Origin of the sequence: Streptomyces sp. NPDC051822 (genome assembly GCF_044452745.1) — a bacterium.
In the GTDB taxonomy this organism is placed as follows: Bacteria; Actinomycetota; Actinomycetes; order Streptomycetales; family Streptomycetaceae; genus Streptomyces.
In genome coordinates this window covers 7,651-121,027 of the sequence record NZ_JBITBZ010000001.1, presented here as the reverse complement: position 1 = coordinate 121,027, position 113,377 = coordinate 7,651, and the positions used below count along the sequence as shown (strand labels likewise).

Here is a 113,377-nt window from a genome sequence, read left to right as displayed (position 1 = left end):
CCTCAAGGCCCTCGGCGTGGACGCCCGCCGGGGCGTCGAGGTGGTCGCCGTCCGTACCGTCATCGGCTCGCTCGACGAGAAGCCGCTCGACGCCCACGACGCCTACCTGCGTCTGCACCTTCTCAGCCACCGGCTGGTCAAGCCGCACGGCCAGAGCCTGGACGGCGTCTTCGGCCTGCTCGCCAACGTCGCCTGGACCTCGCTCGGTCCCGTCGCCGTCGACGACATCGAGAAGGTGCGGCTCAACGCGCGCGCGGAGGGCCTGCACCTCGCCGTCACGAGCATCGACAAGTTCCCGCGCATGACCGACTACGTCGTACCCGCCGGGGTCCGCGTCGCCGACGCCGACCGGGTACGTCTCGGCGCCCACCTCGCCGCCGGCACCACCGTCATGCACGAGGGCTTCGTCAACTTCAACGCCGGCACCCTCGGCACCTCCATGGTCGAGGGCCGCATCTCCGCCGGCGTCGTCGTCGGCAACGGCTCCGACATCGGCGGCGGCGCCTCCACCATGGGCACCCTCTCGGGCGGCGGCAACGTCGTCATCTCCATCGGCGAGCGCTGCCTGATCGGCGCCGAGGCGGGCGTCGGCATCGCCCTCGGCGACGAGTGCGTCGTCGAGGCCGGCCTGTACGTCACCGCCGGCACCCGGGTCACGATGCCCGACGGCCAGATCGTGAAGGCCCGCGAGCTCTCCGGCGCCTCGAACATCCTCTTCCGCCGCAACTCGGTCACCGGCGCCGTCGAGGCCCGCCCGAACAACGCGGTCTGGGGCGGCCTCAACGACATCCTGCACAGCCACAACTGAGACACCGGCGGGTCTTCCCGGCCGCCCTTCAGGCCCCTGGGCCTTGTCCGGCCTAGACGGCCGGGAGGGCGGTCAGCCGCTTTCCGTGCAGGGCGGCGAGGCGCTTGCCGGACGGCACGACGTACCACTTCTCGCTGGACTTCGTGCCGTCGTTGTAGGTCCAGCGAAGGCGTCCGTCGCGGGCGTCGAAGGCGTGCACGCCACCCTTCGGGTCGAGCTCCGTGGCGCCGTAGAGCGTGTCGCCGACCTTGGTGTACTGCCAGGGCGTCGACAGCCCCGCGAGGTCGTCGTTGCGCCAGACCTTACGGCCCGTCGCCGGGTCCACGGCCCACAGGGAGCGGGAGGAGTCGGCGACGTAGAGCACCCCGTCCAGGACCGCGGGATCCCGGAACCAGACGTACGTCTCGTCGGCCGCGAGCGACCAGCGCTCCCGGCCGTCGCCCAGCGCGAAGGCCCGCAGCCGATGGGTGTCGGGGACGATGACGAGGTCCTCGTGGAAGGCGAGCCTGCGGTGGTTGGACGTGCCGATCTTCTTCGTCCAGACCTGCCGGCCCGTGGCGGTGTCGCGGACCGTCACGTTCTCCCGCAGGTCGGTGTAGACGAGGTGCCGGCCGACGACGGCGGCGACGATGCCGTACTCCTCGGTCCCCGCGTCACGGCGCTCCTGCCAGACCACCCTGCCCGAGGTGACGTCGAGGGCCGCGATCACGTTGTTCTTCACGCGGAAGTCCTTCTCCAGGACCCCGGCGAGGACGTAGACGTGCCGGTCGTCGGCGGCGAGCGTGCGGGGCTGGGCGTACCGCTCGCCACCGAGCCTGCTGCGCCAGGTCTCCTTGCCGGTGGCCGGGTCGAGGCCGACGACGTCCCCGTCGTACTGGGCGCTGGCCAGGTAGAGGGTCCCTCCGCTGACGAGCAGCTTCGCGCCCGGTACGGCGACCTCCTTCCGGGACCAGACCTCCTTGCCGGTGACGATGTCCCGGCCCACCAGCGGATCGCCCGAGACCAGGACCACGCCTCCGGCGACGGCGAGCGCGTCCAGCGCGCCGAGGGACCCGCCGGCGGCCTCGCTCTGCCACAGCGGGCGCGGGGCCGTGCCGTCCGGCGGAGCGGTGAACGTGTCCCCGCCCTTGCCCGGGGCCGCTCCCGGGTCCGGTGCGGTCGCCGACGGCTCCTCGACGGGGCCACAGCCCCACGCGCCCGCGCCCAGGGCCGTCAGGCCGAGTCCGGTCCCGGCGAGGCGGAGCAGACGCCTGCGGGACGGCTCGGTGCCTCCACCGCCCGCTCCGGTGTCCCGCGCCCCGGCCGTACGCGCCCCGAGTGTCTCCATCGGCCTTCTCGCCACGTCGTCTTCCCCGTCCCACGGCGGGCCGCCGTCCGCGGCCCGAAGCGCGCTCAGGCTAGCCGCGGCACCGTGCTTCGCCCCGCGGCGGTACGCAACGGGGACAGCGCCGTGAAACTCCTGTCACACGGCAACCGATCCGGTGACGGTGCGTTAACAGGGCGGAGCGCAAGGTTCCAGCAGCGGACGAGGCGAGGAGTCGACATGAGGACGAAGCGCACGGTCGTGGGGATGCTCACGGCGGCGGCGATCCTGCTGCCCGTGGGCACGGCCCAGGCCGACGAGACGCACACGCGCAACGGCCCGACCGTGACGAACGGGCCGAGCATCTCCCTCCACACCGGTCAGATCGACGACCCGCTGGAGGACGTCCTGGAGCACGCCGCGATCTTCGGCAGCACCTCCACCACCGACTCCGCCTGAACCAGTGCCTCGTGCGCCGCCCGCAGCCCGTCGACCGCCTCCCGGTCGGCGGGCTGCAGCGGTTCGCGCAGCGCTCCGCCGAGCAGCGCCTTGGCCGTCACCGAGCCCGGAAGACCGGAGGTCATCATCAGCTCGGCCAGCGGCATCGTGCGGGCGTGGAGACGGGCCGCTTCCGCGGAGTCGCCCGCGTCGAAGGCGTCCAGGACGGCCCGCAGCTGACGGGGGGCCACGTTGGCCACCGTGCTGACGTAGCCCGCGCCCCCGACCGCGTACAGCGGCAGGTTCAGCTCCTCGCTGCCCGAGTAGTACGCGAGCGAGGTCTCCGCGATCAGCCGGGCCGCGGCCAGGAGGTCGTAGGAGCAGTCCTTCACCGCCACGATCCGGGGATGCTCCGCGAGCCGCCGCATCGTCGCCGGTTCGACCCGGGTCCCGGTACGGCCCGGGATGTCGTAGACCATCACCGGGAGGCCCGCCCCGTCCGCCACCTTGAGGAAGTGCGCCTCGACGGCGGACTGCGGGGGGCGGCTGTAGTACGGGGTGACGACGAGGAGCCCGTCGGCGCCCGCCTGTTCGGCCTGCCGGGCCAGTTCGAGGGTGTGCCGGGTGTCGGCGGTTCCGACGCCCGTCAGGAGCGCGGGCCCGGTGCCGACCGCCGCCCGTACCGCCCGGACGAGCGCGGCCTTCTCGTCGTCGGTGGTGGTCGGAGACTCGCCGGTGGTGCCGTTGAGGACGAGACCGTCGCAGCCGTCCGCGACCAGCCGGGCGGCCAGCTCGCCGGCCCGGTCGAGGTCGAGCCCGCCGGAGGGGGTGAACGGGGTGATCATCGCGCAGAGCGCGCGGCCGAAAGGGCGTTCAGTACTCATCAGGAGAGTCTGGGCGCGACCGCAGTGAAGGTCTACTTAGATCTTCTTGGTTGGAGAGTTCAGCTCTGCTGAAGGGTGCGCCCGAGGCTGCTTACCGGAGCGCTTTCTTGAAGCCGTCGTGGCTCGGCACGAATCCAAGGGAGGTGTAGAAGCGGTGGGCGTCCGTCCGCTCCTTGTCGCTGGTGAGCTGGACAAGGGCGCAGCCGCGCTCCCGGGCCCGCGTCATGGCCCGCTCCATCAGCTCCCGCCCGAGCCCGCCGCCGCGCCGGTCGGCCCTGACCCGGACCGCCTCGATCAGGGCCCGCTCAGCGCCGCCCTTGCCCAGCCCCGGGATGTACGTGGCCTGGAGGCAGCCCACGACGAGGTCCTCGTCGAGGAGGACGAGCAGTTCGTTGCGCGGATCGGCCTCGATGTCCGCGAAGGCCCGCTCGTACGCCTCCGTGACGGTGATCGAGTCGGGGTCCACGACCGTCCGCTCGTCGGCCAGGAGGGCGAGCACGGAGGGCAGTTCGGCGCGGGTGGCGGGGCGAAGGATCACGACCCGCAGTCTGGCACAGGGCGGGTCCTTGACCTCAAGCAAGGTTGAGGGAGGACGGTGGAGCCATCCGAACCGAACGGAAGGGCCGACCTCCGCATGAACGCCTTCGCACACCCCGACGCCCGTCCCGACCTCCACCGCCCCGGAGTCGGCGCCGCCCTCGTCAGCACCTGGCGGGTCGGCGGCCCCGAGCGCCAGCGCGCGGCCGTCGAGGCCATCCGCAGGACCTGGGAGAGCAGGGAGTGGCCCGACCTGGGGCTGCTCTCGTACAGCGTCTACACCGGGACGGACGGGGACACGCTGCTGCACTACTCGCAGTGGACCTCGGAGCAGGCCTACGAGGACTTCGTGCGGACCTACCGCGACGACCGCAACGCCGAGATCGACGCGGCCGTGCCCGGCATCGACCGGGTGGTCCTGCACCGCTACGCGCCGCCGTACCGCTCCGCCGTCCTCGACGAGCGGAGCGCGGGCGCCGTGCCCGGGGTCGTCGTCGCCGTCGAGGCGGAGTTCGAAGGGCCGGACGCGGAACGCCAGAGGGCCTGGGTGGACGCCGTGTTCACCGCCATGGACGGCGACGCGGGGCGGCGGCCGGCACCCGGCGGGATCGGCGCGCACTTCCACCTGTCCACCGACGGCACCCGCGTCCTGAACCTCGCCGAGTGGGAGAACGAGCGGGCCCACGCGAAGTGGCAGGCCGCCGACGGGCCGCTCGGCGAGGCCTGGGCGCGGGTGCACCGCCACCCGGGTCTCGCCGGCAGCCGGGTGCACCGGTACACGCCCGCGCTCAGCCTGAGCGCGGGCGGGTGACCCGGCCGGTCCGTCCTACGGGCGGAAGCGCAGCACCTGCGGGTCGTGGTCGCTGTCCTGGTCGGCGAACTCCGCGTTGATGTGCACGCTGTCGTACTCGAAGTGGTGCACGCCGGGGCTGGTCAGGATCTGGTCGAGGACCTGGCTGTTGCCCTGGTAGACGTACGAGTAGCGCTCGGCGCGCGGCAGCGACTTCACGGCGGGGTACAGGGCGCCGCCGTCGGTGAGCGCCTGCGTGGTCCCGGAGAACTCGAAGTCGTTGATGTCGCCGACGACGAGGACGTCCGCCTGCTTCTCGATCGCGACGATGTCCTTCACGAAGGCGTTCACGGCCTGCGCCTGGAGCAGTCGCTTCGCCTCGGAGGAACGGTTCGGCGGCTGGTGGTGCGAGGTCAGGCCCTCGTCGCCGCCCTTCGAGCCGAAGTGGTTGGCGATCACGAAGACCGTACGGCCACGGAAGACGAACTCGCCCGCGAGCGGCTTGCGGCTGCTGTCCCAGGCGGTGTTCGCCGGGTCGATCCTGCCGGGGGAGAGGGTCAGCGCGGCGCGGCCCTTCCCGCCCGTCACGGCGGTGGGCGTGGTGGTGGCGTCGGCGCCCGCGCGGTCCGTGAAGGAGACCCGCTCGGGGTTGAAGAGGAAGACCTGACGGATGTTGCCGCCGGGCTCGCCGCCGTCCTTGTTGTTCTGCGGGTCGATCGAGCGCCACTCGTACGCCGGGCCGCCGGCCGCCGCGATCGCGTCCGTGAACTTCTTCACCGTCGCGTCGGCGGCGACCGTGCCGTCGTTCTTGGCGCCGTTGTTGTCCTGGATCTCCTCCAGGGCGAGGATGTCGGGCGAGGCGAGGTTGTCGACGACCGCCTTCGCGAGCGCGTCGAACTTCTCCTGCGGGTCGCTCGGGTCGAGGTTCTCGACGTTGTACGTGGCCACGGCCAGCTCGTTCTTGTGCTGCCTGTCCGTGGACTCGCGCTCCAGGCCGTTGTCCTGGACCGTGCCGAGCGTGCGCGCGGTGAGCGTGTAGCCGCCGAACTGGTTGAAGTCGAGCGGGCCCTCGGTCGTGCCGGTCAGCCGGTCGCCGACGTTCGCCTTGGGGAACGGCTGCTGGGCGAGCGGGGTCAGCGACTGGATCTGGAGCCGGCCGGTGTTCTGCGACTCGTACGAGCCGTAGACCGTGCCGCCGCGCCGGTTGTCGTTCTCCCACGGCTTCACCGTGACCCACAGCTCCGCGTACGGGTCGGTGGCGCCGACCACGCGCGAGGAGTCGATCCGGACGTTGCTGCCCTCCAGGGACTCGTAGTAGTCCAGGGCGTACGTCTCCGGGTCGAGCGTCAGGCCGTTGATCGAGCCGCCGGCGGCCGGGTCGCCCTCGGGGGCGTACGCGTCGGGCACGGACCAGCCGGAGATCGTCACGGGGGCCGGGACGGCGTTGCCCTTCGACAGGACGGTGACGGTCGGCTTCGACAGTTGGGTGAGCGACTGGTTGCCGGAGTTCAGGCCACCGGGGACGTACTCGGTGACCGTGCCGTTCAGGCTGACGGCGTCCCCGACGGCGACCGTCGGGACCGAGCTGGTGAAGACGAAGAGGCCCTCGCTGGTGGCCGGGTTCGCGTCGGCTTCCGGATCCTGGATCCAGAATCCACGCGAGCCGTACGTGCGGACGCCTGTGACGATGCCCGTCACGCCGGTGACCTGCTTGCCGACGAGGGGGGAGACCCGGGTCGTGCCCTGGATGTCGTGGACGCGCGTGCCGGTGGCGCTGTCCTCGGCGGCGCTCGCCGACGAGGCGAGGAGTCCGGCGGCGAGGGCGGCGGCGACGACGGCCGACACGGCTGCGGATCTCGGTATGGAGGAAGGCATCAGGGCTCCGGAGGGTGCTTGGAGGAACGGCAGATGAATCTACGCGCGTCAATCTCTTGCGCGAGTGGTGGACTTGTCAAGAGTCGACGGGTGTACGAAGGCTGACGGATCCATGAACCGGCGGACGTCCCCCCGGATGCGTCTACGCTGGGACCCGCTCTTTGAACCCCCTTCACCCACGTACGCGTCGAGGAGACCCCCCAGATGTCAGTGGAGCACCCCACCCTTCCCCCCGTTCGGCTGCCTGCGGACGCGGAGCTGGCACGGGACGCCCTGGCCGCCCCCCTCCTCGCCCACGCGGTACGGCTCGCCCGCTGGGCCGGCCCCGACACCCGCGTCGACGCGGGCGGCGAACTCGTCGACGAGCAGCTGCCCGAGGCCGTCGCGCTCCTCGGCCTCTCCACCGACGAGGACGGCGAGATGCTGGCGGCCGACGCCTGGCGGCTCGCGGTCGACACCGGCCTGGTGGAGGTCGAGGACGGCACCGAGGGCGAGGACGGCGAGACGGAGGACACCCCCGGCCGGGCCGCCCCCGGAGAGAACCTGGCGCTGCTCACGGCCGGTTCGCCCCAGGACGTCCTCGCGCTCTGGCTGGACGGCTTCGACGCGGTCTTCGCCGACGCCGTCGCCCCGGTCCTCGACGACCTGGACGCGGTCCTCGGCGAGGACGGCGGGATCGACTTCGACGCGCTGGACTGGGACCCCGAGGTGGAGGCCGACTTCCTGGAGGGCGTGCTCGGCAACCTCTACCTGCTGACCGTCAGCGAGGGAGGAGCGGGCGAGGGGCCGGTGCCGCTGCCCGCGCTCGCCGCGTCGATGGTCGTCCCCGACGACATGGGCGAGCCCACCGACGACGTCCTGGAGCAGGTCTCGGACGCGATGATGCGGCTCGACGAGCAGTTCCGGCTCCTCGAACCGATCGGCCTCGTCGAGTACCAGCCCGTCGACGAGGCCCTGATGGCCGAGGAGGGCGAGGAGCCCGCGCCGCCGGTCGACGAGGAGGACGTCACCCGGTACGGCATGGTCCGGCTCACCCCGCTCGGCCTCTACGGCGTCCGGGCCCGGATGCTGGAGGCCGGCGTGGACGCCCCCGCCGTCGGCGACCTCGCGGAGAAGGGCGCCGACGCGCTCCTCGACGGCATCGCCGGCTACCCGGAGGCCGCCGCGCGGGAGGAGACCGCCGCGTGGCTGGCCGGGCGGGACGCGCTCGGCGCGGCCCGCGAACTGCTGCACGCCGCGCGCGGCGCGGACGCGGGCTCGCCGCTCCGCCGCCTCCACTGCCAGCAGACCCTGTCCCTCGTCGGTGCCGAGGCCGAGCCCGCGGTGCGGGAGGTCCTCGACGACGCGGAACTCGGCGGTCTCGCGCGCGTCTGGCTCGCCGAGCGGGGCGCGGCCGACGTCCCCGCACCGCCGGAGTCGATGATCTTCTGGCTGGCGATCGACACGATCGCGGCCCAGCTCGACTCGGACGGCGACCTGGAGGAACTCCAGGAGCTCGTCGAAGGCCTCACGGGGCGCCACAGCGGCTTCTTCGAGACGGCCTGGCGGGTGGAGCACCCGGCGACGGCGGAGGTCCTGGAGGCGATGGGACGTCTGCACCGGGACAAGACGGTGGCGAAGGAGGCCCGCAAGTCGGCCTTCAAGGCGCGCTCGCGGTCCGGGGCCTGACAGCCCGACGGCGGACGGGGGCAGGGCCGGGAGCAGGGGCAGCACCGGACCGGGCCGGGCCCGGGTGGCTCGCGCCCGGCGGTGTTCCCGTGGTGTTCAGGCGCCGTTCGTGGCGGCGCGGCAGGGTGGCCCGCGAGATCCGGCCACCACAGGGAGAACGCCACACCATGCCCCTCAACCGCAGAGAGTTCACCAAGCAGTCCGCCGTCACCGGTGCGGGGATCGCCCTCACCGGTGTCGTCGGTGCTCTCGCCACCGCCCCCGAGGCGCTCGCCGCGGACGAGCCGGAGGCGTACGGAACCGGCCACGACCACGAGAACGGGCACGACAGCGGGCACGGCCACAGTCACCGGCTCGGCTACGGACCGCTCGTCGCCGACCCCGACGGGATACTCGCCCTGCCCGCCGGCTTCTCCTACCGTGTCGTCACCCGCAGCGGCGTGACCCGGCTGGAGTCCGGCGAGTTCACCCCGGAGAAGCACGACGGCACCGCCGCCTTCGCCGGGCCGCGCGGCACCACGTACCTGGTCAACAACCACGAGCTCAAGGGCCCCCGCTCCAAGTGGGCGCACCCCGTCCCGCTCACCGAGGGCCTCGTCTACGACCCCGCCGCGGCCGGCGGCTGCACGGTCGTCGAGGTGCACCGCGACGGCACCGTCGCCGAGTGGGTCGGCATCGCCGGTACCTCCACCAACTGCGCGGGCGGCAGCACCGCCTGGGGCACCTGGCTGACGGGCGAGGAGAACTCCGACCGCGCCGGCGTCAACGGCATGACCAAGGACCACGGCTACGTCTTCGAGGTCGACCCGCGCGACCGCCGTGCCAACCGCGACCCGAAGCCGATCAAGGCCTTCGGCCGGTACGACCACGAGGCCGTCGTCATCGACCCCAAGCGCGGTCACGCCTACCTCACCGAGGACGCCTCCAACCCCAACGGGCTGCTCTTCCGCTGGGTGCCGCCGCAGGGCTTCGAGCACGGCCGCGGCAAGCTCCGTACCCTCGCCGACGACGCAGGTGCGCTCCAGGCCGCCAAGTGCATCGACTCCTCGGGCCGCTTCGTGGACGACCTCTCCCGGGCGAGCCGGATCGGCACCGTCTACGGCGTGGACTGGGTCGACGTCCCCGACCGCGACGGCCGCACCACCCCCGTCCGCAAGCAGTTCACGGACGGTCAGATCACCCGCGCCCGCAAGCTGGAGGGCATGTGGTGGGCCGACGGCGGCGCCTACGTCGTCTCCTCCTACGCGCGCGAGGAGAGCCCCGGCGCCGCGCACGACGGCCAGGTCTGGTTCTACGACCCGAAGCGCCGCACCCTCACCCTGAAGCTGCTGCTCGGTGTGAACGCCGATCCCGACGTCGACGGCGCCTACGACGGCCCCGACAACATCACCGTCTCCCCGTACGGCGGCATCGTCATCGCCGAGGACGGCGAGGGCGTCCAGCACCTCTTCGGCGCCACCGACTCGGGCCGCACCTACCCGATCGCCCGCAACGACCTGAACGACAGCGAGTTCGCGGGCGTCACCTTCTCGCCCGGCGGGGACACCCTGTTCGCCAGCATCCAGAGCCCCGGCATCATGGTCGCGATCACCGGTCCCTGGCGCCGCCAGCCCCGTCGCTGAGGTCCTCCTTCCCCGGCACCGAGGCCGGAACCGGCCCTGTCGGTCCCATGGGCTGACATCTAACATGTCAGCCCATGGACGCACTACGGCCCGTGGGCCGGACCCTGCTGCGTGACCGGGCGTACGAGGCGCTGCGGGAGGCCATCGTGCGCGGTGACCTCGCCCCCGGTGCCGCGCTCAAGGACGCCGAACTGGCCGAACGGCTCGGGCTCTCGCGCGCACCCGTGCGCGAGGCCCTGGCCCGGCTCGGCGACGAGGGGCTCGTCGAGTCCAAGCCGCAGAGCTACACCCGCGTCACCCGGCCGGTCAGCCGGATCGTCAGGGACGCCGCCTCGGTGGTGCGGGTGATGCACGAACTCGCCGTCAGGACCGGCGTACCCCTCCTGGGACCCGAGGGCATCCGGGCCATGCGCGAGGCCAACGAGCGCTTCGCGGCGGCCGTCCGCGCCTCCGACGTGGAAGCCGCCCTGAACGCCGACGACGAGTTGCACCAGGTCCTCGTCGTCGCCAGCGGCAACCATGCCGCCGCCGCCACGATCGCGCGGTACACCCCCCTGATCCGCCGGGTCGAACGGCGGCTCTTCGGCGACGCCTTGAGCTGTGGATCGGCGGAGCTGCACGCGCGGCTCATCGACGCCTGCGAGGCGGGGGACGCGGCGGAGGCGGTACGGGTCACCACGGAGATCTGGGCGGCGCTCGAACAGCTCGCGGACGACGCCGTCGAGGTGGCCGAGGTCACCGGCATCGCCGGGCCCCAGGGCCCGTAGGAGCGTCCAGGACCAGCAGCCTTCACCCACCGGGAGCCGCCTTGCCGATCACCGACTTCGACCGCTACCCGCTCCTCTTCGGGCCCTCGCCGGTCCACCCGCTCGAACGGCTCACCCACCATCTCGGCGGCGCCGCGCTCTGGGCCAAGCGCGAGGACTGCAACTCCGGCGTCGCGTACGGCGGGAACAAGACCCGCAAGCTGGAGTACCTGGTCGCCGACGCCCTCGCGCAGGGCTGCGACACCCTGGTCTCGATCGGCGGCGTCCAGTCCAACCACACCCGCCAGGTCGCCGCCGTCGCCGCCCGCGCGGGCCTGCGCTGCGTCCTCGTCCAGGAGAGCTGGGTCGACTGGCCCGACTCCGTCTACGACAAGGTCGGCAACATCCTGATCAGCCGTCTCGCGGGCGCCGACGTACGGCTCGTCAGGGCGGGCTTCGGCATCGGCTTCAAGGAGAGCTGGGAGCTGGCCCTGCGGGAGGTCGAGGAGAGCGGCGGCAAGCCGTACGCGATTCCGGCGGGCGCCTCCGACCACCGGCTCGGCGGCCTCGGCTTCGCGAACTGGGCGTACGAGGTGGCCGAGCAGGAGCGCGCGCTCGGCGTCCACTTCGACACCGTGGTGGTCTGCTCCGTGACCGGCTCCACCCAGGCCGGCATGGTCGCGGGCTTCGCCGCGCTCGCCGAGGAGGGCGGTCCGGCCCGCCGGATCATCGGGATCGACGCCTCGGCGAAACCCGGTCCCACGCACGAGCAGATCACCCGGATCGCCCGGGACACCGCCGCCCTGATCGGGGTCGAGCGGCCGGTGACGGCGGCGGACGTCGAGCTGGACGAGCGCTACCACGCCGGGGTGTACGGCATCCCCGACGAGGCCACCCTCGACGCGATGCGGCTCGCCGCCCGCACCGAGGGCATGGTCACCGACCCCGTGTACGAGGGGAAGTCGATGGCGGGTCTGGTCGACCTGGTGGACCGGGGGGAGATCGGCCGGGACTCGACCGTGCTCTACGCCCACCTCGGCGGCCAGCCCGCCCTCAACGCCTACAGCGCGCTGTTCTAGACACGCGCCGCGGCCGGTCGCTCAGAGGGCCTGGGCGGCCGGCTTCACCATGCCCCGGACGGTCCGGGACTTCACGAACTCGCCCATCGCCGTCATCTCCCACTCACCGCTGAACTGCTTGATCAGCTTGGCCATCATGACGCCGGTCTGCGGCTCGGCGGTGGTCAGGTCGAAGCGGACCAGCTCCTCGCCCGTCGCCGCGTCCATCAGCCGGCAGTAGGCCTTGGCGACCTCGGTGAACTTCTGGCCGGAGAAGGAGTTGACCGTGAAGACCAGACCGGTGGCCTCGGCGGGCAGCCGGCCGAGGTCGACGACGATCACCTCGTCGTCGCCCGCGCCCTCGCCGGTGAGGTTGTCGCCGGAGTGCGTCACCGAGCCGCCCAGGATGGTCAGCTTGCCGAAGTAGCAGCTGTCCAGGTGGTTGCGCTGGGGCCCGTACGCGATGACGGAGGCGTCCAGGTCGATGTCCTTGCCCCGGTAGGCGGGCTCCCAGCCGAGGCCCATCTTGACCTGGGACAGCAGGGGGCGGCCGCCCTTGACCAGGGACACGGTCTGGTTCTTCTGGAGGTTGACCCGGCCCTTGTCGAGGTTGATCTTGCCGGTGGAGACGGGGGCGCCGGGCGGGGCGGCCGGGGGAGCGGGCGGAGTGGCGGCGGCGATCCTGGGGTCCACCGGGGCGGGCGGTGCCGGCGGCGCCATCGGGGCGGGCGGGGCGACGACGGGTGCGGGCGCGACGGGCGCCGCCGCTGCCGGGGCGGCGGGCGCGTCGTCCACCGAGACGCCGAAGTCCGTCGCGATGCCGGCCAGACCGTTCGCGTATCCCTGGCCCACGGCGCGGGCCTTCCACGCGCCGTTGCGCAGATAGATCTCGACGACCACGAGCGCGGTCTCGGTGGCCAGCCGGGGCGGGGTGAAGGTGGCGAGGACGCTGCCGTCGTCCGCGTTGCGCAGGGTGGCCGTGGGCTCGATGCCCTGGAAGGTCTGGCCTGCGGCGTCGGGGCTCGCGGTGACGACGATCCTCTCGATGCCGGCCGGGACGGCGCCGGTGTCCACCAGGATCGCGTCGGGGGCGGCCCCGCCGCCGGAGCGGTAGGTGACACCGGGTCCGGACGGCTGGTTGTAGAAGATGAAGTCGTCGTCCGAGCGCACCTTGCCGTCGGCGCCGAGCAGCAGGCCCGAGACGTCGAGCCGCACAGGGGCGGCGACGTCCACCGCCACGCGTGCGACGGTGAGAGGGATGTTCGAGCCGGGGGTCATAGCGGTCATGCCAGGGGTAACGATCCGGGCCCCTTTGCCGTTCCCTTACCCTCGCCCGGTTGGGCCAGCGGATCCGTCGTACGAATACTCTTTCGACCACGGGGCTGGTGGGGGGCAGGGGACACTGTGGACGGGAGCCGTTTCCGGACGGGGGACGTGGACGAGGCGCGCGAGGAACTCGACGCCCGCTACTACGCGAACCGGATGGACGTCGTCGACCGGGAGAGACGCCCCTTCGCGGCGCGCTTCGACACCCTCGCGTTCGGCCCGCTGGTCATCGGGGACCTCAGCTGCGGCGCCGACGTGCGGATGAGCTTCGGGGAACTCGGCGCCTACCACCTGAACGCGCCGTTCAGCGGCAGGATGGAGATGCGCCAGGGCGGGTCCTCGATCGTCGCGACGGCCGACGAGGCGCTGCTCCTCGACCCGGCGGGGGACACCTTCCTCGACCGCTGGACCGGGGACTGCAGGACCCTCTCGGTGAAGGTCGGCGCCGCCGAGCTGCGCGACCGCCTCGAACGGCTGCTCGGCCGACCGCCCCGCGGCCCGCTGGTCTTCGCGCCCGGCCTGGACATCACGCGCGGCCCCGGTCTGAGCTGGGTGCGCTTCGCCCGCCAGGTGGCCGCGGAGGCGCTCGCGGGGGAGGGCCTCGCCCGGCACGAGCTGGTGGCGGGACCCTTGCAGGAGGCCCTGCTCAACGGGCTGCTGCTTGCCGCGGAGCACCCCTGGCGCGAGGCGCTCGCCCACCCGGGGGAGCCGCGGCGGCCGGCCCCGGTCAAGCGCGCGATGGACGCGGTGCGGGAGCGCCCCGAGCACCCGTTCACGACCACCGAACTCGCGGCCCACGCGCGCGTGAGCGTGCGCCGCCTCCAGGAGTCGTTCCGCGAGTACGTCGGGATGTCACCGATGGCGTACGTACGGGAGGTGCGCCTCGACCGGGTCCGCGAGGAGCTGCGGACGGCCGCGCCTGACGAGGTGAGCGTGAGCGAGGTGGCCTGGCGCTGGGGCTTCGCGCACCAGGGCCGGTTCGCGGCGCGCTACCGCGAGAAGTTCGGCGAGCCGCCGTCCCGGACGCTGCGGGCGTCGGCTTGAGGACCCGCGAGCCCGGCCTGACCGACACCCCCTACAGCGGTGTGCGCGGGTGTGCGCCTCCGTGCGTCGACCCGCCGCGCAATCCGGACAGGTGCCGCGTTCCGCGGCTCGCGATGATCTTCGTCCGGGCCTACGGTGAGCGGGTCCGGTCTGCCAGCGCGCACCGTGACCCGGGCCCCGGCCGGCTCCCCCCGTATCAGTCCGGCCGGGTCCTGTGTAATCCGTCGTGACGAGCTGTCCTTCGTTCAGGCCAGGCCGCCGTTGCTCATCAGCAGCTGGCCGTTGATCCACTGGCCCTCGGCCGAGCACAGAAAGTCCACCAGGTGCGCGGTGTCCCGCGGGGTGCCGAGGCGGCCGAGCGGTGTCAACCCGGCCAGCTGCTCCTTCTGCTCCGCCGTCATCCAGCCCGTGTCGACCGGGCCGGGGTTGATGACGTTCGCGGTGACCCCGAGGGGGGCGAGCTCGCGCGCGGCGGCCAGGGTGATGCGGTCGAGCGCGCCCTTGCTCGCCCCGTACGGAAGGTTCCCCACGGTGTGGTCGCTGGTCAGGGCGACGATACGGCCGGTGCCCGCGGGGCCGGTGAAGCGCCGCCCGTACTCGCGGACCAACAGCCAGGACGCGCGCGCGTTGACCGCGAAATGGCGGTCGAAGCTCTCCACCGTGGTGTCGAGGAGGCCGGAGTCGACCGACTCGCAGTGCGCCATGACCAGGGCCGTGACCGGGCGGCCGAACCGCTCCTCCACCGCGTCGAAGACGCGCGCGGGAGCCTCGGTCTCGGCGAGATCGGCCTCGACGGCCATGGCGGCGGCGCCCCGCTCCGCGAGCTCCCCGAGGACCGCGTCCGTCGCGCCCCGCTCGATGCCCCACTCCATGCGCAGGTCGTAGGGCGTCCAGCAGGTGAGGGCGATGTCCCAGCCCGACTCGGCGAGGCGCCGGGCGATGCCGGCGCCGATGCCGACGGTCCGGCCGACCCCCGTCACGAGGGCGAGGGGACGGGTCACGGGGGTCATGGAACGGCTCCTGTCGGAAGAAGGGCGCGGGTACGGCGTGCGGGGTCGCCGGGGTGCGCGCCGTGGGCGGGGGTCAGTGCGGCCAGCGGGGCGGGTCCACGCAGAAGTGGCCGCCGAGATAGAGGTCGTCGGCGCTGCCCTCGGGCGGGAGGCCCTTCTCGGCGATGAGCTTCTCCGCGTAGGGCTCCGAGTCGTCCTGCGGCTCGAATCCGATGGCCCGCGCCGTGGAGAGGTCCCACCACGCGCGCGTGTTGGCGGACGAGCCGTACACCACGGTGTGGCCCACGTTCTCGGCGGTGAGCGTGGTGTGCAGGAGTCGGGCGCAGTCGGCGGGGCTGAGCCACATCGACAGCATCCGCACCGAGGTGGGCTCGGGGAAGCAGGAGCCGATGCGGACGGAGACGGTCTCGATGCCGTGCTGGTCCCAGTAGAGCTGCGCCAGGTCCTCGCCGAAGCACTTGGAGAGGCCGTAGAAGGTGTCGGGGCGGTGCGGGGTGCCGACCGGGACGGGCGGTTCGCCGTCGCGCGGGCGCCGGGTGAAGCCGACGGCATGGTTGCTGGAGGCGAAGACCACGCGCCGGACGCCCTCCTCGCGGGCGGCCTCGTAGAGGTGGTACGTGCCGGCGATGTTGGCGGCCATGATCTTCTCGAAGCTCGCTTCGAGGGAGATGCCGGCCAGGTGCACGATGGCGTCGACGCCCCGGACGGCCTCGCGCAGCGCCGGGCGGTCCGCGAGGTCGGCGACGATCGCGTCGGGCGCACCCGGCACGGGGGCGACGTCCAGGAGGCGGAGGTCGTAGCCGTACGGGGGCAGCAGCTCCCGCATCAGCGTGCCGACGCCCCCGGCGGCGCCGGTGAGCAGGACGGTGCGGGGTGCTGACATGGAGCGCATCTCCTCTGTTGAGCGGCATTCACAACCGTGGACACGCTAGGGAGCGGCCCGACGGAGCGTCAAGAGCCCTCGACAGAGCGGGCTTCTTCCTTGACCGGCGCTTCCGCGCTGTTCTAGCGTGCGAGGCGGCACCGTTCAAGAATATGGATGACAGTCATACCTGTGCACGCGATGGCCCTGCACGACGGACTTCCCTGGGAGCGCCCGTGACCACTGCCCCGCTCGCCGGCCGCCTCGACGGCCTGCTGTTCTTCCCCGTCACCGCCTTCGCGCCGGACGGCTCCCTCGACCTCGGCACCTTCCGCGCCCATGTACGCGCGGGTGTCGAGGCGGGCGCCGCCGCCGTGTTCGCCTGCTGCGGCACCGGCGAGTTCCACGCCCTCACCCCCGAGGAGTTCCGGGACTGCGTCGCCGCCGCCGTCGAGGAGGCGGCGGGACGCGTCCCCGTCGTCGCGGGCGCCGGCTACGGCACCGCGCTCGCCGTCCGGTACGCCCGGCTCGCCGAGGAGGCCGGCGCCGACGGACTCCTCGCCATGCCGCCGTACCTCGTCGTCGCCGACCAGGCCGGACTGCTCCGCCACTACACCGAACTCGCCGCCGCCACCTCGCTCGACGTCATCGTCTACCAGCGGGACAACGCGGTCCTCACCCCCGCCACCGCCGTCGCCCTCGCCCGCACCGACGGGATCATCGGCCTCAAGGACGGCCTCGGCGACCTCGACCTCATGCAGCGGATCGTCAGCGCCGTCCGCGCCGAGGGCCTCGACCTGCTCTACTTCAACGGCCTGCCGACCGCCGAACTCACCGGCGCCGCCTACCGGGGCATCGGCGTCACCCTCTACTCCTCCGCCGTCTTCTGCTTCGCCCCCGACCTCGCCCTCGCCTTCCACCGCGCCCTCACCACGGGCGACGACGCCACGGTGGACCTGCTCGTCGACGGCTTCTACCGGCCGCTCGTCGAACTCCGCTCGCAGGGCAGGGGATACGCCGTCTCGCTCGTCAAGGCGGCCGTACGCAGAGGAGGCCTGGACGTCGGCGAGGTGCGCCCGCCGCTGAGCGAGCCCGCCCCCGAGCACGTCGACGAGCTCATGGTGCTCGTCGAGCGCGGCCGTGCCCTCCTGAAGGAGGCCGGGGCATGAGAGCGGCGGCCTTCGTCTACCCCTGGGACGTCGACGGCGACCCCGCCGCCCCCGCGCTCCTCGCCGGGCTCGGTCTCGCGCAGGTCACCCTCGCCACCGCCTACCACTCCACCCGGGCGCTGACCCCCCGTCACCCGGCCCACCGGATCGTCACCGCCGAGTACGCCGCCGTCCTCTACCCGCCGGACCGGGACCGCTGGGCGGGCCGCACGCTCCGCCCGTACCCGGCGGGGGACTGGGCGCCCGGCGACTCCTTCGGGAGGGCCGCCGAGGCCCTCGGCGCCGCCGGGCTCGACGTGCACAGCTGGGTCGTCCTCGCCCACAACTCCCGCCTGGGTGCCGAACACCCGGAGACCTCCGTCGTCAACGCCCACGGCGACCGCTACCCCTGGGCCCCCTGCATCGCCCGCCCCGAGGTCCGCGCCCTGCTCGTCGACCTGGCCGCCGAGGCCGCCGTACGGCCCGGCGCGACCGGCACCGAGCTGGAGTCCTGCGGCTGGTACGGCCTCGCCCACCTGCACGCCCACGACAAGACCGGCGGCGTCGCCCTGGGGGAGCGGGAGCAGTACCTGATGTCGCTCTGCTTCTGCCCCTCCTGCCGTGAGGGGTACGGGGAGGAGGGCGTGGACCCCGACGAGCTGGCCGCCGCCGTGCGCGGCGCGCTGGAGCCCGTGTGGGCGGGAGCGGGACCGGCCGGCGGGCTCGGCGCCCTGGAGGCCCCCGCCCTGGCCTGGCGCGCCCGGACCGCCCGTACCTTCCAGGAGGCCGCCGTGACCGCCGTACGGGCCGCGGCCCCGCCCGGCTTCCGGGTCCTGCTGCACGCCGACCCCGACCCGTACCGCTGTGGCGCCGACGCCGGCACCGACCCGGCGCACGTCCTCGGCCTCGCGGACGGGGTGGTCGCCCGCCCGCCCCGGGTCGCGGACTTCGCCGCCCACGCCCGCCCGGACACCGTCCTCGCCGCCAACATCTCCGTCGTCGCCGGCATGGGCGGCGCCCCCGACCGGCTCGCCGAGGACGCCGAGCGGGCCCGTGAGACGGGAGCGACCGAGCTGCGGCTCTACCACGCGGGTCTGGCCTCCGACGAGGACCTGACCGCCGTCGGCACGGCGCTGCGGAAGCTGGGCTAGCAGGGTGCGCAAACGGGTCGCCGGAGAATCCGGCGACCCGGCCCCCTCACCAGGCCAGGTCCTCCAGCGCGTCCAGATCCGGCACCTCCGGGGCCGCCGGTTCCATGCCGCCCCCCGCCATCCGCAGTTCCGCCCAGATCGTCTTGCCCCTGCGGGCGTACCGCGTCCCCCAGCGCTCCGCGTACTGCGCCACCAGATACAGCCCACGACCGCCCTCGTCCGTCGTCGCCGCGTGCCGCAGGTGCGGAGAGGTGCTGCTGCCGTCCGAGACCTCGCAGATCAGCGTCCGGTCGTGGAGCAGCCGTACCCGGATCGGATCGGCCCCGTACCGCACCGCGTTCGTGATCAGCTCGCTGAGGACCAGCTCCGCGGAGAACGCGAGTCCTTCGAGCCCCCACTCCGCCAGCTTCGCCGCCGCCGCGTTCCGTACCGGCGAGACCGCCGACGGATCGCGCGCCACCTCCCACTCGGCGATCCGCTCCCGTTCCAGGAGCCGGGTCCTGGCCACGAGCAGCGCGATGTCGTCGCGCGGCGACGGCGAGAGCAGGGTCGCGAGCACGTCCGCGCAGATCTGCTCGGGGCTGCGGTCCTGACGGGCCAGCGTCGACCGCAGCAGCCCGAGGCCCGTGTCGAGGTCCCGTCCCCGGTCCTCCAGGAGCCCGTCCGTGAAGAGCACCAGCTTGCTGCCCTCCGGCAGCCACAGCTCCGTCGTCTCGAACGGCGCGTCGCCGAGACCGAGCCCCAGCGGCAGCCCCGGTGACAGCTCGGGGAACTCCACCCGCCCGTCGGGACCCACGAGCGCGGGACCCGGATGTCCCGCGCTCGCCACCGTGCACAGGCCGGACGCCGGGTCGTAGATCGCGTACAGGCAGGTCGCCCCGGTGATGCCCTCCTCGCGGCGCCGGCCCTCGACGTCCGGCCCCTCCGACTCGCGCTCGTCGATGCGGCCCGTCAGCTCGTCGAGGTGGCCGAGCAGCTCGTCCGGCGGCACGTCGAGCGTCGAGAAGTTGTGCACCGCCGTCCGCAGCCGCCCCATGGTGGCCGCCGCGTGCAGCCCGTGCCCCACCACGTCCCCCACCACGAGCGCCACCCGCGCGCCCGGCAGCGGGATCACGTCGAACCAGTCGCCGCCGACGCCGGCCTTCGCCGGGAGATAGCGGTACGCCACGTCCACCGCGTTCTGGTCGGGCAGCACCCGGGGCAGCAGGCTCCGCTGCAGCGTCACCGCCATCGCGTGCTCCCGGGTGAACCGGCGCGCGTTGTCGATGGCGACCGCCGCCCGCGCCGCCAGCTCCTCCGCGAACGACAGGTCCTCCTCCCCGAACGGCTCCGGGGTGTCCGCGCGCCAGAAGTTCGCCATCCCGAGGACCACCCCGCGGGCCCGCAGCGGCACCGTGAGCAGCGAGTGCATCCCGAACGCCAGGGCCTGCGCCGCCCCCTCCGGGTCCTGCGCCCGCCAGCCCTCCGCCGACGCCAGCTCCGCCTGCACCACCGCGTGGCCCGCGCCCAGGGCCCTCGCCATCGGGGTGCTGGGCACGTCGAACCGCACGATGTCCCCGACCGGCTGCAGCGGCTGGTCGGGCCGCAGCCCGCACAGCGCCGTCCGCCGCATCTCGGTGGCCGCCGACGCGGAGCCCGGCGGCTCCTCCCCGCGCAGCACCGGTTCGAGCAGCTCCACGGTCGCGAAGTCCGCGAACCGCGGTACGGCCACCTCCGCCAGCTCCTCCGAGGTCCGCACCACCTCGAGCGTCGTCCCGATCCGCACCCCCGCCTCGTACAGCAGCTGGAGCCGGCCACGGGCCACCGCCGCCCGGCCGGTCACCGCGGCGAGTTCGGTGGTGTCCCGCATCGTCATCACGCTCCCGGACTCCGAGCCGTCCGCGATCGTGGGCCGTACGCTCACCGCGAGCAGCCGGTCGCCCGCGCGGTGCACCTCGTCCGTCGCCGGCCGGCCGGACACGAGGAGTTCGACCGTACGGGGATCGAGGCCGAGCTCCGAGACGTGCCGCCGCTCCGCGTCCGCCGAGAGACCGAGCAGCCGCCGCGCCTCGTCGTTGGCGAGCAGCAGCCGCCGGTCGGGGCCCACGATCAGGACCCCTTCGCGCACGGCGTGCAGCACCGCCTCGTGGTGCTCCTTCATCCGGGTCATCTCGGCCGGGCCGAGGCCGTGCGTCTGCCGCCGCAGCCGCCGGCTCACCAGGGCGGCCCCGCCCACGGCGAGGACCAGCGCGCCGCCCGCCGCGCCCGCGAGCAGCGGCAGCCGCCCCTCCACCGCCTGCGTGATGCTCTCGACCTCGACGCCGCTGCTGACCATGCCGACGATCCGGCCCCGGTCGTCCACCACCGGGACCACGGCCCGTACGGCGTCGTTGGGGGCGCCCGTGAACAGCTCGGTGAAGGACTCGCCGTCCACCACCGCGCGCGTGAGGTCACCGGTCGCCTTGAGGCCGATCAGGCCCGGTTCCGAGTCGGTGTACCGCAGCCCCTCCGGGCTCAGCACCGCGATGAAGTCCACGCCCGTCGCCCGCCGGGTGGCCTCCGCCCGGTCCTGGAGTTGTGCCGTCGGATCGGCCGACGTCAGCGCGTCGTCGATGCCGGGCGCCTTCGCGAACGCCTCCGCGACCGCGAGCGAGCGGACCCGGGCGTCCCGCTCGGTGTCGCTGCGGGCCTGGTAGAACGTCACGAACACGGCCGCCGCGATCACCAGGAGCGCGATCAGCGCCTCCAGGGCGAACACCTGCCCGGCGACGCTCCGCAGCCCGGTCCCGCGCTCGCGCCGGCCCCCAGGACCGTCCCGCGCCCGCCGCCGGGCCCGGGCCGTCATCCCGTGCTCCTGGCGATGAGCAGCGCCACGTCGTCCGCCGCGCCCGGCCGGCGCAGCGCCTGCAGCAGTTCGTCACAGGTCTCCTCCAGCGGCCCGCGCGCCTTGTCCAGCAGGCCGACCAGGACGGCGAGCCGATCGTCGATCGCCTCGTCGCGGGTCTCGACCAGACCGTCCGTGTACAGCACGAGCCGGTCCCCCGGCCGGAGGGGCACCCGGGTCGTACGGAACGTGGCGCCGCCCACGCCGAGCGGCAGCCCCGGCGGCACCTTCACCAGCTCGGCCGGTCCGTCCACCGGGACCCGTACCGGCGGAAGGTGGCCCGCGTTGGCGATCCGGCACCGGCCGAGGACCGGGTCGTGCACGACGAACAGACAGGTCGCGATGTAGTGCTCAAGTCCCGCCGTGATCCGGTCCAGGTGCCGCAGCACCTGGGCGGGCGACAGATCGAGGTCCGCGAACGCGCAGGTCGCGGTCCGCAGCCGTCCCATCGTCGCCGCCGCGTCGATACCGCTGCCCATGACGTCCCCGACGACGAGCGCCGTCTTGTCGTCGGCCAGCGGGATCACGTCGTACCAGTCGCCGCCTACCTCGCTCGACGCCTGCGCCGGCTGGTAGCGGGCCGCGATCTCCAGACCCGCCCGCTCCGGCGGCGCCCCGGGCAGCAGACTGCGCTGGAGCGTCACGGCCGAGTTCCGCACGCTCTGGTACCAGCGCGCGTTGTCGATGCTCACCGCCGCGCGGGCCGCGAGCTCCGTCGCGAGCAGCACGTCGTCGCCGTCGAAGGGCAGCGCGTTGCGGTCCCGCTTGAGGTCGAGCGCGCCGAGCACCTCGCCGCGCGCGATCAGCGGCACCGCCAGGTACGAGTGCACCCCGGCCCGGGCGAGCAGCTCCGCGGCCTCGGGGTTCCGTGCGATCCGGGCCAGGTCGCCGGGGCCGACGTGCTCCACCAGGACCGGCAGACCGGTGTGCACGCACCGGGTGACCAGCCGGTCCGCCCCGTACATCGCGACCGCCCCGGGCGGGTCCGCCGCCGGCAGCGCCTCCGTCAGGGCCCCCGCCTTCACCGCGAGGGCCCGGAACAGCTCGGGCCCCTCCTCGGGCGCGCCGGGCCTGCGCAGCGCCAGGACCGAGTCGAGGACGTCGACGGCGGCGATGTCCGCGAGCTCCGGCACCACCACGGAGGCCAGCTCGTCGGCCGTCCGCTCCACCTCCAGGGTGGTGCCCACCCGGGCAGAGGCGTCCGCGATCAGCGCGAGCCGCCGCCTCGACCGGTCCGCCGCCGAGTCCGCCCGGTGCCGCTCGGTCACGTCGATCACCGAGGCCGCGACCCCCAGGACCCGGTTCTCGGCCCCTTCGAGCCGGTAGAACGACACCGACCAGGAGTGGTCGTGGTCCGGGTCCGCGGGGGTCCGTCCGACGACGGGCCGGTCGAGCAGCGGCGCTCCTGTGACCAGGACGGTCCGCAGCGATGCCGCCACGGCACCGGTGTCGAACAGGGGCAGCACGTCGCCGACCCGCCGCCCGATGTGCAGCGCGGCCGGCACGCCGTCGATCCGTTCGAGCGTCGGGTTCACCAGGACGTAGCGCAGATCGGTGTCCAGGACGGCGAGACCGATGGGTGACTGGGAGACGAGCCGGTCGGACAGGGCGATCTGGGTCTCGACCCGGTCGACGGCGGTGCGGTCGGCGGCGATCCCCAGGGCGTAGAGGCCGCCCAGGTCGTCGGTGAGCCGCATGTTGCGGAACTCCACCTGGCGGACGCTGCCGTCCTTGTGCCGTACGGGAAAGGTCCCGGCCCAGGCGACTCCGCCGCGCAGTACCTCGCCGAAGAGGCGCATCGCCTCCTCCCGGTGTTCCTCGGCCACGACCAGCCGGGCCATGTACCGGCCGAGGGCCTCGTCGGCGGGGAAGCCGAAGAGGACCTCCGCCTGCGGGCTCCACAGGACGATCCGGCCGCGCGCGTCCACCACGACGGCGGCGACCCCGAGCACGTCGAGGAGGCCCTTGCCGTCCAGGGGCGCACCGACGGGCCCCGACGCCCCCGGCAAGGAACCGGCCGTCACACTGCCCTCCTCCCGCCGTGCCGTGCCTCCTTCCATGCTCGCCGCCCGCCGGTCACCCCGCACCGCGAACGGGCACCCGGACGCGCTCCCACGGCCACCGCGAAGAGCGCGGGACCGGCGGTGGCAGGGGAACCGCTCCGGTACGCGGGGGGAGTGCCCGAGCCCCTTGTCGACGACGGCGTAGAGCGGGCCGGAACGTGACGGAGCCCGGGAGCATGTCCAGCTCCCGGGCTCCAGCTTGCCACCCATTTGCGCACACCGGCGGCGTTTAAGAGCCGCGGGTCATGTTGAGATCGACGTGTTCTGCCTTTGAACTACAGCGCCACGAGAGAGGCGCCGAGGGGACTTGAACCCCCATCCGTCGATGTTCGCCCACGCTCGGTCGATCCGGTGTTCGGCGGCGAATACTGAGACTGGAGCGAGAATCTGAGTTTCACGGGGCCGCCTCTGCCAGGCTTGGGCCACCCCCGCACGTGGTGCGGGGAGAGGGATTCGAACCCCCAACTGACACCCCTTCATCAGCTTCGACATCAGTTTCAGCTTGCGCTCATCGCGCACCCTCCGCTCGCGACGGAGGGCGTATGTGGGGGCTACCGGAAGAGGTAGCCGAACACCGCGTCGCCGACCCGCTGGTCGGTGACCTCGGTGTTGTTCGCCTCCTCGCGGGCGAACTTGACCGACTGCTGGAGCTTCTCGACGCGGTCGAGGAGCTCGTTGACCCGCCGGGCGGGCAGCGCGCCGGAGAACTTCACCGTGGTCCAGTAACCGACCGGGACGTCCTCGTAGTACACCTCGACCTGCGCCGGGTGCTTCTCCGTGGCCTCGGCCTTCACGTGGTTGCGCGGAACCTTCTTCGTGCGGATGGTCCGCACCGGGTCCGTCTTCCACGAGTCCGTCGAGGGGTCCAGGTTCCACGACTCGGAGGCGTCGAGCACCGGCAGCTTGCGCACGAAGGTGTGCAGGTCGGTGAGTTGCTTCTCCAGGAACAGCAGGTACGGGACGGGCACCTGGGGCAACAGCACCGTACCGTCGACCACCACGTCCGCGGCCGCGGACCGGTTCGCCCAGTCCTTCGTCGCGGTCACGTCGAAGAGCCGCGTCAGCGTCCCGGCCGTCGCCCGCAGGGCGTCCTCGGCCTTGATCTGCACCCGCGTGGACTCGGGCGGCAGCTGCTCGCCCTCCTCGTCCTTGGGCTGGTAGGTCCGGGAGATGCCGGCCAGCAGTGCTGGCTTCTGCACGTCCTGGTGAGCCTGGGTGAGCTCCTGGAGAGCCTTGGACTTGACGCCCTTTTCGACTGCGATGATCTGATTCAGCTTCGGCACACGGCGAACCTAACAACCCCGCGCCGCACGCACATCCGATTAAACGCCCTTCTTCTCGTACCGCAGCGCCGCCCCCGTCACCACCGCGCCCAGACCCTCCCACAGGCCCACGCCCAGGAAGCCGGCCGGGGCGCGGCCCGTGACGACCGCGAGGGTGAAGACCGCGCAGGTGAGGAGGCGGAAGGGGACCGTCCAGCGGAAGAACGGCTTCCAGTCGGCGAGCGCGGCCAGGACGTAGTAGACGCCCATGTTCAGCGCGGCCATCGAGGACGCCGTCAGGAAGACGAGGGTGTGGTCGCCGTCCGCGCGCCCGCCCTCGGGCACCGGCTCGAAGCCCATCACGGTGAGCAGCGCGTCCGGTACGACCAGGCCCACCACCCCCAGCGCGGCGGCGAGCACGCCGAAGACCGCGATGGTCCAGCCGGACAGGGAACGGGGCAGGCGCACGGCGGTCCTCCGCGAGGTGAGTGCAGGTTCGGTGGATCGAATACGTGCTCGGATACGAGCGTGACCCTGCATATCGCGTGACGGGGCCCGACGGCCAATCGGGCCCCGTCCACCGTCACTTCAGCGCCGCGGCCATCATCTTCTGCGCCACCGGGGCCGCCAGGCCGTTGCCGCTGACCTCGGAGCGGGCCGCGCCCGAGTCCTCGATCATCACCGCGACGGCGACCTGCTTCCCGTTGGAGGGGGCCTTCGCGTACGACGTGAACCAGGCGTACGGCGTCTTGCTGTTCTTCTCGCCGTGCTGGGCCGTACCCGTCTTGCCGCCGACCTCCGCGCCGTCCACGGCCGCGTTGGTGCCCGTGCCCTTCTCCACGACGGTCACCATCGCGCTGCGCAGCTGCTCGGCGGTCGAGGAGGAGACGACCCGCTCGGTGTCTCCGTCCTCGAACGACGTCAGCGCGTCGCCGTCGGAGTCGACGACCTCCGAGACCATGTGCGGGGCGGCGAGCAGACCGTCGTTGGCGATCACCGCGGACACCATCGCCATCTGCAGCGGGGTGGCGGTCACGTCGAACTGCCCGATGCCGGTGAGCGCCGTCTGCGCCTTGTCCATGCCGGTCGGATACACGCTCGCGTACGCCCGCACCGGCACGTCGAGCTCGGCGTCGTCGAAGCCGAACTTCTCGGCCGTCGCCCTCACCTTGTCCTGCCCCAGGTCGGCGGCCATCTTGGCGAAGACGTTGTTGCAGGAGTACTGGAGCGCGGTGCGGATCGTGGCGTTCTCGCAGGGCGCGGAGGCGTTCTCGTTCTTCAGCACGGTCCGGGTGTTCGGCAGCGTGTACGGGTCGGGGCTCTCGGTCGCGGTGTCCACCGAGCCGTACAGGCCGTCCTCCAGGGCCGCCGCGGCGACCACCAGCTTGAAGGTGGAGCCGGGCGGCAGCGGCTGGCGCAGCGCCCGGTTGACCAGCGGCTTGTCCTCGTCGGTGGTCAGCTCCTTCCAGGCGTCGCCGTCCGTCGTCCCGGCGATCTTCGACGGGTCGTACGACGGGGTGGAGGCCAGGGCCAGGATCCGGCCGGTCGCCGGGTCGACGGCGACGGCGGCGCCCTTCTTGTTCCCGAGCGCGCGGTAGGCGGCCTTCTGCACGTCCGGGTCGATCGTGGTGACGACCGTGCCCGGCTGCTGCTTGCGCGTGACGGCGTCGACCGGGTTCTTCAGCCGGTCGTCGGTGCCGTCGAGGACGTCGCCGTAGATGCCCTCCAGCTGGGTGGCGCCGTACGCCTGCGAGCTGTAGCCCGTGACCGCCGCGTACAGCTCGCCGTCCGTGTACGTGCGCTCGTAGGCGAGATCCGATCCCTCCGTCTTCTTCGAGCCGGTGACCGGCGAGCCGGCCACGACGATGTTGCCGAGCGGCTGCGCGTACTGCGCGATGGTCTTCCGCCGGTTCTTCGAGTCGTCCGCGAGCGCCTTGCCTTCGTACGCCTGCACCCAGGTGGCCCGGCCCAGGAGGGCGAGCACCAGGAGCAGGACGAAGACCGACGTGTGCCTGATCGTCTTGTTCATCGCACCTGTGGGGACGAACGGGGCGGTGGGAGGCGTTCCGGATGTGTCCGGTTTCTCAGGGAACCTTCATCCGGAGCCTTCGCGGAGCCTTCGCCCGGAACGCCTCTCGTCAGCCCGGTGTCACCCCGCCCGTACGAACCCCGACTCGTACGCCAGGATCACCGCCTGCGTGCGGTCCCGGGCGCCGGACTTCGCCAGGACCGCCGCCACGTGCGTCTTGACCGTGGCCGCGCCCACGCCCATCCGGGCCGCGATCTCCGCGTTCGTCAGACCCGTCGCCACCAGGCGCAGCACCTCCGCCTCCCGTTCCGTGAGCCGCGCCACCCACGGCGGCGCCACCGGCGGACTGCGGCGGGCGTGCTCGGCCGCCAGGCCGCGCACCGCCGCCGGGTAGAGCAGCGAGTCGCTCCTGGCGACAAGGCGCACCGCGCTCACCAGCTCCTCCGCCGCCGCCCGCTTCAGCAGGAACCCGGCCGCGCCGACGCGCAGCGCGTCGTACACGTAGGAGTCGTTCTCGAAGGTCGTCACGACCACGATCCGGGGCGGCTCCGGCATCCCGGCGATGATCTGCTCGGTGGCCCTGATCCCGTCGATCTCCGGCATCCGCACGTCCATCAGGACGACGTCCGGCCGCTCGGCGCGCACCACCGACACCGCCTCGGCGCCCGTGGACGCCTCGCCCACCACCTCAAGGTCGGGTTCCGCGTCCAGGATGACCCGCAGGGCCGTCCGCACCATCCGCTCGTCGTCCGCGACCACGACGCGTACGGCCGCGCTCACCGCGGGACCCTGACCGCGAGCCGCCAGGCGCCGGCCGCGGGGCCCGCCTGCGCGGTGCCGCCGAACAGCTCGGCCCGCTCGGCGACGCCGACCAGGCCGCGTCCTCCGCCGGGGCGGGCGACCGGGAGCCGTGCGGGCAGCGGGTTCTCCATGATGATCTCCAACTCCTCGGTACGGGCGTCGAGCCGTACGGTGACGGGCTCCCCGCCCGCGTGCCGGGCCGCGTTCGTCAGCCCCTCCTGGACGATCCGGTACGCCTCCCGGGACAGCGCCGCGGGTACGGCGGCGAGGTCACCGGCCACGGTCAGCGCCACCTTCGGCCCGGCGCCCCGCACCAGGGCCTCCAGGGCGTCGAGCCCCGGCCCCACGCCTTCCCCGGCTTCCTCGCCCCGGCGCAGCAGGCCGAGGACCCCGTCCAGCTCGCCGACCGTGCGCCGGGTGGTCTCCTCGATCGCGGTGAGCGCCTCCTTGACGAACTCCAGGTCGGCCCCGGCGCCGCCGTCCAGGACCCGGCGCGCCGCTCCCGCCTGGAGGGTGACCGCGCTCAGCGCGTGACCGACCGAGTCGTGCAGCTCCCGGGCGAGCCGGTTGCGGGACTCCGCCTCCGCCGCGCGCCGCTCGGCCGCCGCGAGCCGCTCCGTGGGACCCGGGCCGAGCAGCCGGGGCGCCTGCCGGGCGAGCAGGGCACCGGTCGCGGCGGCCACGGCGGCGAGCGCGAGCAGCATCAGGAGCCCCGCCGGCAGCGCCGCCCAGTCCCACCAGGGCCGGTCGAGGCCCCAGAACCGGCCGAGCTCCGACGCGCGGAGCGCCGGCGAGAACGGCAGCGCCATCACCGACACCGCGAACGGCGGCAGCGCGAGGGTCGCCCCGCTGACCAGCGCCCCGGCGCCCAGGTGCAGGGAGAACCAGCCGGCCGTCCGGGCCTTGGCCTCCCAGCCCCGGGCCGGACTGTCCGCGAACCGGTCCGCCGGCACCCCGCACAGCGCCCGGGCCGCCGCGACCGACATCGGCCGGGCCAGCGGGAAGAGCGCGGCGACCGCGACGAGGGGCAGCCCGACCGCGTACGCCCCGAACTGCACCCCGGGCCCCCCGGCGAACAGGCCGCCCTCGTCGAGCAGCGGCCCCATGGCGATGGAGCCGACCATCCAGAACGGCATGAACAGCGCGCCGCCCACGATGAGGTGGAGCCAGCGCCGTCTGGCCCGCTGCCCGAAGAGCGCTCGGGACGCCTGGTGGATCACGCCTCGGTGCTCCGGCGCCGCAGGAAGAAGGCCACGCACGCGGCGAGCAGGATCCCGATGATCATGTCGCCAGCGTAGGACAGCTGTACGAGCCCGGGGACGCGCTTGCCGGGATCCGCCTCCGGCAGCAGGGCGACGAGCGACATGTAGGCGCCCCAGCAGCCCACCGCCGCCGAGGCCGTCCAGGCCAGGGCGAGCGTGGTGCGGACCCGGAGCCGGGCGGGCCTGCGCAGTACCAGGAGGAGGGTGAAGAGGACGGCGACGGCCAGGAAGCCGAACCGCTGGGCCTCCAGGACGTAGAAGTCGGCGTCGCGTTCGGCGATGCGCCGGGCGGACAGGCCCGTGGTCGAGCCGGCCGCCCACAGCAGGTGGAGCGCGGCGGGCCCGAGCGCCAGCACCGAGCCGGCCAGGGCGAGGGCCCGCACCCCGGGCCCCGACGCGCGGGCCGACAGCTCGCCGAGCCGGCCGGCCCAGAGCCGGCCCCAGCGGTCCCGGGCGTACAGGACGAAGAGGGTGCCCAGGGCGAGGCCCTGGAGGATGAAGCCGCCGTAGACGACGCCGAAGACCCAGGGGTCCAGGAAGGGTTCGGCGGGTGCGGCGGCCTTCTCGTCGCCGGTGACGGCGGCGACCGCGAGCTGTGCCGGGTATCCGGTCATGATCGGGACGAGCAGTCCTGTCGCCGCCCACATGGGAAGGGCGAGCGGCCAGGCGGGGAACCGCCGGCCCCAGGCCTGGGTGAGGAGCAGGGCGAGGACGACGACGAGGGCGTCGGCGACCACCGTCACCGCGTTGGCGACCGCCATCATCCGCGGGTGGTCCAGGAGCGCGCTGCCGGCCGGGATGCCGATCTCGCTGCCCGCCACCCAGGCGACCTTGAGCGAGACGTACGGGACGCAGGCGAGGATCGCGAGCCAACGCAGCGCGCGGTGGGCGCGGGGGGCGCGGTGGGGACGGGGGCCGCCGTGAGGACGGGGGAGGGGAGCGGTCTGTGTCATGGCTCCACGCTCCCGGGCGGACCCCCGGTGCCACGTCCTGCCGGGTGGTGAACCGCCTCCGCCGCGCGGGGGAGGCGGGCTCCTCCGGGGGCCTCCGGCAAGCGTGAATTGACCCATGTTTCTGATGATCGATTGAACCCCTGCAGGGGGTCAATGGCGCTCTAGAGTAGTGATCATGAACGAGACCACGACCTTCGCCCCGCTCCTCACCCGCGCCGCCGACGCCGAGACCACCGCCGACCCGAGCAGCGTGATGACGCTCCTCGCCGACTCGGACAGCACCGGCGGACAGCTCACCAGCTACCGCTCCTCCTTCGCGAAGGGCGCGGTCGGGGCCCCGGCCCACTTCCACACCAAGGCCTCGGAGATGTTCTTCGTCCTCGGCGGGTCCCTCCAGGTCCTGGTCGGCGAGGAGCTGACCGTCCTGGAGCAGGGCGACTTCCTCCTCGTCCCGCCGCACACCCCGCACGCCTTCGCCGCGGCGCCCGGCGCCGAGGCGGACGTGCTCTTCGCCTTCACGCCGGGCATGGCCCGCTTCGACTACCTGCGCCTGCTCGGCCGGGTCATGCGGGGCGAGGCGAGCTTCGAGGAGATCAAGGCCTCCTCGGAGAAGTACGACAACCACTACGTCGACAGCCCGGTGTGGCAGGCGGCCCTCGCCGAGCGCGCGTGACCGTGTGATCAGAGGCGGCGGGTCGCCAGCGTCAGCCGGTCCCGCGCGTCGAACAGCGCGTCCTTGACCATCTGTTCGTGGGCCGGGGTGAGCCGCGCCACCGGCACCGAGCAGCTGATCGCGTCCCGGGCCGGGGTCCGGTACGGGATGGCCACGCCGAAGCAGCGCAGCCCGAGCGTGTTCTCCTCGCGGTCCACCGAGAAGCCCTGGTCGCGGATGGCGCGCAGTTCCTCGATGAGCCGCTCGCGGTCGGTGATCGTGTGCTCGGTGAGCGCCGGGAGGGTCTCGGGGAGCAGCTTGCGCACCTGCTCGTCGGTGTGGGTGGCGAGCAGCGCCTTGCCGAGCGAGGTCGAGTGGGCGGGCAGCCGGCGTCCGACCCGGGTGAACGGCCGCAGGTAGTGCTGGGACTGACGGGTCGCGAGGTACACCACGTTGGTGCCGTCGAGCCGCGCCAGGTGGATGGTCTCGGTGGTGTCGTCGGAGAGCCGGTCCAGGGTGGGCCGGGAGGCGGCCACCACCTCGTCGCCGTCGATGTACGAGGTGCCGACGAGCAGCGCCCGCACGCCGATGCCGTACCGGGTGCCGGTCGCGTCCGTCTCCACCCAGCCCAGTTCGACCAGGGTGCGAAGCAGCATGTACAGGCTGGACTTGGGGTAGCCGACGGCCTCCTGGACGGCGGCGAGCGAGTGCATCCCCGGGCGCCCCGCGAAGTACTCGAGCAGCTCCACCGTCCGCACGGCGGACTTCACCTGTGCTCCGCCCGCGTCGACAGTCGCCATGTCCCTCGCCCCTTTTCGGTCGTCCGGCCGTCCGGTGGCCACCTGGCCGGCCGGGGCCCCTTGTGGAGACGGCCGGGCCGTCCCTAGAGTCCCGTACAGATGCGTTCATCTACGGGAACGTTGTTCAGAATAGCGAACAGGGGCGTAGCGGTGGCGGCAGAACCAGTGTGGAGTGTGGACCCCCGGACGGGGAAGCCGCGCGAGCAGGTCGCGGTGGAGGCCACGGCGGAGGACGTCGACCGGTCCGTACGGGCCGCCCACGCGGTCCGCGAGACCCTCGCCGACCGCAGCGTACGGGCTGCCTTCCTCCGTACCGCCGCCGACCTCCTCGACGGGGCGCGCGAGCAGATCGTGGAGACGGCGGACGCCGAGACCGCTCTCGGGCCCGTCCGCCTCACCGGCGAACTCGCCCGCACCACGGCCCAGTTGCGGGCCTTCGCGGAGGTCGTCGAAGAGGGATCCTTCCTCGACATCCGGATCGACCTGCCCGACCCCGGAGCCATCCCGCCCCGGCCCGACATGCGGCGCTGGAAGATCCCGCTCGGCGTCGTCGCCGTCTACGCCGCCAGCAACTTCCCGCTCGCCTTCTCCGTCCCCGGCGGCGACACGGCGAGCGCCCTCGCGGCCGGCTGCCCCGTGGTGATCAAGGCCCACCCCGACCACCCGGCCACCTCCGAACTCTGCGCCTCCCTGCTGCGCAGGGCCGCCGCCAAGGCGGGCCTCCCCGAGGACGTCGTCGTCCTCGTCCACGGCTTCGACGCGGGCGTGGAACTCGTCCGCCACCCGCTCGTCGCGGCGGCGGGCTTCACCGGCTCGGTGCGCGGCGGACGGGCCCTCTTCGACGCGGCGGCCGCCCGTCCCGTCCCCATCCCCTTCCACGGCGAACTCGGCTCCCTCAACCCCGTCGTGCTCACCAGCGCGGCGATCGAGGAGCGGGCCGAGGAGATCGGCGCCGGCCTGGCCGGCTCCATGACCCTGGGCGCGGGCCAGTTCTGCACCAAGCCCGGCTTCGTCCTGGCCCCCTCGGGCGAGGCGGGCGACCGCTTCCTCGACGCCCTCGCCCTCGGGGTCTCCGAGACCGGACCCGCCGTGCTGCTCGACCGGCGGATGCGGGACGCCTTCGTCGCCGGCGTCACCGAGCGCACCGCGCTCGACGGCGTACGGGCCCCGGTCACCCCCGGCGCGGGCGACGCGCACACGGTCAGCGCCGGAGTCCTCGCCGTCGACGCCGCCCTGCTCACCGAGGGCGACCGGCACCACCTCCTCCTGGAGGAGTGCTTCGGCCCGGTCACCGTCGTCGCCCGCTACGACTCCCGGGACGAGGTGACCCAGGTCCTCTCCCGGCTGCCCGGCAACCTCACCGCCACCCTGCACGTCGCCACGGAGGGCGAAGAGGACGCCGACGCGGCCCCGCTCCTGGCCGAACTCACCCCGCTGGCGGGCCGCGTCCTCGTCAACGGCTGGCCCACCGGCGTCGCCGTCGCCCCCGCCCAGCACCACGGCGGCCCCTACCCGGCCACCACCTCCACCTCCACCTCGGTCGGCGCGACCGCGATCGAGCGCTGGCTGCGCCCGTTCACGTACCAGTCGACCCCCGACCACCTCCTGCCCCCGGAGCTCCGCGACGACAACCCGCTGGGCCTGCCCCGCCGCTAGGGGGTGTCTTGCCTCAGGATCCGACGCGCACCACGATCTTCCCGAGGTGCGCGTTGGACTCCATCAGCCGATGGGCGTCGGCGATCCGCTCCAGACCGTCTGCCACCGGACGGCGCGGGGGAGACCCTGCTCTTGTGCGCTCCGAGTTCGCCTTCGCCAAGGCGTTCAAGCGGGAGTACGGGGTGGCGCCGGGGCAGTACCGCAGGAGCGCCAGAGGGAACCCGCCCGGCCCCCGGAGGCCGGAAGCGGGCCGGGGGGCCGCCCGTGCTCCGGCTCACATCGCGGGCCGAAACGGAATGAACCCGGCCGCGGGCGGCGTTATGGCCGTCGCACACCCCCACCGGCAACCCCCTCGGAGAGAAGTCACATGCGCGTCGAGATCTGGAGCGACATCGCCTGCCCCTGGTGCTACATCGGCAAGGCCCGCTTCGAGAAGGGGCTCGCGGCCTTCGCCCACCGCGACGACGTCGAGGTCGTGCACCGCTCCTTCGAGCTCGACCCGAACCGCGCCAAGGGCGACAGGGAACCCGTCCTGAAGATGCTCGCCGAGAAGTACGGCCGCACGCTCGCCGAGGCCCGCGCCATGGAGGCGCACGTCGCCTCCAACGCGCACTCCGAGGGCCTCGGCTACCGCACCGAGGGCCGCGACCACGGCAACACCTTCGACATCCACCGGCTGCTCCACCTCGCCAAGGACCGCGGGCGGCAGAGCGAGCTCCTGGACCTTGCCTACCGTGCCAACTTCGCCGAGGAGCGCTCCGTCTTCGACACCGAGACCCTGGTGGCGCTCGGCGTCGAGGCCGGTCTCGACGAGACCGAGGTGAGGGCCGTCCTCGCCGACGAGTCCGCCTACGCCGACGCCGTACGCGAGGACGAGCGCGAGGCGTCCGAACTGGGCGCGAACGGCGTGCCGTTCTTCGTCCTCGACCGCCGCTACGGCATCTCCGGCGGCCAGCCCGCCGAGGTCTTCACCCAGGCCCTCGAGCAGGCCTGGCAGGGCCGCGTCCTCCAGCCCGTCGGCGGCGACGCGGAGGTCTGCGGCCCCGACGGCAGCTGCGAGGTCCCGCAGGCCTGAGCCGCCCGCACCGTGCCCGTACCCGCACCGACCTGCGGAGATAAGCGCGGCTTGGGGATTCCCCACGATCTGCCCCGATTGACGGGTGATCGCGGGGAACCCAGGGTGGGGGCATGGATTCCCTTGATTCCCTCGACCAGCCGCTCGGGGGCGCCGAGTTCGCGCCCAAGCGGACCTATCTGAACACCTCCGCCTGCGGGCTGCTGCCCCGCCGGACCATCGAGGCCGTCACGCTCCTCGCGGAGGAGACCGCCGACGGCCGCCCCGACGGCGCCGGCAGCTTCGAGATCGTCGACGAGGCCCGCGCCGCCTTCGCCCGCCTCGCCGGTGTGTCGCACGAGCGCGTCGCCGTCGGCAGCTCCGTCGCCGTGCACTGCGGCATGATCGCCCAGTCGATGGCCTCCGGGGCCGAGATCCTCTTCCCCGAGGGCGAGTTCTCCTCCGTCATCACCCCGTTCACGATCCGCGGCGATCTCAAGACCCGGTTCGTGCCCCTGGAGCGGCTCGCCGAGTCCGTCCGTCCGGAGACCGCGCTCGTCGCCTTCTCCGCCGTGCAGTCGGCGGACGGCCGGACGGCCGACTTCGCGGCGATCCGCGCCGCGGCGGCCGCGCACGGCGCCCGTACCCTCCTCGACGCCACCCAGTCGGCCGGGTGGCTGCCGCTGCGCGCGGGGGAGTGGGACTACACGGTCGCCGGCGGTTACAAGTACCTGCTCTGTCCGCGCGGGGCGTCCTTCCTCACCGTCACGGAGGAGGCGCAGGACTCGCTCCTCGCGATCCACGCCAACTGGGTCACGGGCGAGGAGATGTGGGTGAACAGCTACGGCCCGGTCCGCGAACTGGCCCGCACGGCACGCCGGTTCGACGAGCCCGCGGCGTTCCTCTCGTACCACGGGGCGGCCCGCTCGCTCGCGCTCCTCGAAGAGATCGGCGTCGGGCGGATCGAGGCCCACGACAAGGGGCTCGCGGCCCGCTTCCGCTCCGGTCTGGTCTCCCTCGGTCACGAGCCGGTCATGGACGACTCGACGGTCGTCGCGGTCCCCGGCCTCGGTGGCCGGGCGGACGCGCTGCGTGAGGCCGGCGTCCTGCTCTCCGCCCGCGCGGGCAACCTGCGCGCCTCCTTCCACCTGTACAACACGGCGGCGGACGTGGACCGGGCCCTGGACGTCCTGGCCGGCTGAGGTCGGGTCGCCGGGGGAGGTCAGCGGCTCCCGGCCGGTCGGCGGCTCCCAGGCGGTCGGCGGCTCCCCGGCGGGCCCGGGCGCGCCTCGGGGTTCCTCAGCGGTTCCCCTGCGGTGCGGCACCGTCCGGCGCCAGCGGGCACTCGCCCGCCTCGCCGGCCTCCACGCGCAGGTTCTCCGCCACGAGCCCGAGCAGCCGGGCCAGTTCCGCCCGGTCGTCCGGGCCGAGGCCCTGCAGGGAGAGCTGCTCCAGGTCCGACCAGACGCCCTCGACGCCGGTGCGCAGCGAGCGTCCCTCGTCCGTCGCCTCGACCAGGACCGCGCGCCGGTCGGCCGGGTCCGGGCCGCGGCGGACGTGGCCGCACTGCTCCAGGCGCTGGAGCATCTTGGTCACCGTCGAGGCGTCGAGGCCCAGGGACTGGATCAGCTCGGACTGGCGGACGGGGCCGCAGTCCCAGAGCCGCATCATCATCATCTCCTGGCCCGGGTAGAGGCCGAGCTCCTTCAGACGCCGTCCGGCGGCGATCCGGTGCATCCGGGCCACTCGGGCCAGCGCGATGCTGACGGGTCCGCCGCGGGCTGCGGACGGCGTCGTCTCCGTACAGACGGGGTCGGTTCCTGACATCGGTGCTCCTCGGGAAGGCTCTCTCCACAGATTACCTTGGCCGGCCAATGAATGGGTTACAGTGGCATCCGGGCCAGATACTTGGCCGACCACATAAATCGTGAAGGGGACAGCCATGACCACCGCCTTCGACCCGATCGACCTCGCAGGGACCCGGCTCGCCAACCGCATCGCCATGGCGCCCATGACCCGCAGCCGCGCCGAGGCCGAGAGCCGCACCCCCACCGCGCTCGTCACCGAGTACTACGCCCAGCGCGCCTCCGCGGGGCTGATCATCACCGAGGGCGTCCAGCCGGTCCCCCGTGGCCAGGGCTACCCCTTCACCCCCGGCCTGCACAGCCGCGAGCAGATCGCCGCCTGGCGCGAGGTCACCGACGCCGTGCACGAACGCGGCGGGAAGATCTTCGCCCAGCTCATGCACGCCGGCCGGATCAGCCACCCCGTCGTCCTCGCCGACGGCCTCCACCCCGTCGCGCCCTCCGCCGTCGCCCCGGCGGGCCGGCTCTTCGCCGGCACCGGACTCATCGACTTCGTCGCCCCGCGCGAGCTCACCGCCGACGAGGTGGTCGAGGAGATCGCCGGCTTCGCCGCCGCCGCCCGCAACGCCGTCGAGGCCGGTTTCGACGGCGTCGAGATCCACGGCGCCAACGGCTACCTCGTGCACCAGTTCCTCGCCTCCGGCTCCAACCACCGCACCGACCGCTGGGGCGGCTCCGTCGAGAACCGCATCCGCTTCGCCGTCGAGGTCGTCAAGGCCGTCGCCGACGAGATCGGCCCCGAGCGCACCGGCCTGCGCATCTCCCCGGCCAACACCTACAACGACATCGCCGAGACCGACACCGAGGAGATCTACCCCGCCCTCGTCGCCGCGATCGAGCCGGTCGGCATCGCGTACCTGCACGTCACGGAGGCCGCGCCCGAGATCCGCGAGCTGACCCTCGCCCTGCGCAAGGCGTTCTCCGGCACCTTCATCCTCAACCCGGCCACCGAAGGGCCGACCGGCGCCGCCGCCCTGACCCTGATCGAGGACGGCACCGCCGACCTCGTCGCGTACGGGGCGCTGTTCCTCGCCAACCCCGACCTGCCCGCCCGGCTGAAGGCCGACGGCCCGTACAACACCCCGGACCCCGCCACCTTCTTCGGCGGCGACCACCGCGGCTACACCGACTACCCCGCGCTGTAACCGCGCCTACGGCAAGGGGGCGGGGGTCCGGCACCGGACCCCCGCCCCCTTCCCGTACCCGGGACCGCTTCCGCTGCCGTGCCCGGGACTACTTCCACGCCTCCGTGACCGCCCGGCGGGCGCCCTCCAGGTCCACCGCGCGGCCCGACTCGCCGAGCGCCGCGCCCAGGGCCGCGAGCGAGGACTGCACGGCCCCCGGCGTCGCGTCCACCCCGTAGTGGTTCACCCGGATCATCTCCGTCGCCAGCGCCCCGCCGCCCGCGATCAGCGGCAGCGACGGATCGGCGGCCAGCGCCTTCGCCACGAGCTCCGAGGCGTCCACCCCGGCCGGGGTGCGCAGCGTCGTCGCGACCGGGGCCGCGTCGCCCGCCTCGTACACGTACGGTTCGAGGCCGCCGCCCAGGGCGAGCGCCCCCGCCCGGGTCGCCGCCGCCGCCGAGGCGTGCCGGGCCATCAGGGCGTCGAGACCCTCCGCCTCGATCCGCTCCACACACGCTTCGAGTGCCAGCATCTCCAGCTGTGCAGGAGCGTGCAGGAGCGCCTTGCGTCCGCCGTCGATCCAGCGCTCCTTCCAGTCGAGCAGGGAGAGGTACGAGCGGCGCGGGGCGGCCGGGTTGGCGGCGAACCGCTCCCAGGCGCGCGCGCTCACGGACACCGCCGACACGCCCGCGGGCCCGCCCATCGCCTTCTGCGCGCCGATGATGCACATGTCCACGCCCCAGGCGTCCGGCAGCACCGGCTCGGCGCCGATCGACGCCACCGCGTCCAGGTAGAACAGCGCGCCGTGCGCCCGTACGACCTCGCCGATCTCCGCGACCGGGTTGGTGTTCCCGGTCGCCGCCTCCGCGTGCACCAGGGACACGAAGTCGATCTCCGGGTGCGCGGCGAGCGCCTCCGCCACCTGAGCGGCCGTCACCGCCGTGTGGAAGGGCACCTCCAGGTCGACGACGGTCGCGCCGCAGTCGCGCAGCCAGTTGCCGAAGGTCTGCCCGTACGGACCGGTGACGACGTTCAGCGCGGTCGAACCTGCCCGCGCCCCGCTGCGGATGCACCCCTCCAGGGGGAGCAGCGCCTCGCCCTGGGTGATCACCACGTCCTGCTCCGTGGAGAGCAGCGCGGCCACCCGCCGCTCGATCGACGCGAAGTGCGCGGCGGTCAGCGGGGCGAGGTCCAGGAGCGGATGTGTCACGGTCACGGCGGTGCCTTCTTCGACTCGGTGCGGTGCGGGCGGAACTCGGATCAGGGTACCGACGCACACCCCGGACGCCCCTTGGCCCACCCGTACAAAAGGGATCTTCGTTTCGTGTGCAACCGTCAGGGGACATCAGGTGTCCAACAGGACGACGGACCGGGCACGGGCCCCGTCCGGCGCACCCCCGCAGCCGCCCGGAACCCTCCGAATCCAGGAGCCGCTCCATGCGCAAGCACCGTTCCGCCGCCCTCGCCGCGGCGACGCTCCTCCTTCTCACCGGCGCGGGGATCGCGACCGCACCCGCCGCCTGGGCCGGAGTGCACGGCAGCACCCGCGCCGACGACCGCGACTGCGACTTCGACGGCGACGGCTTCGACGACGTGCTCGTCGGCTCGCCCGGCGCGGCCGTCGGCGGCGGCCGGGGCGCCGGCCTCGTCACCGTCCAGTACGGCTCGCCGCACGGCATCGACACCCGCGCCGGCACGATCATCAGCCAGAACACCACCGGCGTGCCCGGCGCCGCGGAGGCGGGCGACTCCTTCGGCGCCGCGGTCGCCACCGGCGACCTCGACGGCGACGGCTACGACGACGCCGTGATCGGCGCCCCCGGCGAGGACATCGGCACCATCGCCGACGCGGGCATGGTCACCGTCCTGCGCGGCACCGCCCGTGGCCTGACCGCCACCGGCGCCGCCTCCTGGACGCAGAACTCGCCCTCCGTGCCCGGCGCGGTGGAGAAGGGCGACAAGTTCGGCGGCCAGGTCCGGCTCGTCGACCCCAACGCCGACGGACGCTTCGGACTGCTCGCCGCCGCCCCCGGCGAGGACACCGAGGACGGCTGCGTCTGGGTCTTCTCGGCCGGTACGGGCGGGCTCACCGCCACCGGCTCATGGACCTTCAACGCGGGCACCTTCGGCGGCCCGTACCTCGACGCGCGCTTCGGGGCCGCGATCGACGAGTGAGCACCCCGACCGGGGGTCCCGGGCACGCGCCCGCCCTCGTACAGTGCAGACATGAGCGATCACACGGTGCTGCACGTGAAGGGGCGGGTGCTCGTCGGCCCCGAGGACGTACGGGACGAACTGTGGTGCGTCGACGGGCGGATCACCTTCGACCGGCCCGCCGCGGAGGCGGTCACCGTCGAGGGCTGGGCACTGCCGGGACTCGTCGACGCCCACTGCCACGTCGGCCTCGACCGGCACGGCCCCGTCGACGAGGCCACCAGCGAGAAGCAGGCCCTCACCGACCGGGACGCGGGCACCCTGCTCATCCGTGACGCCGGCTCCCCCTCCGACACCCGCTGGATCGACGACCGCGAGGACCTGCCGAAGATCATCCGTGCGGGGCGGCACATCGCACGCACCCGCCGCTACATCCGCAACTACGCCCACGAGATCGAGCCCGCCGACCTCGTGGCGTACGTCGGCCGCGAGGCCCGGCGCGGCGACGGCTGGGTCAAGCTCGTCGGCGACTGGATCGACCGCGAGGCGGGCGACCTCACCGCCTGCTGGCCGCGCGCCGAGGTCGAGGCGGCCATCGCGGAGGCGCACCGGCTCGGCGCCCGCGTCACCGCGCACTGCTTCGCGGAGGACTCGCTCCGCGACCTGGTCGAGGCCGGGATCGACTGCGTCGAGCACGCCACCGGCCTCACCGAGGACACCATTCCGCTCTTCGCCGAGCGCGGGGTCGCGATCGTGCCGACCCTCGTCAACATCGCGACCTTCCCTCACCTCGCCGACGGCGGCCAGGAGAAGTTCCCCCGCTGGTCGGCCCATATGCGCCGGCTGCACGAGCGCCGGTACGACACCGTGCGCGCCGCCTTCGACGCGGGCGTCCCCGTCTTCGTGGGTACGGACGCGGGCGGCTCCCTCGCCCACGGACTGGTCGCCGAAGAGGTCGAGGAGCTGACGAAGGCCGGCATCCCGCCGCTCGACGCGCTCTCCGCCACCGCCTGGGGTGCCAGGTCCTGGCTGGGCCGCCCCTCCCTGGAGGAGGGCGCCCCCGCCGACCTCGTCGTCTACGGGGAGGACCCGCGCGCGGACGTCCGCGTCCTCGCGGCGCCGCGCCGGGTCGTCGTCAACGGCCGGGTGACGGGCTGACCCCCCCCCGGGGGATCAGCGGGTCAGGAACGCCAGCCGGGCCTTCTTCTCCGGGATGAAGACCTCCGGCAGGTCCACCTCGGGCAGGACGACCTCGGGGCCCAGCTCGAACCCGGCCCGCACCATCCGGGCGATGGCCTTCTCGTTGGCGGCGTCCGGGTCGACCACGATGCGGGTGTGGTCCCGCAGCGAGAAGGCGACGAGCACGGTGAGCAGCCGGCCCGTCCAGCCGGGCCGCGGGGCCGTGCCCGGGGCGATCAGCAGGTGCACGCCGATGTCCCCCGGCAGCGCCTCGTAGCACTCGCTGACGCGGTCGGCCTCGGGGTCGTACGTCTGGAACAGCGCGACCGGCTCGTCGTCCAGGCTGACGAGGAAGCCGTGGTGGGTGGTGAGCGAGTCGAGGTGCGCGTAGATGTCCCGTACCTGCTCGACGGTGGTCCCGGCCATGCCCCAGAAGCGGGCCCGCTCCTCGTTGACCCAGCCGTGCAGGAGCGGGGCGTCGCGCTCGGGCTCGACGGGCCGGACCGTGACGGTGCCGAAGCCCTCGACGTTCTGGACGTACACGGCGGTGGTCATCCCTGCTCCTTGGTGAGGTACTGCCAGTCGGTGGTGACGGGGGCGAGCTCGCCCCTCAGCCACAGGGGGAGTTGGTCGCGGTGGTGCGGGTCGCCGGGAACGCCGGACGCGCCGAACGGCACGATCCACCCGCTGCGCTCGCGGTCGGCGAGGTCCCAGACGTAGCGGGCGGCGGAGGCGCGGGCGCTGCGGTCGGTCCAGCCGGGCACGCTGGACGTGGAGAACACGCAGTCGTGGTCGCCGCCGAGCCCCGGCCACTGGGCGTCGTCGGCGTCGGGCAGGGCCTGCCAGGGCGCGAGCCGGTGCGTCACGCCCCAGGCGGCGGGCGGCTCACCGGCGCCGACCTCTTCGAGCGCCTCCCGCACGATCCGGTCGACGTCCGCCGCGGGCACGGGCCCGGCCACGAGGAGGGTCTCCAGGGCGTAGGCGACGCGCGGCCCGAGGGCGAGCCAGGGCCGGAAGACCTCGGGGTACGCGGCGGGTGCGCGCAGCGCCTCGAAGGCCTCGTGGGCGGCGAGCCGGCGGACCACGGCCGCGCGCACGGCGGCGTAGAGACCGGCGTCGGTGCTCTCCGCGTCCATCCGCCGGTCCCAGGCGAGCAGCCGGTCCCGCACGGCGGAGGCGGCGGGGGAGAGGCCCGGGGCGGCGGCGGGGGAGGCGGCCGGGGAGTCGACGGGGGAGAGGCGCTCGCCCGCCCGTGCCACCGCCGCGAGGAGACGGGCCGCCGAGGGGTTGTCGGTGTCCCGGTGGACGGCGGTCGTCGTCTCCGGGGTCCATTCCGCCGAGGCGCCGAGCAGCGCGTCGATCCGGGCCGCCCGGTGCGGCGGGGCGAACTCGATGCCCAGGGGCGCGGCCAGGCCGCGGGCGTTGGCCATCACGGCATGGCCGCTCACCTCGGCGCGCGGCAGCGGCGCGGGCTCCGCCGCCCAGTCGTGCGCCGGGTCCCAGGCGGGCACGATCCGCAGCGAGTTGGCCCGGTCCCGTACGGGTACGTGTCCTGCGACCCGGTGCAGCAGACCGCCCTCGGTGTCGGCGGCCAGGACGACGTTCACGGGCTCGACCCAGCCGTCGAGGGCCGCGTCCACGTCGGCGACGGTCCGGGCGCGCAGCAGCGCGGGCAGCACCCCGAAGCCGAGCTGCCCGGTGACCCGGGGCGGGTAGCGCAGGCTGACGGCCTCCCAGACGCCGGTGCCGGGCTCGTCCTCGACGCCGATGATCACCGGGCCCCGGTCCGTCTCGATCACCTCGACGACGACCGGTTCGCCGCCCGCCACCTCGATCGTCTCGGTGTGCGCCGGCGCGGGGCGCCACCCGTCGGGGCCGTACGCCTCCACCCCGCCGTCCGGGAGCCGCCGCAGCCGCTCCCGGTAGAGGTCCTGGTAGTCCGCCATCGCGTTGGTGATGGCCCACGCCACCGGACCGGTGTGGCCGAAGTGGCCGAGTCCCGGGATGCCCGGCACGGCGATGCCCACGACGTCGTACGCGGGGCAGGCGAGCCGGATCTGCTGGTAGACGCCGGGCGCCTCGATGAACCGGTGCGGGTCGCCGGCCACCAGGGCCGCCCCGCTCGCGGTCCGCTCGCCGGCGACCAGCCAGCCGTTGGAGCCCGCGGTGCCGGGTCCGTCGGTCGCGAAGAGCTCGGTCCACTCCTCGCCGAGCCGGCGGGCGACCTCCTCGCGCCACAGCTTGGTGGGGAAGCCCGCGAACAGGATGTGGGTCGAGAGCCAGACGGCGAGCGGCGTCCACGGCTCCCAGCGCCCGGGCGCGAGACCGGTCTCCGCGAACTCGGGGGCGTGCGAGGCCCCTTCCGTCAGGCCGTCGTTGACGCCGTCCACGTACGCGCGGACCCAGGCGGCCGTCGGCGCGTCGTCGCGTTCGAGCCGCTCGAAGCAGCGGCGCGCGGTGTCGGCGAGCCGGGACCGGCGGGCGAAGGTGTCCCAGCCGAGTTCGGCGGAGCCGAGGAAGGCGGCCGTGGTGCCCTGGGCCCGGTGCCGCTCGACCTCCAGCTGCCAGGCCCGGTCGCGGGCGGTGACCCTGCCCTGGGCGAAGGCGAGTTCGTCCGGGTCCGCGGCGCGCAGATGAGGGACGCCCCAGGCGTCCCGGTAGACCTCGATACTCACGGAGACCCCGTTCCGTCCATGTCCGCTGCGAATTTCTTAGGTTAGGCTGACCTAAATAATCTACAGGAGTTCAGGGGAGGGGATCGCGGTGGGTCACGGTTGGCAGGGTGCCGTTCTCAAGCTGATGCGCGGTAAGGACTTCACGTTCACCGTGACGGGGGCCGAGCAGGTCACGGACGACTACCGCCGGGTGCACTTCACGGACGGCGGCCTGCTCGCCGCCGCCGGAGTGCACCCGACGATGTGGGTACGGATCTGGTTCGCCGGCGCGGGCAAGCCCCACCAGCGCGCCTACACCCTGGTCGACCCGGACGCGGAGGCCGGCACGTTCAGCCTGGAGTTCGCCCTCCACGACGGCGTCGCCAGCCGCTGGGCCCGCACCTGCGCCCCCGGCGACACCGTCGAAGCGACCCTCCAGGGCACCGGCTTCGAGGCCCCCGACCCGGTTCCCGGACGGCTGCTCGTGGTCGGTGACCCGGCCTCCCTGCCCGCGATCAACTCGCTGCTCGACGCGCTTCCCGGCGTCCCGGCCACCGTCTGGTTCGAGACCCAGCACGCCTCCGACGAGGAACTGCCGTTCCGGCTAGACCCCGAACTGCACGAACTGCGCCGGGTGCCGCGCGAGCGCGGCGGCGCCGATCTCGTCGCCCGGGTGAAGGCCGAGCTGCCCGCGCTCGCCGACGCCGACCCGTACGTCTGGATCGCCTGCGACACCGCGACCACCCGCACCCTCGCCACGTACGCGCGCAAGGAGCTGGCGCTCCCCAAGGAGCGCGTCCACGCGCTCGGGTACTGGCGCCCGAGCTGAACGCGTCGCGTTGACGATCCGTTACTTCGGTGACGCGCGGGTCGTTCTCACCCTTCTCGTGTGGCGCCCCGCCCGCCCGCACGTGCGAGAGACGCGGGACACCCGGGAACGGTTGTGGCGAAAAAAATCGAAAATGAACACGGAAACCCCCCTTTGGAGTGAACTCACGCCAGGCGACTGCCGGTTCACTCTCCGTGCGTAAAGATTCCGGTGTCTCAAGTCGCCGAGGCCGCGCCGACCCACCGTCCCCGTGGTGAGCGGCCCGGCGACGCCATGTCTCTTGTGGGGGTTCCACCACCGTGAACAGCAACACCTTCCGCATGCCCGTACGCCGTACCGCCGCCGCCGCGACCGTCGCCGCCCTGACCATCGGCCCGGTGCTCCTCGCGGCGCCGGCGGCGCAGGCCACGGGCGGCGAAGGGCGCGCCACCGCCGTCGTCCTGCGCACCGGCCTCGACGTCTCCCTGCTGAACAAGACGGTCGACGTGCCGCTGCGAGTCAGCCTCAACGAGGTCAAGGCGCCGGCGACCGAGAGCGAGACCGCGCTCTCCGTGAAGGTGCAGGGGGCCGAGGGCGGGAAGCCGATCGACATCCTCGCCGCCGACGTCGCCACCTCCGAGGCCACCGTGGACGACGAGAAGGCCGAGGGCCACGTCAACCTGGTCAAGGCGCGGGTGCACGTCCCCGGCATCCCGCTGCTCTCCCTCATCGAGGTCGAGAAGGTCACCTCCAGGGCGCTGTGCGAGGTGGGCGAGAAGCCGGTCGCCGAGTCCAACGTCCTCGGTCACGTGACGGTCTTCGGCAAGAAGACCACCCTCTCCGCGGGCGGCAGGACCCAGGTCGCCGTGCCCGGCGTCGGCCAGGTCACCCTCGACCTCTCCCGCACCTCGACGACCTCCCGCACGGCCGCCGCGACGGCCCTCGAACTCAAGGTGGAGGTCGACCCGCTGAAGCTCGGCGTGGCCGCGGTCGACGGCACCGTGACACTCGCCGAGGCGACCTGCGAGACGCCCAAGGGCACGGCCCCGACCGGGAAGCCCACCGAGAAGCCGACCGAGCGGCCCACCCAGAAGCCCAGCGAGCGGCCCTCCGAGCAGCCCACGCAGCAGCCCACGGCCAGGCCGAGCGACGCCGGCGGCATCAAGACCGACAACGGCGGCACCACCCCCACCGAGAACCTCGCCGAGACCGGCGGCAGCTCCACCACCCCGTACATCGCGGCCGGAGCACTCGCCCTCGTCGTGGCCGGCGGCGGCGCCCTCGCGCTGACCCGCTCGCGCGCCCGCTCCCGGGGCTGACGGCCCGAGGGGGACGGCCCGAGGGGGACGGGCGCCGGGGGAGTGGTCAAGGGGAACCACGGGTCCGGGGAGGGCGACGGTGACGACGTCGCCCTCCCCGGACCCGCGCGCGTTCCCGAGCTCAGCCGCCGATCAGCAGGGCCTGGTCGAGGGCCTGGAGGAAGCGGTTCGTCGTCACCCGGTCCCGGACCGCGAGCCGCAGCCAGTTCCGGTCGAGCCCGGGGAACGTGTCGCCCCGCCGGGCCGCGAAGCCCAGCGACCGCAGCCGCTCCCGCACCGTGTCCGCCCCGTCGATCCACAGCAGCACGAAGGGGCCCTCCGCCCCCTCCACCGCCCGCACCTCGTCGAACTCCGCGAGTCCTGCCAGCAGATGGGCCCGCTCCACCCCGATCCGGTGCGCCGCGTGCTCGGCCTCCGCGAGCGCCGCCCGCGACATGCACGCCTCCGCCGCGACGAGCGCCGGCGTCGACACCGGCCACAGCGGCTGCGCCCGCTCCAGGGCCGCGATCGTCTCCGGCTCGGCGAGCGCGTACCCGATCCGCAGCCCCGCGAGCCCCCAGGTCTTGGTGAGGCTGCGCAGCACCACGAGCCCCGGCACGTCGGTCCGCCCGGCCAGCGACTCGCGCTCGCCCGGCACCGCGTCCATGAAGGCCTCGTCCACCACCAGGATCCGCCCCGGCCGGGCGAGCGCGGCGATCGACTCGGCGGGGTGCAGCACGGAGGTCGGGTTCGTGGGGTTCCCGATCACCACCAGGTCCGCGTCCTCCGGGACCGCCGCCGGATCCAGCCGGAAACCGTCCGCCTCGCGCAGCAGCACCCGGCCCACGTCGTGCCCGGCGTCCCGCAGCGCCGCCTCGGGCTCGGTGAACTGCGGATGCACCACCACCGGCCGCCGCACCGGCAGCGCCCGCGCGAGCAGCACGAAGGCCTCCGCCGCGCCGGCCGTGAGCAGCACCCGGTTCGAGGGCAGGTCGTGCCGCTCGGCGACGGCCGCCCGCGCGGCCCGGCCGTCGGGATACGCGGCGAGACCCGTCAGGGAGTCGGCGATGCGCTCCCGCAGCCAGTCCGGCGGGGTGTTCGTCCGAACGTTGACCGCCAGATCGATGAGTTTCTCGTCCCGTACCTCGGCGTCACCGTGGTGGCGCAGGTCGTGGGCGTCGGTATGCGTGTGCATGTCCATGGCCGCCGTCGTGTGGGGGGTGGGGATGGTGGGGGGTGAGCCGGGCTCGCCAGCGATGTACCCGTGAGCCCGGTGCAACAACCGTACGTCTGTGGCGTCTTCGTTCGGACGTAACGGGACGTAGGCGGCGAGCGCACACGTTACGCGCGCGTTCTTCCGCTTCGGTACGAGCAGCATGGCCCCTGCGACAGCCCCGACGACAGCCCCGGGAAGCAGTTCCCCGCATGTGTCCCGCGCGTCCCGCGCGCCCGACGCGGCCAGCAACGCCGCCGCCTCCGCCACGGATCCCGTGCCCGTCGCCGTCAGCGGCACCGCCGACGGATGCGGTACGGGCACGGCCGCGAGCTCCTCCGCCGTGAACCCCCGCACCGGCACGCCCAGTACCTCCGCCGCCCCCGCGACGCCCGGCTCCGCGGCCCGCGCGTCGAGCGTGCCGAGGGACCGGACGTCCGCACGCGCGAGCCCCGCCTCCCGCAGCACCGCGTCGACCAGCGCGAGTACGTCCGCCACCGGAGTCCCGGGCCGGGCCCCGACGCCGAGGTGCGCGGACGCCCCCCGATCCGATACCAAAGGCGCATGGCTGTGGTCGTCGCGCTCGGCGCGTTCCTCATGACGCTCTTCGGCGGTTGGGTCGCCGGGCGCGTCACCGACCGCCGCCACCTGGTCCTCGGGCTCGCCGGCGGGCTCATGCTCGGGGTCGTCGGACTCGACCTGCTGCCGGAGGCGCTGGAGGCCGCGGGCGCCGAGGTCTTCGGTGTTCCGGAGGCCCTGCTGCTCTTCGTCGGCGGCTTCCTCTTCGCCCACGTGGTGGAGCGGCTCCTCGCCGTCCGCCGTGCGGCACACGGGGTCGGAGCCGACGAGCGGGTCCCGCAGGTCGGTCTCACGGCGGCCGCAGCGATGGTCGGCCACAGCCTGATGGACGGCATCGCCCTCGGCGCCGCCTTCCAGGTCGGCGGGGGCATGGGAGCGACCGTCGCCCTCGCCGTCATCACCCATGACTTCGCCGACGGCTTCAACACCTACACGATCACGAGCCTCTACGGGAACGCCCGCCGCAGGGCCGTCGGAATGCTCGTCGCGGACGCCCTCGCCCCGATCGTGGGCGCCGCCTCCACCCTGCTGTTCACCCTTCCGGAGGAACTGCTCGGCAGCTATCTCGGTTTCTTCGGGGGCGCCCTGCTCTACCTGGCCGCCGCCGAGATCCTGCCGGAGGCCCACCACGACCACCCCGCCCGTTCCACCGTGCTGTGCACGGTGGCGGGCGTGGCCTTCATCTGGCTCGTGGTGGGCGTCTCCGGCGGCTGAACTCACGCGACCGGACCGCCCGCGCACCGCTCGACGAACCGGGCGGCGACCTCGGGGGCACCTGCCCAGTGGGTGTGCACGTAACTGGCGTGCACACCGCCCTGGACGAAGCCCTCCAGTCGCCGCTCGGGCTGCCGCAGCCCCCAGGCGGCCTCGGCCCCGGCACCCGGCTCGATCACGGTCCGGTGGAACTCGTGACCCCGCATCCTGGCGCCGGCGGGTGCGAGGACGCTGTCGCTGACGGCGACGGCGTCCCGGTACCCGAGCGTGAGCCGCTCGGACATCCGCGCGTCCGCGTCGAGCACGCCGCACATGGGCGTGCCGTCGAGCGACCGCGCCAGGTACAGCAGCCCGGCGCACTCGGCGGCGACCGGTGCCCCCGAGCGGGCGAGCTCGGCGACGGCCTTGCGCAGCGGCTCGTTGGCGGACAGCTCGGCCCCGTACATCTCGGGGAAGCCGCCGCCTATGACGAGCCCGGACGTCCCCTCGGGAAGAGTCTCGTCCCGCAGCGGATCGAAGGTGACGACCTCGGCCCCGGCGGCGGTGAGCAGTTCGGCGTGCTCGGCATAGGAGAACGTGAAGGCGGCCCCACCGGCGACGGCGATCCTCGGCGTGGGCACGCCGGTGGGCACGCCGTGACCACCGGCGTGCAGCCGCTCCCCGACCTCAGCCACCCACGGCTCGGCGTGCAGTTCTGGCGCACTGCGCGCCAGCGCGAGCAGCGCCTCCATGTCGCACCCGGCGAGAACCTGCTCCGCCTGCGCTGCGACAGCGGACACCGCCGCCGCCTGCCGCTCGGCGACGGGGACCAGGCCAAGGTGCCGCGACGGCGTGGCCACGGCCGGCGCCCGCCGCAGCACCCCGAGGACCGGCACCCCCGACTCCCCGAGCGCCTCCCGCAGCAGATGCTCGTGCCGGTCGGTGGCGACCTTGTTGAGGATCACCCCGCCGATCCGCACCTCCGGATCCCAGGACGCGAACCCGTGCACGAGCGCCGCCACCGACCGCGACTGCGAGGACGCGTCGACGACGAGCACGACCGGTGCCTTGAGAAGCTTGGACACCTGCGCGGTGGAGGCCAGTTCGCCCTGGTCGGCCGCCCCGTCGTACAGACCCATCACGCCCTCGACCACGGCCAGGTCGCAGCCGCGCGCCCCGTGCGCGAAGAGCGGCGCCACAAGCCCCGTACCGCACATGTACGCGTCGAGGTTGCGGCCGGGCCTGCCGGTCGCCAGGGCGTGGTAGCCGGGGTCGATGTAGTCGGGGCCGACCTTGTGCGGGGAGACGGCCAGACCACGGCCCGCGAACGCGGCCATCAGGCCGGTCGCGACCGTGGTCTTGCCCGCGCCCGACGAGGGCGCGGCGATGACGAGACGTGCTACCACTCGATGCCCCGCTGGCCCTTCTGACCGGCGTCCATCGGGTGCTTGACCTTGGACATGTCGGTGACGAGGTCCGCGAAGTCGACGAGCTCCTGCGGCGCGTTGCGGCCGGTGATGACGACGTGCTGCTGCCCGGGACGGTCGCGCAGCACCTCCACGACCTCCTTGACGTCGATCCAGCCCCAGTGCAGGAGGTAGGCGAACTCGTCGAGGACGTAGAACTTGTACTTCTCCTCGGCGAGGTCCCGCTTGACCTGCTCCCAGCCCTCGCGGGCCTTCTCCTCGTGCGACTGCTCGCCCTCGGCGACCTCGCGCTGGATCCAGGACCAGCCCTCACCCATCTTGTTCCAGGTGACCGTGCCGCCCTTGCCGGTCTCGCCGAGCGCCTTGAGGGCGTTCTCCTCGCCGACCTTCCACTTGGCGGACTTGACGAACTGGAACACCCCGACCGGCCAGCCCTGGTTCCAGGCGCGCAGCGCCATGCCGAACGCGGCGGTCGACTTCCCCTTGCCGACGCCGGTGTGCACCATCACCAGTGCGCGGTTGCGTCGCTGACGGGTGGTGAGACCGTCGTCGGGCACGACGGTCGGCTGTCCCTGCGGCATTAAGCGGCCCTCCTGGCAGTGGTCCTGTGCGTTCCCTGAACATCTCTGACGAGTCCGGCGATCGAGTCGGCGCGCAGCTCGTCCAAGCTGACGGCGGTGCCGCCGAGTTCGCACGCCAGGCTCACGGCGAGTCCGAGCCGCACCGGCCCGGTCTCGCAGTCCACGACCACCGACGCCGTGCCGTCGGCGGCGTGCAGCCGCGCCGCGCGGGCGGCGAGCGCCACCGGGTCGGCACCGCGGCCGGTCGCCCGCCCGTCGGTCACGACGACGAGCAGCGGGCGGCGCGAGGGGTCCCTCAGCCGCTCGACCCGCAGCACGTCGTGGGCCTTGAGGAGCCCCGCGGACAGCGGCGTACGACCGCCGGTCGGAAGCAGTTCGAGCCGGGCGGCGGCGGCGTCCACCGACGAGGTCGGCGGCAGGGCGACCTCGGCGTCCCGGCCCCGGAAGGTGACCAGACCGACCTTGTCGCGCCGCTGGTAGGCGTCGAGCAGCAGCGAGAGGACGGCGCCCTTGACGGCGCTCATCCGCTGCCGGGCCGCCATCGAGCCGGACGCGTCCACGGCGAACAGCACCAGGTTCCCCTCGCGCCCCTCCCGCGTCGCCTGCCGCAGGTCGTCCCTGCGGACCACGAGCCCCCTGCCGGTCCGCCCGCGCGCCTTCTGGTGCGGGGCGGCGGCCTGCACGGTCGCCGCCAGGTGGAGCTTGGTGAGGGCGCCCCGGGGCCGGGTGGATCCGGTGGTACGGCCGTGCTCGGTACGGGCCCGGGAGCGGCGCCCGGCCGCGCCCTCGCCGAGACCGGGCACGCTCAGCATCTTCGTACGGAAGGGCTCGGCGGCCTTGACGGCGGCGCGCTCACCGGCGCGGGCGCTCGCGGGCTCGGGAGCCGGTGCGTCATCGGGAGCCGGTGCGTCGCCCGGAGCCGGTGCGTCGTCGGGCGCGTGCCCTTCCCCCTGCGGCGGAATGCCCCCGCCGGGACCGCCACCGTCCGGGCCGCCGTCACCGGGGCCGCCGTCACCGGGGCCGCCGTCACCGGGGCCGCCGTCACCGGGGCCGTCGGGCTCCGGGTCGTCCTCGGGCTCGTCCCCCTTGAACTGCTCCAGGGTCTCGTCGAGCTTGTCCTCGTCGAGGCCGGGAGCGTCGAACGGCGAACGCCGCCGCCGGTGCGGAAGGGCGAGCAGCGCGGCCTGCCGTACGTCCTCGGAGGTGACCTCGGTGCGCCCCGCCCACGCGGCGAGCGCGGTCGCGGTCCTGGCCATGACGATGTCGGCGCGCATGCCGTCCACCTCGAACGCGGCGCAGGTCGCGGCGATCTGGAGCAGTACGGCGTCGCCGAGGGTCACCTGCGGCAGCAGGGCGCGGGCGGCGACGATCCGGCCGCGCAGCGCGGTCTCCTCGCCCGTCCACCGCGCGGCGAACGCGGCCGGGTCGTCCTCGAAGGCGAGCCGCCGCCGGACGACCTCGACCCGCTGCTCGGGCTCGCGCGAGGCGGCGACCTCCACGGTGAGCCCGAACCGGTCGAGCAACTGCGGCCGCAGCTCGCCCTCTTCGGGGTTCATCGTGCCGACGAGCAGGAACCGGGCGGCGTGCCGCACCGAGACGCCCTCGCGCTCGACGTACGAGGAGCCCATGGCGGCGGCGTCGAGAAGGAGGTCGATGAGGTGGTCGTGGAGGAGATTGACCTCGTCGACGTACAGGATGCCGCGGTGCGCGTCGGCGAGGAGCCCGGGCTCGAAGGCCTTCACGCCGTCGGCGAGCGCCTTCTCGATGTCGAGCGCGCCGACGAGCCGGTCCTCGGAGGCGCCGACGGGCAGCTCGACCATCCGCGCGGCCCGCTCGGCACCGGGCCCGGCCTCGTGCGGCCCGTCCGGGCAGCCGGGGTCGGGCGCGACCGGATCACAGCTGAACCGGCAGCCGGCGACGACCGGCACGGAGGGGAGCAGCTCGGCGAGCGCCCGCACGGCCGTGGACTTGGCGGTCCCCTTCTCCCCCCGGACGAGCACACCGCCCACGGCCGGGCTGACGGCATTGAGCAGCAGCGCGAGCCGCAGGTCGTCCATACCGACGACGGCGGTGAACGGATACCGGGTGCTCATCGGTCGGTCACTCCTTCAACTCGTTGATGTTCGGCGGTCGTCATGCTCACGGCGCGCCCGGCGGCACGAACGGCAGCCCCGCCGGGGCCCCCTCCTCGATCAGCCGCAGCAGCGCGTCCGTGTCCGCGTGCTCCTCGATCAGGTCGCCGAGCCGGTCCAGCTGCTCTTCCCGCAGCGTCCCGAACGACGTGTCGGGGGCCGGCACGAACCGGCGCCCGGCCGCCGCCGCGACCTCCCGCAGGAAGGCCCGCCGGAACCCGTCGCTCTCCAGGGAGCCGTGCCAGTGCGTGCCCCACACGGAGCCCACCCGGCAGCCGTCCAGGAAGGGTTCGCCCCCGTCCACCGACGCGACGCCGTGGTGGATCTCGTACCCCTCGACCCGCTCGCCGAGCGCCTCGCCGACCGGCCGTGCGAGGGTCTTCTCGCGCGCGAACCGGACGCGTACGGGCAGCAGCCCGAGCCCGTCGACGGCCCCCGCCCGTGACTCGACCTCGTCTTCGATGTGCTCGCCGAGCAGCTGGAAGCCGCCGCAGATCCCGAGCACCGGCCGCCCCTCGGCGGCCCGCCGGGCCAGCGCGTCCGCGAGGCCGCGCTCCCGCAGCCATGCCAGCGCCTTGACCGTCCCCCGGGTGCCCGGCACGACGACCAGGTCCGCGTCGGCGAGTTCCTCTGCACGGTCCACGAACCGGACGACGACGCCCGGTTCGGCGGCCAGCGCGTCCACGTCCGTGAAGTTCGACATCAGCGGTACGGCGCAGACCGCGACCCGCAGCACGTCCTCGCCGAACGGCGGCGCGACGACCGACTCGCGCACCGCCCCGCGCAGCGAGACCCGGAGCCCGTCCTCCTCGTCGATGCCGAGCCCGTGGGCGTACGGCAGGACGCCGAAGGTCCGCCGTCCGGTCAGCCCGTGGAGCATGTCGAGGCCGGGTTCGAGGAGGGTCACGTCGCCCCGGAACTTGTTCACGAGGTATCCGGCCACCAGCGACTGGTCCTCGGGGCTCAGCAGCGCCGTCGTCCCGAAGAACTGGGCGAAGACCCCGCCCCTGTCGATGTCGCCGACCACGACCACCGGCAGCCGCGCGGCCCGCGCGATGCCCATGTTCACGATGTCCGTGCGCCGCAGGTTGATCTCGGCCGGACTGCCCGCCCCCTCGCAGATCACGGCGTCGTACATGCCCCGGAGTTCCTCCAGGCACGCCATCACCGGCTCGAAGAGTTCCTTCTGCCGCCCTCCGTGGTAGCCACGGGCGGACAGCTCGCCCACCGGCTTGCCCATCAGGACGACCTGGCTGGAACGGTCGCTGCCCGGCTTCAGCAGCACCGGGTTCATCAGGGCCGTCGGCTCCACCCGCGCGGCCTGCGCCTGCATGGCCTGGGCGCGGCCGATCTCGGCGCCCTCGCGGGTCACGAAGGAGTTGAGGGACATGTTCTGTCCCTTGAACGGCGCCACCTTCAGGCCCTTGCGGACCAGCCAGCGGCAGATGCCGGCCGTCACGACGCTCTTGCCGGCGTCGGACGTGGTGCCGGCGACGAGCAGCCCCCCACCCCTCATGTGTTCCTCCGCTTCAGCGCGTGTCCGAGCAGCCGGCCGCCCACACAGACGGCCAGAGTGAGTCCGGTGACCCGGCGGGACAGTCGTACCGCCCGGTCGATGTCGGCGACCTCGACGGGCCGCCCCTCCCCGTTGAGCACCGGCCGGTGCTCGACGCGTCCGCCGTACGAGAGGGTCCCTCCGAGCCGTACGCCGAGGGCGCCCGCGAAGGAGGCCTCGACGGGGCCCGCGTTGGGGCTCGGGTGCTTCGCCGCGTCCGCCCGCCAGGCCCGTACGGCTCCGCGCGGGTTCCCGCCCGCGACGGTCGCGAGCACGGCCGTCAGCCGGGCCCCCGGCCAGCCGGCCACGTCGTCGAGCCGGGCCGAGGCCCAGCCGAAGCGCCGGTGGCGCGGCGACCTGTGGCCGACCATCGCGTCCAGGGTGTTGACGGCCCGGAAGCCGACCAGTCCCGGCACGCCCGCGACCGCGCCCCAGAAGAGGGCGCCGACCACGGCGTCGGAGGTGTTCTCGGCGACCGATTCGACGACCGCGCGGGCCATCGCGGGTCCGTCGAGGGACTGCGGGTCACGTCCGCACAGGTGCGGCAGCCGCTCGCGGGCCACCTCCAGGTCGCCCGCGGCGAGCGCCCCGCCGATCGCGCGGGCCTCCCGCCCCAGGGTCGTACCGCCGACGACGGCCCACACGGAGGCGGCGGTGAGGGCCACGGCGGCGGCCGGCCTGTTCCGTACGGCCCGTGCGGCGAGCGCGCCCAGGGCGACGGTGGAGCCGGCGCAGACGGCGGTGTGCAGGGCGCCCCAGCCGCGGTGGTCGTGGTGGAGGCGCCGCTCGACCGCGGCGGCGGCCCGGCCGAACACGGCGACGGGGTGTCCGCGGCGGGGGTCCCCGACGAGCAGGTCGACGGCGAGACCGGCGGCCGCTCCGTACGCGAATCCGTCCGGGAAGGGGCGACTGGCTCTGGAAAGGCTGCGGCTGCGGCCGGGCATGGCGCATGTCCTCACTCAGGGTCCGCGCCCTGGATCGACGTGACCGGCGGCGAGAGTTCCTGACTCCCGGACCCTTCGGGTCCGGTCACAGTGGCGGGACCGCGCCGGATTCGCACCGGACTTCCTCTACTGCCGCCGTAATGGCCTCGGCAGTCCACCACGGGCCGAGAACAGCCGTCAACTCACCCTTGACCTGCGTCGCGTCACTGTGCGAAGCGCCACAAACACGACGGCCGGGCGGCCCGCACCCGAAGGTGCGGACCGCCCGGCCGAGGGACCGCGACCGTCAGACGACGATCAGGTAGATGCCGTACGCCACGGCCGCGAGGCACAGGGCGAAGCAGGCGTAGGCGCCCGTGCGAGCCAGGGCGGCGGAGCCTCCCTGGGCGGCGGCCTGCTCCTGCTTGGAGAGGCCGATGATGCCCAGGGTGAAGAGGCCCACCAGCGCGACGGTCGCCACGAGGCTGACTCCGAAGACGGAGCCGAGGGCTGCCCAGTCGATCTTCATGTCGTTCGTTCCTTACACCGCTGCGGCGGGGGCGGGGGGAGCGGCCGGGTCGGTGGGAGCCGGCGCGGGGATGGTGGTCTTGAGGTCCTCGTCCGCGACGGCGGCGACGGATCCGGCCGCGGGCGGCGGGGTGACGGCCGCGATGGCGGTGGTCACCACACCCGCGGGCTCGGCCTCGACGTCGTTGACGTTGGTGTGGTCGACCACCTGGCGGCGGGAGATGACCCAGATGGCGAGGCAGGAGGCGACCAGGAAGGCCGCGACGGTGTAGACGCCCCAGTCGCCCTGGCGGGCGACGTACTCGGCACCGGCTCCGACCAGGCCCGCGGCCGGAAGGGTCAGGCCCCAGGCGACGAACATCCGGGTGGCGGTCGACCAGCGGACGACACCGCCCTTGCGGCCCAGGCCCGCACCCATGACGGCGCCGGAGCAGGAGTGCGTGGTCGACAGCGAGAAGCCGAGGTTCGAGGAGGCGAGGATGACCGCCGCCGCGCTGGTCTGGGCGGCGAAGCCCTGCTGCGGCTGCAGGTCGGTCAGGCCCTTGCCCATGGTGCGGATGATGCGCCAGCCGCCCAGGTAGGTGCCGAGCGCGATCGCGAGGCCGGCGGAGACGATCACCCAGACCGGCGGGTTGGAGCCGGGCGCGAGGACGCCGCCGGCGACCAGGGCGAGGGTGATGATGCCCATGGTCTTCTGGGCGTCGTTGGTGCCGTGGGCGAGGGAGACGAGACCGGCGGAGGCGATCTGACCGGCCCGGTAGCCCTTCTCGGTCGTCTTCTTGTCGGCGTTCTTGTCCATGCGGTACGTCAGGCGGGCGGCGAACATCGCGGCCAGGCCGGCGACGAGCGGAGCGGCGACCGCCGGGATGAGCACCTTGCTGACGACGACCCCGCCGTTGACCCCGCTGACACCGATCGAGGCGATGGTGGCGCCGATGAGGCCGCCCATCAGGGCGTGGGAGGAGCTGGAGGGAAGTCCGACCAGCCAGGTCACCAGGTTCCAGAGGATCGCGCCGACGAGCGCGGCGAGGATGACCTCGGGTTGGATGCCCTCCTCGTTGACGAGTCCCTTGGAGATCGTCTTGGCGACCTCGACGGACAGGAACGCGCCGACGAGGTTCAGCACGGCGGACATGGCCACCGCCGTCTTCGGCTTGAGCGCACCGGTCGAGATGGTCGTGGCCATCGCGTTGGCGGTGTCGTGGAAACCGTTCGTGAAATCGAACACGAGAGCTGTCACGACCACAATGGCGAGCAGCAGCGTGATGTGTTCCATTTACCCAGGCAATCGTTTGACGTCAGTGGCTGGACGAACGTAAGCAACCTGGGTGAACGGAAGGTGAACTGGGTCGGGCGGCACGGTGTCTCGATCCGGTGTCAAGAGATTCCGTTTACGGCTCCGGCGGCCGGACCGTCCACGATGCGGTCACCCCACAACCCGGGGTAATCCGGGCCCACACCGGCCACATGGGCCCCGCCCCGTTCCCATCCCCGGCGCCCGGTTCCGCTCCCTGGACCGAACCATCCGACCGGGGGACCCCGCCGAGGAGACCCACGTCACTCCCAGGAGTGGGCCCCGCGGCCCCGGAGGCCACCGCGGGCACCCGTCCGGGGCCGTCCGGGTCCGTCCGGTGGCAGCTCCTCCCCACCCTGCCGAGACTGGGAGCGTGCGCCCGGTTACAGCGACGGCAGTGGCCGTCACCACTCTGCTCGGTGTCGGCGTGGCCGCGGTCGCGGCCGGCCGGTACGCCAGCGACGTCGCCCTCAGGGCACCGTCCGGACGTCCCCTGCCCGGAGACCCACGGCTGACCGTGCACGCCACGGGCCCCGAGCGGATCACCCTCACCCGCAGCCTCGCCTCGCTGCGCCCCGGCACGTACGGACTGGAAGGCCCCGGCCTGCACGCCGTCGTCGGCCCGGTCCTCGACCGGGTCCCGCACACCGCCGACACCGTCGTGCGGCGGCTCGAGCGCGTCGAACTCGGCGTGCTCGGCCCCGGCGCCCACGTCCGCCTCACCCCCCAGCTGCACCGCGGCACGCCGCTCGGCGCCCTCGGGCTCGCCCACGAGGACGCCGAGATCCCCGGCGAGCTCGGCCCCCTGCCCGCCTGGCTCGTGCCAGGACCCCGCCCCACCTGGGTCATCGCCCTGCACGGCCTCGGCACCACCCGCGAGCACCCGCTGAACGTCGTCTCCTTCTACGACCGCCGCAAGGTCCCCGTCCTCGTCCCCGCCTACCGCGGGGACGAGGGAGCGCCCGCCGCCCCCGACGGCCTGGCCCACCTCGGCGACTCCGAGTGGCGGGACGTCGACGCCGCCATCCGCTACGCCGTGCGCAGGGGCGCCGCCAAGGTCGTCCTGCACGGCTGGGGGACCGGCGCCTCGATGGCCCTGCGCGCCGCCGCCGAGTCGGGGGTGCGCGACCGGATCAGCGGCCTCGTCCTCGACTCCCCCGTACTGGACTGGGAGGCGACCCTCCGCAACCTCGCGGCGGCCCGCCATGTCCCCGCTCCGCTGCTCCCGCTCGCCGTCCGCGCCGCCCAGGGCCGGACGGGCCCGCACGAGGACCTGCTCACCGCCGCCTGCGCACCGGACGCCCCGCGGATCCCGATCCTGCTGTTCCACGGCCCCGACGACACCATCGCCCCCTGGGAGCGGTCCGTCGAACTCGCCGCCCGCCGCCCCGGCCTCGTCTCCCTCCAGACCGTCCGGCAGGCTCCGCATGCGGCGATGTGGAACGCCGACCCGGTCCGCTACGAGGAGTCCCTGCGCCGCTTCCTCACCCCGTTCCTCTAGAGGCGCCCCGCCGGTCGGGCCGGGCCCGTCACGGGCCCGTTCCGACGGGGTGCCCGATTCCGATTGGGCTTTCGGGCCGTCAGCGGGAAGACTGCCCCCGTGACGTCTCGAAAGCCCGATGAACCATTGGCGCGCAACTCCAGACTCCGACTCGTCCGCCCGCAGGCGCTGGCCACCGCCCGACGGGCCGTGACGACCCGGCGCACCCGGCCGGCGCCGAGGCCGCCCGAGGGCACTCCGCCCCGCGCGGAACTCGCCCGGCAGGCCCGGCACGTCCTCGCCGACGCCGTACGGATCGCCCGCTGGGCCGCCGCCCCGAGCGGCGCCGAAGCGACCCTCCGCACCGGCCCGGGGCCCGTCACCGCCCAGGAACGGGCCGCGGCCGCACTGAACCTGACGTCCGACCAGATCCGGGCCGGCTGGGACCGCGCCCGGCTCGCCGGACTCGTCGAGCTCCACGGCGACACCGCACGCCCCGGCTGGCGGCTGCACGCCTGGGACCGCGACGACTCCGCCGTGCTGCGCGGCTGGGTCGCCCTCTTCGACGCCTGGTCGCTGGTCCACCCGGCCCCCGAGAAGGTCGAGCCGAGCGCCGTCGCCGAGGTCGTCGAGGCCGTCCCGCAGGTGCTCTCGCTGCTCCAGCTCTCCCAGGGCCCGGTCCTCGTCCCCGCCCTCCTCGACCTGCTCGGCCAGCGCGTCGAGGAGCTGCGCGAGGAGCGCTGCGAGGTCCCGGCGGACGGCCCCGCCCCCGAGGCCGACGCCATCCCCGGCCCGCCCGGCACCGACGGACTCCCCGCCCTCCTCGACTGGGCGCTCGAAGGCCTGGCGGCCGTCGGCGCGCTCACCCTCGACCCGGGCACCGACGCGCGCCACGCCACCCTGACCCCGCTCGGCAACTGGGCGGTCTGGGTCAAGCTGGAGCAGATCTGCGTCGCCGCGCAGAGCCCCGCGGGCAACATCGAGCAGTCCGCGGAGGACATGCTCCGCGGCTGCGCCCGGCTCACCCCCGGCCCGGCCCGCGCCGAGTACCGCGCCTGGCTCGCGGCCCGCACCCTCTCCAGCGCGGTCACCGAGCTCCTCGCCGTCGCCCGGGGCGAGGACGCCCTGCTGCGCGGCCTCGCCTTCGAGGCGCTGCGGGTCGTCGGCGCCCCCGCGGAGGCCGAGGTGCGGGCCACCGTCGCCGAGCCCTCCCTGCGGCCGTACGCGCTGCTCTGGCTGGCGGAGTACGAGGGCGCCGACCCGGACGACGCCCAGGAGGTCCTGACCCGCGAGGAGTCGACCTGGCTCTGGGTGGACACGGCGGCGGCCGTCGCCGATCACGGCGAGAGCGAGCTGCTGGTCCGCCATCTCGACTCGGCCGTGCAGGGCACCGTTCCGGCGCTCCTCGACGAGGTGAGGGCGGTCGGCCACCCCCGTACCGTCCAGGTCCTGGTCGCGCTTGCCGCGGCCCACCCGGACCCGGCCCTTGCCAAGGCCGTCCGCAGGGCCGCCTTCCAGGTGCACACCGGCGGCGCCTGAGCGAAAGCCGCACCGCCCGGCGCCCGGACGGCGTGTCCTACTCCGCGGCGCCGGGCGTGTACGTCCCGAAGCTCCAGATGTTGCCCTCGGCGTCCCGGGCCATGTAGTCCCGGGAGCCGTACTCCTGGTCCTTCGGCGCCATCACGATCTCGATGCCCTGGGCGACGGCCCGCGCGTGGTGCTCGTCCACGTCGTCGACGTGTACGAAGACGCCCACCGGGCCGGACCCCGCCATCAGCTTGTCGAACTCGCTGCCGGTGCCCTTGCTGCCGAGCATCACCATGCCGTTCCCGTACGACAGCTCGGCGTGTGCGATCCGCCCGTCCTCGGCCTCGTACACGGCGGTCGCGGTGAAGCCGAACCCGTCCGTGAGCTGGGAGATCGCCGCCTTCGCGTCCTCGTACGTCAGCGTCGGACAGATGTGGGGGGCCTCAGCCATCCCGATCACTTCCCTTCGATTCAGCCGAATGTGACCTGGGTCTCAGTCTGGCAGTCCCCACTGGCAACTCAGCGGAAGGTGTTGCACCGGGCCATGTCGCCGGTCCTGTAGCCCTCGTGGAACCACTGCTGCCGCTGGGCCGCCGAGCCGTGCGTCCAGTTCTCCGGCGTCACCCGGCCCTGGAACCTCTCCTGGATGCGGTCGTCGCCCACCGCGGCCGCCGCGTCCAGGCCGTCCGCGATGTCCGCGTCCGTGAGCGTGGTCAGCAGCGGCCGGCCCGTCCGGTCGTCGGGCGTGCTCGTCGCGTGCCGGGCCCACACGCCCGCGTAGCAGTCGGCCTGGAGCTCGACCCGCACGGCGTTGGAGTCCGCGCCGGTCCGCCCGTCCTGGGCGCGGCTCAGGGTCCCCATGAGGTTCTGGATGTGATGGCCGTACTCGTGCGCCACCACGTACGCCTGGGCGAAGGGTCCGCCGCTCGACCCGAACGTGGTCCGCAGCTCCTCGAAGAAGCCCAGGTCCAGATAGACCTGCCGGTCGCCGGGGCAGTAGAAGGGGCCGACGGCCGAGGTCGCGGAGCCGCACGCGGTCGCGACCTGCCGGCTGAACATCACGGTGGCGGCGCTCCCGTAGGTGCCGCCCCTGCGCGCGTACTCGCTCCGCCAGAAGTCCTGCAGACTGTTGACGACGGCGACGATCCGGCAGTCCTCGCGCGTGTTGGCGTCCGAGCCCTTCCGGCAGCTCTGGTTCACCTGGGCCACCGAGGAGGAGCTGGCCGCGGGCTCCTCGCCGCCGCCGGAGAGTCCGAGCTGATCCGGTCCCACCCCGAAGAGCACGCCCAGGATCAGCGCGATGAAGCCGACGATGCCGCCACCGACGGTCGCCCTGCCGCCGGGGATGCGGCTGCCCCGGACGTCCCGTACCTCCGTGGTGTCCAGATCGGCGTCGTCGTCGAACTGCACGGTCCACCACCCTCCGCGTCACTGCCGCGGCAGTGGCCGCCGCCCTGCGCCGAGTATCGGGCGATCTCTCCTTGCTCGCCCCTTTTGCGAAACATCGGCATGAAAGTGAGATAGCTCCCGATCGTGTCCTCGCACCCCGCATGGCCGAAAAGCAGTTGCAGGCGCCCGTTAGACTGGCCGTATGGCCATTCTCCCCGTGCATTAGCGGCGTCGAAGCCCTTCATCAGTCGTCCTTCCGCCGTTTCCCACCGCCCTGGAGTCTGTCCGTGATCACCGCTTCCGGCATCGAGCTGCGCGCCGGCGCCCGTGTCCTCATCGAGTCCGCTTCCTTCCGCATCGCCAAGGGCGACCGCATCGGCCTCGTCGGTCGCAACGGAGCGGGCAAGACCACCCTCACCAAGTGCCTCGCGGGCGAGGGCGTCCCCGCCGGCGGCACCATCGCCCGCTCCGGCGAGGTCGGCTACCTCCCGCAGGACCCGCGCACCGGCGACCTCGACGTCCTGGCCCGCGACCGCGTGCTCTCCGCCCGGGGCCTCGACGTCCTCCTCAAGAAGATGCGGATGAACGAGGAGCGCATCGCCACCGGCTCCGGCGCCACCCGCGACAAGGCCATGCGGCAGTACGAGCGCCAGGAGACCGAGTTCCTGACCAAGGGCGGATACGCGGCCGAGGCCGAGGCCTCCACCATCGCCGCCGCCCTCGGCCTGCCCGACCGGGTCCTCGGCCAGCCGCTGCACACCCTTTCCGGCGGTCAGCGCCGTCGTGTCGAGCTCGCCCGCATCCTGTTCTCGGACGCCGACACCCTCCTCCTCGACGAGCCGACCAACCACCTCGACGCCGACTCCATCGTCTGGCTGCGCGACTACCTGAAGACCTACCGCGGCGGCTTCATCGTCATCTCCCACGACGTCGACCTCGTCGAGACCGTCGTCAACAAGGTCTTCTACCTGGACGCCAACCGCTCCACGATCGACGTCTACAACATGGGCTGGAAGCTCTACCAGCAGCAGCGCGAGGCCGACGAGAAGCGCCGCAAGCGCGAGCGCCAGAACGCCGAGAAGAAGGCCGCGGCCCTCAACTCGCAGGCCGACAAGATGCGCGCCAAGGCCACCAAGACCGTCGCTGCGCAGAACATGGCCAAGCGCGCCGAGCGCCTGCTCTCCGGCCTGGAGGCGGTCCGCGCCTCCGACAAGGTCGCCAAGCTCCGCTTCCCCGACCCGGCGCCCTGCGGCAAGACCCCGCTGACGGCCGAGGGGCTCTCCAAGTCCTACGGCTCGCTCGAGATCTTCACCGATGTGGACCTCGCCATCGACAAGGGCTCCCGCGTCGTCATCCTCGGCCTCAACGGCGCGGGCAAGACCACGCTGCTCCGCCTGCTCGCCGGGGCCGAGACGCCCGACACCGGCGAGGTGACCCCCGGCCACGGCCTCAAGCTCGGCTACTACGCCCAGGAGCACGAGACGCTCGACCCCGAGCGCAGCGTCCTGGAGAACATGCGCTCGGCCGCGCCGGACCTCGACCTCGTCCAGGTCCGCAAGACGCTCGGCTCGTTCCTCTTCTCCGGCGACGACGTCGACAAGCCGGCCGGGGTCCTCTCCGGCGGCGAGAAGACGCGTCTGGCCCTGGCCACCCTTGTCGTGTCCTCGGCGAACGTGCTGCTCCTCGACGAACCGACCAACAACCTGGACCCGGCGAGCCGCGAGGAGATCCTCGGGGCCCTGCGCACCTACAAGGGCGCCGTCGTCCTCGTCACCCACGACGAGGGCGCCGTCGACGCGCTCGAGCCGGAGCGGATCATCCTGCTCCCGGACGGCGTCGAGGACCTGTGGGGCCCGGACTACGCGGACCTGGTGGCGCTCGCCTGACCCGGACGGGGCCCGGACGAGGTCCCTTGCGGTCCCTGGTGATCATTCCGGGCTGGATCATTCGGCTCATGCGTGATCCTTCATCTGAGTGAGGGTGTCTCGTACCCCCGGCGCGGTGCTCTGCCGAATCCTTCCGGCAGACCCGCGCCGTACGTGTGTTCCCATCGCATCGCTGACCTGGTACTTCCCTCGCCGATCGACGGAAGGGGGTGTTCCCGGCCCCCCGGAATGCAGGCTTCCGTTCGTGATGACGCCGCACTCGGCGACAAACCCGGCGGCATGGACCTTGTCGAATGGGTGGCCAGGACGGACGGGAGGGGTGATCATGAGAAGTCCAGAGCGCACTTCCCATGAGGAGGCACGGGTGGCCGAGACTCTGAAGAAGGGCAGCCGGGTGACCGGCGCCGCGCGCGACAAGCTCGCGGCAGACCTGAAGAAGAAGTACGACTCCGGTGCGAGCATCCGGGCGCTGGCCGAGGAAACGGGCCGCTCCTACGGATTCGTCCACCGGATGCTCAGCGAGTCCGGAGTCACGCTGCGTGGACGCGGCGGAGCGACACGGGGCAAGAAGACAGCCTCGGCCTGACACAGGGGCGGCTCGACCGGGCCACCGGGACTCCCGGTGGCCACCCGGTCGGTCCTCGGACCGGCCAGGTGGTTACTGTGCAGTCACTTAGCATCGGATGGATGCAGTGCTGCACCGGAACCGGAGGCGCCCCATGACTACGCTCGACGACTCTGAGCTCGTATTCGACAAGGACGGTGTACGGCTCACCGTCGAGGACGCCGTTGCCACGGTGACCCTGACCAATCCGGCGAAGCGCAACGCTCAGTCTCCCGCTCTGTGGCGGGCGTTGACAGAAGCCGGCCGGTCTCTGCCCGGCAGCGTGCGGGTCGTGGTGCTGCGCGGTGAGGGCAAGTCCTTCTCCGCGGGTCTCGACCGGCAGGCGTTCACGCCCGAGGGCTTCGACGGAGAGCCGTCCTTCCTCGATCTCGCGCGGGGTTCCGACGAGGACCTCGACGCGGAGATCGCCGCGTACCAGGAGGCGTTCACCTGGTGGCGTCGCAGCGACCTCGTGTCGATCGCGGCCGTCCAGGGGCACGCCATTGGGGCGGGCTTCCAGCTCGCCCTCGCCTGTGACCTGCGGGTCGTTGCCGACGACGTGCAGTTCGCCATGCGCGAGACCAGCCTGGGGCTCGTCCCGGACCTGACCGGGACGCACCCCCTCGTCTCGCTGGTCGGCTACGCCCGCGCGCTCGAGATCTGCGCCACCGGGCGCTTCGTCCACGCGGAGGAGGCCGAGCGCATCGGTCTCGCCAACCTGTCCGTGCCCGTCGACGAACTCGACGCGGCCGTACGGGACCTCGGCGCAGCCCTGCTCGCGGCGCCGCGCGACGCTGTCACCGAGACCAAGGCGCTGCTCCAGGGCGCCGCCGGCCGCTCCTACGAGGAGCAGCGCACCGCCGAGCGCGCCGCCCAGGCCCGCCGCCTGCGCGACCTGGCGGGCCTCGGCGACTGACGCCTGCCCGCACGCCGGACAGGCCCTAGCGCAGCTCCGACACCACGACCGTGACCGCGGCCTCCTCAGGGTGGGCCGTGGTCACGGCCGTTCGTACGGCACGGGCCACGTCCAGGGGGCGGGCGCCGGCCGTCACGGCCAGTTCCACCCTCACCCCGTCGGGGCCCCGGCGCACCGGCGGGCCGAGCGCGTCCGTCACCCCGGCGACGCCCGGCACCCCGAGCGCCGTGAGCGCGACCGGATCGTCCGTCGCGGGGGAGGTCCGGCCCGGTGGGGGCGCGGCCGGTCCCGGTGCGGGCTCCGAATCGGGCTCCGCGTCGAGGAGATCCGTCACCCGCAGGTCCACCGCGGCCACCACGAGCCCGAGCCCGTCCTCGGCCGCCGCGAGCAGGGCGGCCCGCAGGGCGTCGACGAGTTCGGGCAGCGGCCGCCCGGCCACCACGGCGAACGAGACCGAGACGCACAGGGCCCCCGGCTCCGATCCCGTTCCCGGCTCCGATCCTGTTGCCGGATCCGTCGCCCGCCCCGGCTCCCGGTCCGGCCCGATCCGCAGTTCGCCCGGCACCACACCCCGTACGGCGGCCGCGACCGGGCCGAGCACCCCGCGTGCCGCCCGCTCGGTGATCCACGCCCCGTCCGCCGCGCTTCCGAGCGGCACCAGCCTGCCCGGGGCGAGGCGATTCCGTACCGCCGCCGTCCAACCCTCAGCCGTCGTCATTACCCCAGCCTGCCGTATCCCCGGGGCGAGACCGGGTAACCGCCCTTAGTGTGGGCGAAGAACCCCGAAATATCCCAGAAGGGGCGTAATCCGATGGCAGACACCACTCCCTCCGGCAGCACCTCCGGCTCCACCTCCGGCGACGAACCGCGCCGCGCCCAGGTCACCAAGCGCGGCGGCGGCGACCCGGCCTCCCGGGGCAAGACCACGATCGCCGACGGGGTCGTCGAGAAGATCGCCGGTCTCGCCGCCCGCGATGTCGACGGCGTCCACGCCATGGGCAGCGGACTCTCCCGCACCTTCGGCGCCGTACGCGACCGCGTTCCCGGCGGCGGCACCAAATCGAGCGTCACCCGAGGCGTGAAGGCCGAGGTCGGCGAGGTACAGACCGCGCTCGACCTGGAAATCGTGGTCGTCTACGGCTTCTCGATCACGGACGTCGCCGGTGACGTCCGGGAGAACGTCATCGCGGCCGTCGAGCGCATGACGGGCCTCGAGGTCGTCGAGGTGAACATCGCGGTCAGCGACGTGAAGCTGCCCGAAGACGAGGAGGAAGAGCCGGAACAGCGGCTCCAGTAGACGGGGCGGCGGGTACGGGGGGCCATAGATCCTCAGGAAGGGGTCAGGAATGAGTATGGCGGTGGTCGGCCTGTTGGCCGGTATGGCCCTCGGTTTCGCCGGATACTTCGGCGGCTTCGGGGCGTTTGTGCTGGTCGCGGCGCTGGGGGCGGTCGGCTTCGTGGCCGGCCGCTTCCTCGCCGGCGACCTCGAACCGGGCGATCTGTTCCGGGGCCGCGACCGCGGCGAACGGCGGCGGTGACGGATGGTCGCGAAGCCGGCCCCGGACCCCGTAAGGGGCCGGGGCGCGACCACGATCGCCGACCGGGTCGTCGCGAAGGTCGCCGCGCAGGCGGCCAGGGAAGGGCTGGCCGCCGTTGTCCCCCAGGCCCAGGGCGCCGTCCTCCGGGGCGGCGCCCGCCCCCATGCCTCGGTCGTCGTCCACCGGGACGTCGCCCGGGTCGCGGTGAGCCTCGAACTCGACTATCCCTCCGACGTCGGGCGCAGCTGCGGCTCCGTCCGGGGCCGGGTACGCGCGCGCGTGGAGGAGCTCGTCGGCATGGAGGTCCATGAGGTCACGGTCCATGTGGAGCGTCTCCACTCGCCACTCACCCGACAGGCCGCACCGAGGGGCCGCCTTTCATGACGACGACACCTGAACCGGATCCCACGCCCGGCCGAGCCCCGGACGCCGGTCCCGGACGATCACAGGGACTCGCGGCCGACCCCGGACGCCCCGACGACGTACCCGTCCTCGCCGCCGACGCCCCCGCGCCGACGCGCGTCCGCCGCTTCTGGGCGGTGCGCCGCATCCCCGCCGCCCTGCTCGCGGCCCTGGTCCTCGCCGGGGCCGGGCTGCTCCTCTACGACGTGGCGGCCGTCCGCGCCGACCGGACCGCCATGGCCTGGCGGCGCGAACTCGCCGACGCCCTGGCGACCAGGCCGCTCGACGACGCCCTGGTCGTCACCGGCGCCGCCGTCGCGGTGGTCCTCGGCCTCTGGCTCCTCGTCCTCGCGGCGACGCCGGGCCTGCGCGCCGTCCTGCCGATGCGCCGCGACCACGCCGACATCCGGGCCGGTCTCGACCGCGACGCCGCCGCCCTCGCCCTGCGGGACCGCGCCATGGAGGTGTCCGGGGTGCAGTCCGTCCGGGTGCGCGTCGGCCGCTCCAAGGTGGGCGTCCGGGCGGTCTCGCACTTCCGGGCGCTCGACGAGGTCCGCGCCGACGTGGAGACGGCCCTCGCGGCCGGCGTCGACGAGCTGGCCCTCGCCCACCCGCCCGCACTTCAGGTACGGGTGGCCCGGCCGCCCAGGAAGGGGTGAGCACGGTGACGGTGGTCCTCCGGCGCGTCAACCGCGTCCTGCTCGGCCTTGCCGGGCTGCTCCTCGTGCTCCTCGGCGGGGGAGTCCTCGCCGCCGCCCTCGATCTGTCCGTGCCGTCCTGGTGGCCCTGGTCGGGCCCCTCGGACGTGCTGCTCTCCACCGCCGACCGGCAGCGCTGGCGCGACGAGGGCTGGTGGTGGCCGGTGGTCATCGCGGCCCTCGGGCTCCTCGTCCTGCTCGCCCTGTGGTGGCTGCTCGTGCAGTTCCGGCGGGCCCGGCTCGCCGAGGTCCTCGTCGACAGCGGCGACGGGGAGGCGGCGGTCCTGCGCGGCAGGGCGCTGGAAGGAGTCCTGGAGGCGGACGCCACGGCCCAGGAGGGAGTGGCCAGGGCCCGGGTCGCCCTCACCGGGCGCCGGACCGCCCCCCGTACCCGGGTCGCGCTCCAGCTGGAGCCGTACGCCTCCCCGGGAGCCGCCCTGGCGACCCTCGGCACCCAGGCCCTCACCCATGCCCGTACGTCCACGGGTCTGACCGCCCTGCCCACCGAGGCGCGTCTGCGGGCGGTGAAGCACCGGGCGAAGCGGGTGACCTGAGGAGGGGGCGGGGCACGGGCCGTCAGAAGCCGCTGCGGGCCCCGCCGTCCACCGGCAGCATCACGCCGGTCAGGTAGGAGGCGGCCGGCGACAGCAGGAAGGCGGCCGTCCGGCCGAACTCCGCCGGGGTGCCGTAGCGGCGCAGCGGGATCGCGGCCTCGTTGGCCGCGCGGGCCGCGTCCGCGTCGCCGGAGAGCGCGTCGAGGGACCGCACCCGGTCGGTGTCGATCCGGCTCGGCAGCAGCCCGACGACCCGTACCCCGCGGGGACCCAGGTCGTTGGCGAGGGACTTCGCGAAGCCGGCGAGGCCGGGGCGCAGCCCGTTGGAGATGGTCAGACCGGGGATCGGCTCGTGGACCGAGCCGGACAGGACGAAGCCGATGACCCCGCCGTCGGTGAGCGTCTCGGCCGCCGCTCGGGCCAGCCGTACCGCCCCGAGGAAGACGGTGCCGAAGGCGGCCGCCCACTGCTCGTCGGTGTTGTCCGCCGCGAAGCCGGGCGCGGGACCGCCCACGCTGATCAGGATGCCGTCGAAGCCGCCGAGCCGGGCGCGGGCCTCGGCGATGAGCCGCGCCGGGGTCTGCGGGTCGTCGTTGTCGGCGGCGACACCGGCGGCGCCGGGCCCGAGCTCGGCCACGGCCTCGGCGACGGTCTTCTCCTCGCGTCCCGTGACCAGCACCTTGGCCCCCTCGGCGAGGAGCGCCTCGGCGGAGGCCCGCCCGAGTCCTCGCGTCGCCCCGGTCACCACGTACACACGGTCCTTCAGTCCAAGATCCATGGAGCTATCCTGCCGGGTCCCGGTCGTCCCCGGCCAGCGCGAGGGCCGTGCCCACCAGGCCGATGTGGCTGAAGGCCTGCGGGAAGTTGCCCAGCTGGCGTCCCGCCACCGGGTCGTACTCCTCCGCCAGGAGTCCCACGTCGTTGCGGAGGAGCACCAGGCGCTCGAACAGCTCGCGGGCCTCCTCGGTCCTGCCGGTCATACGCAGCGCGTCCGCCAGCCAGAACGAGCAGACGAGGAAGGTGCCCTCCTGGCCCGGCAGGCCGTCGATCGCCCCCGAACCGGGGCTGTACCGGCGGAGATAGCCCCCGTGCAGCAGTTCTGCCCGGACGGCGTCCACCGTGCCCACCACCCGTGGGTCGTCCGGCGGGAGGAAGCCGACCTGGGGGATGAGCAGGGTCGCGGCGTCCAGTTCGAGGGAGCCGTACGACTGGGTGAAGGTGTTCCGGACGGGGTCGTAGGACCGGGCGCAGACCTGCGCGTGGATCTCGTCCCGCATCGTCCGCCACCGGTTCGCGTCCCCGGGCAGCGAGGGGTCCGCCTCCAGGGTGCGGACGGCCCGGTCGGCGGCCACCCAGGCCATCACCTTGGAGTGGGTGAAGTGGCGGCGGGGCCCGCGCACCTCCCAGAGCCCCTCGTCGGGCTCCCGCCAGGTCGACTCCAGGAAGCCGAGCAGGCTCAGCTGGAGGTTCCAGGCGTGCCGCTCCGCCGGGATCCCGGCCTCGCGCGCGCGGTGGAGCGAGTCCATGACCTCGCCGTACACGTCGAGCTGGAACTGGTCCACGGCGGCGTTCCCCGTGCGGACCGGCGCCGAGTCGGCGTACCCCCGCAGCCACGGCAGGGTCGTCTCGGGGAGCCTGCGCTCCCCGGCGGGCCCGTACATGATCTGCAGGTCGGCGGGGTCGCCCGCGACCGAGCGGAGGAGCCAGTCGCGCCAGGCGACGGCCTCCTCGACGTACCCGGCGGCGAGCAGCGCGCCGAGGGTGAGGGAGGAGTCGCGCAGCCAGCAGGCGCGGTAGTCCCAGTTCCGTACGCCGCCGACGTCCTCCGGCAGGGAGGTGGTGGGCGCGGCCACGATCCCGCCGGTGGGGGCGTACGTGAGCGCCTTGAGGGTGATCAGGGAGCGCAGCACCGCCTCCCGGTAGGGGCCGCGGTAGGTGCAGCGGGCCGTCCACTCCCGCCAGTCGGCGAGGGACTGCTCCAGGGCCTCGTAGGGGTCGACGAGTTCGGGGCGGGGCTCGTGTGAGGGGTGCCAGGTGAGCACGAAGGCCACCTTCTCGCCCGCGTTCACGGTGAAGGAGGAGCAGGTGGAGAACTGCTGGCCCCAGGTCTTCACGGGCGGATCACTGCGCAGCCAGACGGCGTCGGGCCCGGCGACCGCGACCCGGTGGCCGTCGGACCGGCGCATCCACGGCACGATCGAGCCGTAGTCGAAGCGGAGCCGCAGGACGGAGCTCATCTCGACGCTGCCGCTGACGCCCTCCACGATCCGCATCAGATCGGGGGCCTTGTCCCGCTGCGGCATGAAGTCGACGACCTTGACGGTGCCCGTACGGGTCTCCCAGTAGGTCTCCAGGACGAGGGTGTCCTCGACGTAGCGACGCGTGGCGCAGGTCGTGGCGCCCTTGGGCGCGATCCGCCAGTGGCCGTTGTCCTCGTCGCCGAGGATCGCGGCGAAGCAGGCGGCCGAGTCGAATCGGGGCAGACACAGCCAGTCGACCGATCCGTCGCGGCCGACGAGCGCGGCGGTCTGGAGATCGCCGATGAGGGCGTAGTCGTCGATACTTTGCGTCACGCTTTGGGCTGTTCCCGGAAGCGGTGGCGGTCAATCAGCGGGACGGAGTGGCCTGGATCGCGTCGGGGACGTCCTCCGGGGCTCCGGAGGCGTCGGCAGCGGCCGCCGCGCGGTCGCGCTTCTCCCGGCGGACCAGGATGACCCAGCCGACGGGCACGCCGGCCGTGAAGAGCCACCACTGGACGGCGTACGCCATGTGGGCGCCGATCGAGTCGTGATCCGGTTCGGGGATCAGCTCGGGGGTGTCCCCCGCCGGTTCCGGCTCGATCTGTTCCAGGTAGCCGCCGAGCACCTCGCGGCCGATGAGCTCGGCCTGCTGGGCGCTGTTGATCAGCATGACCTGGCGGTCCGGCAGGCCCTTCAAGTCCTTGATGCCGCTCGCGCCGGTCGTCTCGTCGGCCTTGAGCCGGCCGGTGATCGTGACCTCGCCCCTGGGGGCGGGCGGCACCGCGGGGAAGGAGTGCTGGTCGGCGGCGGCCGGCACCCAGCCGCGGTTGACCAGGACGATCCGGCCGTCCCGGAGGACCAGCGGGGTCAGGACGTGCGCGCCGACCCGGTCGTCGCTGTTGGTGCGGCGGCGGACGACCACCTCGTGGGCGGTGTCGAAGGTTCCGGTCGCCGTGGCGGGCTTCCAGTAGTCGGCGCGGGGGACGGTGTGGCCGGGGGAGGTGAGCTCCTCGACCGGGACCGGCTTCGCCGCGACGCTGTCCGCGATCAGGGCGTTCTGGGCCACCCGGCGTTCGTGCCGGTGGAACTGCCAGAAGCCCAGCTCGATCATCGTGGGGACGAGGACGAGGGCGATGAGGGTGAGGATCACCCACTGCCGGGACAACAGGAAGCGGTACACGCCGTTGACGGTACAACGTGACGAAAGGCCCCCTTGCGGCGGGTGCCGAAGGGGGCCGGAAGCCATCAGGGGATTCGTTTCCTCAACGCGGTCCGACACCGGGTCCGGTCACACCCTGTCGACGATGCCCACCTTTCCCTCCGCGCGGGCGCAGTGGCCGCCGCAGTACCAGTTGCCGTCGACCTCGACGCCCTGCCCGATGATCTGGACCCGGCAGTGCTCGCAGATGGGCGCCATGCGGTGGATGGCGCAGGCGAAGCAGTCGAAGACATGCACCGCGCCCTGCGCGTGGACTTCGAAGGACATGCCGTAATCGTTTCCGCAGACCTCACAACGTGCCATGCGCCACAGGGTGGGGGCTCCCGGCGGGCGCGCGCAGCTCGGCACGCCCGCAGGGTCCGGGGTGTCACCCGTCTGCCGGGGCCACGTCCCGCAGCAGCTGGGTGTAGGCGGCCTCGTCGACGACCGGCGTCCCGAAGGACCTGGCCTTGACGGTCTTGGAGGTCGCGGAGTCCGGGTCGTTGGTGACGAGGAGGCTGGTCAGCCGGGAGACGCTGCCCGCCACATGGAGCCCGGCCTCGACGGTGCGGTCCTCCAGGAGCTCGCGGTCGACGGAGGTGTCCCCGGAGAACGCCACCCGCATGCCCTGCTTGAGCGGTTTGTCCGTCTCGTAGCGGCCGGGGTTGGGGTACGGGCACGGCGGCCGCTTCCGCGAGGGACGCCAGCTGTTCGCCCGGTACGCCGACGGGCCCGAGGCCTGCTGGCCGATCCGGGGCCGCTCCGGCGACGAGGCCCACTCGGTCAGCGGCCGGCACTCCAGGAGCGGCAGCCGTACGCCCAGCTCGGCCGCCGCGTGCAGGCTCGGCCGGAACGCCTCGGCGAGCACCCGCGCGTCGTCGAGCGCGTTGTGCGCGCGGCGCTGCACGACGCCGAAGTGCGCGGCGAGCGACTCCAGCTTGTGGTTGGGCAGCGGCAGCGACAGCTCCTTGGCGAGCGCGATCGTGCACAGCCGCTGCCGCACCGGGGCGGCGGACTCGGCACGCGCGTACTCCCGGGCGATCATCTGCCAGTCGAACATCGCGTTGTGCGCGACGAGGACCCGTCCGTCGAGCCGGGCGGCGAACTCCGCCGCGATCTCCGGGAAGAGCGGCGCGCCCTCCAGGACGTCACTGGTGAGGCCGTGGATCCACACAGGGCCCGGATCCCGCTCGGGGTTGACGAGGGTGTACCAGTGGTCCTCGACGTTCCCCCGGGCGTCCAGCCGGTAGACGGCAGCCGACACTATCCGGTCGTCGCGGGCGAGTCCGGTGGTCTCCACGTCGACGACCGCCCACCCCTGCGGGTAGGCGGCCGGCCACGTCGCTGCTGTCGTACGGTCGTCAAGCACGGTCATTGAGAATACGGCCCGCGACCGACACCCCCGTCCCCGGTGTCCCCGGGGACGCCCTTTCCGGTGTCCGCGGCGGCTCCTTCCCCGGCTCCGGCGAGGAGGCCGTCGACCAGGGCGCGCACGGAGTCGACGAACAGGCGCTCGGTGTCGATCGGAGCGGCCAGGGCGTGTGCGAGGGGCCCGTCGTTCCCGGCGTCCTCGCCGCGCCACAGTTCCTCCTCGGCGGGCGACTGGACCGGGGCGCGCTCGCGGTTGCGCTCCACCAGGACGTAGCCGACCACCTGGAACTGGAGCGCGCGGACCGCCCGCGCGGCGTGCGCCCCGCGCAGCCCCGCCGCGTGGGCCTCGTGGACCAGGGCCCGCTGGGCCGGCAGGAACATCCGTTCCGTCAGGCCCCGTTCGTGGACCATCGCCACCAGGTGCGGGCGCTCGCGCAGGGCCCGGCGCAGCGCGCGGGCGACCGACACCATCCGCTCGGCAGGGGTCGCCCCGCGCGGGCGGATCGTCCCGAGGTCGGCGACCGTGCGCGCGACCAGCGCGTCCAGAAGGGACTCACGGTTGCCGACGTGCCAGTAGATCGAGGTCACGGCCGTGGAGAGCTCGGCGGCGAGCCTGCGCATCGTCAGCGCGTCCGGGCCGTGCTCCCGCACCAGGGCGGCCGCGGCGTCCAGGACTTCGTCACGGGTCAGCGCGGAGCGTGCCATCGGTTCCCCCAACTCCTCTGCGTGCACGCCCCTTTACCCTTCGGCGGCGGCGGTGTAACTGTGTTACAGGCGGACGGTCCCGAAAGGTGGTACGTCATGGCACGAGTACGGTACGGGGCGCGCACCGACGCCGAGGCGGCGGCGGCCCGCGCACGGAGCGCCCGGCTCCCCGAGATCTGGTCCACCGGGGTGGTCGCCGTCTGGGAGACCGATCCGGACGTCGTCGCGGCGGTCCTGCCGCCCCCGCTGAAACCCACCGCACGCCCGCTCGTCCGCGCCACCATCAGCCGGGTCGACCTGCCCGGCTATCCCCTGGGCGCCGGCTCCGTGGCGGTCGCCGCCGCCCACGGCGACCGCGAGGGCTGGTACCCGCTGGTCATGCCGATGACCCACGAACGCGCCCTGACCGGCGGACGCGAGGTCTTCGGCGAGCCGAAGAAACTGGGCGAGGTCACCGTCGAACGCGAGGGGCTGGTCGTCCGCGCGGCCCTCGCCCGGCACGGCATCGCCTTCGTGGAGGTCCGCGGCGCGGTCTCCGGCCCGCTGCCACTGCCGGAACCCGTCGAGAAGACCGACTTCTACTTCAAGTTCCTTCCGGGTGTGGAGGGTTCCGGCTTCGACGCCGACCCCGTCCTGGTCCACTGCGTCCGCAACGAGAAGGTGCGCAGGCTGGAGCGGGTCACCGGTGACGTGGTCCTGCGCGAATCCATGTACGACCCGGTCGCCGACCTCCCCGTACGCCGGCTCGTCGAGATCACGATCGGCGAGAAGACCACCGACCAGAAGGGCACGGTCGCCGAACGCGTCTGCGCGCAAGCCCTGCTGCCGTACGTACACCAGCGTTACGACGACCCGCAGCACATTCTCGACGGCCCGCCCGAGGGGAGCGTCTGATGGAGCTGCGCGAGGGACAGGTCGCCGTCGTCACCGGCGCCGCGAGCGGCATCGGGCTCGCCATGGCACGCCGCTTCGCCGCCGAGGGCCTGGCCGTCGTCCTCGGGGACGTCGAGGAGGCCGCGCTTGCGCGGGCCGCCGACGAGCTGATGGAGAGCGGGGCGCAGGTCCTCGCCCGGACCGTCGACGTCTCGGACGCCGACGGGGTACACGCGTTCGCCGAGGCCGCCTACGACACCTTCGGCGCCGTCCACGTCCTCTGCAACAACGCGGGCGTCGGCTCCGGCGCCGAGGGCCGCATGTGGGAACACGACCCCAACGACTGGAAGTGGGCCTTCTCCGTCAACGTCTGGGGCGTCTTCCACGGCATCCAGGCCTTCGTCCCGCGCATGCTCGCGAGCGGCGAACCGGGCCATGTCGTCAACACCTCCTCCGGCGACGGCGGCATCGCCCCGCTGCCCACCGCCTCCGTGTACGCGGTCACCAAGGCGGCCGTCGTCACCATGACCGAGTCGCTCTACGCCCATCTGCGGGCCGAGCACGCGCGCGTGGGCGTGTCCGTGCTCTTCCCGGGACCGCACATGCTCCGCACCGGCCTCTGGGAGTCGCACCGCAACCGGCCCGAGCGGTACGCCAAGCAGCGCCCGCGCAGGACCCCGTACCGCAGCCTCGACCAGTGGGAGGCCGCCATGAAGGAGGCCGGTCACGAGGTGGCCTTCACCCCGGTGGAGGAGGTCGCGGAGCACGTCGTCGACGGCATCCGCGCCGACCGCTTCTGGATGCTGCCGGAGAGCGAGCACAGCGACCGGCAGATCCGGGCGCGCTCCACGTCGATGCTCGACCGCGCCGCCCCGTCCTATCTGGAGAGCTTCATCCTCGACTGACTGGGGGACAGCACGATGAGTCATGAAGACCCGTATCTGATCATCTCCTCCGACTGTCATGCCGGACTGCCCACCGAGGAGTACCGGCCCTATCTCGATCCCCGTTTCCGCCGTGAGTTCGACGAGTTCCTCGCCGGACGCGAGGCCCGCCAGGAGGCCATGACCCGGCTGGGGGTGCGCAACGAGGCCTTCGCCGACCGGTGGTTCCACGACAACGAGGAGGGTCTGCGCGGCGGCTGGGACCCCGTGCAGCGGCTCAAGGAGCTCGACGGCGACGGGGTCGCGGCCGAGGTGGTCTTCCCCGACGCCGACGCCGTCGACAGCAGGACCGCCGCCCCCTTCGGCGTGGGCCTCGGCCTCTCCGGCGACCAGGACCCGGCGCTCGGCATGGCGGGCGCGCAGGCGCACAACCGCTGGCTCGCCGAGTTCGTCGGCCAGAACCCCACGCGGCATTGCGGAGTCGCGCTGCTGCCCATCACCGCGGAGCCCGCGAAGGTCGTCGCCGAGATCCACCGGGCCAGGGAGTCGGGGCTCGGCGCGCTGATGATCCCCTCCATGTGGGTGGACAAGGCGCCGTACCACGACCGGCGCTACGACCCGGTCTGGGCGGCCGCCGCCGAGACCGGGATGCCGCTGGTCACGCACTCGGGCGCGGCGCCGCGCGAGGAGTACGGCGACCACCTCGGCATCTACGTCTCCGAGGTCACCTGGTGGCCGGCCAGGCCGCTGTGGTTCCTGCTCTGGTCGGGCGTCTTCGAGCGGCACCCCGGGCTCCGGTTCGGGGTCGCCGAGTCAGGCTGCTGGTGGCTGCCGAACCTGCTCTGGTTCATGGACCGGCTCTACCTCGGCGCGCACGGCGGCAAGAAGCTGTCCCCGTTCGCGGAGCTGACCCGGCCGCCGAGCGAGTACCTGGACCGGCAGGTCTTCGTCTGCGCCACCAACACCAAGCGGCGCGAACTCGCCCAGCGGTACGAGATCGGCGTCGACAACATCCTGTGGGGCTCGGACTTCCCGCACCCGGAGGGCACCTGGCCCGACACGCGCGCGTGGCTCCGGAAGACCTTCCACGACATCCCGGTGGCGGAGACGCGCCGGATGCTGGGCCTCTCGGCGGCGGAGGTCTTCGGATTCGATGTTCAGCTGTTGGATCCGATAGCCCGTCGGATCGGCCCCACCCCCGCCGACCTCGGCCAGTCGCCCGACCAGGCCGCGGTGGAGGCCTCCTGGGCCCGCTCGCGCGAGGTCGGCCGCCACTGGCTCACGGAACACGACTTCCCGGTCCTGGGGGGCACGCCATGACGGACCGCTACACCGTCATCTCGGCGGACTGCCACGCCGGCGCCGACCTCCTCGACTACCGCCCGTACCTGGAGAAGAGGCACCACGAGGCCTTCGACGCCTGGGCGGCGACCTACGTCAACCCGTACGAGGACCTGCTCGCCGACACCGCCGACCGCAACTGGAACTCCGGGCGCCGCCTGCGCGAGCTGGAGGCCGACGGGATCGTCGCCGAGGTCGTCTTCCCGAACACCGTCCCGCCGTTCTTCCCCTCCGCCTCCCTGATGGCCCCCGCGCCGACCCGCGAGGAGTACGCGCTCCGCTGGGCGGGACTGCGGGCGCACAACCGCTGGCTGGCCGACTTCTGCGCCGACGCGCCGGGCCGCCGGGCGGGCGTGGCGCAGATCCTCCTCAACGACGTCGACGAGGCCGTCGAGGAGATCCGCCGCACCAAGGAGGCGGGACTCACCGGCGGGATCCTGCTGCCGGGCGCCCCGCCGGGGTCAGGGGTGCCCGAGCTGTACTCGGAGACGTACGACCCGATCTGGGCGGTCTGCGCCGAACTCGGCGTGCCGGTGAACCACCACGGCGGCTCCGCCTCGCCGCCGCTCGGCGACGAACCGGCCGCCCGCGCGGTCTTCATGGTGGAGACCACCTGGTTCTCCCACCGGGCCCTGTGGCACCTGATCTTCGGCGGTGCGTTCCGCCGCCACCCGGACCTCAGGCTCGTCCTGACCGAGCAGGGCTCCGGCTGGATCCCGGGGATCGTGGACATGCTGGACTACTACCACGAGCGGCTCGTCGCGGCGGCCTCCCGGGCCGCCACCGCCGAGTCCAGGTTCGGCGCCGGCCTCGCCGCGTCCATGGGCAAGGGCCCCAGCGAGGTCTGGCGCGACAACTGCTTCGTCGGCGCGAGCTTCATGCGCCCCCACGAGGTGCCGCTGCGCGACCGGATCGGGCTCGACAAGATCATGTGGGGCAGCGACTACCCGCACGACGAGGGCACCACCCCGTACTCCCGCGAAGGCCTCCGGATCGCCTACGCGGGAGTGCCCAGGGACGAGGTCGCGGCGATGGTCGGCGGCAACGCGGCCCGCGTCTACGGCTTCGACCTCGCCCTCCTCGACCCCCTCGCCGCCGTCCACGGGCCGGAGGTCGCGGAGATCGCCACACCCCTGGGGAAGGTCCCGGAGGGCGCGACCAGCCCGGCCTTCGCCCCGGGCGGGTCGGTCCGCGTCTGGTGACGGCCGGGGTGAGACCCTCCCGGGGTGACTGACGCACCCCTCGACGACTCCGCCCACGAGGGAGGACTCGGCTCCCGTCTCAACTGGCTCCGGGCCGCCGTGCTCGGAGCCAACGACGGCGTCGTCTCCACCGCCGGCCTCGTCGTCGGCGTCGCGGGCGCCACCGAGTCCCGGGCCACGCTGCTCACGGCCGGACTCGCCGGGCTGCTCTCCGGCTCGATGTCGATGGCGGCGGGGGAGTACGTCTCCGTCTCCACCCAGCGCGACTCCGAGAAGGCCGCGCTCGCCCAGGAGAAGCGCGAACTGCGGGACGACCCCGAGGCCGAACTCGACGAGCTGACCGCACTGCTGTCCGCCCGCGGCCTCTCCTCCGACGTGGCCCGCGAGGCCGCGGAACAGCTCACCGAGCGCGACGCCCTGCGCGCCCACGCGCGCGTGGAGCTGGGCATCGACCCCGACGACCTCACCAACCCCTGGCACGCGGCCTGGGCGAGCTTCCTCGCGTTCACCGTCGGCGCCCTGCTGCCCCTCCTCGCGATGGTCCTCCCGCCGACGGACGCGCGGCTCTGGGTCACGGTGCTCTCCGTCCTCGCGGCCCTCGCCCTCACCGGCTGGTGGAGCGCCCGCCTGGGCGAGGCGCCCCCGGGCCGCGCGGTCCTGCGCAACATGGCCGGCGGGGCGCTCGCGATGGCCGTCACCTACGGTGCGGGCTCCCTGCTCGGAGCGGCCGGGGTCTGAAGGCGCCCGCGCTGTCGTCGGAAGGCGACCGCGCCGGCCGAAGGCGCATGCGTTGTCAGAAGGTGCCAAAGCTTGCTGACAAGCCGTCTCGCATACTTGTTGGTAACAACGTCTAGCCCCGCCCCGCCCACCACCCCTACCGTCGACGACATGCCGAACCTGCCCGATGTCGTGCTCTGGTCCATACCGGCGTTCGTCCTGCTCACCGTCCTGGAGATGGTCAGCCACCGGATCCACCCCGACGAGGACGCCGCCGGGTACGAGACCAAGGACGCCGCCACCAGCATCGGCATGGGCCTCGGAAGCCTGGCCTTCGACGCGCTGTGGAAGATCCCCGTGGTCGCCATCTACACCGCCGTCTACGAGCTGACCCCGCTCCGCGTCCCCGTCCTCTGGTGGACGATCCCGCTCATGCTGCTCGCGCAGGACTTCCTCTACTACTGGCAGCACCGCGGACACCACGTCATCCGCGTCCTCTGGGCCTGCCACGTCGTCCACCACAGCAGCCGCAGGTTCAACCTCACCACCGCCCTGCGGCAGCCGTGGACCAGCGTGACCTCCTGGCCCTTCTACCTGCCGATGATCGCCCTCGGCGTGCACCCGGCGGCCGTCGCCTTCTGCTACTCCGTCAACCTCGTCTACCAGTTCTGGATCCACACCGAGCGCGTCGGCAAGCTGCCCCGGCCCTTCGAGTACGTCCTGAACACCCCCTCCCACCACCGCGTCCACCACGCCTCCCAGGGCGGCTACCTGGACCGGAACTTCGGCGGGATCCTCATCGTCTGGGACCGGATGTTCGGCTCCTGGGTCGGCGAGACCGACCGGCCCGTCTACGGGCTCACCAAGAACATCGAGACGTACAACCCGCTCCGGGTCGCCACCCACGAGTACGCCGCCATCGCCCGCGACCTCCGGGCCGCGAACGACTGGCGCGAGCGGGCCGGACGGGTCTTCCGCGGACCGGGCTGGCAGCCGGCGCCCGTCGCGGGGAAGGGCCCCGCCCCGGAGCCGGCCGCCGAGCCCGCCCACACGCCCGCCCATGCGCCCGCCGCCGAGCCCGCCCCGGGGACCGCCGCGTGACGACTTCCTCCCGTGGCCTCTCCCGTGGCCACTCCCGCGGCCTCTCGCACGCGCTGCTCGTCGCCTTCGCGGTCGCGGCCGCCGTCGACCTGATCTCCCTGCTCGCCGGCGCCGAACTCGGCCACCAGCTCGCCAAGCCGCTCCTGATGCCGCTGCTCGCCGCCCACGCCGTCACCCGAGGCGCCCCGAAGCCGCTCACCGCCGCGCTCCTCTTCGGCTGGGGCGGTGACGTCTTCCTGCTCTCCGACGCCGACTGGGCCTTCCTCGTCGGCATGGGCTCCTTCGCCGCGGGACACGTCTGCTACCTGGTCCTCTTCGGGCGGCGCCGTGCGTCCGTCCCCCTGGGGATCGCGTACACCGCGGCGCTCGTCGGCACCGTCGCGCTCCTGTGGCCCGACCTCCCCGCCGACCTGCGGATCCCCGTCGCCGGATATTCGCTGCTGCTCACGGCCATGGCCTACCGCGCCAGCTCCCTTGGCCTCCTGGCCGGTCTCGGCGGCGCCCTCTTCCTGCTGTCCGACACCCTCATCGCCACCGGGGTCGCCGCATGGCCCCAGCTGCCGGCGCCCGACTTCTGGGTCATGCTGACCTACATCGCGGCGCAGTACCTGCTGACGGCGGGAGTGCTCCGCGCGATGTACGGTGAACGTCGTACAAACGTCTGACAGCAAGGACCGTCCGCCATGCGCGCCACCACCATCCACGCCCCGTTCGACATGCGCGTGGAGGACGTGCCCGACGCGGTGGTGCGGGACTCCACCGACGTCGTCGTCCGCGTCCTGCGCGCCTGCGTCTGCGGCAGCGACCTGTGGGCCTACCGGGGCGAGTCGGCCCGGCAGCCCGGCCAGCGCATCGGCCACGAGTTCCTCGGGATCGTCGAGGCGGCGGGCGCCGACGTCTCCGGCTTCACGCCCGGCGACCTCGTCGTCGCCCCCTTCGTCTGGTCCGACGGCACCTGCGACTACTGCGCCGAAGGGCTCCAGACCTCCTGCCCGCGCGGCGGCTTCTGGGGCTCGGTCGGCTCCGACGGCGGCCAGGGCGAGGCCGTCCGCGTCCCCTTCGCCGACGGCACCCTCGTCAAGCTCCCCGCCGACGCCGCCTCCGACGACCGGCTCCTGACCGCGCTGCTCGCCCTCTCCGACGTCATGGGCACAGGCCACCACGCCGCCCTCGGCGCGGGCGTGAAGCCCGGCTCGACCGTCGCGGTCGTCGGCGACGGCGCCGTCGGCCTCTGCGGCGTCCTCGCGGCCAAGCGCCTCGGCGCCGAGCGGATCATCGCGCTCGGCCGGCACACCGTCCGTACCGACATCGCCCGCCTCTTCGGCGCCACCGACGTCGTCGCCGAACGCGGCGAGGCCGCGGAGGCCGCCGTCCGCGAGCTCACCGGCGGCCAGGGCGCCCACGGCGTCATCGAGGCCGTCGGCACCGAGCAGTCCATGCGGACCGCCGTCGCCATCGCCCGCGACGGCGGCTCCATCGGCTACGTCGGCGTCCCGCACGGCAGCGGCACCGGACTCGACCTGTCCGTCATGTTCGACCGGAACATCGCCCTGCGCGGCGGCGTCGCCCCCGTGCGCGCGTACATCCCGGAACTGCTCCCGGACGTCCTCGACGGCATCATCGACCCGTCCCCGGTCTTCGACCTGACCGTCGGCCTCGACGGCGTCCCCGGCGGCTACAAGGCGATGGACGAGCGCACCGCCCTGAAGGTCCTCGTCAAGCCGTGACCCAGGCGGCGGCGTCGCCGCCCGGCACGCCCGGCGGGCGCGACCAGCCCGTCGGGCCGCCCTCGTACGCGACGGGCGACAGTGCGTGCCGCAGCCGCCCGAGCGGACCCTCCGACTCGGTGAGGTACCGCTCGGGCTCGTACCGCGGCAGCGTGTGCGTCAGCCAATGCCCCGTCTGCGCCAGGGCCAGCCGGACGAGCCGCGTGCCGCCCTCCCGGTCCTGCTCGGTCAGCGAACGCAGCACCGCCGCCGCGAGCAGATAGCCCGTGCCGTGGTCCAGGGCCTGCGCGGGCAGCGCCCCGGGCTCCTCGGCCGAACCCTCGGTCACCGCGATCCCGGTGGCCACCTGCACCAGGCTGTCGAAGCCGCGCCGCTCGCGCCAGGGGCCATGGTCGCCCCACGCGGAGAGCCGCGCGGTGACGAGTCCCGGGCGGTGGAGGCCGAAGCGGTCGAGCGCGCCCGGCCGGTAGCCGGTGACCAGCACGTCGGCGGCGTCCAGGAGTTCGTCGACGGTACGCCGGTCGGAGGGCCGGTCCAGGTCGAGGGCGGCGGTCCGCTTGCCGACGTCCGTGTCCGCGTGCTGGTCCGGCAGTTCGGGGTTGCCCGGCGGGTCGATCCGCAGCACGTCCGCGCCGAGCAGCGCGAGCGTCCGGGTCGCGACAGGACCCGCGATCACGCGTGTCAGGTCGAGGACCCGCAGGGGGCCCGTACGGCGCCGGGGCGGGGCCTCGTCGAGCCGCTCACGGGTGAGCAGCGGCCGGGCCGCCACCCCACGGCCCTGTTCGTGCGCCGCCCACTCGGCGGGGGTGCGCAGGGCCACGGCGAGCCCTCCGGCCGCGTACACCGCCGTCTCGACGTCCACGGCCCGCCGTGCGCCGATCGCCGCCGCGACGGCCTCCACCGACCCGGAGGAGACGTCGAGCGCGGTGAGCAACGCCGCCCGGTGGTGGGGGTAGTTGGCGTGGGTACGGATCCAGCCGTCGGCCGCCCGCCAGAACCGCGACAGCGGCGCGAAGTTCACGGGGGCCCGCCCGTCGACCCGCAGATGACGCTCGCTCACGAAGGCGGTGGCCACGGCCCCGTCGTCCACCCGCACCGGCCCCGGCAGCCCGGCCCGCTCGACGGCGGCGAGCCCGGCGACCGCGACGGTCGCCCGCGCCAGGTCCATCACCGGCAGCCGGGCCGGAAGGAGACCGGAGGGGCCGGTGAACGACACCCGGTCGACCAGGGCGGGATCGCCGCCGAGCACCGACCACAACAACTCCGTACCGGAGCGCACTGTCTGCTTCATGACGGCACTATGGCACTCAGTGCCACGCGAAGGGGCCCTGGTGTGGCACACCACACCAGGGCCCCGCCGAACGCCGAACCGCCTACTTCACGGCGGCTTACTTCACGGCCTCTTACTTCACCGCGTCCAGCGCGTCGATCAGACCGGCTCCGTAGAAGCCGTTCTTGTTCACGCCACCCTCGCAGACGGCGTCGATCGTGCCGTCGCCCTCGATGTCGTACGGGTTGGTGCAGGCGCGGTCGTCGGCCTGCGCGTACAGCAGCGCCTTCAGCGCCGCCGGGCTCGCGTAGGGGTGCCTCGACTTGATGAGCGCGAGGACACCCGCCGCGTGCGGCGAGGCCATCGACGTGCCGGCCTTGTAGTTGTAGCCGCCGTTGACCGTGGTCGACAGGATGCGACCGTTGACCGCCGGGGCGCCCGGGGTCTGGTACTCGGTGCGGTCACCGCCGGGGGCGGCGACGTCGATGATGCCGAGACCGTAGTTCGAGTACGACGACTTCAGGTCCTTGGCACCGGTCGCGGAGACGGTGACGACGCCCGGCAGCATGGCCGGGTAGTCGAAGCACACCTTCGGGTCGATGACCCGCTCGGCCGGGACGGTGTCGTTCGGGCTGCTCTTGTCGACGATCGAGTCGGCCGCGAGGTCGAACTTCGAGTTGCCGGCCGCCGCGACGTTGACGGTGCCCTTGCGCTCCGCGTAGCGGGTCGCACGGGTGACCGCCTCGATGAGGGCCTTCTGGTCCTCGTCGGTCTTGCAGGCGAACATCCACGGGTCGGTGTAGTAGCTGTTGTTCGTGATCTCCACGCCCTGCTCGGCCGCCCACATGAAGCCGCAGACCACGGCCTCGGTGTAGAAGAAGCCGTCCGGGGTGGACACCTTGATGCCGGAGACCTTGACGCCCGGGGCGACACCGGTGATGCCGACGCCGTTCTTGGCGGCGGCTATGGTGCCGGCGACGTGGGTGCCGTGGTCGCTCTCGCCCGGGTTCGGGCGCCACGAGCCGGGGGTGGTGTCCGGCTTGCCCGACACGCAGTTGGCGGACGCGGCGACGTCGAAGTTCGGCGCCAGGTCCGGGTGGGTGTCGTCGACACCCGTGTCGATGACGGCGACCGTGACGCGCTTGCTGCCGAGCGTCTTCTGGTGGGCCTTGTCCGCCTTGATGGCCGGGAGGTCCCACTGCAGGGGCTCCAGCGGGTCCTGCGCGTCCGTGGCGCTCGCCGCGGCGGCCTTGGCCTCGGCCGCGGACAGCGTCTGGGCGCCCTCGTCGACGGCGTCGTCCGCCTGGGCGGACAGCGGGGCGGTACGGGTCGCACCGGCCGACACCACACCACGCGCCTGACGGATCGTCTTCGCGAACTCGGGGTTCTGCGAGTGGACGACTATCACGCCTATCTGGTCGTACGAGACGACCACCTCGCCACCTGCGGCGGCGATCGCCTTCTTCACCGAGGCGGCCGTCCAGCGGCCCCCCTCGACGTTGACGACGTACGTCAGCTTCGGCCCGTTCGTCGCCACCGCTGCCGCAGCCGGTGCGTCGCTCAGATCCGCGGCGGAGGCGGCGCCGGAGGGAAGGAAGCCGAGCGAAGCCGTGAGCGCGAGACCAACCGGCAGAGCGAGAGCTCGGCCGCGCCTCGATCCCAGATGAGCCATGGGTTCTCCACATCATCCGTATGTACTGCTCGCGCGCGGGTTTGCGCGCGGGCAGGTGCATGACGAGTGAAGCTATCGCTGATCTTCCCGGCGCTTCAATGAGTTGAGAAGACTTCATGAAGATCTGTGCGAATAAATCCCTCGTGTGAACCGCTTCGCTTCGCGCTCCGTGCCGTTGTGCAGGGGAGGAGCTCCGATCGGAGCGCCGGTTCCCGCACCCCTGGTGAGGCCCCCTTGACCATGCCGTCCGTCCCCGCGTCACGAGGAGATTCCGTGGCTACCGAAGCACCGCCGCCGCCCAGAAACGGGACGGATGCCGCATCCGCTCCCGTAACGCCCACGACGGAACAGTTCGTCGAGGTGCAGGAGGGCGCGGAGTTCGGCGAACTGCGCCGTACGTACCGCTCCTTCGCCTTCCCCCTCACCCTGGCCTTCATCGCCTGGTACCTGCTGTACGTGCTGCTCTCCAACTACGCGGGCGGCTTCATGGGGACCAAGGTGTTCGGCAACATCAACGTGGCGCTCGTCCTGGGCCTCGGCCAGTTCCTCACCACCTTCCTCATCGCCTGGCTCTACTCACGGCACGCGGCGAACCGGCTCGACCCCAAGGCCGAGGCCATCAAGTCCCGTATGGAGGGCGACGCATGAGCACCCCCGTCCTGCTCGCCGCCGACAGCACCCCGGTCCTGCTCGCCGCCGACAGCGCCACCGCCGAGCACCGGCCGCTGATCATCGCCCTCTTCGGCGCCTTCGTCATCGCGACCCTGATCATCACCATCTGGGCCGGCCGCCAGACCCGCAGCGCCGCCGACTTCTACGCCGGCGGAGGCCAGTTCACCGGCTTCCAGAACGGCCTCGCGATCTCCGGCGACTACATGTCCGCCGCGTCCTTCCTCGGCATCAGCGGTGCCATCGCCCTCTACGGCTACGACGGCTTCCTCTACTCGATCGGCTTCCTCGTCGCCTGGCTCGTCGCCCTGCTCCTGGTCGCCGAACCGCTGCGCAACTCCGGCCGCTTCACCATGGGCGACGTCCTCGCCTACCGGATGCGCCAGCGGCCCGTCAGGACCGCCGCGGGCACCTCCACGATCGTCGTCTCGATCTTCTACCTGCTCGCCCAGATGGCGGGCGCCGGCGTCCTCGTCTCGCTGCTCCTCGGCATCACCAGTGACGGCGGCAAGGTCGCGATCGTCGCCCTCGTCGGCGTCCTGATGATCGTCTACGTGACGATCGGCGGCATGAAGGGCACCACCTGGGTGCAGATGGTGAAGGCGGTCCTGCTCATCGCGGGCACCCTCCTCATCACCTTCCTCATCCTGCTGAAGTTCGACTTCAACCTCTCGCAGCTGCTCGGCGCCGCCGCCACCAACAGCGGCAAGGGCGACGCGTTCCTGGAGCCCGGCCTCAAGTACGGCCTGAGCTCCGTCTCGAAGCTCGACTTCATCTCCCTCGGCATCGCCCTCGTCCTCGGCACCGCGGGCCTGCCGCACATCCTGATCCGCTTCTACACGGTGCCGACCGCCAAGGCCGCCCGTAAGTCGGTCAACTGGGCCATCGGCATCATCGGCGCCTTCTACCTGATGACGATCGTCCTCGGCTTCGGCGCCGCCGCCCTGCTCAGCGGCGACACGATCAAGGCGTCCAACAAGGCAGGCAACACGGCGGCCCCGCTCACCGCCCTCGAAGTCGGCGGCGGCGCCGGGTCCACCGGCGGCGCGATCCTCCTCGCCGTCATCTCCGCCGTCGCCTTCGCCACCATCCTCGCCGTGGTCGCCGGTCTGACCCTGGCCTCCTCCTCGTCGTTCGCGCACGACATCTACGCGAACGTGATCAAGCGCGGGAAGGCCACGGAGAAGGAGGAGATGCGGGCCGCCCGCTGGTCCACCGTCCTCATCGGCATCGTGTCGATCGCGCTCGGCGCCCTCGCCCGCGACCTCAACGTCGCCGGTCTCGTCGCCCTCGCCTTCGCGGTCGCCGCCTCGGCCAACCTGCCGACGATCCTCTACTCGCTCTTCTGGAAGCGGTTCACCACCCAGGGCGCGCTCTGGTCGATCTACGGCGGACTGATCTCCTCCGTCGTCCTCGTCCTCTTCTCGCCGGTCGTCTCCGGCGGGCCCGCCTCGATGTTCAAGGGCGTGGACTTCCACTGGTTCCCGCTGGAGAACCCCGGGCTCGTCTCGATCCCGCTCGGCTTCCTCCTCGGCTGGCTCGGTTCGCTCCTCTCCAAGGAGGAGCCGGACGCGGGCAAGTACGCGGAGCTGGAGGTCAAGTCCCTCACCGGTGTCGGGGTCGCCGCCGCGGTCAAGCACTGACCGGAGAGCAGCGGGTCGTATACGGTCCGCGACCCCCGGACGGCCGCGTCGTAGAGTTCTACGACGCGGCCGCGCCGGTCCCGTGACAATCTGCCCTGCTCGTTGTCCGTGGGCTCACGTAGGCTCGAACCACAAGCAACCGCAAGACGGGGAGGGGGCCCACAGTGCTCATCGACACTTATGGCCGGGTCGCCACCGACCTGCGCGTCTCACTCACGGACCGCTGCAATCTGCGCTGCACGTACTGCATGCCGGAGGAGGGCCTCCAGTGGCTCGCCAAGCCGGACCTGCTCACCGACGACGAGATCGTCCGGCTGATCCGCATCGCGGTCACCGACCTCGGCGTCACCGAGGTCCGCTTCACCGGCGGCGAGCCGCTGCTCCGCCCCGGCCTCGTCGGCATCGTCGAGCGCTGCGCTGCCCTGGAGCCCCGCCCCCGGATGTCCCTCACCACCAACGGCATCGGACTCAAGCGCACGGCCGCCGCCCTCAAGGCCGCAGGCCTCGACCGGGTCAACGTCTCCCTGGACACCCTGCGCCCCGACGTCTTCAAGACCCTGACCCGGCGCGACCGCCACCGGGACGTCCTCGACGGCATGGCCGCCGCCCGGGACGCCGGCCTCACCCCGGTCAAGGTCAACGCCGTCCTGATGCCCGGGCTCAACGCCGACGAGGCCCCCGACCTCCTGGCCTGGGCGGTGGCGGAGGGTTACGAACTCCGCTTCATCGAGCAGATGCCCCTCGACGCCCAGCACGGCTGGAAGCGGGACGGCATGATCACCGCCGGTGACATCCTGGAGTCCCTGCGCACCCGCTTCACCCTGACGCCCGAAGGCTCCGACGAGCGCGGCTCCGCGCCCGCCGAGCGCTGGGTCGTCGACGGCGGACCGCACACGGTCGGCGTCATCGCCTCCGTCACCCGGCCGTTCTGCCGGGCCTGCGACCGCACCCGGCTCACCGCCGACGGGCAGGTGCGGACCTGCCTGTTCGCCACTGAGGAGACGGACCTGCGGGCCACGCTCCGCTCGGACGCCCCGGACGACGAGGTCGCCCGGATCTGGAAGCAGGCCATGTGGGGCAAGAAGGCCGGCTCCGGCCTCGACGACCCGGACTTCCTCCAGCCCGACCGCCCCATGTCGGCGATCGGCGGCTGACCGGCGGCTGACGGGGGCCGACCGGCGGCCGACCAGCGGCTGATCGGGGCCCTTCAGCCCTCGGTCGGCTCCCACTCGGCGAGTGGCACGACGTCCTTCAGGAAGCCCCGTACGCCCAGGAACTGCGAGAGGTGTTCGCGGTGCTCCTCGCACGCGAGCCAGGTCTTGCGACGCTCGGGCGTGTGCAGCTTGGGGTTGTTCCACGCGAGCACCCAGACGGCGTCGGCGCGGCATCCCTTGGCCGAACAGATCGGCTTCTCTTCGCTCACTGGACCATTGATCACCTGATCATTGTCCAGCAAGGGCGATGCCGAGCAGCCACGGGGGGAGCTGCCCGGCATCGGTCCGTCGCTCCGACGGGGGATGCGGAGCGCGTAGGAAGTATGTCACGGCACATGGGGTGCGGTGCACTGGATGCCCAGGATTGATTTGAGCTTTTCTTGAGCTTTTCCGGCCACTGTCCGTGATCAGTTCCGGCCGTTCGGAGGCTCCGTCTCCCCGTCCGCCGAAGCCTCGCCGGCACCCAGCTCGGGCCGCACCGGAGCCGGTACGAAGGTGGAGGGAAGGGACGGAGCCGTCTCGCGGCCCGCGTTGGCGATGACCACGGCGACATAGGGGAGCAGCACACCCAGGGCGAGGGCCACGACGGCCACATGGCGCTGGACGTCCCACAGCACCGCGGCCGCGATCACGGACAGCGTCCGCACCGTCATCGAGATGACATAGCGCCGCTGCCGTCCCCGCACGTCGTCGGCGAGCCCCTGCCGGGCCCCCGTGATCCGGAAGACCTCGGTTCCGCCTCGCTTCGCCATCGCCGTTCACCACCCACCGGTCGCGCCGGACTCTCCCGGTCCGGACCTTGTTTCCACGGTACGCCCGGGCTCCGCCGCGCAGGAGGCCGGGGGCACGGATGGCGCCGCCCGACATGCGCCGTATGGCCGACGGGCCGAAACTGGGCGGACATGCGTACAAGGAGGCGACGATGAGTTGGTTGTGGGCGATCATCGTGGGATTCGTCCTGGGTCTGATCGCGAAGGCGATCCTGCCGGGCAAGCAGCAGATCCCGCTGTGGCTGACGACCGTGTTCGGCATTCTCGGCAGCGTGCTCGGCAACGCGGTCGCGACCTGGATCGGGGTCAACGAGACCAAGGGCATCGACTGGACCCGCCATCTGCTCCAGCTGATCGGCGCCGTCGCCGTGGTCGGGGTGGGGGACATGCTGTGGACATCGATGAAGAGCGGCAGACGCCGCGCCTAGACGGCTTCTCGCCGGACGCGCGGAGGCCCGGTACGGCACACACGAGGGTGTGCCGTACCGGGCCTCCGGCGTACGCGTACCGGTCAGGCGCCGGCGAACTCGATCGCCGCCAGGTTCTTCTTGCCGCGCCGCAGCACCAGCCAGCGGCCGTGCAGCAGCTCGTCCGCCGACACCTCGGCGTCCTCGGCGGTGACCTTCACGTTGTTCACGTAGGCCCCGCCCTCCTTCACCGTGCGGCGCGCGCCCGACTTGCTCGGCGCGAGCCCGACCTCGGTGAACAGGTCCACGACCTGGCCCAGCTCGGTCACCCGGGCGTGCGGCAGCTCCGACAGGGCGGCGGCCAGCGTCGCCTCGTCCAGCTCGGCCAGGTCGCCCTGCCCGAACAGCGCCTTGGAGGCGTTGATGACGGCCGCGCACTGCTCGGCGCCGTGCACCAGAGTGGTGAGCTCCTCGGCGAGCGCCCGCTGCGCGGCACGCGCCTGCGGCCGCTCGGCGGTCTGCTCCTCCAGCGCCTCCAGCTCCTCGCGGGACTTGAAGGACAGGATCCGCATGTACGTCGAGATGTCCCGGTCGTCCACGTTCAGCCAGAACTGGTAGAACGCGTACGGCGTGGTCATCTCCGGGTCCAGCCAGACGGCCCCGCTCTCGGTCTTGCCGAACTTGGTGCCGTCCGCCTTGACCATCAGCGGGGTCGCGAGCGCGTGCACCTCGGCGCCGGGCTCCACGCGGTGGATCAGGTCGAGCCCCGCCACCAGGTTGCCCCACTGGTCGGAGCCGCCCTGCTGGAGCGTGCAGCCGTAGCGGCGGTACAGCTCCAGGAAGTCCATGCCCTGGAGCAGCTGGTAGCTGAACTCCGTGTAGCTGATGCCCTGCTCGGACTCCAGGCGCCTGGCGACGGAGTCCTTGGTCAGCATCTTGTTGACCCGGAAGTGCTTGCCGATGTCCCGCAGGAACTCGATCGCCGACAGGCCGGCGGTCCAGTCCAGGTTGTTCACCATGACCGCCGCGTTCTCCCCCTCGAAGGAGAGGTACGGCTCGATCTGCGTCCGCAGCCGGTTCACCCAGTTCGCGACCGTCTCGGGGTCGTTCAGGGTGCGCTCGGCCGTCGGCCGCGGGTCACCGATCTGGCCGGTGGCCCCGCCGACCAGCGCCAGCGGCCGGTGCCCGGCCCGCTGGAGCCGGCGGACGGTGAGGACCTGGACCAGGTGGCCGACGTGGAGACTGGCCGCGGTCGGGTCGAAACCGCAATAGAAGGTGACGGGACCGTCCGCGAGAGCCTTGCGCAGTGCGTCCTCATCGGTGGACTGGGCGAAGAGCCCACGCCACTTCAGCTCGTCGACGATGTCCGTCACGACCGTCAGTCTCCTCAGGTTGTTGGTGGTACGACGACTCAGTCTAGGCGGGTCAGACCCCCTTGCTGACCGAGCTCATGTTGAAGTCGGGCACCCTCAGGGCGGGCATCGCGGCCCGGGTGAACCAGTCGCCCCACTCGCGCGGCAGCGTCTTCTCCGTCCGGCTCGCCTCCGAGGCCCGCGACAGCAGGTCCACCGGCGACTCGTTGAACCGGAAGTTGTTCACCTCGCCGACCACCTCGCCGTTCTCGACGAGGTAGACGCCGTCCCGGGTCAGACCGGTGAGCAGCAGCGTCGCCGGGTCGACCTCGCGGATGTACCAGAGGCAGGTGAGGAGCAGCCCGCGCTCCGTCGCGGCCACCATCTCCTCCAGGGAGCGCTCGCCGCCCCCGTCCAGGATCAGGTTCCCCGCCCCGGGGGCCATGGGCAGGCCGGTGAGCGCCGCCGTGTGCCGGGTGGTGATCAGGTGCTCCAGCCTCCCGTCCCGCAACCAGTCCGTCGGACCGATCGGCAGGCCGTTGTCGAAGACGGAGGAGTCGTCGCCCGAGGAGTGCGCGATCACGAACGGCGCGGACTCCAGGCCCGGCTCGTTAGGGTCGCTGCGCAGCGTCAGCGGCAGCGGGGAGAGCGTCTCGCCGAGCCGGGTGCCGCCGCCGGGCTTGGAGAAGACCGTACGGCCCTCCACCGCGTCCCGGGCCGTGGAGGACCACAGCTGGTAGATCAGCAGGTCGGCCACGGCCGTCGGCGGCAGCAGCGTCTCGTACCGGCCGGCGGGCAGCTCGATCCGCCGCTCCGCCCAGCCGAGGCGGGTCGCCAGCTCCGCGTCGAGCGCGGCCGGGTCGACGTCCTTGAAGTCCCGGGTCGAGCGCCCGGCCCAGGCGGACCGCGAGCGGTCGGGGGACTTGGCGTTCAGCTCCAGGGTCCCGTTGGGCTGGTCGTGCCGGAGCCGCAGCCCCGTGGACGTACCCAGGTAGGTGGAGGTCAGCTCGTGGTTGGCGAAGCCGTAGAGCTCACGGCCGCCGGCCCGGGCACGGGCGAAGGCCTCGCCGAGCGCCGGTGCGAAGTCGGCGAAGACGGCGGAGGAGGTCTCCGCCGGGGCGTCCGTGAAGTCGGGCGACGAGGGCACGTCCCTCACCAGCGGCTGGGCGTCCTCCGCGGGCCCGGCCGTGCGCGCGGCGGCCTCGGCGGCCCGCACCAGCGGCTCCAGGTCGTCGACGGTCACGGCGGACCGGGAGACGACCCCCGTGGCGGTGCCCTGCGCGCCGTCCACGGTCGCGATCACCGTGAGCGTACGGCCGCGGGTGACACCGTTCGTGGTGAGCGCGTTGCCCGCCCAGCGCAGGTTGGCCGAGGACTCCTCGTCGGCGATGACGACACACCCGTCGGCACGGGACAGCTCAAGAGCCCGCTCGACGATCTCGTACGGCTTGCTGACGCGGCTCATCGCCCGGCCTCCTGCGTCGTGTTGAGGATGTTGACGCCCCGGAAGAGGGCGGAGGGGCAGCCGTGGGAGACCGAGGCGACCTGGCCCGGCTGGGCCTTGCCGCAGTTGAACGCGCCACCGAGCACGTACGTCTGCGGGCCGCCGACCTGCTCCATCGAGCCCCAGAACTCGGTGGTCGTCGCCTGGTACGCCACGTCCCGCAGCTGGCCGGCGAGCCGCCCGTTCTCGATGCGGAAGAAGCGCTGCCCGGTGAACTGGAAGTTGTAGCGCTGCATGTCGATCGACCAGGACCGGTCGCCCACCACGTAGACGCCCCGCTCCACGCCGCCGATCAGGTCCTCGGTCGACAGGCCGCCCGGGTCCGGCTGCAGGGAGACGTTCGCCATCCGCTGCACCGGCACGTGCGCGGGGGAGTCAGCGAAGGCACAGCCGTTCGACCGGCCGAGGCCGGTGAGCTTCGCGATCCGCCGGTCCAGCTGGTAGCCGACGAGCGTGCCGTCCTTCACCAGGTCCCAGCTCTGCGCCTCGACGCCCTCGTCGTCGAACCCGACCGTCGCGAGCCCGTGCTCGGCGGTCCTGTCACCCGTCACGTTCATGATCGAGGAGCCGTACGTCAGCTTCCCCAGCTGGTCGAAGGTCGCGAACGACGTGCCCGCGTACGCCGCCTCGTAACCCAGGGCCCGGTCCAGCTCGGTGGCGTGCCCGATCGACTCGTGGATCGTCAGCCAGAGGTTCGACGGGTCCACGACCAGGTCGTACCGCCCCGCCTCCACACTCGGCGCCCGCATCTTCTCGGCGAGCAGCCCAGGGATCTCGTCGAGCTCCTTGTCCCAGTCCCAGCCGGTGCCCGTCAGGTACTCCCAGCCCCGCCCGACCGGCGGCGCGATCGTCCGCATCGAGTCGAACTCACCGGTCGTCCCGTCGACGGCGACCGCCGTCAGCTGCGGATGCAGCCGGACCCGCTGCTGCGTGGTGACGGTACCCGCCGTGTCCGCGTAGAACTTGTTCTCGTGGACGGTGAGCAGCGAGGCGTCGACGTGCGCCACGCCGTCCGCCCGCAGCAGCCGCGCACTCCAGTCGGCGAGCAGCGCGCTCTTCTCCTCGCCGGGGACGGAGAAGGGGTCGATCTCGTACGAGGAGACCCAGGTGCGCTCCTCGTGCACCGGCTCGTCGGCCAGCTCCACCCTCTCCTTCGAACCGGCCGCCGCGATCACCTTCGCCGACAGCTTGGCCATCGCCACCGCCTGCGAGGCGACCCGCGCGGCCGCGTCCATGGTCAGGTCGACTCCGGACGCGAACCCCCAGGCCCCGCCGTGCACCACCCGCACCGCGTAGCCGAGGTCCGTGGTGTCCGAGGAGCCGGACGGTTTGGCGTCGCGCAGCCGCCACGAGGCGCTGCGCACCCGCTCCAGACGGAAGTCGGCGTGCTCGGCCCCGAGCGCGCGCGCTCGGGCGAGCGCCGCGTCGGCGAGCGCCCGAAGGGGCAGCGCGACGAACGAAGGGTCGATCTGATGGACCACGAGCGGCCTCGCTCTCGGTGATCGGAAGAAGGCGGTCGAACTGTCCCGGAAGTCAATCACGGGACGGGCCGCGGAGTCGGCGCATTGATGCGCGACCGCGGCGCGACCCACTCCAACGCGCCTTCACCAGGCCTCTCTTGAGGGATCGGAATAGAGCAACGGCATAGCACCCGTGGTGCTGGAATGAGATGCTCGACGCCATGCACGGGTGGGTGAACGGAGTCAGGTCCTGGCTGACGTCGCTTGACGAGGAGGCCCTCAGATCCCTGCTGACCCGGCACCACTGCCTACGGGGCGACAAGCACGCCCACACCTCCGACCGGCCCCCGTCCCCGCCCTCTCGGCGGGAACTCCACGCGGCACGGGTGCGCCTCGCCAAGGCGCAGCAGGGGCAGCTCACGGGCATCGCCGCCTGCGGGCTCGTCTGGGCGGTGAAGGCGCTCCGCACGGAGTACGGGTTCTCGCAGCGCGCCCTGGCCGAACCCACCCTCGACGAACTCCTCGCCATGCTCAGGGTGCTCGACCCGCCGCTCGCCCGCTGCGCCCTCTACGGGATGCTCCTGCCCGGTACGAGCCGGCTGCCGGTCGGACCGCTGGCGAGCCGGCACGAGAGCGCGTTACGGACGGCGGCGGACAGCGGTCCGCCGCCGGACGCCCACGCGGTCGGCCCGCGCTTCGAGGCCGCGGAGGTCTTGGAGGTCTTGGAGGTCGCGGAGACCTCGGAGGCCCCGCTGGACGAAGGCCCGGGTCCGGACGAGAGCCCGGGTCCGGACGAGAGCCCGGGTCCGGACGAGAGCCCGGCCGTCGCGCCCTTCACCTCAGTCGTCCCGCCGCCCGATTCCCCGATGACGCCCCCCGACCGTGAGGACGCCGCTCCCGTGCCCGCACCCGAACCCCTGGCTGACCTGCCCGCTTCGCTCGCCCTCCTCAAGGGCTCCGGCGAGCGGCTGGCCGGTGTCCTGCGCGCCGCGGCGGACGCCGTCGAGGCCGGGCGCCTGCCCGTGGACGATCCCGACGCCGGGATCACGGCCTGGACGGCGGAGCGCGAGCGGCTCGCCTCCGCGCTCGCCGCCGAGGGGCTCACCTGGGCGCCGGACCTCGGGTACGACGACGCCGGGGCCGAGTTGGCCCGGCTGCGGGAGGCCCGCGCGGAGCAGCTGGACGCCCTGCGCCGCAAGGCGAGCCGGTACGCCGAGCTCCTGGAGTGGGCGGACGACGAGGAGGAGGCCGCCGACCTCCGCCGCCACCTGGACCGTACGGAGACGCAGCTGCGCGAACTCGGTGCCCAGGGCGGCGAGGTTCCGGGGGAGGCCCCGCCAGGGGAGTCCCCGTCGGGAAGGACCGAGCACGGCACCGGTGACGCGAACGCGGCCGTGGCCCTGACCGCGACGACGGGCCGGGTCCGGGCGGGCGCCTCCGCGATCGAGGCGGTCCGCCGGGCGGTGGAGCCGCCGCCCCCGACGCCCCTGCCGACGCCTGCGCCCCTGCCGACCGCGCCCCAGGTCACACCGCCGCCCTCGCCCCCGGCAACCCTGCCGACGCAGGCCCACAGCTCACCGGCCCCCGTCACGGCCCCGGCCCCCGCCCAGGACCCGAGCCCCGCCCCCGTCCTTCCGGCCCCCGTCACGGCCCCCATCCCCGCCCAGGCCCAGGCCCAGCCCCAGGCCCAGCCCCAGGCCCAGCCCCAGGCCCAGGCCCAGGCCCAGGCCCAGCTCCAGCTCCAGCCCCAGCCCCAGGCCCAGCCCCAGCCCCAGGCCCAGGCCCAGCCCCCGTCCCAAGTCCCGCCGCCCGCCGACCCTCCGCCGCCCCCGTCCCTCCGCGTTCCGGCTCCCGTCTCCGCCCCGACCTCCGTCCCCGCCTCCCTCCCCACCCCCCGACCCCTCCCCGTCGAGGACGAGCCCTGGCCCTCCGGTGTCGACGCGCCCGACTGGGACCCGTACGCGCCCTGGGACACCGGCAGCGAGCCGCCCGTCGGCAGGCTGCTGCGCGACGGACGGCTCGCCGAGGCGTACTGGATGACCGTCGCCTCCCGCGAGAGCGACGTCAGGGCCCGCGCCCTCGCCTTCGCCGCCGCCGCGTTCGGCTGCGTCTCGGACAGCGAGGCCACCCCCGTACAGATGGCGCACGAACTCGACCCCGCGCTCGCCGCCCAGGACCGCGAGGCCCATCTCGTGGCCCTCGCCGCCGCGCTGCGCACCGGCCTCACCGCCCGCTGGGCCCACGGCCTGATCAGCGGTTTCGTCATGCCGTCCGGGCTCACCGGCCCCTGGCAGCAGCTGCTCACCGTGCTCGTCGCCGCCGTCAGGGACGGCCGCGTCTTCGAGCCCGGCATGCTCCAGGGCAGCGCCGAGGGCCAGGAGGCCGCCACCCGCGAGGAGATCGGTCTCACCGCCCGGCAGCTGCTCGACGACCTGCCGCGCCGCAAGATGAAGTACCAGCGGGCGTCGCAGGTGCTCCAGTACCTCGTCGGGCCCTCGGGTCCGGTGCGCCACGCGCTGAACGAGGTCGTCGAGTGGTCCGGCCAGAGCCCCGCCCAGTACACCGGCACGCCGAACTTCCGCGCCCTGGGCGAGGAGTTGTGGCGGGCCGAGGACATCGACCGGCTCATCGAGGACACGGACGCCCTGTTCCGTACGTCCAAGCAGGCCAAGGAGCCGATCACGGCCGGCGCGCTCCGCCAGCTGCACACCGCCTGCCGGTCCGTCGGCGAGCTGCTCATGCGCGCCGAGGCCGCCCACGCCCACGCCGCCGCCCGGCCGCACCAGGGCATGAGCGACCGCGGTGTCCCCGAGCTGGCCTCGGTGCTCCGCGACGTCGCCGAGGAGCCCGCCCCGGCCGGCACCGGCGGCGCCGCGCTCGCGCTGCTGCGCGCCTGGCTGACCGGTGAGCACCTGCGGTCCGCGGACCCGGCGGCCGACCGGCTCCGCGAGAACGGCGGCCCCGTGCCGCCCGCCGACTGTCTCCTCCCGCTGCCCGACCTGCCCCGGGACGCCCTGGGCGACCCGGACCTCGCCGACCCCAGGGCGGCCCGCAGGATCGCCGCACTCCTCACGCCCGCCGACGCCGAGTACGCCCTCGGCAGCTACCTCCACGACGGCGACCTGCACCTGGCCCAGGCGCTCGTCGCCGCGGTCGCGAGCGAGCCCGAGGAGTACGGCTGCACCGACCCCGAGTGGGGCGAGACGGCGGTACGGAGACTCGCCCAGAGCCACGAGGACTGGCGGCGCGAGGTCGCGGTCCGCCACGGCGAGGCCGCCGGCCTGCTCGCCCAGATGCGGACGCTCAACCAGCTGGCGGCCGATCAGGAGCGGGAGTTCGTGGGCCGTCTCCAGCAGTTCGCCGACGGCGAGGAGTCGGGCCGCTACCGCTTCGCCGTGGAATCGCTGCGCACCCTGGAGGCGGAGCTCCGCACCCTCGTCGCCGACTACACCCGCCAGCTCCGCGAGAACCTCGCCGTGCTGCGCTCCCGCCCCGACCGGCCGCTGTCCGCCGGGGACCACGACCGGATCGCCCGGCTCATCGAGGAGGGCGACACGGTCACGGCCCAGGAGTTCCTCGCCCTCGCCACGAGCCACAAGCCGCTGCCCGAGCGCCCCGCCGACGACGGATCGGAACTCGCCGCGTTCCTCACGGGCGTCACCGCGCCCGACGCGCCGAAGGCCGGCGGCGAGGGCATCGACGCGGCCTGGTGGGCGACGCACTACGGCGCCCCGGACGCCTCCCTCACCCCGGCGGCGGGCAACGGCCTGGAGTCCTGGGCGGCCCTCTGCACCCCGCAGGGCCGGCGCGGCGAATGGCAGCAGCACATCCCCCGGCTGCTGCGCCTGCTCGGCCTCGAACTCTCCACGCACCAGGTCAGCGCCGAGCGGGTGGCCCTCGGACAGGGCATGCGCCGCTTCAAGGTGCGCGCGCGGGTCGCCGAGCGCGCCGGGTACGTCGCCGCGCTCGGCTCCCGGGCCTCCTCGTACACCGTCCTGCTCATCTGGGAGGAGCAGCCGGCCGACGGGCCGCTCGCCCATCTGGAGGACGCCGACGTCGGCGCCAACATCGTGCTCTACCTGCACCCGCTCGGCATGGAGGGGCGGCGCGGCCTCGCCGAGTCCGCCCGCTCCTTCGCCCAGCAGGCGCTCGTCGTCGACTCCGCGGTGATGGGCTGGATGGCCGCCCGCGCCCCCGGTTCCTTCCGTTCGCTCCAGCGCGTCACCCTGCCCTGGGCCGCGTACAACCCGTACACCCCGTTCGTGGCGGGACTCGTGCCGCCCGAGGTGTTCTACGGCCGCGACGAGGAGATGCGGGAGGTGATGGGCCGCGAGGGCGGCATGTTCCTCTACGGGGGCCGCCAGCTCGGCAAGTCCGCGCTGCTGCGCCGCGTCGCGGAGATCTTCCCGAGCCGCGCCGACGCGCATGTCGCCGTCTATCTCGACCTGCTGAAGGCGGAGATCGGCCACGCGGAGGCGCCCGACCGGATCTGGAGCCGGCTGGTCGAGGACCTCAAGCGCAAGGGCGTCTTCAACAGCAAGATGTCGGAGCAGGCCAACCCCGACGTCGTCGTACGCAACATCCAGTCCTGGCTGGAGGAGGACGACACCCGGCGGATCCTGGTGCTCGCGGACGAGGCCGACGCCTTCCTCAACACCGACTCGCGCCGCGCCTACCGCGTCGGCAGCGAGTCGACCTTCCCCAACGTCATGCACTTCCAGCGCCTCATGGAGCAGACCGAACGCCGCTTCAAGATCGTCTTCGCGGGTCTGCACCAGGTGCAGCGCTTCGGACACCTCTCCAACGTCTCCACCGTGCACGGCGGCCCCGACGTCCTCGTCGGCCCCCTCGGCACCCAGGCGGCCGTCCGCCTCGTCACCGAACCCATGGCCGCGCTCGGCTACTTCTTCGAGCGCCCCGAACTGGTCTGGCGGATCCTCGCCATCACCAACTACCAGGCCAACCTGGTGCAGATCTTCTGCCGCGAGCTCGTCCGCGTCCTCCACGACCGTCCGTACACCTGGGCCGGAAGCCCCGTCCGCATCACCGAGGACGACGTCCAGAAGGTCGCCGCGTCGGAGACCGTGCGCCGGCAGATCGCCGAGCGGCTCCGCTTCACCATCAACCTGGAGGACCGCTACCGGGTCCTCGCCCTCGTCATCGCCCTGCGCAGCCTCAAGGACGGCTACCGCGGCGACTACTCCGCGGGCGAACTGCTCCAGCTGGCCCGGGAGGCGTGGCCGGAGGGCTTCGAGATGCTCAGCGCCAAACAGGCGCAGATCTTCCTCACCGAGATGGTCGGCCTCGGCCTGCTCATCCAGCTCGGCGACCGCTCCCGCTTCGCCGTCCGCAGCCCCAACGTCGTCAACATGCTCGGCACCCGCGAGGAGCTCGAACTCGAACTGCGCGAGACCGAGTTCGGCCTGCCCTACGACTACAACCCGCACGCCGCCCGGCGCATCCTCGGCCGCGACGCCCGGCACGTGCAGACGTACAGCCCGCTCACCGAGGAACAGCTCCACGAGACCGCGCAGTCCGGCGTCAGCCTGATCGGCACCACCGCGCTCCACCGGCCCGAACTCGTCCGCCAGGCGGTCACCGCCTTCGCCGTGAACCGGGGCGTCGACGTCGTCCCGTACGCCCACGGGGAGGACCTCGCCGGCCTCCTCAAGAGCCGCCGCCGCAAGGCCCACGTGATCATCGCGGACCTGCGCGGCGCCACCACCGCCACGCTGCGCGAGACCGTCCGCTCCCTCCTGGTCCACGCCGGTCCCGCCGCCGACCGCCTCCTGCGGCAGACCGAGCGGCGCAGCGGCGGCAACGACAACCGCTCCGTCGTCGTCCTCGCCGACGCCGCGGGCCTCGCCGAACTCGCCTCCGACGACGGGCACGAGGACCTGTCCGTACGGTGGCTGCGTCCCGAGCGGTGGACCGCCGACGCCCTGCGCGCCTGGTCCGAGTGCCCCTTCGTGTCCCGCGAGGACCGCGACCGGCTCGTCGCCGCGACCGGCGGCTGGCCGCGCTGGATGGAGGCCGCCGTGACGGACGTGTCCGTGCACGGGGCGACCCTGGACAACGCCGTGGAGCGGATACGCGCCCTCATCGCCGGCCCCCGCAACATCGAGGAGCACCTGCGCCTCTCCGGGCTCGACGCACGGGACCTCGACCTCCTCGCGGCCTGGACGGGGTATGTGGGCGAGGGCCAGGGCGTGCCCCGCGACGACGTGGGCGCGGCGATCGAGCTCTCCGACGCGGACACCGACGCCTGGCTGCACCACCTCGGCCGGCTCGGCGTCCTCGACGAGACGCCCGAGGGCTTCGCGGTGGAACCGGTGACGTACCGCGCCGTGCGGTCCCGGGCGGCCGCCGGGGAGAAGTGAGGTGACGCGGGCGGAAGCCCGTACGGGAGCGCCCGCCGTGCGCCCGGACGGCCTGCCGGGTGTACGGGCCCAGCTGCGCGGCGTCACCGCCGACCTCGCGGCCGGACGGAACTGCCTCTGGCTGGTCACCGACGCCATGGTGGAGTCGGGGCTCGCGGACGAGCTGTACCGGGGCGCCCTCTTCGGCAGCCCGGTACGCGTCGACGTACCGCCCCCGGCGTCCGCACGCGCGCGTGCGGACGATCACCTCGCGGACGATTCCTTCGCGGGCGATTCCTTCGCGGGGGAGGACGGCGAGGAGCCGGCGGAGTGGTGGGCGGACGCCGACGAGCTGCCCTATCTCGACCTGCCCGACGACGGTTTCGACCTCGACCTCGGCTGGTCCCTCGACGGCCGCCCGCCCCGCGTACCGGCACCCCGGCAGCCCGCCGGCCCCCGGCACGAACCGCACGGCCTCCTCGCCCGCCTCGGCAAGGAACTCTCCGTCGACGCCGACGAGGCCGTCGCGACCCTGGTCGCCCCCGGCCACGACCGCCGCCCGGTCGTCGGCATCCGCGCGTGGGCTGAGGACGACAGCGGTACGAGCACGAGTACGCGTACGAGTGGGAGTGCGCGTGCGCGTGCCGATACGGCCACGGGCGCGCGGGCGGGGACCGGACCCCGCGGCGTCGCCGTCGAGCGGCTCTTCCGCCTCCTCGCCGCCGCCGTCAAGGCGGCCGGGCTCACGCCGGGCGAGCGCCCCCGGCTCCTGGTCGTCGCCCGCCTCCGCGACCTGCCGGAATCGCTCCCCGACGAACTGCGGAACGGCCTCGGCGACACGGCCGTGCACTGGTGGTGGGGCGTGCTCGGCAGGCTCGACACGGCCATCGCCATCGCGCCCCTCCTCGACCACGGGCCCGACACCTCCGGCCGCGACCGGGACCCGCTGCGGGAGCGGATCCGCCGCGCCGTGCGGTCCGAGACCGTGGTCGAGATCTGCGGCCCCGACCTGGAACTCGCCCGGCGGCTCGCCGGGGAGTGGGACGGCGCGCAGCACACCCTCGGCGCCGCACTCGGACGCTGCCTCGCCGCGGGTTCCGGCCCCGTTCCGGCCGACTGCCCGCCGCTGCGGCGGGTCGGAGCCCTGCTGCGACCCGGCGCGGAGCTGCGCCAGGCGTGGGCCAGGGGCGCCGTCGTCTCCTGGGAGGGCCGACTGCGCCCGCACGCGGGCGTCTGGCACCCCGCCGAAGGGGCGGACGCGGCCGAGGGGGACGGGGCCGGCGCGGACGCACGGGCCCGCCTCACCGCCCTGGTCTCCCAGGCGCAGCAGCGGGTCCTCGCACCCTGGATAGAAGAGGCCAGGCAGCACCTCGCCGTACGGGCGCTCGGCCACCTCAACCGCCCGGCGGCCGCCGTCGTCGCCGACCACGCGGACCGTCCCCCCGCCCACCCGGGCGGCTCTCCGCAACGCACGTTCCTGGAGCTCCAGGTCGGGGAACTCCTGCGCGCCCACATCGGTGGAGCCGTCGCGCTGCCGCAGAGCGACGCGCGCCTCCTCAGGCTGCTGGTTATGGCCAGAAACGTACTTTCGCATCGCTCCGTGTTGTACGACCGGACACTCGACGACCTGTGCGCCGAGCTCTCCCAGGCCGATCTGCGGGCCCGCTAGACGGCGCCCGGGAACGGCGACGGGCCGCCCCGATCCGCCTCCGAGCTGTAGGGACCCGACAGTGACACCCCTACGCCACTGTCGGAGGTCGATTCCTCATGTCGAGGGCGATACCGATAGGTTTTCGGCTACCAGACCGCTATCGAAAGGGTGATCCGTTGAGCCGCTCGGTTCTCGTCACCGGAGGAAACCGGGGCATCGGCCTCGCCATCGCCCGCGCGTTCGCCGAGGCCGGCGACAAGGTCGCGATCACGTACCGCTCCGGCGAGCCTCCGGCCGCCCTGGTCGAACTCGGCTGCCTCCCCGTCAAGTGCGACATCACCGACACGGAGCAGGTGGAGCAGGCGTACAAGGAGATCGAGGAGAAGCACGGTCCGGTCGAGGTCCTCGTGGCCAACGCCGGCGTGACGAAGGACCAGCTCCTCATGCGCATGTCCGAGGAGGACTTCACGTCCGTCCTCGACACCAACCTCACCGGCACCTTCCGGGTGGTCAAGCGCGCCAACCGCGGGATGCTGCGCGCCAAGAAGGGCCGCGTCGTCCTCATCTCCTCGGTCGTCGGTCTGCTGGGCTCCGCGGGCCAGGCCAACTACGCCGCCTCCAAGGCCGGCCTGGTCGGCTTCGCCCGCTCCCTCGCGCGTGAGCTCGGCTCGCGCAACATCACTTTCAACGTCGTCGCCCCTGGTTTCGTCGCCACCGACATGACCGCGGTCCTCACCGACGAGCAGCGCGCGGGCATCGTGTCCCAGGTGCCGCTGGGCCGTTACGCGCAGCCGGAGGAGATCGCCGCCGCGGTGAAGTTCCTCGCCTCCGACGACGCCTCGTACATCACTGGAGCCGTCATCCCGGTTGACGGCGGATTGGGCATGGGTCACTGATCACCATGAGCGGAATTCTCGAGGGCAAGCGCATCCTGATCACCGGTGTGCTGATGGAGTCCTCCATCGCCTTCCACACCGCGAAGCTGGCCCAGGAGCAGGGTGCGGAGATCATCCTCACCGCCTGGCCGCGGCCGTCGCTCACCGAGCGCATCGCCAAGAAGCTGCCCAAGCCCGAGAACGTCAAGGTCCTCGAGCTCGACGTCTCCAACGACGAGCACCTCGCCCGCCTGGAGGGCCAGGTGCGCGAGCACCTCGGCGACCGCCTCGACGGCATCGTGCACTCCATCGGCTTCGCCCCGCAGGACGCGCTCGGCGGCAACTTCCTCAACACGCCGTTCGAGTCCGTCGCCACGGCGATGCACGTCTCCGCCTTCTCCCTGAAGTCGCTGACGACGGCGCTGCTGCCGCTGATGACCGAGGGCGGCTCCGTCGTCGGCCTCACCTTCGACGCGAAGTTCGCCTGGCCGCAGTACGACTGGATGGGTCCGGCCAAGGCCGCCCTGGAGGCCACCAGCCGCTACATGGCGCGCGACCTGGGCAAGCAGAACATCCGCTGCAACCTGATCTCGGCGGGCCCGATCGGTTCGATGGCCGCCAAGTCCATCCCGGGCTTCGGCGAGCTGGCCGCCGTGTGGGACAGCCGCTCCCCGCTGGAGTGGAAGCTCGAGGACCCGGAGCCGGCAGGCCGCGGCGTCGTGGCCCTGCTCTCCGACTGGTTCCCGAAGACGACGGGCGAGATCGTCCACGTCGACGGCGGCCTGCACGCGATCGGCGCCTGACACCTCCCCACAGCAGCGGACAGGGCCGTGTGCCCGCCCCGACCGGGCGGCACACGGCCCTCGCCGTTCCGCAACTCCTGCCCGACTCGAAAAGTCGCGCGAATCACCCCAGACTGGGGCAGAGCGTGAAGTTCCTGCTACTGCGGTTCCTGTGACGGACGGGGAGGAGGTACGGGCATGCACGCGATACGCAACGGGTTCGGCGCCTTCGCCTCCGTCGCCGTTCTGCTCACCGGGATAGCCGTGGCCGCCGAGGTGCGGGCGGCCCCCGCACCAGCCGAGGAGCTCCCCGCCACCGCCCCGGCGACCGGGGAGCCGGAGAACTTCGGAGCCTCCTGCCGCACCGTCGTCCAGGGCTCCGCTGTCACCGCCCACTGCCACAACCCGTACCCCCGCACCGACCGGATCCGCCTCCACGTCGAGTGCGAGCGCTGGTGGGACGTCGACAGCGACAGCGCCCCGGTGGACGTGGGACCCGCCGACTACGGCCGGGCCACCGCCCGCTGCTGGAAGGAGGTCCGGGCCGCCTGGGTCACCCACCAGCCGGCGGACGAGGCTCCCCGGCCGGCTCCGGTCCGGGGTTCCTGAGGCACATGAAGGGGTAGCCGGCCGCCTCCGTGCCGGCCCGCTCGGCGTCGCCGTCCCTGATCGCGTCCACGAGACGCGCGTGGTCCATGTGGTTCTCGGGCCGCAGCACCTGCCCCACGTCGTCGCGCAGCCACTCCCGCAGCAGATCGCCCAGGTCCGCGTAGAGCTCCGTGAGGACCTCGTTGCCCGAGGCGGCGACGACCGCGTGGTGGAACGCCGCGTCGGCGGTCACGAACCGCTCCGCGTCACCGGACTCCCAGGCCTCCTCACGCCGTACGAGCAGGGCGTCGAGCTGCTTCAGGTCCCGCTCGGTGCGCCGCTGGGCCGCGAACCGCGCCGCGGCGGACTCCAGGGTCGAGCGCAGTTCCGCGACGTGCCGGGGGTCGGAGCCGGAGAAGCGGCGGTGCATGACGCCCGCCAGCTCGCTGGTGGCGAGGACGTACGTCCCCGAGCCCTGGCGGATGTCGAGCAGCCCGTTGTGGGCGAGCGCCCGTACCGCCTCGCGCACGGTGTTGCGGGCCACTCCCAGCTGTTCGACCAGTTCGGGTTCCGTCGGGATGCGGGAACCGACCGGCCACTCGCCGGAGGTGATCTGGTTCCGCAGTTCGGCGATCACCTGGTCGGAGAGGCTTGAGCGCCGGGGGTGACCGAGGGCCATGGAACACCTTCCTGAGGTTGGTTCGGGATTGGACAATCAATCATCCCATGATTCTATGATGGCTTCATGCCTGACGAGCCGAAGACCGCCGTACGAACCCGGACCACCACCCCGACGCCCACCACACCGCCAGGAGCGACGCACCGCTGGACCCTCGGCCTCGTCACCGTCGGACTCGTCCTGGCCGCCCTGAACCTGCGCCCCGCCATCACCAGTCTCGGCGCCCTCCTCGAAGAGGTCACCGAGGGCCTCCACATGAGCGGCACCGTCGCCGGCGTCCTCACCTCCGTACCCCCGCTCTGCTTCGCGGTCTTCGGCATCACGGCCCCGCGCCTCGCCCGCCGCTTCGGCCCGGCGGCCGTCGTCTGCGCGGGCATGGCCGCGATCCTCGCCGGCCTCGTCCTGCGTCCCCTCGCCGGCGGCACCGCCGGCTTCCTGGCCGCCAGCGCCCTCGCCCTGATGGGCATCGCCGTCAGCAACGTCCTGATGCCCGTGATCGTCAAGCGGTACTTCCCCGACCGCATCGGCAGCATGACCGGCCTGTACTCCATGGCGCTCGCCCTCGGCACCTCGGTCGCCGCGGCCGCGACCGTCCCCATGACCGAGGCACTCGGCGGGGACTGGCGCCTCGGACTCGGCGTGTGGGCCGCCGTGGCCGCACTCGCCGTCCTGCCCTGGATCCCGCTCGTGCGCGACCGCGACGACTCCGGCCGTACGAAGGAGCGCGCCGCCCCCGAGCACACGGCCCCGCCGCGCATCACCCGCAGCCGCACCGCCTGGGCCCTCGGCTGCTTCTTCGGCCTCCAGGCCACCGGCGCCTACATCACCATGGGCTGGATGCCGCAGATCTTCCGCGACGCCGGCGTCCCCGCCACCAGCGCGGGCGTGCTCCTCGCCGTCACCATGGTCATGGGCGTCCCGCTCGCCTTCGTCATCCCGCGCCTCGCTACCCGCATGAAGCACCAGGGCCCGATCGTCGTCGCGCTCGGCCTGTGCGGGCTCACCGGATACACCGGGCTCTTCCTCGCCCCCGAGGCCGGAGCCTGGGTCTGGGCCGTGCTGCTCGGCGTCTCCAACTGCGCCTTCCCGCTCGCCCTCACCATGATCGGCCTGCGCTCGCGCACCGGCGCCGGAGTCGTCCGGCTCTCCGCCTTCGCGCAGAGCGTCGGCTACCTCATCTCGGTCCCCGGCCCCCTCCTCGTCGGCGTGCTCTACCAGCACAGCGGCGGCTGGGGACTGCCGATCGCGCTCATGGCCGGCCTGATGGTGCCGCAGATGATCGTCGGAACCCTCGCGGGCAGGGACCGGACGGTCGAGGACGAATGCTGAGATGCGAGACTGTCGGCATGCCAGTTCTCGAACCCAACCCCCCGAACGGCCAGAAGAAGCTGCTCCTCGTGCTCGGCGCGATGCTCGGCATCACGGTCGTCATCGCCGTCATCGCCTCCATCGCCTCACCGTGACCCCCGGGGGTGGGGACAACCCCCGCATCCCCTAGGGGGTGAGTCTCAGGGTCGACTGGGTGGATCACCTGATGGGCCGGAAGCCTCCGGATCCGTACGTTGGAGAACACCGCTGGAGACAGCGGAGACCGGTTCCCCATCCCCCGGAGGCGGCCCATGCCGGCCCGTACGCACACCAGCACCCGGCCCCTGCCGACCGGCGTCGACACCCGGCTGCCCTGGTGGGCGCTCGCCCTTCCCGTCGCCGCGTTCACCGCTCTCCTGCTGCTCATGGCCGGGCCCGGCGGGGCCCACGCGACAGCCGGTGACCCGGGGGTCGGACGGGTCCTGGAGCAGATCCGGCAAACGCTCTCTCTCTGAGTCGGCGCGAGCCGTTTCGTGCGAAGCTGAGCAGCATGAGCGTCGATACATCCCGCAGGATCGTGCTGCTCCGACACGCGAAGGCGGACTGGAGCGATGAGGCCGACCACGAGCGCCCCCTCGCCGAGCGAGGCCGCAAGGACGCCCCCGTGGCGGGCCGGAGGCTCGCCGAGACCGGCATCGCCTTCGACCTGGCCCTCTGCTCGACCGCCGTCAGAACGCGCGAGACCTGGAAGCTGGCCGTGCACGCACTGCCGGAGCGCCCCAGGACCGTGTACGAGGAGCGGCTGTACGAGGCGTCGCTCGGCGAGCTCATCGCCCTGCTCAACGAGACACCGGACGACGTCTCCGACCTCCTGGTCGTCGGCCACAACCCCGGCATGCACGCGCTCGCCGACGCCCTGGCCGGCGGGTCCGAGGGGGACACCCTCAGCCGGATGAACCGCAGCGGCTTCCCCACCTCCGCCTTCGCCGTCCTCACCTTCGACGGCGGCTGGAAGTCCCTGGAACACGGCGCCGGCCGGCTCGTCGACTTCTGGACCCCGCACGCCTGAGGCCCGCCGTAGAGCAACACCGGCGAGCAGCGCCCGAGAGCCACGCCCGAACCGTACGGACAAGGGCCCGGCCGTCACCTGACGACCGGGCCCCCTTCGGCGTACTTACATCGCCCTCGCTCAGTGCAGCAGGTCCTCGGGGCCGTCCGCCGCCTCGACCTCTTCGCGGGTGATGCCGAGCAGGTAGAGCACGGTGTCCAGGAAGGGCACGTTCACCGCCGTGTGAGCGGCCTGGCGCACCACCGGCTTCGCGTTGAACGCCACGCCCAGCCCGGCCGCGTTCAGCATGTCCAGGTCGTTCGCCCCGTCGCCGATCGCCACCGTCTGCGCCAGCGGCACGCCGGCCTCCGTCGCGAACCGGCGCAGCAGCCGTGCCTTGCCCGCCCGGTCCACGATCTCGCCGGTCACCCGACCGGTGAGCTTGCCGTCCACGATCTCCAGCGTGTTGGCGGAGGCGAAGTCAAGCCCGAGCCGCTCCTTGAGATCGTCGGTGACCTGCGTGAAGCCGCCGGAGACGACACCCACCTGGTAGCCGAGCCGCTTGAGCGTACGGATCAGGGTCCGGGCCCCGGGCGTCATCCGCACCTCGGCGCGGACCTTGTCGACCACCGAGGCGTCGAGCCCGGCGAGCAGCTCCACCCGCGCGTGCAGCGACTGCTCGAAGTCCAGTTCGCCGCGCATGGCGGCCGCCGTCACCTCGGCGACCTTGTCCTCGCAGCCCGCGTGCGCCGCGAAGAGCTCGATCACCTCGTCCTGGATCAGCGTCGAGTCGACGTCCATGACGACGAGCCGCTGGGCCCGCCGGTGCAGCCCGGCCGAGACCACGGCCACGTCGACCCCGACGCTGTGCGCCTCGGTGGCCAGCGCGGTCCGCAGCGGCTCCGTCTCACAGCCGGAGACGGCGAACTCGACGGCCGTGACCGGATACTTCGCCAGCCGGAAGATGCGGTCGATGTTGCCGCCCGTCTCCGCGATCCTGGCCGCTATGGCCGCGGTCTGCTCCGCGGTCAGCGGGTGCCCGAGCACGGTCACGTGCGAGCGTCCGCTGCCGCGGGGCCGGTTGTCACCCGTACCGGAGAGGATCTCGGCCTGGAGCTTCTGCGACTCGGCCCAGCTGTGGACGGTGGCCCTGAGCTCGCCCTGCGAGGCGACGGTCGGCTCGGTGACGAGCGCGCACAGGACGAGTCGGCCGCGGGAGACGACCTGCTCGATGTCCACGACGTCGACGGAGTAGGCGGCGAGGGTGTCGAAGAGTCCCGCGGTGATCCCGGGACGGTCCTTCCCGAAGATCTTGACGAGAAGGGTGGGAACGTCTGAGGTCTGCGATGCGCTCATGGTGCTTCCACCGTATCGGGCACCGCGTGACACTCGATCCCCTGTCCCGCCCAGCGGACACCGGAGTGGTCGCGGGACCGCTCCGGAGAGGCCCTGGAGGGAAGCCTCTCCCGGGTCTTCACGCGGCCCGACTTTCGGAGAGGGTGCGGGGCCTGAAATAGTTCCCCCCGATGTTCGCCATCCCTAGACTCCCAGCGACGGGGGTACATCGGGGGACAAGTAGTGGGGCATGGAGTGCCAGAACTCGTACTGGAATTGAATGGAAGGACCTGGACCCTCGATCCGTCCAGGTCGTACACCCTGGGCCGCGATCCGCAGGGTGACCTGGTGATCGACGACGCCAGGGTCTCGTGGCGCCACGCCACCATCAGCTGGGGAGGCCGGAGCTGGGTCATCGAGGACCACGGCTCCACCAACGGCACCTTCCTGCAGGGGCAGCGGATCCACCAGGTGGAGATCGGCCCCGGCTCGGCCGTCCACCTCGGCAACGCGACCGACGGCCCGCGGCTGAATCTCGCCGCCGGAGCCCAGGGCGCGCCGCAGGCCCAGCAGCCGCAGGCCCCGGTGGCCCAGCCCGTTCCGGCCCACCAGGCCGCGGAGCAGGCCGAATGGATCACCCACCAGACCCCGCCGCAGCACCAGACGCCGCAGCACCAGGGTCCGCAGCAGGGCTGGCAGCCGCAGCCCGCGCAGCCGAACGCGCAGCAGCCGAACGTGCCGCAGCAGCACGTCCCGCACCAGCAGGGACACGGTCAGCACGGCGTCGTCGCGGGGGCGTCGTCGGCCTACGCCGACCGCAGCCCCACCACGTTCCACCAGCTGGCGCTCGGCCACGTCATGCGCATCGGCCGTGCCCTCGAGAACGAGCTGGTCGTCTCCGACCTCCAGGTCTCGCGGCACCACGCCGAGTTCCACGCGACGCCCGACGGCCGCTTCGAGATCCGCGACCTCGGCTCGCACAACGGCACGTACGTCAACGGCCAGCCGATCGCCAAGGGCGGTACGGCGCTCCTCGGCCCGCAGGACATCGTCGGCGTCGGTCACTCGACGTTCCGGCTCGTCGGCGGCCAGCTGGAGGAGTTCGTCGACACCGGCTCGGTCTCCTTCTCGGCCCGCCACCTCACGGTCACGGTCGACGGCGGCAAGCAGATCCTCAAGGACGTCTCCTTCGGCGTCCCGGAGAAGTCGCTGATCGGCGTCATCGGCCCGTCCGGTTCCGGAAAGTCCACCCTGCTCAAGGCGCTGACCGGCTACCGCCCGGCCAACGAGGGCGACGTCCTCTACGACAACCGGAGCCTCTACAAGCAGTTCGCCGAGCTGCGCCAGCGCATCGGTCTGGTCCCGCAGGACGACATCCTGCACAAGGAGCTGACCGTCCAGAAGGCGCTGCGCTACGCGGCCAAGCTCCGCTTCCCCGGTGACACCGCCACCGCCGAGCGCGAGGCCCGGATCGACGAGGTGCTGCGCGAGCTCAAGCTCGACATCCACAAGGAGAAGAAGGTCACCTCCCTCTCCGGTGGTCAGCGCAAGCGCGTCTCGGTCGCCCTTGAGCTCCTCACCAAGCCCTCGCTGATCTTCCTGGACGAGCCGACCTCCGGCCTCGACCCGGGCATGGACCGCGACGTCATGCAGCTGCTCCGCGGCCTCGCGGACGACGGCCGCACGGTCCTCGTCGTCACCCACTCGGTGGCCGAGCTGGGCCTCTGCGACAAGCTGCTCGTCATGGCCCCCGGCGGCTCGGTGGCGTACTTCGGCCCGCCGGACGAGGCGCTGAACTTCTTCGGCTACTCGACCTGGGCCGACGTCTTCTCCGCCTTCGAGAACTACCGCGACTACGACTGGGCGGGCCGCTGGAAGGGTTCGCAGCACTACCAGCTCTACGCCGCGGACATCGACGCCGTCGCCGCCCAGCCCGTCCAGATGCCGCAGCAGGCCATGGCCAGGCCGCCGAAGCCGCAGGGCTGGGGCTCCCAGCTGTGGACCCTGATGCGCCGCTACGTGTCGGTCATCGCGTCCGACAAGGGCTTCCTGGGCCTCATGGTGATCCTGCCGGCCGTCCTCGGCGCGGTCTCGGTCGTCATCCCGGCGGACTTCGGCCTCGGCTCGCCGACGCCCCCGTCCCGCTTCAACGGCGACGCGGGCACCATCATGCTGATCCTCATGGTCGGCATGTGCTTCAGCGGCGCCGCCAACTCGGTCCGCGAACTGATCAAGGAGCGGGTCATCTACGAGAGGGAGCGCGCCACCGGCCTCTCCCGCTCCGCGTACCTGATGTCCAAGGTCATCGTCCTCGGCCTGATCACGGCCTTCCAGGGCGTCATCATCTGCGGCATCGGCTTCTCCACCCGCGCGCTGCCCGCCGAGGGCCTCCTCATGCCGCCGGCCGTCGAGCTGTGCATCCAGGTGATCGCCCTCGGCCTCACCTCGATGATGTTCGGCCTGGTCATCTCCGCGCTCGTGAAGACCGCGGAGAAGACCATGCCGCTCCTGGTCATGTTCGCGATCATCCAGGTCGTGTTCACCGGCATCCTCTTCCAGGTGTACGGCTCGCCCGGCCTGGAGCAGTTCGCCTGGCTCATGCCCTCCCGCTGGGGCATCGCCGGTGCCGGCACCACGCTCGACCTGGCCCGTCTCATGCCGCCGTGGGACCCCAAGGACCCCACGAACACCGACGCGCTGTGGGAGCACACGGCCGGCCAGTGGGGCTTCGACCTCGGCGTCCAGCTGCTCATGGCGACCGTCTGCTGCGTCGTCGTGGCACGCCTGCTGCGCCGCCACGAGCCCGAGGTCATGCGCAAGTAGTCACCGGGTACGCCAGTGCGCCGAAGGGCGGCACCCCTGTGCGGGGTGCCGCCCTTCGGCGTACGACAGCGGACCGACCGGGATCAGTAGGCGCTGTTGACGTTGTCGATGGAGCCGTACCGGTCGGCCGCGTAGTTGGCGGCGGCGACGAGGTTGGCGACCGGGTCGTACTGGTCGAACTTGGTGCCGGGGATGTGGTAGGCCTTGAAGGTCGGGTAGATCACCTGGAGCAGGCCCTTGGACGGGACGCCGTTGATGGCGTTGATGTCCCAGTTGTTGATGGCCCGCGGGTTGCCGCTGGACTCGCGCATGATGTTCTTGTGCAGGCCGTTGTACGTGCCCGGGATGTTGTGCTTGTCCATGATGAACAGGGCCTCGCGGATCCAGCCGTCGAGGTTGTTCGCGAAGACCGGGGTGCGGGCGACGGAACGGCTCGCGGCCGCCTTCTCCGCGGCGCGCTTCTTCGCGTCGGCCTTGGCCTTCGCCGCGGCCTTCGCCTTCGCGTCGGCCTTGGCCTTGGCAGCCGCCTTGGCCTTCGCCTCGGCCTGGGCCTTCGCCGTGGCCTTGGCCAGCGCGTCGGCCTTGGCCTTCGCCGCGGCCTCCTGCTTGGCCTTCAGACCGATCGTGGTCTGCTGCTCGGTGACGCTGGCGGCCAGCGCCTTCGCCTGGGGGCTGTTCGCGTTGTACGACCAGGCCACCTGCTGGGTGTTCGAGAGGGCCTGCGGCTCCGTCTCGGTGGTGCCGTTGCCGGGCACGAGGGAGAGGGTGAGGGCGGCGGCGCCCAGAGCGGCGACGCCGGCGATCGTGGCCTTGTGGGTCTTCTTGAGACCACGACTGTGGCCAGGGGTGTTCGCAGACATTCCGGACTACCTCTTCGAATCGCTGGGGGTCACTCCGCCGGGGCGGCGCTGCGCCTGCTGGGCGGCGACGACGGCAATTCTTAGCGGCAGCAAAATGCCGTGGCAAAGGTGTGACGTACGACCCCGGGTAGTGGATCAGGGGCCCGTGCACGGGCCACGGAAGAGCCCTTATGTCGGGCTCACCCCACGATGCCCGCCCCTTCACGTGTCCACTAGGGAGCTTCGTAAGTGATGTGGGTCCTATGCGCGGGCTCACATCGGCCAGGTAACAACCTCACCATCGGTTGCGTGAGCAATGCGCACGGTGAGCCCCTCCCCCCGAGGGATGAGAAGGTCCCGAGAGCCGTAGGACCTAGGTCCCGGGTCCCCTCCCCGGGCGGTCCCCGGACGGATACGCACCGTCACGACCCGCCGGTACGGTGAACACATGAGCCATCGACCGAACTCGGGCCTGGCGGCCGTGAGCACCGCCCTCCTGGCGATGAGCCGCCACCTGGAGGTCCGCGACGTCCTCAAGACGATCGTCGCGTCCGCCCGCGAGCTGCTCGACGCCGAGTACGCGGCCCTGGGCGTCCCCGACGACCACGGCGGCTTCGCCCAGTTCGTCGTCGACGGCGTCAGCGACGAACAGTGGAAGGCCATCGGCCCGCTGCCCCGTCAGCACGGCATCCTCGCGTCGATGCTCCACAAGGCCGAGCCCGAGCGGCTCGCCGACGTCCGCGAGGACCCCCGCTTCGAGGGCTGGCCCGACGCCCACCCGGAGATGTCCGACTTCCTCGGCCTCCCCGTCAGGGACGGCGACGAGATCCTCGGGGCCCTCTTCCTCGCCAACAAGCGCTGTCCCAAGGAGGGCGGTGGCTGCGGCTTCACCGCCGAGGACGAGGAACTCCTCTCGATCCTCGCCCAGCACGCGGCCATCGCCCTCACCAACGCACGCCTGTACGAGCGCAGCCGCGAACTCACCATCGCCGAGGAACGTTCCCGCCTCGCCCACGAGCTGCACGACGCCGTCAGCCAGAAGCTCTTCTCGCTCCGGCTCACCGCCCAGGCCGCCGCCGCCCTCGTCGACCGCGACCCCGTCCGCGCCAAGGGCGAACTCCAGCAGGTCGCCGCGCTCGCCGCGGAGGCCGCCGACGAGCTGCGCGCCGCCGTCGTCGAGCTCCGCCCCGCCGCCCTCGACGAGGACGGCCTCGTCCACACCCTCCGTACCCACGTCCAGGTCCTCGACCGCGCCCACACCGCCCGGGTCACCTTCGAGAGCCCCGGGACCCGCGCACTGCCCGCCGCACAGGAGGAGGCCGTCCTCCGGGTCGCGCAGGAAGCCCTCCACAACGCGCTGCGGCACGCGGACGCCCAGCTGGTCACCGTCTCCCTCACCCGCGCCGACCAGGGCGCACGGCTCACCGTCACCGACGACGGCAAGGGCTTCGACCCGCGAACGGTCCGCAGTGCCGGACGCCACCTCGGCCTGGTCTCCATGCGGGACCGGGCGAGCGGCGTCGGCGGATCGCTCACCGTCACCTCGGCCCGGGGCGAGGGCACCACGATCGAGATGGAGGTTCCCGGTGGCTGACAAGCGGATCCGTGTCCTGCTCGTCGACGACCACCAGGTCGTCCGGCGGGGCCTGCGCACCTTCCTGGAGGTACAGGACGACATAGAGGTCGTGGGGGAGGCCTCCGACGGCGCAGAGGGCGTCGCCAGGGCCGAGGAGCTCCGCCCCGACGTGGTCCTCATGGACGTGAAGATGCCCGGGACCGACGGCATCGAGGCGCTGAAGCGGCTCCGCGAGCTCGACAACCCTGCCAGGGTCCTGATCGTCACCAGCTTCACCGAGCAGCGCACGGTGGTCCCCGCCCTCCGCGCGGGCGCCTCCGGATACGTCTACAAGGACATCGACCCCGACGCGCTGGCCGGCGCGATCCGCTCCGTCCACGCGGGCCACGTCCTGCTCCAGCCCGAGGTCGCGGGCGTACTCCTCGCCCAGGACGAGTCGTCCGGCGGTACGGGGCGCGGCCCGGCCCTCACGGAGCGGGAGCGCGAGGTCCTCGGCCTGATCGCGGACGGCCGGTCCAACCGGGAGATCGCCCGCGCGCTCGTCCTCTCCGAGAAGACGGTCAAGACGCACGTCTCGAACATCCTCATGAAACTCGACCTCGCGGACCGCACCCAGGCGGCCCTCTGGGCGGTGAGAAACGGCCTGACCAACTGACGCGCCCCCGAGTGCGCCGGGCGCACGACCGTTCAGTCCTTCATACCGTCGTGTGTATGTCCCCCGTTCGGCGCAACCTGTCGGGGCGTACGGCGTTGTCCATGGCGTGCTGCGGCTGATCGGCCGCAGCGATGACCAGGAGGATGTACCAAAGTGAAGAACCTCAAGAAGGCCGCTGCCCTCACCATGGTCGCCGGTGGCATCGTCGCCGCCGGCGCGGGTGTCGCCTCCGCCCACGGCGCCGAGGCCGACGGCAAGGCCCTCAACTCGCCGGGCGTCGCCTCCGGCAACCTGGTGCAGGTTCCGGTCCACGTCCCCGTGAACGTCTCCGGCAACACGGTCAACGTGATCGGCCTGCTCAACCCGGCCTTCGGCAACAGCGCCGTCAACGGCTGAGCACCCCCAGAACCACCGGCCCCCGGACGATCCCCCCGGGGGCCGGCCCCTTTCCCTCGCCGCCACCTGGTGTGGGCAGTCGTTCCGCAGGGCGGAACGGGTGGGCACGACACCCCCAGGGCGCCGCCCGACCCGCTTCCGTCCGCACCCCTCGCACCCCCCGGCGCCGGAGGCACCAGTCGGAGGCGAACGGCCTCAGAACCCCCGGTCCCGTTCCCGCTCCTCCACATACGCGTTGTACGCGGCGACCTGAGCCCGCCGGGCCACCCGCACCCATTTCCGGACGCGGTTCTCGCACCGCTCGGCCCTGGCGGGCCTCCCGGGCTTCGGCCCGCTGCGCCGGACTCCGTCCGCCGGTCCGGCTGAGCCTCCAGGAGCGGTCAGAACCCCCGGTCCCGTTCCCGCTCCTCCACATACGCGTTGTACGCGGCGACCTGAGCCCGCCGGGCCACCCGCACCCATTTCCGGACGCGGTTC

General features: G+C 73.0%; 103 protein-coding genes and 1 riboswitch (1 of these 104 cut by a window edge). Of the genes, 55 read left to right on the top strand and 48 right to left on the bottom strand.

All coding sequences use genetic code 11. The features are described from left to right. A protein-coding gene (dapD, locus tag ACIA8N_RS00560) for a 2,3,4,5-tetrahydropyridine-2,6-dicarboxylate N-succinyltransferase (RefSeq protein ID WP_365782387.1) crosses the window boundary here: on the top strand, positions 1-808 show its 3' portion. The gene continues 176 nt to the left of window position 1, outside the view; only the last 808 of its 984 coding nucleotides appear in the window; its start codon lies beyond the left edge, outside the window; it ends in the stop codon at positions 806-808. A gap of 52 nt (positions 809-860) precedes the next feature. Here dapD and ACIA8N_RS00555 read toward each other — a convergent pair whose 3' ends face one another. Beyond that, positions 861-2,135 (bottom strand): PQQ-binding-like beta-propeller repeat protein, encoded by a 1,275-nt coding sequence (locus tag ACIA8N_RS00555; RefSeq protein ID WP_365782385.1) that lies wholly within the window; start codon positions 2,133-2,135, stop codon positions 861-863. A 216-nt stretch (positions 2,136-2,351) separates the two neighbouring features. On the opposite strand from ACIA8N_RS00555, the gene ACIA8N_RS00550 reads away from it, so the two are divergent. Next, positions 2,352-2,570, top strand: a complete 219-nt coding sequence (locus ACIA8N_RS00550; RefSeq protein WP_365782383.1) for a hypothetical protein — start codon at positions 2,352-2,354, stop codon at positions 2,568-2,570. Here the strand turns inward: ACIA8N_RS00550 and dapA are convergent. Together dapA and ACIA8N_RS00540 are read right to left on the bottom strand one after the other, a co-directional pair. After that, positions 2,492-3,433 (bottom strand): 4-hydroxy-tetrahydrodipicolinate synthase, encoded by a 942-nt coding sequence (dapA, locus tag ACIA8N_RS00545; protein WP_365782381.1) that lies wholly within the window; start codon positions 3,431-3,433, stop codon positions 2,492-2,494. The two genes, ACIA8N_RS00550 and dapA, sit on opposite strands and share 79 nt — an antisense overlap. Positions 3,434-3,524: 91 nt before the next feature. Continuing rightward, a complete protein-coding gene (locus tag ACIA8N_RS00540) occupies positions 3,525-3,971 on the bottom strand; it encodes a GNAT family N-acetyltransferase (RefSeq protein ID WP_365782379.1) in 447 nt (148 codons plus the stop codon). 96 nt (positions 3,972-4,067) lie between these two features. Between ACIA8N_RS00540 and ACIA8N_RS00535 the strand changes: the two genes are divergently transcribed. Then, the gene (locus tag ACIA8N_RS00535) at positions 4,068-4,781 is read left to right on the top strand and encodes an antibiotic biosynthesis monooxygenase (RefSeq protein ID WP_365782377.1); all 714 of its coding nucleotides are present in this window, start codon (positions 4,068-4,070) and stop codon (positions 4,779-4,781) included. Between the two features lie 15 nt (positions 4,782-4,796). On the opposite strand, the gene ACIA8N_RS00530 is transcribed toward ACIA8N_RS00535, so the two are convergent. Beyond that, entirely contained in the window at positions 4,797-6,635 is a 1,839-nt protein-coding gene (locus ACIA8N_RS00530) for an endonuclease/exonuclease/phosphatase family protein (protein ID WP_365782375.1), read from the bottom strand. A gap of 204 nt (positions 6,636-6,839) precedes the next feature. Between ACIA8N_RS00530 and ACIA8N_RS00525 the strand changes: the two genes are divergently transcribed. The 4 genes from ACIA8N_RS00525 to ACIA8N_RS00510 all read left to right on the top strand — a co-directional run bounded on the left by ACIA8N_RS00525 (position 6,840) and on the right by ACIA8N_RS00510 (position 11,750). Beyond that, positions 6,840-8,303 carry a hypothetical protein gene (locus ACIA8N_RS00525; protein WP_365782373.1) on the top strand — a complete coding sequence of 488 codons (1,464 nt, stop codon included), beginning with the start codon at positions 6,840-6,842 and terminating at the stop codon, positions 8,301-8,303. Positions 8,304-8,470: 167 nt separating this feature from the next. Continuing rightward, complete coding sequence (locus ACIA8N_RS00520) at positions 8,471-9,925, top strand: alkaline phosphatase PhoX (RefSeq protein WP_365782371.1); 1,455 nt, start codon at positions 8,471-8,473, stop codon at positions 9,923-9,925. 74 nt (positions 9,926-9,999) lie between these two features. Next, positions 10,000-10,692 (top strand): GntR family transcriptional regulator, encoded by a 693-nt coding sequence (locus ACIA8N_RS00515; RefSeq protein WP_365782369.1) that lies wholly within the window; start codon positions 10,000-10,002, stop codon positions 10,690-10,692. Positions 10,693-10,733: 41 nt separating this feature from the next. Next, entirely contained in the window at positions 10,734-11,750 is a 1,017-nt protein-coding gene (locus tag ACIA8N_RS00510; RefSeq protein ID WP_365782367.1) for a 1-aminocyclopropane-1-carboxylate deaminase, read from the top strand. A gap of 21 nt (positions 11,751-11,771) precedes the next feature. Here the strand turns inward: ACIA8N_RS00510 and ACIA8N_RS00505 are convergent, their stop codons facing one another. After that, positions 11,772-13,016 carry a TerD family protein gene (locus ACIA8N_RS00505; protein ID WP_365782365.1) on the bottom strand — a complete coding sequence of 415 codons (1,245 nt, stop codon included), beginning with the start codon at positions 13,014-13,016 and terminating at the stop codon, positions 11,772-11,774. A gap of 117 nt (positions 13,017-13,133) precedes the next feature. Between ACIA8N_RS00505 and ACIA8N_RS00500 the strand changes: the two genes are divergently transcribed. Then, entirely contained in the window at positions 13,134-14,099 is a 966-nt protein-coding gene (locus ACIA8N_RS00500) for an AraC family transcriptional regulator (RefSeq protein ID WP_365782363.1), read from the top strand. 245 nt (positions 14,100-14,344) lie between these two features. On the opposite strand, the gene ACIA8N_RS00495 is transcribed toward ACIA8N_RS00500, so the two are convergent. Continuing rightward, complete coding sequence (locus tag ACIA8N_RS00495) at positions 14,345-15,109, bottom strand: SDR family oxidoreductase (protein WP_365782361.1); 765 nt, start codon at positions 15,107-15,109, stop codon at positions 14,345-14,347. A gap of 73 nt (positions 15,110-15,182) precedes the next feature. Further along, positions 15,183-15,992, bottom strand: a complete 810-nt coding sequence (locus tag ACIA8N_RS00490; RefSeq protein ID WP_365782359.1) for an NAD(P)-dependent oxidoreductase — start codon at positions 15,990-15,992, stop codon at positions 15,183-15,185. 215 nt (positions 15,993-16,207) lie between these two features. Between ACIA8N_RS00490 and ACIA8N_RS00485 the strand changes: the two genes are divergently transcribed. Continuing rightward, entirely contained in the window at positions 16,208-17,140 is a 933-nt protein-coding gene (locus ACIA8N_RS00485) for a 5-dehydro-4-deoxyglucarate dehydratase (protein WP_365782357.1), read from the top strand. Beyond that, positions 17,137-18,270, top strand: a complete 1,134-nt coding sequence (locus ACIA8N_RS00480; RefSeq protein ID WP_365782355.1) for a hypothetical protein — start codon at positions 17,137-17,139, stop codon at positions 18,268-18,270. Before ACIA8N_RS00485 ends, ACIA8N_RS00480 begins: the two co-directional genes overlap by 4 nt. Before the next feature lie 46 nt (positions 18,271-18,316). On the opposite strand, the gene ACIA8N_RS00475 is transcribed toward ACIA8N_RS00480, so the two are convergent. The 8 genes from ACIA8N_RS00475 to ACIA8N_RS00440 form a co-directional block, all read right to left on the bottom strand. After that, the gene (locus tag ACIA8N_RS00475) at positions 18,317-21,094 is read right to left on the bottom strand and encodes a SpoIIE family protein phosphatase (protein WP_365782353.1); all 2,778 of its coding nucleotides are present in this window, start codon (positions 21,092-21,094) and stop codon (positions 18,317-18,319) included. Next, positions 21,091-23,157: a SpoIIE family protein phosphatase gene (locus tag ACIA8N_RS00470; RefSeq protein ID WP_365782351.1), complete on the bottom strand. Its 2,067-nt coding sequence runs from the start codon at positions 23,155-23,157 to the stop codon at positions 21,091-21,093. Before ACIA8N_RS00470 ends, ACIA8N_RS00475 begins: the two co-directional genes overlap by 4 nt. A gap of 590 nt (positions 23,158-23,747) precedes the next feature. Then, complete coding sequence (locus tag ACIA8N_RS00465) at positions 23,748-24,479, bottom strand: hypothetical protein (RefSeq protein WP_057578400.1); 732 nt, start codon at positions 24,477-24,479, stop codon at positions 23,748-23,750. Between the two features lie 39 nt (positions 24,480-24,518). Then, positions 24,519-24,926, bottom strand: a complete 408-nt coding sequence (locus tag ACIA8N_RS00460) for a hypothetical protein (protein ID WP_365782349.1) — start codon at positions 24,924-24,926, stop codon at positions 24,519-24,521. A gap of 115 nt (positions 24,927-25,041) precedes the next feature. Beyond that, positions 25,042-26,487: a penicillin-binding protein 2 gene (locus ACIA8N_RS00455; RefSeq protein WP_365782348.1), complete on the bottom strand. Its 1,446-nt coding sequence runs from the start codon at positions 26,485-26,487 to the stop codon at positions 25,042-25,044. Positions 26,488-26,607: 120 nt separating this feature from the next. Continuing rightward, positions 26,608-27,225, bottom strand: coding sequence for a response regulator (locus ACIA8N_RS00450; protein ID WP_399415737.1), 618 nt, complete (start codon positions 27,223-27,225; stop codon positions 26,608-26,610). A gap of 38 nt (positions 27,226-27,263) precedes the next feature. Beyond that, positions 27,264-28,508 carry a histidine kinase gene (locus tag ACIA8N_RS00445; RefSeq protein ID WP_365782345.1) on the bottom strand — a complete coding sequence of 415 codons (1,245 nt, stop codon included), beginning with the start codon at positions 28,506-28,508 and terminating at the stop codon, positions 27,264-27,266. Further along, a complete protein-coding gene (locus tag ACIA8N_RS00440) occupies positions 28,505-29,503 on the bottom strand; it encodes a hypothetical protein (RefSeq protein ID WP_365782343.1) in 999 nt (332 codons plus the stop codon). The genes ACIA8N_RS00445 and ACIA8N_RS00440 overlap by 4 nt, the downstream gene beginning before the upstream one ends. A 175-nt stretch (positions 29,504-29,678) precedes the next feature. Between ACIA8N_RS00440 and ACIA8N_RS00435 the strand changes: the two genes are divergently transcribed. Then, a complete protein-coding gene (locus ACIA8N_RS00435) occupies positions 29,679-30,176 on the top strand; it encodes a cupin domain-containing protein (protein ID WP_365782341.1) in 498 nt (165 codons plus the stop codon). 8 nt (positions 30,177-30,184) lie between these two features. On the opposite strand, the gene ACIA8N_RS00430 is transcribed toward ACIA8N_RS00435, so the two are convergent. Continuing rightward, the gene (locus ACIA8N_RS00430) at positions 30,185-30,955 is read right to left on the bottom strand and encodes an IclR family transcriptional regulator (protein ID WP_365782339.1); all 771 of its coding nucleotides are present in this window, start codon (positions 30,953-30,955) and stop codon (positions 30,185-30,187) included. 150 nt (positions 30,956-31,105) lie between these two features. Between ACIA8N_RS00430 and ACIA8N_RS00425 the strand changes: the two genes are divergently transcribed. After that, the gene (locus ACIA8N_RS00425; protein WP_365782337.1) at positions 31,106-32,611 is read left to right on the top strand and encodes an aldehyde dehydrogenase (NADP(+)); all 1,506 of its coding nucleotides are present in this window, start codon (positions 31,106-31,108) and stop codon (positions 32,609-32,611) included. Between the two features lie 13 nt (positions 32,612-32,624). Here ACIA8N_RS00425 and ACIA8N_RS00420 read toward each other — a convergent pair whose 3' ends face one another. Then, positions 32,625-32,717 (bottom strand): zinc-binding dehydrogenase, encoded by a 93-nt coding sequence (locus ACIA8N_RS00420; protein WP_399415367.1) that lies wholly within the window; start codon positions 32,715-32,717, stop codon positions 32,625-32,627. Positions 32,718-32,978: 261 nt separating this feature from the next. Between ACIA8N_RS00420 and ACIA8N_RS00415 the strand changes: the two genes are divergently transcribed. Next, complete coding sequence (locus ACIA8N_RS00415) at positions 32,979-33,686, top strand: DsbA family oxidoreductase (RefSeq protein ID WP_365782335.1); 708 nt, start codon at positions 32,979-32,981, stop codon at positions 33,684-33,686. Positions 33,687-33,799: 113 nt separating this feature from the next. Continuing rightward, a complete protein-coding gene (locus ACIA8N_RS00410) occupies positions 33,800-34,867 on the top strand; it encodes an aminotransferase class V-fold PLP-dependent enzyme (protein ID WP_365782333.1) in 1,068 nt (355 codons plus the stop codon). 97 nt (positions 34,868-34,964) lie between these two features. Here ACIA8N_RS00410 and ACIA8N_RS00405 read toward each other — a convergent pair whose 3' ends face one another. Continuing rightward, the gene (locus ACIA8N_RS00405) at positions 34,965-35,492 is read right to left on the bottom strand and encodes a MarR family winged helix-turn-helix transcriptional regulator (RefSeq protein WP_365782331.1); all 528 of its coding nucleotides are present in this window, start codon (positions 35,490-35,492) and stop codon (positions 34,965-34,967) included. 115 nt (positions 35,493-35,607) lie between these two features. Between ACIA8N_RS00405 and ACIA8N_RS00400 the strand changes: the two genes are divergently transcribed. Beyond that, the gene (locus ACIA8N_RS00400) at positions 35,608-36,675 is read left to right on the top strand and encodes an alkene reductase (RefSeq protein WP_365782329.1); all 1,068 of its coding nucleotides are present in this window, start codon (positions 35,608-35,610) and stop codon (positions 36,673-36,675) included. Positions 36,676-36,763: 88 nt separating this feature from the next. On the opposite strand, the gene ACIA8N_RS00395 is transcribed toward ACIA8N_RS00400, so the two are convergent. After that, on the bottom strand, positions 36,764-37,864 hold the full coding sequence (locus ACIA8N_RS00395; RefSeq protein ID WP_365782452.1) for an aminotransferase class V-fold PLP-dependent enzyme: 1,101 nt from the start codon (positions 37,862-37,864) through the stop codon (positions 36,764-36,766). Between the two features lie 227 nt (positions 37,865-38,091). Here ACIA8N_RS00395 and ACIA8N_RS00390 point away from each other — a divergent pair, with 227 nt between their 5' ends. Beyond that, positions 38,092-38,829, top strand: a complete 738-nt coding sequence (locus tag ACIA8N_RS00390) for a hypothetical protein (RefSeq protein ID WP_365782327.1) — start codon at positions 38,092-38,094, stop codon at positions 38,827-38,829. 51 nt (positions 38,830-38,880) lie between these two features. Beyond that, a complete protein-coding gene (locus tag ACIA8N_RS00385; protein WP_365782325.1) occupies positions 38,881-39,966 on the top strand; it encodes an amidohydrolase family protein in 1,086 nt (361 codons plus the stop codon). Between the two features lie 15 nt (positions 39,967-39,981). On the opposite strand, the gene ACIA8N_RS00380 is transcribed toward ACIA8N_RS00385, so the two are convergent. Together ACIA8N_RS00380 and ACIA8N_RS00375 are read right to left on the bottom strand one after the other, a co-directional pair. Continuing rightward, positions 39,982-40,542, bottom strand: a complete 561-nt coding sequence (locus ACIA8N_RS00380; RefSeq protein WP_365782323.1) for a GNAT family N-acetyltransferase — start codon at positions 40,540-40,542, stop codon at positions 39,982-39,984. Then, positions 40,539-42,662, bottom strand: a complete 2,124-nt coding sequence (locus tag ACIA8N_RS00375; protein ID WP_365782321.1) for a penicillin acylase family protein — start codon at positions 42,660-42,662, stop codon at positions 40,539-40,541. The genes ACIA8N_RS00380 and ACIA8N_RS00375 overlap by 4 nt, the downstream gene beginning before the upstream one ends. 88 nt (positions 42,663-42,750) lie before the next feature. Here ACIA8N_RS00375 and ACIA8N_RS00370 point away from each other — a divergent pair, with 88 nt between their 5' ends. Together ACIA8N_RS00370 and ACIA8N_RS00365 are read left to right on the top strand one after the other, a co-directional pair. Beyond that, on the top strand, positions 42,751-43,470 hold the full coding sequence (locus ACIA8N_RS00370; protein ID WP_365782319.1) for a siderophore-interacting protein: 720 nt from the start codon (positions 42,751-42,753) through the stop codon (positions 43,468-43,470). A 299-nt stretch (positions 43,471-43,769) separates the two neighbouring features. Continuing rightward, the gene (locus tag ACIA8N_RS00365; protein ID WP_365782317.1) at positions 43,770-44,768 is read left to right on the top strand and encodes an SCO1860 family LAETG-anchored protein; all 999 of its coding nucleotides are present in this window, start codon (positions 43,770-43,772) and stop codon (positions 44,766-44,768) included. A 121-nt stretch (positions 44,769-44,889) separates the two neighbouring features. Here ACIA8N_RS00365 and cobC read toward each other — a convergent pair whose 3' ends face one another. Further along, the gene (gene cobC, locus ACIA8N_RS00360; protein WP_365782315.1) at positions 44,890-46,518 is read right to left on the bottom strand and encodes an Rv2231c family pyridoxal phosphate-dependent protein CobC; all 1,629 of its coding nucleotides are present in this window, start codon (positions 46,516-46,518) and stop codon (positions 44,890-44,892) included. Positions 46,519-46,524: 6 nt separating this feature from the next. Here cobC and ACIA8N_RS00355 point away from each other — a divergent pair, with 6 nt between their 5' ends. Further along, positions 46,525-47,253, top strand: a complete 729-nt coding sequence (locus tag ACIA8N_RS00355) for a ZIP family metal transporter (protein ID WP_030546972.1) — start codon at positions 46,525-46,527, stop codon at positions 47,251-47,253. A gap of 2 nt (positions 47,254-47,255) precedes the next feature. Here the strand turns inward: ACIA8N_RS00355 and ACIA8N_RS00350 are convergent, their stop codons facing one another. From ACIA8N_RS00350 to ACIA8N_RS00320, 7 genes are all read right to left on the bottom strand, one after another. Further along, positions 47,256-48,638 (bottom strand): cobyrinate a,c-diamide synthase, encoded by a 1,383-nt coding sequence (locus ACIA8N_RS00350; protein ID WP_365782313.1) that lies wholly within the window; start codon positions 48,636-48,638, stop codon positions 47,256-47,258. Continuing rightward, positions 48,632-49,240 carry a cob(I)yrinic acid a,c-diamide adenosyltransferase gene (gene cobO, locus ACIA8N_RS00345; protein ID WP_365782311.1) on the bottom strand — a complete coding sequence of 203 codons (609 nt, stop codon included), beginning with the start codon at positions 49,238-49,240 and terminating at the stop codon, positions 48,632-48,634. Before cobO ends, ACIA8N_RS00350 begins: the two co-directional genes overlap by 7 nt. Continuing rightward, positions 49,240-51,333: a putative cobaltochelatase gene (locus ACIA8N_RS00340; protein WP_365782309.1), complete on the bottom strand. Its 2,094-nt coding sequence runs from the start codon at positions 51,331-51,333 to the stop codon at positions 49,240-49,242. Before ACIA8N_RS00340 ends, cobO begins: the two co-directional genes overlap by 1 nt. A gap of 46 nt (positions 51,334-51,379) precedes the next feature. Continuing rightward, complete coding sequence (locus ACIA8N_RS00335) at positions 51,380-52,888, bottom strand: cobyric acid synthase (protein WP_365782307.1); 1,509 nt, start codon at positions 52,886-52,888, stop codon at positions 51,380-51,382. After that, positions 52,885-53,871 (bottom strand): cobalamin biosynthesis protein, encoded by a 987-nt coding sequence (locus ACIA8N_RS00330; protein ID WP_365782305.1) that lies wholly within the window; start codon positions 53,869-53,871, stop codon positions 52,885-52,887. The genes ACIA8N_RS00335 and ACIA8N_RS00330 overlap by 4 nt, the downstream gene beginning before the upstream one ends. A 33-nt stretch (positions 53,872-53,904) precedes the next feature. Then, positions 53,905-54,037: riboswitch (cobalamin riboswitch) on the bottom strand. A gap of 120 nt (positions 54,038-54,157) precedes the next feature. After that, complete coding sequence (locus ACIA8N_RS00325) at positions 54,158-54,379, bottom strand: hypothetical protein (RefSeq protein WP_030205773.1); 222 nt, start codon at positions 54,377-54,379, stop codon at positions 54,158-54,160. Between the two features lie 12 nt (positions 54,380-54,391). Beyond that, positions 54,392-55,654: an inorganic phosphate transporter gene (locus ACIA8N_RS00320; RefSeq protein ID WP_365782303.1), complete on the bottom strand. Its 1,263-nt coding sequence runs from the start codon at positions 55,652-55,654 to the stop codon at positions 54,392-54,394. Between the two features lie 391 nt (positions 55,655-56,045). On the opposite strand from ACIA8N_RS00320, the gene ACIA8N_RS00315 reads away from it, so the two are divergent. Next, entirely contained in the window at positions 56,046-57,173 is a 1,128-nt protein-coding gene (locus ACIA8N_RS00315) for a hypothetical protein (protein ID WP_365782301.1), read from the top strand. Between the two features lie 99 nt (positions 57,174-57,272). Then, positions 57,273-58,691: a hypothetical protein gene (locus ACIA8N_RS00310; RefSeq protein ID WP_399415359.1), complete on the top strand. Its 1,419-nt coding sequence runs from the start codon at positions 57,273-57,275 to the stop codon at positions 58,689-58,691. Positions 58,692-58,728: 37 nt separating this feature from the next. Here ACIA8N_RS00310 and ACIA8N_RS00305 read toward each other — a convergent pair whose 3' ends face one another. Further along, on the bottom strand, positions 58,729-59,130 hold the full coding sequence (locus ACIA8N_RS00305; RefSeq protein ID WP_365782297.1) for a VOC family protein: 402 nt from the start codon (positions 59,128-59,130) through the stop codon (positions 58,729-58,731). Between the two features lie 68 nt (positions 59,131-59,198). Further along, on the bottom strand, positions 59,199-60,089 hold the full coding sequence (locus tag ACIA8N_RS00300) for a neutral zinc metallopeptidase (protein WP_365782295.1): 891 nt from the start codon (positions 60,087-60,089) through the stop codon (positions 59,199-59,201). A 266-nt stretch (positions 60,090-60,355) separates the two neighbouring features. Here ACIA8N_RS00300 and ACIA8N_RS00295 point away from each other — a divergent pair, with 266 nt between their 5' ends. The 3 genes from ACIA8N_RS00295 (at position 60,356) to ACIA8N_RS00285 (ending at position 63,474) form a co-directional block, all read left to right on the top strand. After that, a complete protein-coding gene (locus ACIA8N_RS00295; protein ID WP_030205748.1) occupies positions 60,356-61,954 on the top strand; it encodes an ABC-F family ATP-binding cassette domain-containing protein in 1,599 nt (532 codons plus the stop codon). A 364-nt stretch (positions 61,955-62,318) separates the two neighbouring features. After that, positions 62,319-62,540, top strand: a complete 222-nt coding sequence (locus tag ACIA8N_RS00290; protein WP_005477683.1) for a helix-turn-helix domain-containing protein — start codon at positions 62,319-62,321, stop codon at positions 62,538-62,540. A 133-nt stretch (positions 62,541-62,673) separates the two neighbouring features. Then, positions 62,674-63,474 carry an enoyl-CoA hydratase/isomerase family protein gene (locus ACIA8N_RS00285; RefSeq protein WP_365782293.1) on the top strand — a complete coding sequence of 267 codons (801 nt, stop codon included), beginning with the start codon at positions 62,674-62,676 and terminating at the stop codon, positions 63,472-63,474. 25 nt (positions 63,475-63,499) lie between these two features. Here the strand turns inward: ACIA8N_RS00285 and ACIA8N_RS00280 are convergent, their stop codons facing one another. After that, on the bottom strand, positions 63,500-64,192 hold the full coding sequence (locus tag ACIA8N_RS00280; RefSeq protein WP_365782291.1) for a hypothetical protein: 693 nt from the start codon (positions 64,190-64,192) through the stop codon (positions 63,500-63,502). A 93-nt stretch (positions 64,193-64,285) separates the two neighbouring features. Here ACIA8N_RS00280 and ACIA8N_RS00275 point away from each other — a divergent pair, with 93 nt between their 5' ends. Genes ACIA8N_RS00275 through amaP form a run of 5 tightly spaced genes read left to right on the top strand, consistent with a single transcriptional unit; the run spans position 64,286 to position 66,666 of the window. Then, positions 64,286-64,771, top strand: coding sequence for an Asp23/Gls24 family envelope stress response protein (locus ACIA8N_RS00275; protein ID WP_365782289.1), 486 nt, complete (start codon positions 64,286-64,288; stop codon positions 64,769-64,771). A gap of 49 nt (positions 64,772-64,820) precedes the next feature. Next, entirely contained in the window at positions 64,821-65,012 is a 192-nt protein-coding gene (locus tag ACIA8N_RS00270) for a hypothetical protein (RefSeq protein WP_365782287.1), read from the top strand. A gap of 3 nt (positions 65,013-65,015) precedes the next feature. Further along, on the top strand, positions 65,016-65,396 hold the full coding sequence (locus tag ACIA8N_RS00265) for an Asp23/Gls24 family envelope stress response protein (RefSeq protein WP_365782285.1): 381 nt from the start codon (positions 65,016-65,018) through the stop codon (positions 65,394-65,396). After that, positions 65,393-66,073, top strand: a complete 681-nt coding sequence (locus tag ACIA8N_RS00260) for a DUF6286 domain-containing protein (protein ID WP_365782283.1) — start codon at positions 65,393-65,395, stop codon at positions 66,071-66,073. Before ACIA8N_RS00265 ends, ACIA8N_RS00260 begins: the two co-directional genes overlap by 4 nt. Before the next feature lie 5 nt (positions 66,074-66,078). Then, positions 66,079-66,666 carry an alkaline shock response membrane anchor protein AmaP gene (gene amaP, locus ACIA8N_RS00255; protein WP_365782450.1) on the top strand — a complete coding sequence of 196 codons (588 nt, stop codon included), beginning with the start codon at positions 66,079-66,081 and terminating at the stop codon, positions 66,664-66,666. 22 nt (positions 66,667-66,688) lie between these two features. On the opposite strand, the gene ACIA8N_RS00250 is transcribed toward amaP, so the two are convergent. The 6 genes from ACIA8N_RS00250 to ACIA8N_RS00225 form a co-directional block, all read right to left on the bottom strand. Next, entirely contained in the window at positions 66,689-67,444 is a 756-nt protein-coding gene (locus ACIA8N_RS00250) for an SDR family oxidoreductase (RefSeq protein ID WP_365782281.1), read from the bottom strand. 4 nt (positions 67,445-67,448) lie between these two features. After that, positions 67,449-69,239: a glycoside hydrolase family 15 protein gene (locus ACIA8N_RS00245; protein ID WP_365782277.1), complete on the bottom strand. Its 1,791-nt coding sequence runs from the start codon at positions 69,237-69,239 to the stop codon at positions 67,449-67,451. A gap of 34 nt (positions 69,240-69,273) precedes the next feature. Next, positions 69,274-70,086: an SURF1 family protein gene (locus ACIA8N_RS00240; RefSeq protein ID WP_365782275.1), complete on the bottom strand. Its 813-nt coding sequence runs from the start codon at positions 70,084-70,086 to the stop codon at positions 69,274-69,276. 108 nt (positions 70,087-70,194) lie between these two features. Continuing rightward, positions 70,195-70,428, bottom strand: a complete 234-nt coding sequence (locus ACIA8N_RS00235; protein ID WP_037631103.1) for a hypothetical protein — start codon at positions 70,426-70,428, stop codon at positions 70,195-70,197. 64 nt (positions 70,429-70,492) lie between these two features. Continuing rightward, positions 70,493-71,479, bottom strand: a complete 987-nt coding sequence (locus ACIA8N_RS00230) for a DEDDh family exonuclease (protein WP_365782273.1) — start codon at positions 71,477-71,479, stop codon at positions 70,493-70,495. Continuing rightward, the gene (locus ACIA8N_RS00225; protein WP_365782271.1) at positions 71,476-72,180 is read right to left on the bottom strand and encodes a TetR family transcriptional regulator; all 705 of its coding nucleotides are present in this window, start codon (positions 72,178-72,180) and stop codon (positions 71,476-71,478) included. Before ACIA8N_RS00225 ends, ACIA8N_RS00230 begins: the two co-directional genes overlap by 4 nt. A gap of 96 nt (positions 72,181-72,276) precedes the next feature. Here ACIA8N_RS00225 and ACIA8N_RS00220 point away from each other — a divergent pair, with 96 nt between their 5' ends. From ACIA8N_RS00220 to ACIA8N_RS00185, 8 genes are all read left to right on the top strand, one after another. After that, positions 72,277-73,074, top strand: a complete 798-nt coding sequence (locus ACIA8N_RS00220) for an acetoacetate decarboxylase family protein (protein WP_365782269.1) — start codon at positions 72,277-72,279, stop codon at positions 73,072-73,074. After that, the gene (locus tag ACIA8N_RS00215) at positions 73,074-73,958 is read left to right on the top strand and encodes an SDR family NAD(P)-dependent oxidoreductase (protein WP_365782267.1); all 885 of its coding nucleotides are present in this window, start codon (positions 73,074-73,076) and stop codon (positions 73,956-73,958) included. Before ACIA8N_RS00220 ends, ACIA8N_RS00215 begins: the two co-directional genes overlap by 1 nt. A gap of 15 nt (positions 73,959-73,973) precedes the next feature. Next, positions 73,974-75,257 (top strand): amidohydrolase family protein, encoded by a 1,284-nt coding sequence (locus ACIA8N_RS00210; RefSeq protein WP_365782265.1) that lies wholly within the window; start codon positions 73,974-73,976, stop codon positions 75,255-75,257. Then, the gene (locus tag ACIA8N_RS00205) at positions 75,254-76,480 is read left to right on the top strand and encodes an amidohydrolase family protein (RefSeq protein WP_365782263.1); all 1,227 of its coding nucleotides are present in this window, start codon (positions 75,254-75,256) and stop codon (positions 76,478-76,480) included. Before ACIA8N_RS00210 ends, ACIA8N_RS00205 begins: the two co-directional genes overlap by 4 nt. A gap of 24 nt (positions 76,481-76,504) precedes the next feature. Then, positions 76,505-77,218, top strand: a complete 714-nt coding sequence (locus ACIA8N_RS00200) for a VIT family protein (RefSeq protein ID WP_365782261.1) — start codon at positions 76,505-76,507, stop codon at positions 77,216-77,218. Between the two features lie 150 nt (positions 77,219-77,368). Next, the gene (locus tag ACIA8N_RS00195; protein ID WP_365782258.1) at positions 77,369-78,298 is read left to right on the top strand and encodes a sterol desaturase family protein; all 930 of its coding nucleotides are present in this window, start codon (positions 77,369-77,371) and stop codon (positions 78,296-78,298) included. Further along, positions 78,295-78,963, top strand: coding sequence for a lysoplasmalogenase (locus tag ACIA8N_RS00190; protein ID WP_365782256.1), 669 nt, complete (start codon positions 78,295-78,297; stop codon positions 78,961-78,963). The genes ACIA8N_RS00195 and ACIA8N_RS00190 overlap by 4 nt, the downstream gene beginning before the upstream one ends. Before the next feature lie 18 nt (positions 78,964-78,981). Then, positions 78,982-80,025, top strand: a complete 1,044-nt coding sequence (locus ACIA8N_RS00185; RefSeq protein ID WP_365782254.1) for a zinc-dependent alcohol dehydrogenase family protein — start codon at positions 78,982-78,984, stop codon at positions 80,023-80,025. Here ACIA8N_RS00185 and ACIA8N_RS00180 read toward each other — a convergent pair. After that, positions 80,015-81,316, bottom strand: coding sequence for a CoA transferase (locus ACIA8N_RS00180; RefSeq protein ID WP_365782252.1), 1,302 nt, complete (start codon positions 81,314-81,316; stop codon positions 80,015-80,017). The genes ACIA8N_RS00185 and ACIA8N_RS00180 overlap by 11 nt on opposite strands. A gap of 112 nt (positions 81,317-81,428) precedes the next feature. Then, positions 81,429-82,967, bottom strand: a complete 1,539-nt coding sequence (locus ACIA8N_RS00175; RefSeq protein WP_365782250.1) for a S8 family serine peptidase — start codon at positions 82,965-82,967, stop codon at positions 81,429-81,431. A gap of 273 nt (positions 82,968-83,240) precedes the next feature. On the opposite strand from ACIA8N_RS00175, the gene ACIA8N_RS00170 reads away from it, so the two are divergent. The 3 genes from ACIA8N_RS00170 (at position 83,241) to moaA (ending at position 86,433) form a co-directional block, all read left to right on the top strand. Further along, entirely contained in the window at positions 83,241-83,615 is a 375-nt protein-coding gene (locus ACIA8N_RS00170) for a DUF485 domain-containing protein (protein WP_365782248.1), read from the top strand. Beyond that, entirely contained in the window at positions 83,612-85,279 is a 1,668-nt protein-coding gene (locus tag ACIA8N_RS00165; protein ID WP_365782246.1) for a cation acetate symporter, read from the top strand. Before ACIA8N_RS00170 ends, ACIA8N_RS00165 begins: the two co-directional genes overlap by 4 nt. A gap of 164 nt (positions 85,280-85,443) precedes the next feature. Beyond that, positions 85,444-86,433, top strand: a complete 990-nt coding sequence (gene moaA, locus ACIA8N_RS00160; RefSeq protein ID WP_359212687.1) for a GTP 3',8-cyclase MoaA — start codon at positions 85,444-85,446, stop codon at positions 86,431-86,433. A 53-nt stretch (positions 86,434-86,486) separates the two neighbouring features. On the opposite strand, the gene ACIA8N_RS00155 is transcribed toward moaA, so the two are convergent. Next, positions 86,487-86,702, bottom strand: coding sequence for a hypothetical protein (locus ACIA8N_RS00155; RefSeq protein WP_365787152.1), 216 nt, complete (start codon positions 86,700-86,702; stop codon positions 86,487-86,489). 198 nt (positions 86,703-86,900) lie between these two features. Then, complete coding sequence (locus ACIA8N_RS00150) at positions 86,901-87,245, bottom strand: DUF3099 domain-containing protein (protein ID WP_365787154.1); 345 nt, start codon at positions 87,243-87,245, stop codon at positions 86,901-86,903. A gap of 170 nt (positions 87,246-87,415) precedes the next feature. Here ACIA8N_RS00150 and ACIA8N_RS00145 point away from each other — a divergent pair, with 170 nt between their 5' ends. Continuing rightward, positions 87,416-87,691, top strand: coding sequence for a GlsB/YeaQ/YmgE family stress response membrane protein (locus tag ACIA8N_RS00145; protein WP_365787156.1), 276 nt, complete (start codon positions 87,416-87,418; stop codon positions 87,689-87,691). Between the two features lie 83 nt (positions 87,692-87,774). On the opposite strand, the gene tyrS is transcribed toward ACIA8N_RS00145, so the two are convergent. The 3 genes from tyrS to ACIA8N_RS00130 are packed head-to-tail and all read right to left on the bottom strand — an operon-like array spanning position 87,775 to position 92,007. After that, positions 87,775-89,043 (bottom strand): tyrosine--tRNA ligase, encoded by a 1,269-nt coding sequence (gene tyrS, locus ACIA8N_RS00140; RefSeq protein ID WP_365787158.1) that lies wholly within the window; start codon positions 89,041-89,043, stop codon positions 87,775-87,777. Positions 89,044-89,095: 52 nt separating this feature from the next. After that, positions 89,096-90,487: a metallopeptidase TldD-related protein gene (locus ACIA8N_RS00135; RefSeq protein ID WP_365787160.1), complete on the bottom strand. Its 1,392-nt coding sequence runs from the start codon at positions 90,485-90,487 to the stop codon at positions 89,096-89,098. After that, positions 90,484-92,007 (bottom strand): TldD/PmbA family protein, encoded by a 1,524-nt coding sequence (locus ACIA8N_RS00130; protein WP_365787162.1) that lies wholly within the window; start codon positions 92,005-92,007, stop codon positions 90,484-90,486. The genes ACIA8N_RS00135 and ACIA8N_RS00130 overlap by 4 nt, the downstream gene beginning before the upstream one ends. Positions 92,008-92,207: 200 nt before the next feature. On the opposite strand from ACIA8N_RS00130, the gene ACIA8N_RS00125 reads away from it, so the two are divergent. The 5 genes from ACIA8N_RS00125 to ACIA8N_RS00105 all read left to right on the top strand — a co-directional run bounded on the left by ACIA8N_RS00125 (position 92,208) and on the right by ACIA8N_RS00105 (position 102,262). Continuing rightward, complete coding sequence (locus ACIA8N_RS00125) at positions 92,208-98,366, top strand: hypothetical protein (protein ID WP_365787164.1); 6,159 nt, start codon at positions 92,208-92,210, stop codon at positions 98,364-98,366. Position 98,367: 1 nt separating this feature from the next. Then, a complete protein-coding gene (locus ACIA8N_RS00120; RefSeq protein ID WP_365787166.1) occupies positions 98,368-100,014 on the top strand; it encodes a hypothetical protein in 1,647 nt (548 codons plus the stop codon). Between the two features lie 158 nt (positions 100,015-100,172). After that, entirely contained in the window at positions 100,173-100,892 is a 720-nt protein-coding gene (gene fabG / locus ACIA8N_RS00115) for a 3-oxoacyl-[acyl-carrier-protein] reductase (protein WP_030556460.1), read from the top strand. 5 nt (positions 100,893-100,897) lie between these two features. Continuing rightward, positions 100,898-101,674 carry an enoyl-ACP reductase FabI gene (gene fabI, locus ACIA8N_RS00110; RefSeq protein ID WP_030222691.1) on the top strand — a complete coding sequence of 259 codons (777 nt, stop codon included), beginning with the start codon at positions 100,898-100,900 and terminating at the stop codon, positions 101,672-101,674. A gap of 177 nt (positions 101,675-101,851) precedes the next feature. Next, positions 101,852-102,262 carry a hypothetical protein gene (locus ACIA8N_RS00105; RefSeq protein ID WP_365787169.1) on the top strand — a complete coding sequence of 137 codons (411 nt, stop codon included), beginning with the start codon at positions 101,852-101,854 and terminating at the stop codon, positions 102,260-102,262. Here the strand turns inward: ACIA8N_RS00105 and ACIA8N_RS00100 are convergent. Then, positions 102,207-102,920: an FCD domain-containing protein gene (locus ACIA8N_RS00100; RefSeq protein ID WP_365787172.1), complete on the bottom strand. Its 714-nt coding sequence runs from the start codon at positions 102,918-102,920 to the stop codon at positions 102,207-102,209. The genes ACIA8N_RS00105 and ACIA8N_RS00100 overlap by 56 nt on opposite strands. 66 nt (positions 102,921-102,986) lie before the next feature. Between ACIA8N_RS00100 and ACIA8N_RS00095 the strand changes: the two genes are divergently transcribed. The 4 genes from ACIA8N_RS00095 to ACIA8N_RS00080 all read left to right on the top strand — a co-directional run bounded on the left by ACIA8N_RS00095 (position 102,987) and on the right by ACIA8N_RS00080 (position 105,297). Further along, positions 102,987-104,249: an MFS transporter gene (locus tag ACIA8N_RS00095; protein ID WP_365787174.1), complete on the top strand. Its 1,263-nt coding sequence runs from the start codon at positions 102,987-102,989 to the stop codon at positions 104,247-104,249. 17 nt (positions 104,250-104,266) lie between these two features. Continuing rightward, positions 104,267-104,383, top strand: a complete 117-nt coding sequence (locus ACIA8N_RS00090; protein ID WP_281181692.1) for an SGM_5486 family transporter-associated protein — start codon at positions 104,267-104,269, stop codon at positions 104,381-104,383. A 156-nt stretch (positions 104,384-104,539) separates the two neighbouring features. Next, entirely contained in the window at positions 104,540-104,743 is a 204-nt protein-coding gene (locus ACIA8N_RS00085; protein ID WP_365787177.1) for a hypothetical protein, read from the top strand. A 35-nt stretch (positions 104,744-104,778) separates the two neighbouring features. After that, the gene (locus tag ACIA8N_RS00080; protein ID WP_365787179.1) at positions 104,779-105,297 is read left to right on the top strand and encodes a histidine phosphatase family protein; all 519 of its coding nucleotides are present in this window, start codon (positions 104,779-104,781) and stop codon (positions 105,295-105,297) included. 120 nt (positions 105,298-105,417) lie between these two features. Here the strand turns inward: ACIA8N_RS00080 and serB are convergent, their stop codons facing one another. Continuing rightward, positions 105,418-106,632, bottom strand: a complete 1,215-nt coding sequence (gene serB, locus ACIA8N_RS00075; RefSeq protein WP_030556468.1) for a phosphoserine phosphatase SerB — start codon at positions 106,630-106,632, stop codon at positions 105,418-105,420. Positions 106,633-106,854: 222 nt separating this feature from the next. Between serB and ACIA8N_RS00070 the strand changes: the two genes are divergently transcribed. Then, positions 106,855-109,434, top strand: a complete 2,580-nt coding sequence (locus ACIA8N_RS00070; RefSeq protein WP_365787181.1) for an FHA domain-containing protein — start codon at positions 106,855-106,857, stop codon at positions 109,432-109,434. A gap of 83 nt (positions 109,435-109,517) precedes the next feature. Here ACIA8N_RS00070 and ACIA8N_RS00065 read toward each other — a convergent pair whose 3' ends face one another. Continuing rightward, positions 109,518-110,294, bottom strand: coding sequence for a transglycosylase SLT domain-containing protein (locus ACIA8N_RS00065; RefSeq protein ID WP_365787183.1), 777 nt, complete (start codon positions 110,292-110,294; stop codon positions 109,518-109,520). A gap of 427 nt (positions 110,295-110,721) precedes the next feature. Here ACIA8N_RS00065 and ACIA8N_RS00060 point away from each other — a divergent pair, with 427 nt between their 5' ends. The 3 genes from ACIA8N_RS00060 (at position 110,722) to ACIA8N_RS00050 (ending at position 112,900) form a co-directional block, all read left to right on the top strand. Then, positions 110,722-111,867, top strand: coding sequence for a GAF domain-containing sensor histidine kinase (locus ACIA8N_RS00060; RefSeq protein WP_359212727.1), 1,146 nt, complete (start codon positions 110,722-110,724; stop codon positions 111,865-111,867). Then, complete coding sequence (locus tag ACIA8N_RS00055) at positions 111,860-112,504, top strand: response regulator transcription factor (protein WP_365787187.1); 645 nt, start codon at positions 111,860-111,862, stop codon at positions 112,502-112,504. The genes ACIA8N_RS00060 and ACIA8N_RS00055 overlap by 8 nt, the downstream gene beginning before the upstream one ends. A 153-nt stretch (positions 112,505-112,657) precedes the next feature. Continuing rightward, on the top strand, positions 112,658-112,900 hold the full coding sequence (locus ACIA8N_RS00050) for a chaplin (protein ID WP_030556477.1): 243 nt from the start codon (positions 112,658-112,660) through the stop codon (positions 112,898-112,900). Positions 112,901-113,377 lie beyond the last annotated feature (477 nt).

Coding starts and splice junctions, on each gene's coding strand:
- ACIA8N_RS00065 (WP_365787183.1), bottom strand. CDS start 110,294: ATGTCTGCGAACACCCCTGGCCACAGTCGTGGTCTCAAGAAGACCCAC.
- ACIA8N_RS00530 (WP_365782375.1), bottom strand. CDS start 6,635: ATGCCTTCCTCCATACCGAGATCCGCAGCCGTGTCGGCCGTCGTCGCC.
- ACIA8N_RS00285 (WP_365782293.1), top strand. CDS start 62,674: ATGACTACGCTCGACGACTCTGAGCTCGTATTCGACAAGGACGGTGTA.
- ACIA8N_RS00495 (WP_365782361.1), bottom strand. CDS start 15,109: ATGACCCCCGTGACCCGTCCCCTCGCCCTCGTGACGGGGGTCGGCCGG.
- ACIA8N_RS00095 (WP_365787174.1), top strand. CDS start 102,987: ATGCCTGACGAGCCGAAGACCGCCGTACGAACCCGGACCACCACCCCG.
- ACIA8N_RS00415 (WP_365782335.1), top strand. CDS start 32,979: ATGCGCGTCGAGATCTGGAGCGACATCGCCTGCCCCTGGTGCTACATC.
- ACIA8N_RS00085 (WP_365787177.1), top strand. CDS start 104,540: ATGCCGGCCCGTACGCACACCAGCACCCGGCCCCTGCCGACCGGCGTC.
- dapA (WP_365782381.1), bottom strand. CDS start 3,433: ATGAGTACTGAACGCCCTTTCGGCCGCGCGCTCTGCGCGATGATCACC.
- ACIA8N_RS00175 (WP_365782250.1), bottom strand. CDS start 82,967: ATGGCTCATCTGGGATCGAGGCGCGGCCGAGCTCTCGCTCTGCCGGTT.
- ACIA8N_RS00250 (WP_365782281.1), bottom strand. CDS start 67,444: ATGGATCTTGGACTGAAGGACCGTGTGTACGTGGTGACCGGGGCGACG.
- ACIA8N_RS00145 (WP_365787156.1), top strand. CDS start 87,416: ATGAGTTGGTTGTGGGCGATCATCGTGGGATTCGTCCTGGGTCTGATC.
- ACIA8N_RS00220 (WP_365782269.1), top strand. CDS start 72,277: ATGGCACGAGTACGGTACGGGGCGCGCACCGACGCCGAGGCGGCGGCG.
- ACIA8N_RS00305 (WP_365782297.1), bottom strand. CDS start 59,130: ATGGCTGAGGCCCCCCACATCTGTCCGACGCTGACGTACGAGGACGCG.
- ACIA8N_RS00080 (WP_365787179.1), top strand. CDS start 104,779: ATGAGCGTCGATACATCCCGCAGGATCGTGCTGCTCCGACACGCGAAG.
- ACIA8N_RS00275 (WP_365782289.1), top strand. CDS start 64,286: ATGGCAGACACCACTCCCTCCGGCAGCACCTCCGGCTCCACCTCCGGC.
- serB (WP_030556468.1), bottom strand. CDS start 106,632: ATGAGCGCATCGCAGACCTCAGACGTTCCCACCCTTCTCGTCAAGATC.
- ACIA8N_RS00520 (WP_365782371.1), top strand. CDS start 8,471: ATGCCCCTCAACCGCAGAGAGTTCACCAAGCAGTCCGCCGTCACCGGT.
- ACIA8N_RS00100 (WP_365787172.1), bottom strand. CDS start 102,920: ATGGCCCTCGGTCACCCCCGGCGCTCAAGCCTCTCCGACCAGGTGATC.
- ACIA8N_RS00480 (WP_365782355.1), top strand. CDS start 17,137: ATGAGAGCGGCGGCCTTCGTCTACCCCTGGGACGTCGACGGCGACCCC.
- ACIA8N_RS00280 (WP_365782291.1), bottom strand. CDS start 64,192: ATGACGACGGCTGAGGGTTGGACGGCGGCGGTACGGAATCGCCTCGCC.
- ACIA8N_RS00555 (WP_365782385.1), bottom strand. CDS start 2,135: ATGGAGACACTCGGGGCGCGTACGGCCGGGGCGCGGGACACCGGAGCG.
- ACIA8N_RS00450 (WP_399415737.1), bottom strand. CDS start 27,225: ATGGTGCGGACGGCCCTGCGGGTCATCCTGGACGCGGAACCCGACCTT.
- ACIA8N_RS00150 (WP_365787154.1), bottom strand. CDS start 87,245: ATGGCGAAGCGAGGCGGAACCGAGGTCTTCCGGATCACGGGGGCCCGG.
- ACIA8N_RS00550 (WP_365782383.1), top strand. CDS start 2,352: ATGAGGACGAAGCGCACGGTCGTGGGGATGCTCACGGCGGCGGCGATC.
- ACIA8N_RS00515 (WP_365782369.1), top strand. CDS start 10,000: ATGGACGCACTACGGCCCGTGGGCCGGACCCTGCTGCGTGACCGGGCG.
- ACIA8N_RS00225 (WP_365782271.1), bottom strand. CDS start 72,180: ATGGCACGCTCCGCGCTGACCCGTGACGAAGTCCTGGACGCCGCGGCC.
- cobO (WP_365782311.1), bottom strand. CDS start 49,240: ATGCCGCAGGGACAGCCGACCGTCGTGCCCGACGACGGTCTCACCACC.
- ACIA8N_RS00325 (WP_030205773.1), bottom strand. CDS start 54,379: ATGAAGATCGACTGGGCAGCCCTCGGCTCCGTCTTCGGAGTCAGCCTC.
- ACIA8N_RS00525 (WP_365782373.1), top strand. CDS start 6,840: ATGTCAGTGGAGCACCCCACCCTTCCCCCCGTTCGGCTGCCTGCGGAC.
- ACIA8N_RS00090 (WP_281181692.1), top strand. CDS start 104,267: ATGCCAGTTCTCGAACCCAACCCCCCGAACGGCCAGAAGAAGCTGCTC.
- ACIA8N_RS00210 (WP_365782265.1), top strand. CDS start 73,974: ATGAGTCATGAAGACCCGTATCTGATCATCTCCTCCGACTGTCATGCC.
- ACIA8N_RS00385 (WP_365782325.1), top strand. CDS start 38,881: ATGAGCGATCACACGGTGCTGCACGTGAAGGGGCGGGTGCTCGTCGGC.
- ACIA8N_RS00185 (WP_365782254.1), top strand. CDS start 78,982: ATGCGCGCCACCACCATCCACGCCCCGTTCGACATGCGCGTGGAGGAC.
- ACIA8N_RS00235 (WP_037631103.1), bottom strand. CDS start 70,428: ATGGCACGTTGTGAGGTCTGCGGAAACGATTACGGCATGTCCTTCGAA.
- ACIA8N_RS00135 (WP_365787160.1), bottom strand. CDS start 90,487: ATGAGCCGCGTCAGCAAGCCGTACGAGATCGTCGAGCGGGCTCTTGAG.
- ACIA8N_RS00400 (WP_365782329.1), top strand. CDS start 35,608: ATGACCACCGCCTTCGACCCGATCGACCTCGCAGGGACCCGGCTCGCC.
- ACIA8N_RS00230 (WP_365782273.1), bottom strand. CDS start 71,479: ATGACCGTGCTTGACGACCGTACGACAGCAGCGACGTGGCCGGCCGCC.
- ACIA8N_RS00535 (WP_365782377.1), top strand. CDS start 4,068: ATGAACGCCTTCGCACACCCCGACGCCCGTCCCGACCTCCACCGCCCC.
- ACIA8N_RS00355 (WP_030546972.1), top strand. CDS start 46,525: ATGGCTGTGGTCGTCGCGCTCGGCGCGTTCCTCATGACGCTCTTCGGC.
- ACIA8N_RS00165 (WP_365782246.1), top strand. CDS start 83,612: ATGAGCACCCCCGTCCTGCTCGCCGCCGACAGCACCCCGGTCCTGCTC.
- ACIA8N_RS00105 (WP_365787169.1), top strand. CDS start 101,852: ATGCACGCGATACGCAACGGGTTCGGCGCCTTCGCCTCCGTCGCCGTT.
- ACIA8N_RS00405 (WP_365782331.1), bottom strand. CDS start 35,492: ATGTCAGGAACCGACCCCGTCTGTACGGAGACGACGCCGTCCGCAGCC.
- ACIA8N_RS00390 (WP_365782327.1), top strand. CDS start 38,092: ATGCGCAAGCACCGTTCCGCCGCCCTCGCCGCGGCGACGCTCCTCCTT.
- ACIA8N_RS00505 (WP_365782365.1), bottom strand. CDS start 13,016: ATGACCGCTATGACCCCCGGCTCGAACATCCCTCTCACCGTCGCACGC.
- ACIA8N_RS00270 (WP_365782287.1), top strand. CDS start 64,821: ATGAGTATGGCGGTGGTCGGCCTGTTGGCCGGTATGGCCCTCGGTTTC.
- ACIA8N_RS00260 (WP_365782283.1), top strand. CDS start 65,393: ATGACGACGACACCTGAACCGGATCCCACGCCCGGCCGAGCCCCGGAC.
- ACIA8N_RS00195 (WP_365782258.1), top strand. CDS start 77,369: ATGCCGAACCTGCCCGATGTCGTGCTCTGGTCCATACCGGCGTTCGTC.
- ACIA8N_RS00215 (WP_365782267.1), top strand. CDS start 73,074: ATGGAGCTGCGCGAGGGACAGGTCGCCGTCGTCACCGGCGCCGCGAGC.
- ACIA8N_RS00265 (WP_365782285.1), top strand. CDS start 65,016: ATGGTCGCGAAGCCGGCCCCGGACCCCGTAAGGGGCCGGGGCGCGACC.
- fabI (WP_030222691.1), top strand. CDS start 100,898: ATGAGCGGAATTCTCGAGGGCAAGCGCATCCTGATCACCGGTGTGCTG.
- ACIA8N_RS00330 (WP_365782305.1), bottom strand. CDS start 53,871: ATGCCCGGCCGCAGCCGCAGCCTTTCCAGAGCCAGTCGCCCCTTCCCG.
- ACIA8N_RS00060 (WP_359212727.1), top strand. CDS start 110,722: ATGAGCCATCGACCGAACTCGGGCCTGGCGGCCGTGAGCACCGCCCTC.
- ACIA8N_RS00435 (WP_365782341.1), top strand. CDS start 29,679: ATGAACGAGACCACGACCTTCGCCCCGCTCCTCACCCGCGCCGCCGAC.
- ACIA8N_RS00440 (WP_365782343.1), bottom strand. CDS start 29,503: ATGACACAGACCGCTCCCCTCCCCCGTCCTCACGGCGGCCCCCGTCCC.
- ACIA8N_RS00340 (WP_365782309.1), bottom strand. CDS start 51,333: ATGAGCACCCGGTATCCGTTCACCGCCGTCGTCGGTATGGACGACCTG.
- ACIA8N_RS00430 (WP_365782339.1), bottom strand. CDS start 30,955: ATGGCGACTGTCGACGCGGGCGGAGCACAGGTGAAGTCCGCCGTGCGG.
- ACIA8N_RS00475 (WP_365782353.1), bottom strand. CDS start 21,094: ATGACGGCCCGGGCCCGGCGGCGGGCGCGGGACGGTCCTGGGGGCCGG.
- ACIA8N_RS00380 (WP_365782323.1), bottom strand. CDS start 40,542: ATGACCACCGCCGTGTACGTCCAGAACGTCGAGGGCTTCGGCACCGTC.
- ACIA8N_RS00125 (WP_365787164.1), top strand. CDS start 92,208: ATGCACGGGTGGGTGAACGGAGTCAGGTCCTGGCTGACGTCGCTTGAC.
- ACIA8N_RS00205 (WP_365782263.1), top strand. CDS start 75,254: ATGACGGACCGCTACACCGTCATCTCGGCGGACTGCCACGCCGGCGCC.
- ACIA8N_RS00335 (WP_365782307.1), bottom strand. CDS start 52,888: ATGAGGGGTGGGGGGCTGCTCGTCGCCGGCACCACGTCCGACGCCGGC.
- ACIA8N_RS00410 (WP_365782333.1), top strand. CDS start 33,800: ATGGATTCCCTTGATTCCCTCGACCAGCCGCTCGGGGGCGCCGAGTTC.
- ACIA8N_RS00180 (WP_365782252.1), bottom strand. CDS start 81,316: ATGAAGCAGACAGTGCGCTCCGGTACGGAGTTGTTGTGGTCGGTGCTC.
- ACIA8N_RS00320 (WP_365782303.1), bottom strand. CDS start 55,654: ATGGAACACATCACGCTGCTGCTCGCCATTGTGGTCGTGACAGCTCTC.
- ACIA8N_RS00490 (WP_365782359.1), bottom strand. CDS start 15,992: ATGTCAGCACCCCGCACCGTCCTGCTCACCGGCGCCGCCGGGGGCGTC.
- ACIA8N_RS00455 (WP_365782348.1), bottom strand. CDS start 26,487: ATGAACAAGACGATCAGGCACACGTCGGTCTTCGTCCTGCTCCTGGTG.